Origin of the sequence: Streptomyces sp. NPDC001914, assembly GCF_042891215.1 — a bacterium.
In the GTDB taxonomy this organism is placed as follows: domain Bacteria; phylum Actinomycetota; class Actinomycetes; order Streptomycetales; family Streptomycetaceae; genus Streptomyces.
Genome location: NZ_JBIASW010000001.1, coordinates 142,075 through 255,005, shown reverse-complemented (window position 1 = coordinate 255,005; position 112,931 = coordinate 142,075). Strand labels below are relative to the sequence as shown.

Below are 112,931 nucleotides of genomic sequence, written 5' to 3'. Positions count from 1 at the left end.
AGACCGAGGAAGGTCAGGGTCGCCTCGGACAGGATCGCCGAGGCCACGGTCAGCGTGGAGGAGACCAGGATCAGCGGGGTGACGTTCGACAGGACGTGCCGCAGCATCACCTGCGGTCCGCCCGCGCCCAGCGCCCTGGCCCGCTCGATGAACGGCTTGGCCTCCACCGCGAGGGTCTGCGCCCGCACCAGCCGGGCCGTGGACGACCAGCTCGTGACCGCGATGGCGATGGTGATGGAGGCGGTGCCCTGTCCGATCACCGCCGACAGCGAGATGGCCAGCGGCAGGCTGGGCAGCGCGATGAACCAGTCGGTGAGGTGCATCAGCGCCTTGCCGATCCAGCCGCCGTAGTGCCCGGCGACCAGGCCGACGGCGCTGCCGAGCACCACCGTCAGCACGGTCGCCATCACACCGATGGACAGCGAGGAGCGGGCTCCCCAGATGACCAGCAGCAGGATGGAGCGCCCCTCCTGGTCGGTGCCGAGCGGATAGCCGTCGGTGGGGGAGTGCAGGGAGGGGCCGTCCACCTTGATGACGTCGAGGTCGTCACCGGAGATGAACAGCGGCGCGCACAGGGCGAGCAGGCCGAACACGATCAGGATGCCGAGGCCCGCCACGCCGGATCGGATGCGCACGAAGGACCGTACGAAGGAGCCGAATCCCTGGGGGCGCGGCGTGGCGGCGAGGGCCGCGGCCGGCGGCGCGGGGTCGGCGTCCGGCGCCGAGGGCGAGAGGGTGCCGGCGGAGGGTTCGTGGTGGGTCACTGGGCACGCACCCGGGGGTCGAGGAAGCGGTAGATCACGTCGGCGAGGAGGTTCATGAGGATCACCGACGCGCTGAAGACGATGAACGTGCCCTGCAGCAGCGGCAGATCGGGCACCTTCAGGGCCTGGTAACTGAGCTGGCCCAGGCCCGGCCAGGAGTAGACGGTCTCCACGGTGATGGCGCCGCCGAGCACCGTGCCCAGGTGCATGAAGATCATCGTGACCGAGGGCAGCAGCGCGTTGGGCACCGCGTGCCGGCGCCGTACGTCGTCGTCGCGCAGCCCCTTGGCCCGCGCGGTGAGCAGGTACGGGCTGCCCAGCTCGTCGATGATCGACGAGCGCATGACGGCCACGTACTGGGCGAAGATCACCAGGACCATGGTCAGACAGGGCAGGACCAGATGCTCGGCCACGTCGAGGACGTGGTCCAGGCCGCCGGTGATCGCCGGGTCGCTCATCCCGCCCGCGGGCAGGAAGCCGGGGATCGGGCCGATGCCGACGCTGAAGGTGATCAGCAGGATCATGCCCAGCCAGAAGGTCGGCACCGACCACAGCGTCAGGGAGGCGCCGGTGGCGATGCGGTCCAGCCAGCTCCCGTGCCGCCAGCCCGACCTGACGCCGAGCCAGAGGCCGAGGACGACCGAGATGAGGGTGGCGGTGCCCATCAGCAGCAGGGTCGGCCACAGCCGGTCGCCGATGAGGGAGCTGACCGGCTGCTGGAACTCCCAGGAGTCTCCGAGCCGGCCGCTCAGGGTGTCGGTGACGAAGTGGAGGAAGCGTTCGGGCACCGACTGGTCCAGGCCGAGCTGATGGCGCAGCTGCGCCATCTGCGCGTCGCTGGTGGGCCGGCCGCGGGTGATGGACTGCACCGGGTCGGCCGGGATCAGGCTGAACAGGACGAACCCGATGACGAGGGTGGCCAGGAAGCTGACGGCCGCGGCCACCAGCTTCGTGGCCAGGTAGCGGGCGAATCCGGAGCCGGGCCGGCGCCCGCCGCGCGGGGCGGCGGGCTCGGCCGTGACGGCGCTCGCGGCGTCGATGGTGTCGGCCACGGTCTACTCGCGGTCGTCGGAGGAGGAGGAGCGGCGGCGTGCCAGGAACACTCCGCCGCCGGCCAGGACGACCACCGCGGCCGCCGAAGCGCCGATCAGCGTGCCGGAGTTGCCGTCCGAGGAGGAGGACGAGGCCTTGGCGGGGGTCGCGTTCAGGTACTGCTCGAAGGAGACCTGCGCGGGGTAGGCGCCGGCGGAGTTCGCCTTGCCGTCCACGATGCCGCTCACGCGGTCGGTGTGGTACGCGGCGAGACCACTGGCGTTGTAGATCATGATGTTCTCGTTGGCCTTGTAGAGGATGGCCTGCATCTGCCGCAGCAGATCCGCCCGCTCCGTGTCGTCGAAGGCGCTCTGCTGACGCAGGAACAGGTCGTCGTAGTCCTTGTCGCAGAAGAACGAGTCCGTGCTGCCGCCCTCGCCCTTGGCGTCGGGCAGCGCCGAGCAGGTCTGGATGCCCAGCAGGTACGTCGGGTCGGGACCGGTCGACCAGGAGTCCATCAGGATGTCCCAGTCGCCCTTGGCCAGGTCGGCGTTGAGCTTGGAGGAACTCATCGACTGGATGTCGACCTTGACGCCGATCTCCTTGAACCAGCCCGCGAGGTACGTGGACACCTTGGCGTCGCCGTCGTCGTCGGAGTGGATGCCCAGACGGAACTCCAGCTTGCGCTTCGACTTCGGGTCGACCCGGATGCCGTCCGAGCCCTTCTTGTAACCCGCCTCGTCCAGAACGGAGTTGGCCTTGGCCGGGTCGTAGCCGAACTTCTCGGAGTCGGAGGGCTGCCACGCGTACTGCGGCAGCGACTGCGGCAGATAGCTGCCGCCGACCTCCGCCAGGCCGTTGCGGACCTTCTTCACGATGGTCGCCCGGTCGATGGCGCGTGCCAGCGCCTCACGCACCTTGACGTCGCCGAGCGCCGGGTGACCGGTGCCGATCTTCTTGCCGTCGCGGGTACGGGCGCCGCCGTTGACCTCGATGCCGCTCCAGCGGTTGCCGACCTGCTCGTAGGCCTTGATGCCGGACTGGCCCTTGAGGGCCTGGTACTGGGTGGGGTTGAGGCCGCTGACGTAGTCCAGCTGCCCCGAGCGCAGGGCCGCCACCGCGGCGTCCGTGTTCTTGAACGACTGCTCGATCATGTGGTCGTACTTGGGCGCGCCGAGCAGGAAGTCCTTGTTGGCGTCGAACTTGGCGTACTGCTCGGGCTTGTAGTCCGTGAGCGTCCACGGGCCGTAACCGACGATCGGGAAGCTGTCGTTCTTGTAGTTCTTCAGGTCCTTCACGTGCGATTCCCAGATGTGCTTCGGCACGATCGGGATGCCCGACACCGGGATGCTGACCGACAGCATGGTGGCCTGCGGCTTCTTGGTCTTGACGATCAGGGTGGTGGCGTCCGGCGCGGTGACCGAGGCGAAGTTGCTCACCAGCGAGCCGTTGGCGGTGGCCGCCGTGGAGTTGCTCATGATCAGGTTGAACGTCCAGGCGGCGTCCTCGGCCGTGATCGGCTTGCCGTCGCTCCACTTCAGACCCTTGTGGATCTGAAGGTCCAGGTGAGCTTGTCGTCGGACGTCGTCCAGGAGTCCGCGAGGTACGGCTTGACGGTGCCGTCCTGCTCCACCTTGTCCAGCGCCGGGTAGATGCCGGCGAACACGTCCAGGCTTCCCGCGAAGTAGGCCAGGAACGGGTTCAGGGAGTCGATGCCGATGCCGGTGATGGGCATCCGCAGCGTGCTGCCGCCGCCGTCGGCCGAGGCGGCCGGCGCGAAGGCGAGGCCCGCGCCGGTGGCGAGCAGCAGTGACGTGGCCAGCGCGGCGGCCTTGCGGCCGATTCTGTGCGCGGGGGCGGGCGTGGTCATCGTGGACTTCTCCTGGAGGTGCCGGCGGCGCGGGGCCGCGAGGGGACGGGAGGTGGGACGAGGCCGCTGCGCCGCGGACCCGGGTCGGGCCGTACGGCGCTCACAGTGAATGCATGCTGCACTTATTGGTCCATGCATTGGTGTGTGCATTGGTTCATGCATTGGTGCATGCATATGTGCATGCGGTGGAGCTGTGGAGCTGTGGAGCTGTGGGGCTTTGGGGTGGGACGGTGGGGCTGTGGTGGCCGGGGGTGAGGCTGCCGGTCCGTGGTGCCGTGGCGGGCCTCCGCGGGAGTCAGCTGCGGTAGGGGACGGCCGTCACTCCGCCTTCCGGGAGCCGGAGCCGGTGCGCAGGAAGTCCTCAAGCACCCGGGCGCCGAACTCCAGACTGCTGACCAGGACCTGCTCGTCGACGCCGTGCACATAGCGCCACGCGTCGAAGCCGGGCGGGGTCAGACCGGGGCCGAACCCGTAGCACTGGATGCCCAGTCGGGCGAACGCCTTGGCGTCGGTGCCGCCCGACATGATGAACGGCAGCACCAGCGCCCCGGGATCGGCGCGACGCAGCGCCGCCGCCATCTCCGCGAACTCGGCCGACGTGTGGTCCGCGGAGACCGGCGCGGCGAAACTGTGGAAGGACCGGGAGACCTTCTCGCCGAGCAGGGCGTCCACGGTCGCGAAGAAGTCCTCCTCCGCACCCGGCAGGATCCGGCCGTCCACACCGGCCGTCGCCTCACTCGGAATGACGTTGTGCTTGTAACCCGCCTTCATCATGGTCGGGTTGAGCGTGTTGGCGACGGTGGCCTCGACCAGCTTGGCCGCCTCGCCCAGCTGCGCGAGGGACGCGGGGTCCGCCGGGTCGACCGTGACGCCCAGACGGGCGGAGAGCCCCTCCAGCAGCGCCGCCACCGGAGGCACGATCCGCACCGGCCAGCGGTGCGCGGCCAGCGCGGCGAGGGTGGCCGCCAGGGTGGCGACAGCGTTGTCCGTGTTCGGCCGGGAGCCGTGGCCCGCCGCGCCGCGTGCCGTCAGGTCCATCCAGGCGCTGCCGCGCTCGCCCACGGCGATCGGGTAGAGGCGGGAGGCGTCCGGCAGATGGACCGAGTAGCCGCCGGACTCGCCGATCGCGGTGGTGACGCCCTCGAAGAGGTCCGCGTGCCGGTCGACGAGGAAGCCCGCCCCCAGCTCGCCGGTGTCCTCCTCGTCCGCGACGAACGCCATCACGATGTCGCGCGCCGGCCTCACCCCGCGGCGCGCCCAGGACCGGGCGGCCGCGAGCATCATCGCGTCCATGTCCTTCATGTCCAGCGCCCCGCGACCGAGGATCACGCCGTCGCGTATCTCCCCGCAGAACGGGTCGAAGCTCCAGTCGGCGGGCTCGGCCGGAACCACGTCGAGGTGGCCGTGGACCAGTAGGGCCGGGGCCTCGCGGTCCTCGCCGGCGATGCGGACCACGGTGCTGGCCCGGCCCGGCGCCGATTCCAGCACGACGGGGTCGTAGCCGGACTCGGCGAGCAGCCCGGCTGTCCACTCGGCCGCCTCCCGCTCACCGCGGGAGTCGCCGCCGCCGTAGTTGCTGGTGTCGAAACGGATCAACCGGGCGCACAGCTCCGTGACTTCGGAGATCAGCGCGGAGTCCTCGGCGGGGGAGAGAGCGCCGCCGTCCTGGTAGAGGGAAGGGTCGTTCATGAAGGGATCCACTTGCTTTCCCGGCGGCAGGGCGCGAGGACGGGGCCTCTGCCGTCGATGGCTCAGCGAGACGGACTCGCGGAAACGGGGAACAGGCGGGACGGGGGAGCGAGGGGGTGCCTCACCGCGCGGGCGGGGGCTCGTCCTCGGGTGCGGCGGGTAAACCGGGCTGGTCCGTGGCGAAGGTGCCGGGAATCCTGTTGCCGGCAAGCCCGGCTGCGGGCCCCTGAAGATCCGGCGCGCCCTCCGCATCGCCCGCGTCCGTGACGGACGGCGTCCGGCCCAGGCCGTAGCTGCCCAGGGAACGGAAGAGCTCCGCCCGGCGCCGGCTGCGCCGGGCCGCCCCCTTGGCGCCCGCCGCGGCCAGCGCCGCCAGCACATGGGCCGCCGCCGCCACCGCCGTCGGCGAGTGGTGCGGCGACTCGCTGCGGGTGTCCACCGCCAGGACGTGCGAGGCGAAGGAACACACCGGACTGGTGTAACTGTCGGTCAACGCGATCACCGAGGCGCCCAGCGTGTGGAACTCCCGGGCCACGTCCACCGTCAGCCCGCTGTAGTTGCGGAAGCTGAACACGACCAGGACGTCGTCCGGGTGCGCGTCGCTGATCGCGTTGACCGCCGCGCCCGTCGCCGGCGGCACCAGGAACACGTCCCGCATGCTGCTGGTGAGGTCGCTGGTGAGCAGCGACGCGTACCCGGCGGACTTCAGGTCGCCCAGCACCCACCGCCGCCGCGCCCGCAACAGGGCCGCGGCCGCCAGCTCCAGGGCGCCGTTGGCCTGCAGATCGGCCAGCGTGCGACGGAGGTTGCCCTCCTCCGCGGTGATCATCCGGCGCAGCGCCGACCGCTCGCGCGGTTCGGACTCCGGATCGCGGCTGGTGAACCGGAGATCCGGCTCGGCCAGACGCAGGCCGCTCTCCCGGGCCGCCAGCAGGCGCAGGTCGTCGGTGGAGGCGACCCCGGCCGCCGCCAGCAGACCGTCGAGGTCCGCCGCGCTCGCGTCGGCCGCCCGGAGCAGCTGACCGGGGCGCCGCTCCAGCGAGGCCGGGTAGTCCTCGGCCAGCACCGCGAACAGGCGCTGCGCGGCGGGGCCGCACAGCTCGGCCGCGGCACGCAGCAGTTCGAGGGTCGGCGTAGGCGCCAGAGGACCGGTCACTGCTCACCCCTCCCACTCAGGGCAGCCCACACCCGGGAATCCGGATGCTGAACTGCATCTCTGCTGACAGTTAAACGGTGGTGTCAGATTGCTTGATCTAAGCGATGCGTGAGTCTTACTGTCGCCGCATGACCTCGTCAAGAGCCCTCGGCGCGGAAAACTCTTCGGCCGATCCCCCCGTCTCGCGGCAGAACTCGCGCCGCGCCACGGACAGTTCCGTACAACCCGGCGACGAATCGGGCAACAGGGCCGGAAAGGCCGCCCTCACGGACACGGACCGGAGTGCGCCGCCCGAAAGCGCGGACAAGCACGGGGGCGCGCCGCGCGAAAATGCCGACAAGGATCGGGGCGCGCCGCCCGGAGGCGCCGACGCGGACCAGGGTGCGCCGCCCGACCGGGCGGACACCGGAGACGTGCTCGCCGCCTCCGTCGCCCGTGTCCGCCGGGCCGCCGGGCTCACGTTGAGCGCGGTGGCGACCCGGGCCGGCGTCTCACCGGCCTACGTCTCGCAGATGGAGTCCGGCGCCGCCAACCCCACGGTCCGCACCCTCGCCCAGATCGCAGACGCCCTCGGCGCCACCCCCGCCGAACTTCTCGGCGGCACGGCGCCGGTCACCGCCCCGGCCGCGGCCGCCCCGGCCTTCCCGCCCCGCTTCGCCCCGGCGCCGCTGCTCGCCCAGGCCGACGGGCATCGCGGCATCTGGGACCTCACGGCCCCCGGCGCCGGCCGGCTCGGAGCCAGGCTGCTGCACGCCGACCTCGGCGACCACGACCACCCGACAGCCCACCCGGGCGAGGAGTTCGCGCTCGTCCTCGCCGGCTCCTGCCGTGTGTCGGTGGGCGGCGTCGTACGACTGCTGCGCCATGCCGACAGCTGCCACTTCGCCGCCACCGACGAACACCACTTCACAGACGCCAGCGACGACCTGCTGATGCTGGTCGTCCTCACCGAGGAGTAGCCCCGTGTCCACCGCTCCCTCCCCGCCCGCACTCCACGCGGGGACCCCGCTGCCCGACGGACTGGCCGCGGCCGCCTCACCGGAGACGGCCCCCGAGGTGTGGCCGCTCACCGCCCGCACCGTCGAGGGCCGGCTGCACGTGGGCGGCGTCGCCCTGGACGACCTGGCCGACGCCTGCGGCACCGCGTTGTACGTGGTGGACGAGGCCGACTTCCGCCACCGGGCCCGGCTGTGGCGCGCGTCCGGGGCGGACCGCGTGCACTACGCCTCCAAGGCGTTCCTGTGCGCGGAGATGGTCCGCTGGGTCGACTCCGAGGGACTGCACCTGGACGTGTGCAGCGGCGGCGAACTCCAGCTCGCCGCCGACACCGGCTTCGACCCCGCCCGGATCGTCTTCCACGGCAACAACAAGACCGTCGCCGAACTGGAGGCCGCCGTCGCCCACGGCGTCGGCGTCGTGGTCGTCGACTGCCTGGAGGAGATCGACCGGCTCGCGGCCGCCGCCGCGACGGCCGGCCGCGTCCAGGACGTCTACGTCCGGATCGCCCCCGGCGTCGCCGCCGAGACCCACGACTACATGGCCACCGGCGGCGACGACGTCAAGTTCGGCTTCCCGGTGCGCGACGGCCACGCCGAGCGGGCCGTGCTCGCCGTCGCGGCACGCCCCTCGCTGCGGCTCGCGGGGGTGCACTCCCACATCGGCTCACAGATCACCGCGACCGAGGGGCTGACCCTCGCCGCCGAGCGGGTCGGTGCCTTCGTCGCCCTGCTCGCCGAGCGGCACGGGATCACGGTGGACGAGATCGACCTCGGCGGCGGCGCCGGCATCCCGTACCTGCCGGGCCAACCCCGCCTGGACCCGGCCGCGTTCACCGCCGCCCTGCGCACCGGCCTGGAACGGGTGCTGCCCGGCGCACCGGTACGGCTCGCCGTCGAGCCCGGCCGGTCGATGATCGGCACCGCGGGAGTGACGCTCTACCGCGTCGGCGCCGTCAAGGACGGGCTGCGCCGCCGGTTCGTCTCCGTCGACGGCGGCATGAGCGACGCCCTGCGCCCCTCCCTCTACCTCGCCCGCTACACCGCCTGGACCGCCAACCGCCCGGCCGCGGGCGAACCGGTGCACGCCGTGGTCGTCGGCCGCCACTGCGAGAGCGGGGACGTGGTCGTGCCCGACATCGCCCTGCCGCGGGACATCGCCGCGGGCGACCTCCTCGCGGTCCCCGCCACCGGCGCCTACCACCACGCCATGGCCAGCAACTACAACGCCCAGCCCCGGCCCGCCGTCGTCGCCGTGCGCGAGGGCCGCGCCCGCCTCATGGTGCGCCGGGAGACCCCGCAGGACCTGCGCCGCCGCGACGCCCACGGAGAGCCGGTGCGGCTGACCGCCGGCTGACCCCGGCGGCGTCCTCGCGCGCCCGGTCCCGACCGGCGTCGAGCCGGATCCGGGTCATCTGCCGCTCGCGCAGCGTGCGTACGGGCTTCCTGTGGGCGCCCGGCGACCGGCACACCGTCGCCGGCCGGGGCCGCCCCCGCATCCGAATCCCGCGACCACGCCCCGGACCCGGGGCACCGCACCAGGGACCCTGGGGCGCCGGATCCGGGCCTGCGGATCCTGGGTCGCCGGGCCCCGGGGCCCCGGACCTCGGGCCCGGGATCTCGCACCTCGGACCTCGGGTGCCTCAGATCCAGGGTTCTCGGCACCCAGGGGCTTTGGGGCCTTGGACTCGCAGGTCCTTGGACCCTCGCGTTTCGGCTCCTCGCGCCCCGGCCCGAGATCCGGTGCCCCGGATCCCGGGTTCCCGGACCCTCGTGCCCCGAGTTCCCGCCCCTCGGCCCCGGACCCCGCCCCCTGACCGCCCCCTCGGATCGCCCCGCCCCCCAACCCTCCCTCCCCTCACCGGAGTCGTCCCATGTCCACCGCGTCCCACCTGCCCTACGGCACCTGGCCGTCCCCGATCACCGCCGAAGCGGTCGCCGCCGCCTCCGGATCCACCTCCTGGCCCTCCGGTGCCGGTGAGGAGAACTGGTGGTGCGCCTCCGACCCGGCCACCGCGACCGTACGGCTGCTGCGCAACGCCCCCGGTCACGAGGAGCCCGTCCCGGTGCTCGCCCCCGGCGTCTCCGTACGCAACCGCTCCCTCGGCTACGGCGGCAAGCCCTACTGGGTGCGCGCCGCGGACCCGGCCGCGGGCAGCCACCTCCTGGTGTTCACCGACCACAGCGACCAGCGGCTGTACCGCGCCGAGGTGCCCCGTCTCGGGGCGGCGGGCGACGACACGGTCCCGGTGCCCGTGCCGCTCACCCCGGCCGACCCGCCCGGCCGGGAGACCTGCTGGGCCGACCCGGTGACCGGCCCGGACGGGACCGAGGTGTGGTGCGTGCGGGAGACCACCCGCGCCGCCACCGGACCGCACGACGCCGACCCGGCCGGCCGCACCGTGCGCGAGATCGTCGCCGTACCGCTGTCCGGTGCCGCCGCCGACGACCCCGGCGCGCTGCGCGTCGTGGCCCGCTCGCACCACTTCCTCTGCGGGCACCGGCTCTCCCCGGACGGCGCGCGGCTCGCCTGGATCGGCTGGGACCACCCCCATATGCCGTGGGACAGCTCGGAGTTGATGGTCGCCGAGCTGCGCGACGGTGTGGCAGGCGAGCCCGTCCGGCTGCTCGGCGGCAGCCACGACGGCACCGAGGTCTCCGTCTCCCAGGCCGCATGGGCGGGCCCCGACACCCTCTACGCCATGGCGGACCCGGACGGCTGGTGGAACCTGCACCGCGTCGACCTGTCCACCGGCGGGCCGGCGGCCGCCGCGATCACCAACGTCCTTCCCCTCCCGGAGGATTGCGCCGGTGCCGTCTGGCGCGTCGGCGCGAGCTGGTTCGCCGTGACGCCGTACGGCGTGGTGCTGCCGCACGGCAACGGCGCCCAGAGGCTGTCCCGTTGGTCGCCCGAGAGCGGGGAACTGACCGAACTCGCCGACGGCTGGAGCAGTTTCCAGGGCGACCTCTGGTCGGACGGCGAACGGATCCTGGTCCGCGCCGCCGACCCGGCCCTCGGCTCCGCCTTGTTGTCGGTGCCCCTGGCTCCCGGTTCCGGCCCGGCCCGACGGACCAGGCCCAAGTCCGAGGACCCGCTGGCCCCTTGGCAGCCCCTGCCCGAACGCCGCACCGTCCTCGACGCGCAGGGCCGGCCCGTCCACTACGTGCTGCACCGGCCCACCCACCCCACCGCCACCGCACCCGAGGGCGAACTGCCGCCCCTGCTGGTGCAGGTCCACGGCGGCCCGACGAGTTCCACCGGGGTCACCGCCGACCTGGAGTACTCCTTCTTCACCAGCCGCGGCTTCACCGTCGCGGACGTCGACTACGGCGGCTCCACCGGCTACGGCAGGGCCTACCGCGACCGGCTGCGCGGCCAGTGGGGAATTGTGGACGTCGACGACTGCGTCACCGTCGCCCGCGCCCTGGCCGCCGAGGGGCTGGCGGACCCTTCCCGTACAGCCGTGCGTGGCGGCTCGGCCGGCGGCTGGACCACCCTGGCCTGTCTGGTCCATACCGACGTCTTCTGCGCGGGAACGGTCCTCTACCCGATCAGCGACCCGGCACGATGGCGGGCCGAACAGACCCACGACTTCGAGTCCCGCTACGTGGACACCCTCGTCGGCGTCCTCCCGCAGGACCAGGCCCGTTTCGACAAGATCTCGCCCGCCGCGAACGCCGACCGCATCACCGCACCGCTGGTGATGCTCCAGGGCGCGGACGATTTCATCTGCCGCCCCGACCAGGCCACGTGCGTCGTGGAGAACCTGGAGAAGCGCGGTGTGTGGCACCGCTTCCTGCTCTTCGAGGGCGAGGGCCACGGCTTCCGCCGCGCCGACAGCGTCCGCCGCTCCCTACGGGCCGAAGTAGCCCTCTACCGCGAGACCCTCGGCTCCCACATCGCCCCCGACGTCCCCTTGGACGCCAACGCCTTGTGATCCTGAAGGGCAGGGTCGCACGGCTCCCGTGTGACCCTGCCCGCGGCGATACTGCGAACTCCTGGCCCGGCCGAAGGCGTTCGGGTCCTGTTTCGCGAGGGGCAGGCGTGAGCCCGTTGCGGCGGGGCGATGTGCCGACCTGGAAGTGCGTCAGTGTTCGCCGGCGCGGTTGCCGGGTTCGTCAGGCTCTTCCGCCGTGTCGGGAAGGGCCTGTTCGGTCCAGATGGCCTTGCCCTCCGGGGTGTAGCGGCTGCCCCAGCGCTCGCAGAGGGCGTTGACGAGCTGGAGTCCCCGGCCCCCTTCGTCGGTGTCCGTGGCCCGGCGGATGCGGGGCATCGTCAGACTTGCGTCGGACACCTCGCAGACCAGTGTCCCGCTGCACAGCAGGCGAAGGCCGATGGGGCCGCTGGCGTGCCGGATGACGTTCCCGACGAGCTCGCTGGCCAGCAGTTCCGTCGTCATGACCAGGTCGTCCAGGTCCCACAGGGCCAGCTGCTCCCGTACATGGCGACGGGCCTCACCCGCGGCCTCCGGGCCCTCCGGCAGCGCCCAGGAGGCCACCTGCCGGTCGGCCACGTGGTGCAGGCGCGCGATCAGCAGGGCGGCGTCGTCGGCGGAGGGCCCGCCCGGGAGCAGTTCCTCGGCCACGGCGTCGCACAGGTCCTCCAGATCGGGAGCACCGGCCTCACCGGCGAACAGACCGGCGAGCTGGGCCATTCCCTGGTCGATCTCCCGCCGCGGCGACTCCACGAGCCCGTCGGTGTAGAGGACCAGCAGGCTCTCGGGCGGCAGCTCCAGCTCCGTCGTCTCGAACGGAGGGAACGCGGTGCCCAGGGGAGGGTTGACGGCGATCTCGGGGAAGAAGGTGCTGCCGTCGGGCCGGACGACGAGCGGCGGCGGATGGCCCGCCCGCACCACGGTGCACGAACCGTCCGTGGAGTCGTACAGCGCGAACAGACAGGTCGCGTACGCGTGGTCGCCGAGGCCGCCCACGATGTCGTTGAGGTGGCCCATGATCTCGTCGGGCGGCAGTTCCAGGGCGGCCAGCGTGTGTAGTGCGGTGCGCAGCCGCCCCATGGTCGCCGCCTCGGACAGACCGTGACCCATCACGTCCCCGACGACCAGGGCCACCTGGCCCGCCGACAGCGGGATCAGGTCGTACCAGTCCCCGCCCACGTCCAGGCTCTGTCCGGCCGGCAGATAGCGCGCGGCGGCGGTCGCCTCGGGCACGGTGGGCAGGCCCGGGGGCAGCAGGGCCTGCTGGAGTTCCTCGGAACGGGTGAGCTCGGCCTCGTAGAGCCGTGCCCGCTCCAGCGCGTGCGCCACGAGAGCGCTGATGGTGATGAGGAGCGTGCGCTCCTCGGACGTGAGGTGCCGTTCGGTGTCGAAGGCGATGACGCACACGCCGAAGGTGTGGCCGGACGCCGTCAGAGGGAGGAAGGCCCACGCCTCCTTGCCGGTCGGGGGCAGCCGGTCGGCGTCGGGGAAGGCCGTGACCCATTCCTCGCGCGAGGAGTAGAAGCGGGGTTCGCCGGTCAGGATCGCCTCCCCGGCGGGACCGGCGTCCTCCAGATCCCTGCCGTCCTCGCCGTGCATCTGCCGCAGGAAGGCGTCCGTGTAACCGACGGACCCGATCTGGACCAGTTTCCGGCCCTCCAGGACGAGGACGAGCATGCCCTGGGCGCCGAACGGCGGCAGGACACGCTGGGCGACGGCGCTCACCACGTCCGCGGACGTGGTCGCCGCCGCGAGCTGCGAGGTCAGCTCCGCCGTCCGGCTCGCGCGCTCGGCGGCGGCACGGACGGCCGCCGCCTGTTCGGCCTCACGGCGACGGCGGTCGGTGACATCCGTGAAGTACACCGTCAGACCGCCGGGGACGGGGACGGTCCGCAGGTCGTAACGGCGCCCGGTGTCGGCCAGCGTGATGTCGAAGGCACCGGCCCTGGCCTGCGCGGCACCGCGCCGGCACCGCTCCTCCAGATCCGGCAGATCGCGCAGGGCGGGCAGGTCCCACAGGTCGCGTCCGAGCAACTGCTCGCCGGCCGGACCGAGAATGCGCTCCGCCTCCAGATTGGCGAAGGTGATCCGCCAGTCGTCGTCCACGGACAGGAACGCGTCGCTCATGTGCCGCAGGGCGCGGCTGAGCGCGTCGCGGGTGGAGCGCGCCGCGTCGCTCGCCCAGCCCTTGCCGACGATGCGCGCGACCCGGCCGTCGTCGTCGAGCACGACATGACCGGACGCGCGTGTCCAGGTGTAGCCCCCGTCCCCGCGCCGGACCCGGTACTCGGCCTCGAACGGCGCCTGCGTGCGGATGGTGCGTTCGGCGGCGGCCAGGGTGCTCGCGAGGTCGTCGGGGTGGACCACCTTCATCCAGGTCTCGACGCCGGGCACGAACTGTCCCGGCTCGGTCTGGTAGACCTTCATGGCGATCCGGTCCCACTTCAGCTCGCCGGTCCGGACGTCCCACTCCCACGAGCCGACCGGAGTGGCGTCCAGGTCGGTGCTCATCCGCTCCGGCGCCGGCATCTTCTGCAGCCGGTTCATGGTCCAGTCGGCCACCGCGCCTAGGAACGTCCACTGCTCGGGCGTGGGCTCCTCGTTGTCGCCGGTGAGACAGGTGATCGCGCCGACGGCACGCCCCTCGTCGACCAGGGGTACGGAGAACCAGCCGGACCGTGACAGCAGGGGCGCGGTGGGTTCGTCCAGGTCCGCGGGGAGCGCGGCCACCCACGCGTGCTCACCGGAGCGTACGGCCCGGGCGGTCGCGGTGGGTCCGTCCTGGTCGACGATCTCCCAGGCGCGGGTGACCGACGACGGCAGTCCGGTGGAGGAAACCAGACGCAGGGCCGACATCGGGCCCCGCAGGTAGACGGCCCCGCCGACGCAGCCCAGCTCCGCGATGGAGTGCTGAAGGGCGAGCCGGAAGACCTCGCTTTCCGTGATGCCGTCGTCAGCGGTCTCGAGTAGGTCCAGCCGCCTGATCACAGACCCAATATAGGGGCGAAAGCTATAAAAGACATTAAAGGGATGATGTGCCGACGGAGGGCCGGGAGCCGGAGCCCGGAGTGCCGGGAGCCGGCGACCGGAGTGCCTGGAGCAAGGGAGGCCGACGGCCGAGGACCGGGTGTCTCCCGGTTGCGGGGCGCGGTGCCCGACACCACGCTGGCCAGGACGCCCGCGTGATCGACGGCCCGGGGTCGCCCGCTTCCCGAGGTCGCGCGGCGGTCCGCGGCCGGTCGCGCGGAGCGCGCGCGACGACGGGAGGACGGTGGCACACAGGTGAACGCCGGATCACGTCGTCCCCACGGGCGGCCGGGTGAGCCCGGCACGGGTGGCGGCGGACGGCGGACGCGCCAGGTCGTCGGCAACCGTTCCTCCCGTGGCGTCAGGACGGTCACGCGGGCACGTACGGCCGTCGCGGACGGGCGGCGGGGAACCTGGGACGGCCCGGGCACCCCGGTGCATCACGTGCTCCGGGTGGCCGCGGCCTACGCGTGGCGGCTGATCGTGGTCGGCGTGGTCGGCTACACGGTCTTCGCCCTGCTGGGCAAGCTGCAGCTGGTCGCCGTGGCCCTGTTCCTCGCGCTCGTCGTGACGGCCGTCCTGCGTCCCCTCGCCGATCTGCTGGCGCGGCGCCTGCCGAGGACCTTGGCGGTGATCGTCAGCATCCTCGGAAGCCTCGTGCTGGTGCTCGGCGTGATGGCGCTGGTCGGCGGGGTCGTGGCGAGCGAGTCCGGCGACCTGGGCCACGAGTTCGCCGGGGGACTGGGCCGGATCGAACGATGGCTGGAGGGCTCACCCTTCCATCTGAGTCACGCGGTGCTGTCGAACCTCCAGGGCAAGGTGGCCACGTTCGTCTCCGAGCACCGGTCCGTGGTGATCAGCAGCGCCCTCAGCGGCGCCGGCCGCGCGGTGGAGTTCGTCACCGGCCTGGTGCTGGGGCTGTTCTGCTCGCTCTTCTTCATCCGTTCCGGTGACAAATACTGGTGCTGGTTCAAGGAGTTGATGCCGGAGGGCGTGCGGGACCCGTGGGACCGCGGCGGCCGGGCGGCCTGGCGGACGTTCGCCGGCTACACCCGCGGCATCATCATCGTGGCGGCTACCAACGCCATCCTCGTCGGCATCGCCCTCACCCTCCTGGGCGTACCGCTGGCGCTGCCGCTCACCCTGCTCGAGTTCTTCGCCGCGTTCATCCCCCTGGTGGGGTCGCCCGTCGCGCTCGGCGTGGCCACGGTCGTCGCGCTGGCCACCAAGGGGCCGGTCGTCGCGATCATCGTGCTCGGCCTGATCGTCGTCATCGGGCAGATCGAGGGTCACGTGCTGCACCCGCTGGTCATGAGCTGGGCCGTCCGGCTGCATCCCGTGGTGGTGGCCGTGTCCGTCATCGCGGGGAGCATCCTGGCCGGTGTCACCGGCGCCGTCGTGGCGGTGCCGATGGTGTCGGTCGCCTGGTCCGTGATCACGGAACTGCGGTCACGCCCCGAACCGGAACCGCCGGGGCGCCCACCGCGGTGACGTCGTGCCCCTGGATTCCCCAGGGCAGGAAGCTCCCGTCCCTCGCGGGGCAGGAAGCTCCCTTCCCCCTCGAGGTCGGGAGGCTCCCTGGATCCCCGGGTCAGGAGGCCTCGACGGCCGCCTTGATCCGCTTGCCGAAGGCGTCCGCGTCCTTACGGGCCGCACTCAGCGCGAGGCCCACCAGGAGCTTGCCGATGCCATGCCCCTCCAGGACGTTGAAGATCCGTACACGGGTGGTCCCGGCGCCGGTTGACTCGAAGTCGTAGCCGCCCTCGACCGCCATGACGCTGTTCTTCGAGATCTCCGCCCAGCGGATCCTGCGGGACGGCTCGAACTCGGTGATCCGGAACTGCCGGCCCGTCTTCATGCCGGCGTCCTTGACCGTGCTGGTGAAGACGGTGCCCACGGCCGTCGGGCCGTCCGGAGTCTTCGTGATGGCCTGCACCCTCGGGCTGAATTGCGGGTCGTTCGTACCGGCGGCGAGGTAGGCGAAGACCTCCTCGACGGGGCGGTTGATCTCGGTTGTCGCCTCGAACTGACCGGACACGGTTCCTCCTGTGCTGCGATCACGGACCGCCCGCTGAGGGCGCGCGGGAGTCTTCGCCGCGCCCGGTCAGCCTAGGGGCCGGAAGCCCGGCAGGCGCGGCGCACGAGCTTGTTCAGTGGTCGAAAACGTCGGTCAGGCGCACGGTGTAGCCGTCCTCCTCCATCAGGACGACGGTGACGCCGAACGGATTGGGATGGTCCAGCTCCATCGGGGTGAACGCGTACTCCACGGCGGCCCTGACCGGCGGCGGCAGCTCACCGTCCGGTCGCGGCGCGGGGGCCTGCTCCCAGTCGAGGGCGGGCGCGGGGTCCTCCGTGTCCGCGGAGCCGGCGGACGGGGACTCCTCGTACGGGAACTGGTGCAGCACATGCCCGTCCGGGGTGGCGCGGACCATGTTCAGACAGGGGGCGGGGTCGGCGACGGGCAGCTCGCAGGCCGTGGCGACCTCCCGGGTCTCCCAGGCCAGGACGACCTCGTCCGCGCCGGCCGCCGCGGCGATGTTCGACAGTGCCGCGATGCCGGTGAGCGCGTCGGCCCCGGGCTCGGTCGGGCGCACCCAGACGAGCCCGACCAGTTCGCCCCGCACGAGCGGCATGATGACCGGCCGGGGCACCGCACCCTCGCGCACTCCCTTGACGTAGGCGCTCTTCATCGAGCCGACCAGCGTGTCCCACGTTCGCGTGTCCACGGAAGCCCCTTTACCGCTGTTGTCTTCGATCACCGCCGACCCTGTCACGGCGTCCGTCCCCGTGTCAGGCGGACGTCCAACGGGCCACCCCTGGGCCGACCTCGGGGACACGGCCTAGGCTCGATGAAATGGCGCGCGTGGAAATCCTTCAGCTGCTGGTCTCGGCCGTACACCGGTTCGAGGGCCGTCCGGGCGACGGAGTGCCCCCGCTGCCCGAGGCGGACCTGGTGACGACCGTCCAGGTGCGTGCCGGACTCGGGATCGTCGGCGACCGCTACTTCAACCGTCCGGCCCATCGCAACGCGTCGATCACCCTCATGGCGGCCGAGCGCTTTCCGCCGAGCGCGGAGCCGGGGCGGGCCATGGAGGCGGACCTCCGGCTGACCCGGCGCAACGTCCTGCTCCGAGGAGTGGACATCGACTCCTGCGTCGGCGCGACGATCTCCCTGGACTGCGGCACCGGGCCCGTGGTCCTCGCCGTACGCAGCGCGGCCAGGCCCTGCGCCTGGATGGACGCCACCCTCGGTCCCGGCGCGCGGCGGGCGCTGCGCGACGGCGGGGGAATCCGCTGCCGCCCGCTGACCGACGGCACGCTCACGGTCGGCCCCGCCGAGTTCACGGTGCTGGAGCCGGCACCCGCGAAGGACTGACCCCCCGGCGTCCGGGCGCCCGGTGACGGTCTCGAAGACTTGCCCGACCTGCACTTTCAACCTGTCGGTTGACTAAGCCGTCGACCGGTCGTACGGTTATTCAACCGACTGGTTGATTACGTGAGGTGAGAGGTGCCGGACGACCGGCTGTCCCGGGTGTTCTCGGCCCTGGCCGACCCGACGCGGCGCGACATCGTGGCCAGGCTGGCCACGGGGGACGCCACGGTCAACGAACTGGCCGAGCCGTACGACGTGACGGTGCAGGCCGTGTCCAAGCACATCAGAGTGCTGGAGGACGCCGGCCTGGTGAGCCGCAGCAGGGACGCCCAGCGCCGGCCCTGCCACCTCGAAGGCGAGGTCTTCGACCTGATGACGCAGTGGATCGAACGCTACAGACGCGAGGCGGAGGACCGTTTCCGCCGGCTCGACACCGTCCTCGAACAGATGGCGGACCAGCCGGGGGACGGCACCCCGGGGAAGAAGGCGGCATCGTGAGCACCGCACAGCGCGGCGACCGGCGCGAGACCCGGATCGAGGCCGACCCGGCGCTGCCCACCATCCTCATCACCCGGGAGTTCGACGCTCCTCCGGAGCGCGTGTTCAGGGCGCACACCGACCCCGATCTCGTCGTGCGGTGGCTCGGCCCGCGCCGGATGACCATGCGGATCGACGTGTACGAGGCGCGCACCGGTGGCTCGTACCGCTATGTGCACCGCGAGGCCGACGGCACGGAGTACGGCTTCCGCGGGGTGTTCCACGAGGTGCGCCACGACGAGCGCATCGTGCAGACCTTCGCCTACGACGGCTTCCCGGACGGCGTCAGCCTGGAGACCACCCTCTTCGAGGACCTCGGCGGCCGGACCCGGGTCACCACCACCTCGCTCATGGCGTCCGTCGACGCCCGCGACGCGATGATCAGAAGCGGCATGCGGCGCGGTGTGACCGAGGGCCATGAGCGCCTCGACGAACTGCTCGGCGGCAGCCGCAGCGGAAACACCCGATCAGGAACCGACACGGAAGGCTTGAGACCATGACGAGCGCAGCCGACGAGCACCGCACCATCGCCGGGGTCTTCACGGAACGCGTGCGCGGAGTGCGCCCCGAGGCGTGGGACAACCCCGCGCCGGTCGAGGGGTGGGCCGCCCGTGACGTGGTGCGCCACCTGGTCGAGTGGTTCCCCGACTTCCTGAAGGCGGGCGCCGGGGTCGAACTGCCCAAGGGGCCGTCGGTGGACGAGGACCCGGTGAAGGCCTGGACGGTGCACAGCGACGGGGTGCAGGCGCTGCTCGACGACCCGGCCACGGCGGACAGGGTCCTGTCGAACCCGCACATCGGGGAGGTCCCGCTGGACCAGGCGGTCGACCGCTTCTACACGGCCGACGTCTTCATGCACACCTGGGACCTGGCACGGGCCAGCGGCCAGGACGAGCGCCTCGACCCCGCCATGTGCGCCCGGTTGCTCGACGGCATGCTGCCGCTCGACGACGTGCTGCGCCAGAGCGGGCAGTACGGTCCGCGCGTGGAGGTCCCCGAGACCGCCGACGTGCAGACCCGTCTGATCGCCTTCATCGGACGCACCCCCTGAGGAACCCTCCTCCCGGCCGTCCGGCCGCCGTCAACCTGCCTCGGGGGCCGAGGTGTCGCCGCCGGTGACCGGCTGTCCTTCGTCGCCTCGGGCCGCGGCCCGAGGCCCGTCCGGACCGCTTCCGCCGATCGCCGTCAGCTCCGCCGCGAGGGTCCGCAGCCAGGTGTCGACGTCGACCAGCTCAGGCAGGACGGGGGCCGGCGCGGCGGCGGCGAGCTCGTGCGGAAGGGGAGTCGGCTCCGCCCGTACGCCGTCGGGCGGGAAGGCCGCCGCGTCGTCCATCGCCGCGGCCAGCCGCCCCGCCGACTCGTTCGCCCACCGCACCGCCTCGGGCGGGGCCGCACCGTACGCCAGCCGGGGGAGCCAATGGGATCCGACCACCGCGTGGGAGACGCAGTTGAGCGCCAGGTGCCAGTCCGGTCCGCTGTCGGCGGCGTCCCTGCCGCCCTCCGTCCGGTACTGCGCGTAGGCGCCCTCGGCGATACGGAGCCGGTGCCGGGTCACCCGTAGAGCCTCCTCCGCGCCGCCGTGCCGCGGACGCGGACCGTCGGTCGCTCCGGTCGCTCCGGACGGGTCGGGCAGGGGCTCCCCGGGCGCCCGGACCACGGCGGACACGGTCGCCCGCACCAAGGGCCCCGTGGAACGCAGCGCGTCCGCCACACCGCGCCGCACCTCGGCGTGGGCTCCGGCGGGCCAGGCGAGCACGCCGCACACCAGCCCGATCGTGCAGCCCGCCAGGACGTCCAGCAGCCGCGCCTCCGCCAGCCGCCAGTCGGCCGGAGCGAGCTGGCTGAACGCGGCGGCGACGACCAGGGTGAACAGGCCCTGCGCCCAGGCGGGCCCCGCGATGGGTCCCACCGAGAACGCCACGAACATGGCCGGCACCAGCACGGCCGCGTATACCTCGACATGGCCGCCGGCCTCGAAGATCAGCACCCCGGCGGCCAGCGCGCCCACCAGCGTGCCGACCGCCGCCGAGCGCACCGTGGACCAGGTCGCTCCCGCGGTCGTGCGCCCCAGCGTCAGCACGGCCAGCAGCACCCAGAAACCGTGGGAGAGGTCCAGCGCCCCGGCCACGAGCCGGGCCGCGCCGAGACCCAGGGCCGTGCGCACGGCGTTCTGGAACAGGACCGAGCGCAGCGTGAGGTTGCCGGTCAGACGCAGCACCCGGAGCCGCAGCGCGGAAGGCCCCGCGTACCAGAACTGCTCGGGCGGCAGTCCCGCAGAGTCGCGGCGCCCGCCGATCGCCACGGCCACCGCCGCCTGGGCCGTCAGGGCCGAGGACGCCGCGACCAGCAGGCCGGAGCGGAATTCCAGCAGCCGCCGCGAGGCCCTGGTGTCGGTGCCGAGCCCGGTATTCGACGGGCGTGCGCGGACGGCGACGAACTCGGCGATCATCTCCTCCAGGGACTCGGGTGCCGGGACGGCGCGTGCGCCCCGCAGGGCGCCCGCGGTCCCGGTGCAGCCGTCGGCGACGCAGCGCAGCAACTCCTCGGAGGGCGGATCGGCGGCCGTCGCGGAGTCCGGCCGCTCGGCCATCCGGGCGAGCTGGTCCAGTACCCGCCGTGTCGCGGATCCCGCCTGCGCCAGTGCGCGATCGGTGCGGCCGGCCCCCGTGGGGCGGGAGGCCGGTGGCGCCTGTGACAGCCGCAGCCTCAGCCCCGCCTCGCGCAGGTGCCGCGCCCGCTCGGGAGCGTGCCGGTGCCCCTGGGCGAACGCGAGCGCCGCCGCGGCCGCGAGATCCAGGGCGGCGGCGATGCGGGAGCGGTACGGCTGGACGGGTGGGGCCGGCAGGAGCAGCAGCTCGCACAGGACCAGCAGGACGACACCGGCCAGCAGGCCGCCGAGACGCTGCGGCAGGGTGTCCGGTTCGTACGGCGGGAAGCACGCCAGCACGTAGAAGAGGAGCAGCCCCGGGACCGCGCCCGCCGCGGCCGGTCCGTACGCGGAGGCGAAGGAGATGGCGAAGCCGATCACCAGCATCCCCGCGACGGCGGAGGCGGTCGTCACGGCGAGCGCGGTGCCGAGGGCCGTCAGCGCCACGGCCACCGGCAGCGCGAACAGGATGGTCCGTGCCCGGTCCCGGCCGCCGCCGGGGATCGGGGAGAGGACGCCCAGCGCGATGGGTGCGAAGAGGGCGTAGATGGCGACGACCGGTCGGTCCAGTAGGTAGAGCGCCGAGTAGAAGCCCGCGGCGGAGGCGACCGTGACCCGCGCGGCCTGCCGCGCGGCCCGTACGCGACCGGGGGAGAGGGGCCGCTTCGGCATGGACGATCCTTCCCCGGCGCCTCCCCGGGTCCGTCCCCGCCGTACGCCCATTGTCGACCGGGACGGGATCGGGGGCATGGGCAGAGCGGTCGCCCCGGGCCCGTTCCGCACGGTGTACGGGACGCGGCCCGGCCCGCCCGCCGTCAGCGTCGTCGGCGTACTCCCGTGACGCGGAGTGATCGACCGCGTGCCGTCCTCGCCGCCGGACGTGGGTGAGAAGTTCTCCGCGGTCGCGGTTCAGGGGGCGACGAAGGGCGGGGCTACGGGGGCCGTACGGCACGTCCGCCCGACCCTCCGCCCGAGCCCCCGGCAGGCTCCGTCCCGCCGGCCGGCCGACACCCTCCCACGGGATGGTTCCGCCATGCCCTCCGCTCGCTCCGGAGACCGCAGAATTCACAACAGTGCTGCTCCGTAAGGAAGTTGGACCGATCGGCGGCAGGTGGAGGTCAGTTGGACGCCGGGGCCGCGACACGGTCCGCAAGCGCCTCGTCACCCGGCGGGTGAGAGCCTGCCGTCTGATCAGGGGTTTCTCTACCCAGGAGGCGGGCGACCGCATAACATCCGGACGGGAAGTCATCCAGAAGGCATGTCGGGGCCACCTGCCGGGACCCGGGACGGCCCCTGACTGTCCGTCACATCCTCACCTGCTCAACCGTTCAGGCCCGCACGAAGGAACCATCAGTGAGCGAATCCGGATCCTCCGGAAGAGTCCAGCCGGCTCACGCCGGCGATCCCTCCCGAATAGGTCCGTACCGGATCGTCGGTCGTCTCGGTGCCGGAGGCATGGGTACCGTCCATGCCGGAGTAGCCTCCGACGGAACGCGTGTGGCGGTGAAGGTGATTCACCCCTCGCAGGTCCAAGACCCGCATTTCAGGGCACGTTTCCGGCGCGAAGTGGACATGTCCTCCCGTGTCGCGGGCCCGTACCTGGTTCCCCTGCTCTCCGCCGACACGAACGCCGCGAATCCCTGGCTCGCCACCGAGTACGTCGCCGGACCGACGCTGAACCAGCAGGTGCTCACCGAGGGACGGGTCACCGGACCCGGCCTGTACGCCTTCGCGGCCGCCACGGCGCAGGCGTTGGCCGCCGTCCACGAGGCGGGCGTCGTGCACCGCGACGTGAAACCGCAGAACGTCATCCTCACGCCCTCGGGACCCCGCGTCCTGGACTTCGGCATCGCCCACGCCCATGACGACACCCGGGCCACCCTCCCCGGAGCCATGACGGGCACCCCGGGCTGGATCAGCCCCGAGCAGTACCGGACGGGAGACGCGGGGCCCGAGAGCGACGTGTTCGCCTGGGGCGCGCTCGTGGCGTACGCGGCCACCGGAAAGTCCCCCTTCGGGACGGGCGCGTCCGACGCGGTCGCCTTCCGCGTGACGTCGGGCGAACCCGACCTGAACGGTGTCCCCATGCCCCTGCGCGACATCGTGCGAAGGGCACTGGCCAAGGAACCGGGAGACCGGCCCCCGGCGGCGGACGCGGCCGAGGAGTGCTTCGAACTCCTGGCCGCGCAGCTCATCCAGGCGATGCGCGCCGACACGCTGTTCACGCGGGCGGAGGACATGATCACCGCGGTGTGGGACATGCCCCCGGTGGACGATCCGGCGTGGCCGCGGCCCGCGAGACGCGGACGGAAACCGTGGGCCGGCATGCTCGTCGCCGCGGCGGCGGTCATCGGCGCCGTCGCGGGCGGAGTGGTGGCCCTGATGCCCGGCAAGCCGGAGGGCGGACGCCACGGAACCTCCGACACCTCCTCCGTTCCCGCCTCCAGCCGTCCCGTCGCCTCCACCCCCGCCTCCTCCGCTCCGGTCACCTCCCCGGCCGCGATACCCCGGCCGTCCGCGACGAGCGCGAACGCGAACACGAAGGCGAGCACGTCGGAGCGGCCTGCCGACGGACCCCCGGCGAGTGCGGAGAGCTGGGCCGAGGCGCGGCCGGCCCGGGGCGAGGGCGAACACGACGTGGCCCGGGCCGTCCTGCGTGACCAAGGGGTTCTCGTCCAGCGACTCGGCGACGCCATCGACCTCGCCCCGGGCGGCGTGAGGTTCCACGCCTCGCGCGGGGAGGTCTACCTCTCGTACCGGCTCACCTCCGACGAACCGGGAACGATGTACGCGGAGACGGAGGTCGCCGGTCTGATGTGCCGGACGCTCCGGGACGTCGTCCTGGGGCTGCACCCGGATCTGCCGTACCACGCCTTCGTCACGGTGAAGGAAACGGCAGGCCGTGACCCGCTGGTGACCTGGGACGACGACTTCCTCACCGACGCGCGATGCACGTCCGCCGACGACGACGACCTGAGCCGCGCCGGGATCGGTCCGGCCTGGCAGCCGGACGAACAGGGCCTCGCCCAGGCCATGATCCCCAGTACCGAAGGCGCCGAGATCAGGGTCGCGGACCGCGCCACCCGCAGGATCATCGAGCGGACCAACGGGATGCGCGCGCAGCTCGGCACGGATCGCCCGCTCGGCAACGCGGAGCTCAAGATGGGCTTCGACCCTGGACACTCGGCCCTGTACGTGTGGTCGGACTACGGGCTGTGGAACCAGCGGCAGGCCACGGTCTGGGCCGACATGGCGGCGGGCGAGGCGTGCCGGGCCCTGGTGCGGCAGCGGGCCGCCGCCGGCGGCGCGTGGCCGTACTCCCGTTACGCCGTGGCGGAGCGGGACGACTCCGGCTATCTGATGATCCGTTGGGGGACGGCGGCAACCACGGCCGACTGCCCCGCCTGACCCGGGCCGGCCGAGTCGCCCGAGCGGGCCCGGGGTTGACCCTCGACATGGTCGAGGGCACAGGGTTCCGGGTGTGGAGAGCGAGATGCGCAGCATTGGCGAGATGGCCCGGGACAGCGGACTGAGTGTCAGCGCGCTGCGGTTCTACGACCGTGGAGGTGTGCTGGTCCCGGCCTGGGTGGACCCGGTGAGCGGCTACCGCTGGTACGGACCGGAGCAACTGGAGGAGGCGCGGCTGCTGGCCCGTCTGCGCCGGGCCGCCATGCCGCTGGCGGACATCCGACTGGTGCTCGCCGGCTGGTCCGGCGCGGACACCGATCTGGTGCGCAAGCTCCTTCAGGCACATCTGCGCCGCCTCGAGGCGGGTCTGTCCGACGCGCGCGACGAGTTCTCCACGCTCCGAGCACTACTCGACAGCAGGGAGAAGCCCATGACATCGCCCCGTACCGCCACCGCCCGACTGTCCGTCCCCGCGCCGGAACTCGCCGACGCCCTCGACGCGGTCCGTTTCGCCGCCGGCCGGGACCCGGAACTGCCCATGCTCGCCGGTGTCCTGTTCGACATCGAGGGCGGGACACTCGACGTCGTGGCCACGGACCGGTACCGGATGGCCGTCGCGCGGGCGGCCACCACCGGGCACACCGGCACCCGTGTGCAGGTCGTCGTCCCGAGCCCGCTCGTGGACGCGATGCGTGCCCTGCTCGGCGGCGAGGAGCCGGTCCGGCTCGCCGTCGACGGCGACCGCGTGACGCTGGAGAGCGGGGACGGACAGACGGCCGGCCGCTGCCTCGACCACGACTTCCCCGACTATCGCCGTCTCGTCCGCGCGCCGGACGGCCACCGGGCCCTGGTCGACGCCGGCACCTTCCGGGAAGCCGTGGAGACCGGTCCCGTCGTCGCGAGCGAGGCGCGCGGGCCGGGCGACACGGCCGCCGACCTCACCCTGCTCAAGGTGACGGGCGACGGAACGGTGACCATCGGCGACGACCGGTGGAGCGATCAGAACCAGGTCGCCGTCAACCGTGAATACCTGCTGCACGCGCTCGCCGCCGGGGCCCGCGACGAACTGACCCTGGAGATCGGTGCCCCCACCACACCCATCGCCGTCCGGCGTCCCGACGACGAGCACACGTTCTCCATGCTGATGCCGGTCCGCCTGGAGGACTGAGCGGACCCGTGCGTCACGGCCCGTGCCACCGGCACGACACGTCGCTCCGTGCCCCGATCGGACCGGAAGGGTGTTACTCACTTTCGGGTGACATGTGAAGGACCTGTGCTGACGCTCGGCATGCCCCGAAACGCCCTAGATGTTGTGCACGTAAGGGAGTTGAGGATGACGGTCCATCATTTTTCAGCTTTCCGTAGTTAAAGGCCATATACAGACGCCTGTAACTGATATGTCCGTAATCTGTAACAGGCGCCTGGTGTCGCCCGTCCTGGGCGGGGATGTGCAGCAAGTTATGAGTCCTCGGCCACCGGGCCGGGACTCGCACAGGGTCGCACCGTGCGGGTTCCCCGTAAGGGGTGCCCGCACGGGGTGTGCCGGCTCTCGAACCTTGAGGAGCTTTCATGTCCCTTTCCACCTCTGTCACTGCTCGCCGCGTGGCGGCCGCGGCCATCGCGGCCGGCGCTCTGGTCGGCTCGGCGTCCGTGTCGGCCTCGGCCGCACCGCACGCCGACCGCACGCTCGTCGCCATCAGCAGGGTGCAGAGCGACGCGCCGGGCTTTGACGACCGCTCCGCCCGTTCCCTGAACGCGGAGTGGGTGGAAATCACCAACTCGGGCCGCCGCGGCATCAACCTGGACGGGTGGACGCTGTCGGACCGTGACGGCAACCGCTACACCTTCGACGACTACCGTCTGGCCGGTCGTTCCACGGTCCGCGTCCACACCGGCTACGGCCGTGACACCAGCCGTGACGTCTACCAGGACCGCCGCCGCGAGGTGTGGGACAACCGGTCCGACACCGCCACGCTGCGCACCGACCGAGGCCGCTTCGTCGACAGCGTCTCGTGGAACCGGCGCTACGACCGCGACGACCGCTGGGGCCACGGTGACCACCGCGGTCACGGTGACCACCGGGGTCACGGCGACGACCGTTGGGGCCACGGTGACCACCGCGGTCACGGTGACCACCGGGGTCACGGCGACCACCGGGGTCACGGCGACAACCGCGGCCACGGCCGTGACGACCACCGTGGCCCCCAGGGCCCGCGCCAGGGTCAGCAGGGCCAGCAGGGTCCCCGTCAGGGCCAGCAGGGCCAGCAGGGCCAGCAGGGTCCCCGTCAGGGTCAGCAGGGTCAGCAGGGCCAGCAGGGTCAGCAGGGTCAGCAGGGCCAGCAGGGTCAGCAGGGTCAGCAGGGTCAGCAGGGTCCCCGCCAGGGCCAGCAGGGTCAGCAGGGCCAGCAGGGAACCCACCACGGTCAGGGTCTGGCGAACCTCCTCGGCCACTGAACCGCTACCGCATGCGCACCCGCTCGGGGTGTACGCGGGTGGCATCCGGTCAGCACGTGGAGATGACCGGCTGTAGTCCCGGGCCCGCCCGGACCCGATGAAGGAGGAACCCGCAGACGGCATCGCCACGGAAGGCCCGCACCGATCGGTGCGGGCCTTCGGTCGTCCCGACCGGTCGCGGCCTTCACAGCACCCGGCGTCTGCGTCCCAGCCAGGTCTGTGCGATGACGACGACGGCCAGGAAGGCGCCGCTGACGACCTGTTGGTAGGCGGAGTCGAGCGAGCCGATCTGGTTGATGACGTTCTGGATGACCTTCAGCAGCAGCACCCCGACGAGCGAGCCGCTGATGAAACCGAACCCGCCGGTGAGCAGGGTGCCGCCGATGACGACCGCGGAGATCGCCTCCAGCTCCATGCCCGAGCCGAGGATCGTGACGCCCGACGCAAGCCATGCCGCGTTGAGCGCCCCGGCGAGTCCCGCGCACAGCCCGGACAGCGTGTAGACGGAGATCTTCGTACGGGCCACGGGGGCGCCCATCAGAGCCGCCGCGTCCTCGTTCCCGCCGACCGCGTACACGTACTGCCCGAAACGGGTGCGCCGCAGGACCACGGCACCGAGCACGAACAGCGCGACGGTGATCCAGACGGGCACGCCGACGCCGAGCAGCGAGTCCTGCCCGATCCTCGCGAAGAACGAGCCCTTCTCCACGAGATACGTCTTCGAGCCCTCGTCGGTGACGGAGAGCAGGATGCCCCGGGCGCCGAGCATCGAGGCCAGCGTGACGATGAACGGCGCGAGGCGCGAACGGGCGATCAGCAGGCCGTTGACGAGGCCGATCAGTCCGCAGACGGCCAGCGGCAGCAGCAGCGCGGCGACCGCCCCGTACTGGGAGGCCCAGGCCGCGAGCACGCCGCCGAGCGCGAACAGCGAGCCCACGGACAGATCGATGCCGCCGGTGATGATGACGAAGGTCATGCCGAGCGCGACCACGGCGAGGAAGGCCGAGGAGAGCGCCATGTTCTCCAGGTTGTCGCCGGTCAGGAAGGTGTCGAAGCTCAGGGACGCCGCGATCATCGCGACGGCCAGCGTGACGAGCGCGCCGTGCTGCTGGGCGAGGGCGCTGAACCGTTCGGAGCGCCCGGCGCCGGCCGGTTCCTCGTCCGCCGTGTCCTTCGCGCGCGCCGGGATGTCCACGTCGGTCGTCATCGCTTTCCTCGTTCCCGTGCCGCGTAGACGGCGAGGACGATCACCACGGCCTGGGCGATCTGGGTCCACGACGGCGGCAGATCGTGCTTGATGAGCGTGGTGGTGAGCAACTGGATGAGGACGGCGCCGGCGACCGTGCCGCCGATCCGGATGCGGCCACCGCTCAGCGGTGTGCCGCCGACCACGACCGCGGTGATGGCGGACAGTTCCATCAGGTTGCCGAGCGAGGACGGGTCGCTCGCGGTGAGGCGGGCGGTGGCCAGGACGCCCGCGACGGCGGCGAGGACGCCCGAGCAGACGTACACGAGGATGAGGACACGGCGCACGGGCAGTCCGGCGAGCCGGGCGGCGGGACGGCTGTCCCCGATCGCGAGGAGACTGCGGCCGAAGGTCGTGCGGCGTACGACGAAGCCGACGAGCAGGGCGAGGGCCGCGGCGATCAGGACGACGTACGGGACGCCCAGGACGTCTCCGGAGCCGAGTTCCGCCATGGCCGGGTCGTGGACGTCCTTGAGCTGGGGGAGGAGCACGAGGGCCAGACCGCGTCCCGCGACCATGAGGGCGAGTGTCGCCACGATCGGCTGGACACCGACGAACGCGATGAGCGAGCCGTTGGCGACACCGACCACGGCACCGCCGACTAGCGCGATGAGGACGGCGATCCCGGGCCCGTAGCCGAGATAGAGGGACAGGAGCGAGGTGGACAGGGCCATCACCGAGCCCACCGCGAGGTCGACGCCCTCGCTGCCGATCGCCAGCGCCATCCCGAGCGCCACGATCAGGACCGGGGCGACCTGGACCGCCTGGGTACGGAAGTTCTCCGTGGACAGGAAGTGCGGGGTGAAGACGGTGTTCACCAGGAAGAGGACCACGACGCCCAGGTAGACGCCGTACTCCTGGAGAAGGGTCATCAGACGGTCGCGGTCGGCGGTCACCCGGCCGAGCGTCAGTTCAGTCATCGTGGCCTCCCGGGCCGGTGCCGTCGGTGGCCGCGGCCGGGACGGTGGGGGCGGCGGGTGCGGTGGCGATGGCGCGCATCAGCCGGTCCTCGGTGACGGCGTCGCCCGTCAACTCCTCCACGACGGCTCCGTCCTTGAGGACGATCACCCGGTCGCTGCCCTCGATCAGTTCCTCGGGATCGGAGGAGATGAGCAGGACGCCCAGCCCGTCGTCGGCCAGTTCGTCGATGAGTTTCTGCACCTCCGCCTTGGCGCCGACGTCGATGCCGCGGGTGGGCTCGTCGAGCAGCAGAACCTTGGGCTGCATGGCGAGCCAGCGGGCCAGCAGCACCTTCTGCTGGTTGCCGCCCGACAGTTCGCCCACCTTCTGCTGGGGGCTCGCCGCCTTGATCCGCAGCCGTTTCATGAACGTCTCCACGATGCGGTCGATGCGGGCCTCGTCGACCAGCCCGAAGCGTGAGAGACCCGGCAGCGCGGCGAGCGCGATGTTCTCGCGCACCGACAGGCCCGGCACGATCCCCTCGGCCTTGCGGTCCTCGGGCAGCAGGCTGATCCCCGCCCGGATCGCGGCGGGCGTGGAGCCCGTGCGTACACGCACGCCCGCCACCTCGACCCGCCCGGAGTCGGTGGGCAGCGCCCCCGCGATGGCCTTGGCCGTCTCGGTGCGCCCCGAACCGAGCAGGCCGCCGAGCCCCACCACCTCACCCGGCCGCACCGAGACGGACACGTCGTGCAGCTGGTGGCGTACCGTCAAGTTCTGTGCCGTCAGGACGGGTTCGGCCTCGGTGTCGTGACCGCCGGCGAACTTGGTCAGGCCCTCCTGCCGTACGTCCGCGATCTCCCGCCCGAGCATCAGCGCCACGAGCCTGAGCCGGTCGAGTTCGGCGATCCGGCCGGTGTGCACGACCTTGCCGTCGCGCAGCACGGTGACCGCGTCGCAGATCTCGTACAGCTCGTCGAGCCGGTGGCTGACGTAGACGACCGCGATGCCCCGCTCGCGCAGCATCCGGATCACCCCGAACAGGGTCCGCACCTCGCGCGGTTCGAGCGAGGAGGTCGGTTCGTCCATGACGACCACTCGGGCGTCGACCGAGACGGCCCGGGCGAGTGCGACCATCTGCTGTGCGCCGACGCCCAGTTCGCGCAGCGGCCGGCGTACGTCGACCCGCAGGCCGAGTTCGGCCAGTGCCGCCTCGGCCTGCCGGTGCATGCTCCGGAAGTCGATCAGGCCGAGCCGGCCGCGGGGTTCACGGCCGAGGAAGAGATTGCGGGCCACGCTCATCAGCGGGACCAGGTTGACCTCTTGGTAGATGGTGGAGATTCCCGCGTGCTGCGCCTGGAGCGGGGTGGCGAAGCGGACCGGGGCTCCGTCGTACGTCACCTCGCCCTCGTCGGGCTGGTAGACGCCGGTGAGGACCTTGATGAGGGTCGACTTGCCGGCGCCGTTCTCGCCGATGAGGGCGTGCACCTCCCCGGCGCGGGCCGTGAAGTCCACGGAGGACAGGGCCTTCACGCCGGGGAAGGTCTTCGACAGGCCGTTCACCGACAACATGTCAGTAGGCCTTGCCCAGGTCGGTCTTGGCGTTGTCCTTGGTGTAGGCGCTGTCCTGGATGACGATGTCCTGGGAGACCTTCTCGCCCTGGGTGAAGGTGTCCAGGGTCTGGAAGGCGAGCGGCCCGAAGCGAGGGTTGGACTCGACGACGCCGTCGATCCAGCCGTCGACGATGCCCTGGACGGCGTTGCGGGTCCCGTCGATCGTCACGATCTTCACGGCGCCGGGCTGCTTGCCCGCCCCCTTCAGGGCGTTGACGGCACCGAGCCCCATCTCGTCGTTCTCGGCGTAGATCCCGGTGATGCCGGGCTTGGACTGGATCAGGTTCTCGGTGACCGACTGGCCCTTCTCCCGGGCGAATTCACCGGTCTGCTTGAAGACGATCTTGAGTCCCGGAGCCTTCTCCTTGATCCTGTCCTCGAAGCCCTTGGTGCGTTCGGTCGTCACGTTGTTGCCGGCCGCGCCGAGCAGGATGGCGATCTCGCCCTTGCCGCCGGTCGACTCGATCATCTGGTCCGCGGCCCGCTTGCCCTGCTCCACGAAGTCGGAGCCGATGAAGCTCACATAGTCCTTGCAGGCGGTGGCGTTGATCTTGCGGTCGATGGTGATGATCGGGATGTGCTTGGCGGACGCCGAGCGCAGCACGGGTTCCCAGCCGTCGGAGTTGAGCGGCGCGATCACGAGGAGGTCGGCGCCCTTGGCGATGAGGTCCTGGACATCGCTGATCTGCTTGGAGAACTGCGACTGGGCGTTGGCCGTCAGCAGTTTCACGCCCCGCTTGTCCGCCTCGGCCTTGATCGACGCCGTCTCGGCGATCCGGAAGGGGTTGGCCTCCTTCTCGGACTGGGAGAAGCCGACGGTGGCCGACTTCAGGTCGATCTTCTTGGCGCCGTAGGCGTCGATGGCGCAGGTCGGTCCCGAGCCCGTGGACGGTGAGGCGACGACCTGGCCCTGGTCGCTCGCCCCGGCGGAGCTCGTGTCCTTGCCTGCGGTGTCGTCCTCGGACTTCGCGCATCCGGAGACGAGCGCGAGGCTCGTGATGAGGCCGGTGGCGAGGAGGGTCCTGGCGGAGGTGCGGTGACGTGGTGCGAGCGGCTTCATGGAGTCCCCAAACGGCACGGCCCCGGCGCTGAGAGCGCTCCCGGGGATGATCGGCTCTTGCGGTCTGCTCGGTGTACTCGTCGTTCCGGGGAGGTTTTTACATCGTTGAAAGAGACCTGTAAACCCCTCCGTCCGAAATCCCGTCAGCGCCGCCCCAGCGTGCTCTCCCGCTCAACCAGCCTGAAATCAGCCGTCAGTTCACGTCCGCCGGGCTCGGTCCTGCCCGACAGGCTGCGCAGCAGGGAGGCCACCGCCATCCGCGCGATGGCCTGCTTGTCCGGCGAGATCGTCGTCAGGGTGACCGCCCCGAACCGGCCCTCCTCGATGTCGTCGAACCCCACCACCGCCACGTCCCACGGCACCCGCAGACCCCGTTCGTGCAGCACGCGCATCGCACCGATCGCGACCAGGTCGTTGTACGCGAACACGGCGTCCGGCCGTACCCCGGAGTCCAGCAGTCTCGCCATCGCCCGCGCGCCCTCGTCGCGGTCCCAGCCGCCGACCGGCACCACGAGCTCGTCGGGTGCCGGCACCCCGGCCTCCGTCAACTCCGCGCGCCAGCCCGCCAGTCGCAGATGCGCGGGCCGGTTGGCCGAATCCGTGCGGGCCCCCAGGTAGGCGATCCGGGAGCGTCCACGGCTCAGCAGATGACGGACCGCGCTGCGCGCGGCCGACACGTTGTCGATCGCGATGTGGTCGTAGGGCAGTTCGTACTGCCGCTCGCCGAGCAGCACGAGGGGCACGTCGTCGGTGCGGGAGCGCAGGTCCTCGTCCTCCAGCTCGAGCGGGCTGAGGATCAGACCGTCGATGACGTTCGCCCGGAACCCCTGGCTCACCAGCACTTCCTGTTCCCGGTCGCCGCGCGTGTGGTCCAGCAGGACGGTGAACTCGTGCTCGGCGGCGGCGTCGATCACGGCTCCCGCCAGCTCGGCGAAGTACGGGTTGCCCAGCTCGGGGACGGCGAGGGCGATGATGCCCGTACGTCCTTTGCGCAGGTGGCGTGCCGTCAGATTGGGCCGGTAGCCCAGTTCGTCGATGGCCTCCTGGACCCGGGCGCGCATGGCCGGGGTGACGTGCGGATAGTTGTTCACGACGTTCGAAACCGTCTTGATCGAGACGCCGGCGTGCTCCGCGACGTCCTTCAGGCTGACCCGCAAGGGATCTCCTCTTCATCGATGTGCGCCTCTGTCACCTGGCCGTTTGTCATGACCCTGGACAGAGGCCGGGACCCGTGCTGTGATGCCCACTCCCGCTACTTCCAACGTTGTACAGACTGAAGCAACGAGCCGCCACCCTTCCTCAGCCAAGGAGGATCCGTGCGCAAAAGCAGACTCCGAACCCACCTGGCACTCCTGTTCGTCGCGGTTCTCGGCCTCGCGGGACTCACCGCGGCCCCCGCCGCCACGGCAGCCGACGACCCCGTCGAAGTCCACGGCCTGAAGGGCGAGTACTACACCCAGTCCGCCCCCGGCGCCTTCGACTTCCACGAGCTCAAAGCCACTGGATTGGACACCAACCTCGACTTCGACAACCTGGAGCCCCGGCTCTCCTTCGCCACCGGACGGTCGGACGACGTCAACGTCCGCTGGACCGGCCGGATCGTCCCCGACAAGACCGGCCCGCACACGTTCTCGATCATCGGGGACAACGGCTTCCGCCTCTGGATCGGCGGACAACTCGCCATCGACCACTGGGTCGACGACTGGGACCGCGAACAGACCTCCCAGCCCGTCGACCTGACCGCCGGGCAGGCCTACGACATCAAGGTCGAGTACTTCGAGCACTTCGGAGGCTCCAACTTCCACCTGCGCTGGACCCCGCCCGGCGGCACCAAGACCGCCGTTCCGCAGTCGGCACTCCGGCTGCCCGACGGATACGCCTACGACGGGGCCATCGCCACGACGGTCCAGGCCGACGGCCGCAGCCTGCGCCTCGACTTCGCGCAGCCGCTCACCGCGCCGCCGGCCGGTCTGACCGACCACGTCGAAGCCGTCATCGGCGGCGCCAAGTGGCCCCTGACCACGGCCCAGTTGGACCCCGCCGACCCCAAGTCCCTGATCGTCGGCCTCAAGGAGCCCGTCGTCGGCAACAAGGCCGGTACGGCCAAGGGCACCGCCGACCTGCGCTACGACGGCAAGGGCGGTCTCTCCGGGACGAACGGCAACGTTGTCAACGCCTTCTGGAGCAGCGGCCCCAACCGCTCCACCCACGAGCTGCGGACGAAGTGGGCCGACGAGGTCGAGGCCGGCAAGGCCAAGACCGAGTACCCCCGGCCCCAGCTCACCCGGTCCGACTGGCGCGACCTCAACGGCTCCTGGCAGTTCGCCGCGGCCAAGACCGGCGAACAGCCCCCGGTCGGCAAGAAGCTCGCCGAGAAGATCCGCGTGCCCTACCCGGTGGAGTCCCAGCTCTCCGGCATCGAACGGCACGAGGACCGCATGTGGTACCGCCGCACCTTCACCGTGCCCGCGGACTGGAAGGTCGGCTCGGGCAAGCGCCTCCAGCTCAACTTCGGCGCGGTCGACTGGCGGGCCGAGGTCTACGTCAACGGCACGAAGGTCGCCGAACACGAGGGCGGCTACGACAAGTTCAGCGCCGACGTCACCGCCGCGCTCAAGCCCGGCCGCACCCAGGAACTGATCGTCGGCGTCTACGACCCGACCGACGCGCAGGGCGGCGAGAACCCGCCCGTCGGCAAGCAGCGCCTGGACCCCAGCGGCATCTGGTACACCCCGTCCTCCGGCATCTGGCAGACGGTGTGGATGGAGCCCGTGGCCGCCGACCACGTCGACTCGCTCAAGCTGACCCCCGACGTCAAGAACAGCCGGCTCACCGTCGAGCCCAAGGGGGTACGGGACGGAGTGCCGGTCACCGCGACCGCGTACGCCGGACACCGCAAGGTCGCCACCGTGAAGGGCCGCACCGGACAGCCCCTCGTCCTGAAGATCACCGACCCGCACCTGTGGTCGCCCGACGACCCCTTCCTCTACGACCTGAAGGTGAGCGTCGGGGCCGACCGGGTCGGCAGCTACTTCGGCATGCGGTCGATCGCCGTGGAACAGGTGAACGGAACCCCGCGCACCGTCCTCAACGGCCAACCCGTCTTCATGATGGCCACCCTCGACCAGGGCTTCTGGCCCGACGGCCTCTACACCGCACCGACGGACGAAGCCCTCGCGTACGAGCTGAAGACGCACAAGGACATGGGCTTCAACGCCGTCCGCAAACACATCAAGGTGGAACCCGACCGCTGGTTCTACTGGGCCGACCGGCTCGGCCTCATGGTCTGGCAGGACATGCCCGCCATGACCGCAGGGGTCAACCCGAGCGCCGCGTCCCGCGCCGAGTACGAGCGCGAGATGAAGCAGATGATCGACGAACACATCAGCAGCCCGTCGGTCGTCATGTGGGTGACCTTCAACGAGGGCTGGGGCCAGTACGACGAGGCCCGCATCGCCGACCAGGCCAAGGCCTGGGACCCGACGCGCCTGATCAACTCCATGTCGGGCATCAACCTCGGCGTGGACGGCGGCACCGGCGACATCATCGACGAACACGGATACCCGAGCCCCGCGCTGCCACCCAACCCCGACGGGAAACGGGCCCTGGTCAGCGGCGAGTACGGCGGTCTCGGACTCGCCGTGCCGGGACACGCCTGGTCCGTGCAGCAGTCGTACGTCGACGTCGACCCCTCGGCGTACACCGACGACTACCTGGCCCGCCTCGCCGAGGTGCACAAGCTCGCCTGCAAGGGCGGCAACGGCGCCGTCTACACCCAGATCTCGGACGTGGAAGGAGAACTGAACGGCCTGATCACCTACGACCGCGCGGTGGTCAAGCCCGACGTGGCCCGGCTCAAGGCCGCCCACGAGGCGCTGATCCACGACGCTTCGCAGGCGACACCGGCCGGCTGCTCCTGACGACGGGGCGCCCGGCGCACGCCTCCCCGCCGCTCCGGGTACGCCTCACACCGGCCCCCTGACAGGCCGTCGGCGCGGTCCGTCCTCCCCCGAAGGGAGGGCGGCCCGCGCCCTGCTGTTCACTGCCCTGCTTCCCACCATCCGGCACGCCGAACACCTGCCACGACCGGCACCACCTCAGGGCCGGCGACGACTCCTCGCGTTTCTCTCGGCGGCACGTCGGGCCGGATCGCGGCGGCCACGACGTTACTGTCGGCGGCATGGACGGTGATCGCCAAGGGTGGCGCCAGTGTTTGCTCAGCGGGGCGGTGTTCGCCGTCTGCATGGCCGGCACCACGCTTCCGACCCCCCTCTACGGCCTCTACCAGGACAAGTTCGACTTCTCCGAGCTGACGGTCACCGTCGTGTACGCCGTCTACGCCTTCGGGGTCATGGGCGTACTGCTGCTCGCGGGCAACGCGTCGGACACGGTGGGCCGGCGCCCGGTGCTCCTGTGGGGCCTCGGCTTCGCGGCGGCGAGCGCCGTCTGCTTCCTGGGCGCCACCGGGCTGGGCTGGCTCTACGTGGGACGGCTGATGTCGGGCCTGTCCGCGGGCCTGTTCACCGGCGCCGCCACCGCCTACGTGATGGAGCTGGCGCCGCCGGGCGGCGCCGCCCGGGCCACCTTCGTCGCGACGGCCGCCAACATGGGCGGACTCGGCTGCGGTCCGCTGATCGCGGGCCTCCTCGCGCAGTACGCCCCGTGGCCGCTGTATCTGCCGTTCGCCGTCCACCTCGCCCTGGTGGCGCTCTCCGCCGCCGTGGTGCTGTGGCTCCCGGAGACCGTGCGCGAACGCCGGCCGCTGAGCGCCGTACGGCCGCAACGGCCCGGACTGCCCCCACAGGTACGGCCGGTGTTCACACCACCCGCGATCGCCGCGTTCGTGGGGTTCGCCCTGTTCGGGGTGTTCACCTCCGTCAGCCCCGCGTTCCTCGCCGAGTCCCTGGACGTGACCAACCACGCGGTGAGCGGACTGGTCGTCGCCCTGGCCTTCTTCGCCTCGACCGCGGGACAGCTCGCCGTCGGCCGGGTCGGCTCGGGACGGTCCCTGCCCCTGGGCTGCGCCGCACTCCTGGCCGGCCTGGCCCTGCTCGCGGGCGCGCTGCGATGGGACCTCATGGTCCTGGTGGTGCTGAGCGCGATCGTCGGCGGAGCCGGTCAGGGCCTGGCGTTCCGCGGCGCACTGACCACCGTCGCCCAGGCGTCGCCCGAACACCAGCGCGCGGCGGTGATCTCCACGTTGTTCGTGGTCGCCTATGCGGGCATCTCGGTGCCGGTGATCGGAGTCGGCCTCTTGGTGGGCCCGATCGGTCTGGAGGGCGCGGGGCTGGTGTTCATCGCGTGCATGGCGGTGCTGGTCTCGGTCGCGGGCGTGTATCTGCTCAGGCGGCCGGTTCCGGTGGCGGAGTCGTAGGTCCCGTCGGGCCGTCCCCGGCGCGCGTGACTCACCTCTGGAGCTTCATGCCCTCGGGTGAGGTGAGGCCCTTGTCGGGGTGGGCGCGGAAGGTCGCCGTCCAGGCGGTGGGCCCGCAGGACGTGCCGTTGGGGTGCTGGTCGGTCAGCCTGGCCCGGGTGCTGTCCTCGACGACGGTGTCACCGCTCTTCGCCGACGTCACGGTGAGCCGCACCGGAAGCGTGGATGCGCCCACGCTGTCCGGGAGTTGGACGGACAGAGAGAGGAACGGGTCGTCGGGGCTGCCCGAAGTGCGTTCCTCGCAGCGGCTGTTAACGCACAGCCGGATCCTCGCCGCGTCCTGGCCCCCGAAGTCGGCGGGCCGCCACACGGCGGAGACTCCCGAGTCCGCGTCGGCCAGGGTGCAGGGCGTGTTCCGGCCGAGGAGAGAGCATCCGGTGAGAGCGGCCGCCAGCATTGGTACGAGAAGGGCGCGGCGGATGTCAGTGCCGTCCGGCGTCATATGTGCTCCGACCAAGGTCCGTTGGAGGACGGACTCTAGTACGGACCGCCGCGGAAGAGCAGGCTGCCGTGGTGACGTGGGCGGTCGCCGCGTTCGTGGGCCGCGTCGAAGCGGTGCTCGGGAGCCGACAGGCCAGCCTGGACGCGGAGGGCCGCCAGGCCGGCCAGCACCTCGTCGCGATGCCCGGCGGACTTCATCCAGGCCGGCAGCCGGGCGAACATCGCCATCGTCGGGGAGGCGCGGCGCTCACGCAGCCGGGCACCCACGAAGGCGGCGAGGGCGTCGACGGGTTCCTCGTCGTAGGCCCACAGAATCCGCCCCGCACAGCGGGTCTGAAGCCAGAGCGGCCGCCGGAAGAAGGGGTCCTCGGTACCGCCGGGCACCGCGCCGACCAGGCCCCGGCCCCGTTCCTCGGCGGTCCAGTCGGCGACGGCGCCGCAGCCGGCGCACACGAGACGGCGGGGCCGGAAGAGCAGATCGCTGAAGTACTTGGGCGATCCGACGCCGGGCAACGGGACGACGAGCGCGCGGCCACCGCACCTCGCGCAGACAACGAGAATCCGCCCGGTGAACCGGACGAGCCACGTGCCGTGATCCCGGTGACGGACCGGATCGGGCTGCACGGGCTCGGAGTTCATGACGAACACCTTGCCAGGCCGGTCCCGTCGTCGGCGACCGGGTTACGCCCGCGATGCCGGCGGCCCGTACCCGTGCTGTCTCCACACCACGCGGACGCGGGTGGACCGGGGTGGCTCCTCAAGGTCCCGGCCGTGGCAGCTGGATCGGCATCGGCGAGCTCAACCGAGACGCGTTCGGTGTGTTCGGCCAGGTCGCGGGCGCCGGCTTGTCGCTTCTCAGACCAATCCGATCCGTCCGGCGTCGACTCCACTCCTCGCAGTCTTGGCTGGCCGAAGCGAGCCGAGCATCCTCGAAATCCGGGCTGCTCCAAGCGAGCGAAGCGGTTGGGCCGGTCCTGCCCCGCCCACACAACCAAGATTCACAATTCCATCACACCGACACCACAAACCACCAGCGACGAGGGATGATGCCTGCCTCAGCACCGCCACCCTGGGGGGACCTTGCACAACACCAGCACACCGCCGCCCATGCCCAGCTTCCCGCCGCCCGTCAAGAAGAACCACACCAACGCGATCGTCGTCGGCTCCGCGGCGGCTGTCATCGCTGCTGTCACCATCACCGGAGTCGCCCTCAGCGGCAGCCGCAGCGAAGCCAAGCCTGCCCCGAGGGTCACCGTCACGGAAACCGTGTCCGCCGACGACACCAGTGACACGTCGACCGCGGACCCCCAGCCGGCCGTGGAAGAGACCAGCAGCGACGACGGCGTCTACGCCCTGAACGACACAGTCGCCTACCAGACAGGCGTGGAAGTCACCCTCTCCACCTTCACCCGCGCGACGTCGAGCCGGGACGCCAGCCCGGAGAACACGCCGTACGTCAAGTTCAATGTGAAGGTCAAGAACGGCGGGGCCAAGAAGCTCGACACCACTCAGCTCACCGTCAACTGCTCTTACGGCAAGGACGGCAAGAGCAGTGAAGCGATCTTCGACGTCGACGCCAACCTCGGAGGAGGCCCCGAAACGCGACTCCTCACTGGCCGGTCCATCAACGTGACCTGGGGCTGTGAGCTCCCCAAGAGTGAGAATCTGATCCAGATCGAAGTCACCCCCGACTACGACTCGGAAATCGCCATCTTCACCGGCACCGTGAAGTAGTCAGACGTCGGCGCCTCACATCTCGACAGCCACCCATCCGCGACCAGGAGATTCGCACGTGACCCAAGCACGACGCCGCGCCCGCCTCGCCCTCACCCTTCTCGGCCTGCTCATCGCTGCAATCGGCCTCATCATCTACATTCCGGCGAGCAGCGACTCCGACGCGGCCGACCAAGCGCGTGTGGATGCGTCGGCCGCCGACTGGGGTGACGTTCTCGGCTACGAAGCCAGTCACGCCGCCAAGGAGCAGCGCTTCGAAGCCGACGCCGACAAGCGGATCGCGGAGGAGGACAAGACGTTCGGCGCGGTGCTGATCGGAATCGGCCTTGCTGTCGGCGCCGGTCGCTGGGCCATCCGGCCCACTGTCGCAGCTCCTCGGGAGCTCAAGGCCGAGGTTCGCAGCCCTGCGCCGGCGGCATCCGTCGCTGATGAACTCGACAAACTCGCTGGACTCCGCGACCGTGGCGAACTCAGCCCGATTGAATTCGAACAGCAGAAGGCGCGTCTCCTTGGGGGATGAGTCGACTTCACACTCCACCCGAATGAAGTTCGGCGCGGGACGACTTCGCCGACGAGACCGGAGAGCATCGCGAGGCCCCGGCTTCTCGAGGCGTGACGGACTGCGGTCCGATCGGGCGACGCGCGCATCAAGGTGATCGACGTGGACCCTTGGCGGCGGAGGGTTCAGGACGTCGTGGTCGAGGGGTACTTGTACGCCAAGGCCGACGCCGTCAACGCGGAGCTCCTGCGGGGAGCCTGAGAGCCGGCTCGGAGCCGGGTCGAGTGAACCTCGTTCCGGACCGTGAATGTCCACGTGGTGCAGGCGAGTTGCAGATTTCACGGGGGCCCCGGCGACTGCTTATGATCTTGGCCATGTCTGTGCAGAACTCGAACTCCGACAGAGCCCTGTCGCGCAAGCAGCGCCTTCAGGAGAAGCAGCGCCGTCAGTTGGCGGTGGTCGACACCGTGGACAAGGCTGAGGCCAAGGTCCGTAAGGCCGAGGTCGAGGTGGCCATGGCCGTCGCCGAGGCGGTGCAGGTGTTCGGCGGCATGCAGGAGGCGTCCGACGGGCTCGACATGCCGATCCAGACGGTCCAGCGCTTCCTCGGTCTGGCCCAGGACGAGGCGGCCGGGGCCGCCAACGTCGTCGAGTCGGCCGGCAATGTCGTCGAGGCGGTCGGCGGAGCCTGACCCTGGTGTCGCGGCGGGCCCTCGCGGGAGAGCGTGGGCCCGTTTTTTTGTTGTAGGGGCCGTGCGAGGCGTATTCGCCTGGCCGGCTTCCCTCGGTCCCGGCCGGGCGCGCGACCGTCACCCTCGGTGAGTTGGAGTCCCGTCGGCAGGCGGTGATGAGGGCACGCCCTCTCGGATCTCGTGCAGCGCCTCGCCGAACATCGTGCGGGCCCGGGTGAACCAGTCCGCCAGCACCGCGATCTCATCCGGTCCGTAGTCGGCGAAGAGCGACGCCAGTCGCTGATAGACGGGGCCGTAGATCTCGAGCACGCGTTCTTGAGCGGTCTCCTCCATGACCACGTACACGCGTCGACGGTCGCCCGGGTCCGCGGTGCGCCGGATGTAGCCCGCCTTCTCCAGGCGGTTCAGCACTCCCGTGACCGCTCCCGTGGTCAGCCTGGCCCGTTCCGCGAGATCGCCCGCGACCAGTGACTCGCCGGCCATCGACGCCTCCATGAGGAAGCCCAGGCAGGTGAGGTCCGTGACGTTCAGACCCATTCTGCGGGCGATGTCCTGCTGCCCGAACTGGGCGGTGGCGATCATCCGGTCCATGGCGTAGAGAGCCTGGTCCGCCGTCGCGGCCGGGCGCTCCTTGTGATCACTCACGAGTCCTCTTAGTATCTAAGATAATTAGCTCGCGAGGTAAGAGATCTCGCGATGGGGTCATCCCTACCATTTTCACAGCTCTCAAGGAGCGCGATCATGTTCATCCACGGTGACGACGACCACGACCTGGGCCACACGGTTGCCGGGTGGACCGGTACGGGCCTCGCGGCGCTGGGATTCGGGCTGTGCGGATTCGCGATGGTCAGGTCGTCGGGGCTTCTCGCGCTCGCGGGAGCGGCGGTGCTGGCCCTGGCCCTGCTGACCACATGGGCGCTTCACCTGGCGGGCTGGGGCAAACCGAGCGGGCCTCGCCCGGCCGCCCAGTGGGACTGGCGCGTCAGGGACGTCACCGCCCGCGACGGTCACGACGACTGCCTCGGCTGCCGTCTCGCGGGCCGACGGGCGCCCCGCCGCCAGGTCGCGGAACGATCCGCGGAAGCGGCCGTCGCCGACGCCTGAACTCGGTGGCCGGTGGTTGGGCTCGGCGCTTCCGTCCTGTCGTGGGCGTCTGCCGGATGACGGCGCGGTGCTGTTCCGGTGCCCCGTCGCGTGCACCCTCGGGCGTGGTCCGGTGTCGGCCCGACCGCTGCCCTGCCGTCGCCCTCCGGTTGACCGGTCAACCACGCATAGGTGCCTTCGAGTTGCACACAGCGAGGTTCGGTAGCACCGTAGAAGTAATGGGACTTCATGCCCACATCTCCAACAGCCTTCGCTGTGGACCGGGCCCCCTGTCGGCTGTCCTGCGAGTCTTCGCGTCGGCTGTTTCGTCCCCAGGTAACGAGCAACTGGCCGCATGCGCGTGCCGGTTCAGCTCCCACTTCGCCCCCGCCGAACCGGCCCTCAGGCCTTCCGGGCGTGGCGTCGCGAGCGGGTGCGGGGAACCACCACTGTGACGGGAATGCTTCCCGACTTCCTGGCTGCTGTCAGAAAGCCCCTGGCTTTGGGGCGAGTTGGATTTCCCGGCTGGTGGTACGGCCAAGGTCGCCGCTGCCTGCTGTGCGCTGTGTCAGGGCGGCCATCCCGATCGACCTGACTGACAGAAGGACTCTGTCATGGCCATCAAGACGACTGACCACTTGGTCCCTCACACGTCCACCCTCCACGCGAACGCGGGGCAGAAGGTCGAGCTCTTCGTGCGAGAGCACGACGGTACGCCTTCCGGTCCGCCTGGGAACCGCGAGGCCGTCCTCATGCTGCACGGCAGGAGCGTTCCGGTGCTGGCCGGATACGACCTCCAGCACACCTCGTACGACTGGAGCAAGGCGATCGCTCAGTCCGGCTACGACGTGTTCATGATGGACCTGCAGGGCTCGGGCCGGTCTCCGCGGCCCCGGATGGAAGACCCCTGCAACGTCAATCCGATGCAGCAGGGCGCCGTCACACCCCCGTTGTCGGGCCCGCGCACCCCAAGCTACCCGTACCTGCTGACCAACTCCCAGACCGACCAGGACGAGCTCAGCACCGTCGTTGAATACATCCGCGCGAAGCGCAACGTCGCCAAGGTGTCCTTCATCGGCTGGTCGGCGGCCGCGTTCGCCATGGGGCCCTACGCGATCAAGAACCCGGGGAAGGTGGAGAGCCTGTTCCTTCTCGCTCCGATCTTCCCTCCGCTGGGTCTCGCGAACGCGCCGACCCTGCCGGTCTCCGGGTTCCCCACCCACGTACTCACGCGGGTCGGTCTCGATACTGCCTGGGGCAAAGAGCTGAAGTGCACCGGTCAGCGCGAGACCGGCATGCTCGACGTCGTGTGGAGCGCGCTCATGGAGAACGATCCGCTCGGCAGCACCTGGGGGCCGATCCAGGGCGGACACCCCGCCGGCGTGAGTCGCTACCGGAACTTCGTGACATGGGGCTGGAACAAGACCGCGGCCGGGCAGGGCGGAGTGCTCGGCGGCAGCGTGCCCGTGCTCATCGTGCACGGCGAGTACGACTTCACGGCCAACACCACACCGCCCAGCCCCAACCCGGTGCTGGACTTCCACGTCCCCGCGCTCTACGCCGCCATCACGGGGCCTCACAAGATCCTCGTCACGGTGAAGTGCGCCGGGCACTCCATGCCTTGGGAAGAACAGCACAAGAACCTGCACAACGTGTCGAAACACTGGCTCAAGCACACGAACGTCGCCGGCAAGACCGAGGGACGCTACGAGATGGACCTGAACGGCACCATCAGCCCTGAGCCGTAGACGATCGACCTCGACCCGAGCCGGGCTGACGAACGTCGAGGAGTCGTCGAGCAGTGGCCAGGTCTGTCCGAAATCGGGTCGATGTCACCGCCTTGCGGAACTCTGCCCCGTGATGTCGCCCCAGCCGTGAGGATGGGGGTCACGCGACACGGGAGTGGTGACCATGGGCAGGGTACGGAACGGCGCCCCGGCGATCAGTCTGGCCAAGATGCAGGAGCGGGCCCCGGATCTGGTGAGCCTGTACAAGGCGGCCGGGGCCGGCGTGCGCACGCACGGTCTTGAGGGGGTGCGCGCCGCTGTCTATCTCGTCCTGGACCGCTCCGGTTCGATGCGGCCCTACTACAAGGACGGCACCATGCAGCATCTCGGCGAGCAGGTCCTCTCCCTGTCAGCACACCTTGATGACGACGGCACGGTGCCGGTGGTGTTCTTCTCCACCGACGTCGACGGATCCACCGACCTCAGGCTCGGAGGCCATCGCGGCCGCATCGACAAGCTGCACGAGAACCTCGGACACATGGGACGCACGAACTATCACTGGGCGATGGACGATGTCATCGACCACTACCTGGCGTCCGGCAGCGACGAACCCGCTCTGGTGGTCTTCCAGACGGATGGTGGCCCCACGAGCAGGTTCGCCGCCGAGAAATACCTGTGCAAAGCCGCCCGCCTGCCGCTGTTCTGGCAGTTCATCGGGTTCGGCGACCCCGATGACAACGAGTTCGCCTTTCTCCGTCGGCTCGACAACCTGGCTGTTCCCGGACATCGCGTCGTCGACAACGCGGGCTTCTTCCACGCGGGCCGCGATCCGCGCAAGGTGCGTGACGATCTGCTCTACGACCGGCTTCTGCAGGAGTTCCCCAGCTGGCTCGCGTCGGCTCGGGCGGCCCAGGTTCTGTGATGCGGGCCAAGAGTCCCAGCGAACCGGTTAGTTCAGAGGCTCGAAGAACGGGCGCTCCGGTGCGGAGGCGCCCGCCATGACGTCCTCGCCGCGCAGGTACGCCAACAGCCAGTCGCCGAACGCCATTTCGTAGAGGACGAACTCTCCGCTGTCCATTTCCTGCACGCCCACGGCCCACGGTGCCGAGGGCTCGTACGGTATGCGCAGGAAGATCGTCTCGGCCGATGTGCCCGTCGCGATCGGCAGCAGCTCCCCAGGGCGGGATCCCGCGCCGCCGGGAAGGAACTCCGCCGAATCCTCCTCCAGCCAGAACTCCATCGACTCCTTGAACCTTTCACCGAGGTTCCTGGTCGGGTGGCCGGGGTGATACAGGTACAGCCCGCCGCTGATCAGGACGGGGCCGTAGGCGTCGGTCACGGCCCGGAAGTCGGCGGGGAAGGCGACCTCGAGGTCCTGCTCCAGGCGCGTCCAGGGAGCGGGGTCGGACCAGTGGAAACCGGGTTCGCCCAGCAGCGCCTTGATGTCCTCGAGGGTTGCCATGGTCTCCCCTTACCGTCACGGGTGTGATCACGGGAGTGTGATCATGGGAGCATCCCATACCCGGTCGCGAGCGGACCCGTTCCCCTGTCGTCGAGGGCCTCGCGCGCTACGCGGTCCCGGATTCATGGGTGATCGCCAGCAGCGCCATGTCGTCGCTCCTCCGGCCGCCGGTGTGCTGGTGCACGTCGGCCAGCAGGGCGTCGAGGAGGGCGTCCGGACCGGCGTACCGCGTCAGGCCGGACCTCTCGGCAGGCTCGTAGAACTCCCCCTTCGCGTCGCGGGCTTCCGAGAGTCCGTCGGTGTAGAGCAGCAAGGTCGCGCCCTCCGGGAAGGTCACCGTGTCGACGTGCTCCGGACCGGCGGCGAGAGCGGTCAGGCCCAGGGGCAACGCCGGCCGGCTGGGTTCGACATACCGCACGGCATCCGGCAGGAAGAGCATGGGCGCCGGGTGACCGCGGTTGACCAGGCGGACCTTGTTCCCGTGCCGGGGGAATTCCGCGACCACGCTCGTGATGAACCCTTCGAGTTCCGTCACGCCCCCCGACTGCTCGATCTCGAGGGCGACGGCTCGCTCCAGCCGCTCCACGAGCGCGGTGAGACTGGGTTCCTGAAGGGCCGCCTCACGGAAGGTGCCGATGCTGTCCGCGACGGCCCGGACCGCGTTCAGACCCTTGCCGCGCACGTCGCCGATCACACAGCGCACACCGAACGGCGTGTCGACCACCGCGTAGAGATCCCCGCCGATCTGCGCGTCCGACTGCGCGGCCTCGTAGCGGGCGGCGAACCGCAGCGGCCCGCTCGCCCGAGGCGGGTCGCGCAGAACGGCCCGCTGGACGGCGGCGGCGATGTCGCGGGCCGAACGAAGCTGGGTGTGCAGGTGATGGAGAAGGCGATTGAGGAACACCGAGATCACGGCCACCGTCGCGACCATGGCCAGTTCGCTGAACTCGGTGGCGGTTCCGTGGAAGCCGAAGTAACCGAACATGGCCAGGTCGAGGAGGAACGCCGTCACGCCCGTGACGACGGTCCCGCGCAGGGACAGCAGAGGCGCCGCCGTGAGGATCGCGGCCGCGTAGAGAGCCGCCGCGCTGACCGTGGGCGGAGTGGCGAAATCGATCACCACGGCCGCCCACAGCAGAACCGCCGGCAGCAGCGGCCGCCACCTTCCCAGCCGCTGCCACACCGTCAGCCCGGCCACGTGCTGCTCCAGACGTCGACTGGTTTCCCTGGCGGCCCAGGCTAAGGGCTGCCCGTCCGCCCCATCGCCCCATCCCGCTCCGGCTCGCACGTGACGTGACGGCTATGACCCGAACGCCGCACACCGGAGGGACACACGGCGGGTGGTCACGCGGCGAGCGTCGCCTGCCCGCGGGCGTAACACGCGGACCGCGGACCTTCCGGCAACTCCCGACTCATGCCCTCGGGGGCTCGACTTCCTGAATAATTCGGCACCCGGTACAGACGAAGAGGGGATCCGGTGACCCGTCGCACCAACACGTCCTGCCTGGGCATGGCCGTCAAGGGCTATCTGCTGCTGAACCTGTGGGTCGCCATCGGATACGCCCTGGCGCTGCCGGTCACCTTGCCCGACCTGATGGCGTCGCAGGACCCGCCGCTGTACGTCCAGGGCCCGCTCCAGCACGCGGTCCTCTACGGCGTGCCCGTCGGCGCCGCCCTGGGCGTGGCCCTGTTCGCGAGTCGCCGGGCGTCCGTCGCCCGATGGGCCGTCCTCGCTCGCGCGGCGGCGGTGCTGGTGCTCGGGCAGATCGCCGCCCACTGGGCCGCGGCCCGGTTCGACGCGCCCGAGTGGACTGCGCGCGCCATGGCGCAGTGCGGAGCAGCCGGTCTCGCCGCGTACCTGTGCCTGGTGCTGGTGCGCAGGTGGGACAACCGCGGCCTCGCCCCGGGAGGCCGTCGTCCGGGTCCGGGCGAGATCTGGCACGCGGTGGTTCCGTTCCGGGACAACGAGGGCAGCAAGGAACGCTACTGCGTGGTCATGAGGAGCCGTCCCCACTACGCGGAGGTCCTCAAGATCACCAGCCAGAACAAGGACCACCGCGACGACCACATTCGCATGCCGAACGACGGCTGGGACCTCACCTCGGGCAAGGCCCACTGGGTCGAGATCGGCCTTCACCCGTTGCGAGTTCCCTACCAGGACTTCACCGACGGCCGCCCGAAGGGCCGTTGCCCGCGGCCGGTCTGGCGCCGGCTCCGGGCCGAGAACGTGGAAACCGCGCCATCCAGGGTGTGAGAAGCCTCGGGATTCCGGGCGATCGGTGAACTCCGGCCGGATCAGCCGGACTTCAACGGGCGGTGGTGTGGGGGAGCGTGAAGCGGAAGGCTCCCGCTCCGTTGCCCAGCTGGAGCCACAGGTACTGGGGCTGGGTGACGACGCGCAGGGCGATGTCCGCGCAGCCCGGGCACCGGGCGGTCAGGCCCGGCTCGGGACCGTACACGTGCAGTTGAGCCACGGTCGACGGCAGCCTGCAGGAGGGGCACAGCCGCCAGGCCGTGGTCGGGTCGATGGCGAAGACCTCTCCGAGCGGGCCGGCCAAGGCATTGCCGTCAAGGTACAGAGGATGCTGGTTCATCGTGTCTCCCTTCGGTGTCAGCCGAAGCGTTCGGTTCGGATCTGGCCGGCCGCGTATCCGGTGGCCAGGAGGAGCGTGCTGACGTGCTCGACGAAGCCGGTCGGGCCGCAGACGTAGCAGCGCACACCCGTCGGGGGCGGCAGCCCCAGCAGGTCGCGTTCCGTCATACGTCCGGCAGCGCGCTCGGAGTCCTCCGGTGCCCTGCGGGTGTAGAGACGCCGGACGTCTGCGGAGCCGTCGACGGCGTCGAGCTCCGCTTCGTACCAGACCTCATCCGGGTCACGCACGGAGTAGACGACGGAGCAGGGTTCGTCCGACGGTGAGGCCAGCCGTGACCGCAGGATCGCCATCAAGGGCACCACACCGCAGCCTCCGGCGATCAGGAGCAGGGGGCCACCGTCCCGTGGTGTCCACACGAACCAACCTCCGAGCGGTCCCTTGACCTCGACCTCCGCGTCCACGGGCAGGACATCGGCGAGGTACGGCGACACCTCGCCGCCCGGTACTGCCTGGACGCCCAGTTCGATGGTGTCCTCGTCGGCGGGTGCCGCGAGCGAGTAGCTCCGTACGGCCTGGTATCCGTCGTCGGCGGTCAGCCGGACATCGACGTGCTGACCGGGCAGGTGGCCCGGCCACCGCGGCACCTCGAACCGCAGCGTACGGCCGGTCGCGGTCTGGTCCGTCCGCTCCGTGAGGCGGGCCCGTCGCCAGCCGTGCATCAGTCGCTCCAGTAGCGCTGCTCACGCCAGGGGTCGCCGTAGTCGTGGTAGCCGGCCGACTCCCAGAAGCCGGGTTCGTTCTCCAGGGTGAGACGGAGACCCTTGACCCATTTCGCCGACTTCCAGAAGTACAGGTGGGGGATCACCAGACGGGCCGGACCGCCGTGGTCGGGGGAGAGCGCGAAGCCGTCGAAGGAATGCGCCAGCCACGCCTTGCCGTCGGTGACGTCCTCCAGCGGAAGGTTGGTGGTGTAGCCGTCGAAGGACTCGGCGACGACGAAATCCGCCGCGGTTTCCACCTCGTCGAGGAACACGTCGAGGGAGACGCCGCGCCAGGTGGTGTCGAACTTCGACCAGCGGGTCACGCAGTGGATGTCGACGGTGGGCTCCTCCTGCGGAAGGTCCATCATCTGTTCCCACGTCCACGAACGGCTCTCGCCCGCCTCGCTGGTCACGGTGAACGACCATCTGTCGGAGGCGATGCGGGGAGTGGGCCCCGCGGACAGGACGGGGAACGACTCCGTCGGGTACTGCCCTGGCGGCAGCCGACCTTCGAACGCGTGGGTCTTTCCGTGGAAGCCCGGCGACAAGCCGTCCATCCGGCGTCCTTCCTCTCGCTCGACCTCGGCCTCTGCCCGCTCCTGGCCGAGGTCGGACCGGGCATGGTGCAGGCGCACCGCATCCCCTCCCTCTCCAACCCATGATCCGCGCCCCTGGTACGGGCGCAACCCCGGTCCCACGGAACGAAAGATCACAGCCGTGGACGGCAACAACATGCCGGCGGGTGCACTTTTATGCGGGCGTGTGATCAGACCAGGCCGATGCGGCGTGCCGTGTCCTCGTTGTGCTTCATGTGTTCGTGCGCATCGCTTCCGAGCGCGGTGATGAGGCCGGCGACGACGGTCTCGATGACCGCGAGGGTGGGCACCAGGCTGTCGTACGGCGAGGGGGCGTCGACATGGCTGGGCAGGACGACTTCCGCGTGGGACGCGGCGGGTGAGAGCCAGGTGTCGGTGAACACGACGACCTTTCCGCCGCGTTCCCGGGTGAGCTGCGCGAAGGCGAGCTTGTCGTGTTCGTAGCGGCGGTAGTCGAAGATCACGAGAACGTCCCGGCGGGTGAGCGCCGAGAGCGCGGCGGCCCGCTCGACGTCACGTTCGGGCAAGAAGCGTACGTCGTCGCGCAGTTGCATCAGGTGCAGGCCGAGGTACTGGGCCAGCAGGTGGGTGAAGCGACCGCCCACCAGGGTGATGCGGCGTTTGCGGTCGGACAGCAGGGTGATGGCGTGTTCGAGGTCGTGGGCCGGGGTCTCGGCCAGCGTCTGTGCGACGGCGGTGGTGAACAGCGTGCTGCTGCGGGCCATGAGACCGGCGGCCGAGTCCGCGGCATCGGCGTCGTCGGCGGCCGCGTACAGGGAGAGCGGAGAGGCGTTGCGGTCGTTGAGTTCGGCGCGCAAGGCCGCCTGGAAGTCGGGGAATCCGCTGTAGCCGAGGCGATTGACGAAGCGCAGGACGGTGGGGGCACTGACAGCGGCGCGTTCGGCGAGGGTGGCGATGGTCTCGAAACCGCTGGAGGGGTAGGCGGCCAGCAGGACGCGGGCGACTTTGCGCTCGGCGGGACTCAGGATGCCCAGCTTCTGGCGGATGTCGTCGGCGAGGGTGCCGGGGGCCATGTCGGGTTCCTTTCCCACAATGCGCTGCACGGTTGTCGAGCCTAGTGCCCGGGCGGGCCAGGGGTGGGGTCGGCCGTGCGTCGTCTGCGGGCCGGCCCCACGCTGCTGACGTGCCGGGTCAGGGGGCGGTCATCGCGAAGCGACGGCGATGTCCATGTCGATGAGCGTCTGCGCCTGTGTGCCGTCGCCGCTCCACGCGGTGAAGCGGGACTTCTTGGCGAAGGTGACGGTGAAGCGCGGCCCGGCCTCGTACGTGGAGGCCGTCGCGGTCCGCTGTACGCGGGTCGAGGCGAGGGCGCGGGCGGTGGAGCGGAAGGAGTACGGGACGCCCGCGGGGTTGGCGGCGGAGTAGAAGACGTCGGAGTTGGCGGGCACGGGGGCGTCGGTGGGGGTCAGGCGATGCTTCGTACGGGCCGGCAGGGCAGTCCAGTGACGGGCGTCGTAGCGGTCGCCGTCGGTGAGGTACGTGTAGCCGGCCCTGTCGAGGTTCCAGCCGGCCGTGGTGGTACGGGTGCGGGCGTCACGCAGGTCGAGGACTCCGACGCCGGCGGGGCCCAGGACGCTCAGGGCCTCGCCGTCGGTGCCGGGGCGGTCGACGATCAGGGCCGTGTTCTCGTCCAGGGTGTAGACGCGGTCGTGGCCGGTGTCCGCGGCGAGCCGCAGGGCGCGGCCCTCGCGGCCGGAGGTGCCGGTGTGCGTGTCGACGAGGCCGGTGCGCAGGAAGCCGAACCCTCCGTCCGGGAAGTAGCCGAGTCGAGTGGGGTCCTCGAAGTAGCCGGGCGTGCTGCCGTCGCGCAGGGCTTGGTAGGAGTCGCCGCCGCTGACCATGTCGGGGCCGGAGGCGATCTGGGCGCCGGCCGAGGAGCCCGCGACGACGGCGCCCTGGGCGAGTTTGGCGCGGATCGCGGCCAGGACCTTGGAATCGGTGTGGGCGGCGCCGTGCAGCAGGGTGGTGAGGTAGCGGGCCTGGTCGCCGCCTCCGAAGAAGAACCCGGTCATCGAGTTCACCTGGGCGACGACGGCGTCGGAGTCCGCGTTGTCGATGTGGTCGAGGTCCACGGGGATCCACTGGGCGTCCGCTGCTCCGTGCTTCGTGAACAGGGAGGAGTAGTAGTCGCCGTTGCAGGCCGAGTTGCTGCACCGGTCCGGGTCGCCCGCGTCGGGGTCCTGGCTCTGGGGGATCGAGGCGGCGGTGATGACGCCGATGCGGGCGTCGCTTCCGCCGGCGCGCCGAAAGATTTCGCCGTAGACCTGGGTGTTGTCCTCCTTCAGGGCGCCGCCGACGAGGACGAGAGAGCCGCGGTGCGGCGGGGAGGCGCGATGGCCGGCATGGGCACTCGGGGCCGTGGTGCACGCGAGGACGAGGAGCGTGGTGCCGGCGAGGATCGCGCGGCGCCCGGTTCCGGGTGGAATACGCATGGTGCCTCCGTGGGGTGGTGTCGAAGGATGCGGGGAGGGGAGTCCGTCGGCAGGAGGCGGGTGTTCGGTCCTGCCGACGACTGAGGGAGCCAGCCTCGGACGGAACGGTGCCCAGGTGGTCGTCGCTGTGCGTACCGGCCTGGGCGGTGAATGGTGCGCGGTGAACGGTGGTCGGTGGTCGGTGGTCGGTGGTCGGTGCGCGGTGCGCGGTGCTCGGTCAGGACGTGCCGGTCTGGCTGCCGAGCGAGGCGATCAGTGCGGCCAGCAGGGCGACCCGCTGGGGAACACTGGCTGTGTCCAGCCATTCCTGCGGGGTGTGATCGGAACCTCCGACGGGTCCCAGACCGTCCAACACGGGTACACCCGTGCCGGCGATGAGATTGGCGTCGCCGACTCCGCCGGTGGTGGTGGCGCCCAGTGCGAAGCCCAGGGAGGCCGCCGCGGCCTGCGCCGCGGCGAGCATGCGTCGTGAGCCGGCCGTGTCCTCCATGGGCGGGCACAGGTCGAGTTGTTCCAGCGTGATGGTCGTGCCGGGTACTTCGGGGCGGTCCGCCGCTTCCTGGATGGCTGCCTTCACGCGTCGCACGTCGGCGCTGGTGGCGGCTCGTACCTCGACGAGGAGTTCGGCCGTGGGGCAGACGATGTTGGCGCGGGTTCCCGCCCGTACGACACCGACGTTGACGGTGACGCCGTCCCAGCGGCCATTGAGGGCCTGGAGTGCCACCACGAGGTGGGCTGCCGCGAGCGCGGCGTTGGCGCCTCGTTCGGGTTCGATGCCGGCGTGGGCGGCCCGGCCGGTGACGGTCAGGCGGAAGTCGGCGACGCCCTTGCGGGCGATGACCAGGTCGCCGTTCTCCCGTGCGCATTCCAGACCCAGACCGTAGTGCGTGCCACGGGCGGCGTCTTCAGAGATCTTGCGGCTGGAAGGGGATCCGATCTCCTCGTCCGGGGTCGCGAGGAAGACGAGCTCGGCATACTCCTCGACCTCCTCCTCGCCCAGGATCTCCAGGGCGAGCAGCCCGGCCAGGAGGCCCCCCTTGTCGTCGCTCACGCCGGGGCCGTGCGCGATGAGTCCGTCCAGACGAAACGGACGCTCGGCCGCGGTGCCGTCGTCGAAGACGGTGTCCATGTGCGCGGCGAGCAGAATCCTGCGTCCACCCCGCGCTTCGGGCAACCGGCCCTGCTTCCGGGCGACGAGGGCGTCCCCGACCGGGCGGCCATGGGCGCTGGGCAGTTGGACGCGCTCGACGGTGAAGGCGAGCCGGTTCAGGCGGTCCTGCACCCAGTCGGCGACTTCGTTGACGCCTTCGAGACTGTAGGAGCCGGAGTCGATGGCCACGAGTTCGGACAGGTCGGCCAGATACCGGGGCTGGTGCGTGCGAGCGGATGACAGCAGATCGGCGACACGGGGCCGCCGGCACGGCGGGGCGCTCACAGGACCTTCGACAGGAACGCGCGCGTACGCTCCTGCTCCGGTGCGACGAGCACGGTGCGTGGATCGCCGACTTCCACCACGACGCCGTCGTCCATGAAGACCGCGGTGTCGCCCACCTCGCGGGCGAAGCCGATCTCATGGGTGACGACGACCAGGGTCATTCCGTCGGCCGCCAACTGCCGCATCACGTCGAGCACATCGCCGACGAGCTCGGGGTCGAGCGCGGAGGTCGGCTCGTCGAAGAGCATCAGCTGCGGATTCATGGCCAGAGCCCGGGCGATGGCGACGCGCTGTTGCTGTCCGCCGGAGAGCTGGGAGGGGTAGTTGGCGGCCCGGTCACCCAGACCGACGCGCTCCAGCAACTGCTGCGCCCGCTCGCGTGCTTCGGTCTTGGAGATCTTGGAGACCTTCACCGGCGCCTCGGCGACGTTCTCCCAGGCGGTCATGTGGGGGAAGAGGTTGAAGCGCTGGAAGACCATGCCGATGTTCCGGCGCCGCTCGGCGACCTCCCGCTCGCGCAGTTCGTAGAGCTTCGTGCCCTGCTGGCGGTATCCGACCAGCTCTCCGTCGACGGTCAGCTTTCCGCCGTCGACCTTCTCGAGGTGGTTGATACAGCGCAGGAAGGTCGACTTGCCCGAGCCCGAGGGCCCCAGCAAGCAGCACACCTGCCCTCGTCCGACCGTGAGATCGATGCCCTTGAGCACATCGAGCTTCCCGAAGCGCTTGCGTACGCCTTCGGCGCGCACCATGGGGGCGTTCATCGGCCCGCCTCCTTGTTCGCCTTGCGGAGCAGCCCCGCGGCGGTGCCGAACATCCGGTTCATGACGGAGACGTCTCCGGCGCGAGCGGTCCCGCGGCCGTAGCGGCGTTCCAGCCAGGCCTGGGGAACGCTCAGCAGCGTCACCAGGGCGAGGTACCAGATGCTGGCGACGACCAGCAGGGGAATGACCTGGTAGTTCTGTGCGTAGACGTCCTGGATGTTGGACATCAGGTCGTGGGCGGAGATCACCGAGACGAGCGCGGTCATCTTCAGCATGTTGATCGTCTCGTTGCCCATGGGCGGGATGATGACGCGCATGGCCTGGGGAAGAACGATCCGCCGCATCGTGAGCGCCGGACGCATGCCGAGCGAGTGCGCCGCTTCGGCCTGGCCGATGTCGACGGACTGGATGCCGGCCCGCACGATCTCCGAGGCGTAGGCGGCTTCGTTGAGGCCGAGCGCGAGCAGCGCCGCGACGGCGGGGGTGAGCAGGGCGTTCGTCTCGGCCTGGAAGAAGGTGACATCGGTGAAGGGAATGCCGATCTTCACATACTGGTACAGGGCCGCGGCGTAACCCCAGAAGATGATCTGTACGAGCAGGGGAGTGCCGCGGAAGATCCAGACGAAGAGCGTGGCCAGCCCGTACAGGACGGGGCTGCTGGACAGCCGCATGACCGCGATCAGTGTTCCGAGGCCGAGACCGAGGGCCATGGCCGCGGTGGTGAGCCAGAGCGTGGTGGTGAGGCCGTCGAAGATCAGGGGGGCGAACAGGTAGTCACCGATGATGTCCCAGTGCAGGTTGCGGTTCTTGGCGAGCGAGCCGACGAGACCGGCCAGTGCCAGGAGCGAGGCGGCCGCGGCCAGCCACCGGCCGTAGTTGCGGACCGGGACGACTTCGAGATCCTGCGTACGTGGCTCGTCGTTGCGGACGGTGCCCACGCCGGCCTTGGTGTCCGTCACCACTAGTCCACCGCCGCGTTCTTGGTGGCTTCCTTGACGGCGATGGAGGCCACGCCGTACTTGGTGTAGATCTTGGTGAGGGTGCCGTCGTCGATCAGGGCCTGCAGGGCCTTCTGGATCGCGGCGGTGAGTTCCGGCAGCTTCTTGGTCACGGCGATGCCGTTGGGCGAGGCGTTGTACCCGCCGGGAGCCGTGGGATCGTCGACGAGGTCGAACGCCGCCCCGTCGTCGGCCTTCTTGGCCGTCAAGCCGGCCGCGGGCTTGGTCAGTACCTGAGCGGCCACCTTGCCCGCACGCAGGGCGAGTTGGGCGTCGGAGTCCTTCGGGAAGGCCTGGATGGCTATCTGTTCCCCGCCCGCCTTCTCGCACACCGACTGGTGGGACTTCAGCAGGTCGAGCTGATTGGTCGCACTCTGCACGGCGACCTTGTGTCCGCACAGGTCGTCCAGGGTGCCGATCTTTTCCGGGTTGCCGTCGGCGACCAGGATGCCCGAGCCGGACTGGGAGTAGTCGACGAAGTCGACGACCCGCTGCCGCTCCTTCTTGTCCGTGATCGCCGACATCGCCGCGTCGAACTTGCCGGCCTGGATGGCCGGGACGATTCCGTCGAACTTCTGCGGGGTGAACACGAACCGCACGCCCAGCTTGGCCCCCAGCGCCTGGCCGAGGTCGTAGTCGAGGCCGGTCAGCTCGCCGGAGCCCTCCTTCACGAACATCTCGAAGGGCGGGTAGGGCACATCGGTGGCGACCTTGACCGTGCCGGCCTTCTTGATCGCGTCGGGCAACGCGTCGTGCAGCGCATCGTCCTTCTTGATCTGCACCCCGGCCACCGAGACCTTGGCCGCGGCGGCGGGAGTGGTGTTGTCGTTTCCACAGGCGGAGAGCAGCGCAAGGGCCGTGGCGGCAGCGGCGGCGGCGGCCGCCGTGCGGCGGGTCGGACGAGCATTCATCGCGGTCGAACCTCTCGAAGGATCTCTGCTGACGGTTCACCGCCAGCTCCACGACAGGGAAGTTGCAGATCGACGCGATGGAACGCTAGATGTATCACCTATTACGTTCATGCAACCTGAGTACCGAGCGTGTCCGATGGGGATCAAAAGGGCGGCCGGTCTCGTCGTTCGTGTCTGCCTCACGCCGATCGAGTGGAAAATCCATGCGAATCTGCCGAGGATCTGTACTTTCCGCTACCGCGCATCGCGTGACGGACTCGGGCGCGGACGCGTCAGGTGCCGGGCAGCGCCACCGGTGTCCCGAACCGCACGGGCACACCGGGCGCGTACAGCACGCTGGCCGGGGCCTCCTCCGGCCGGGACAGGCCCGCGGCCGCGATGAGTGAGTCGTCCCAGCCGAGGAGGGAGCAGCGGCGGAAGGACCACTCGGGGTGGGTGTTGGGAAGGTAGTAGGAGTGTCCGAACGCGTGTCCGTGCAGGCCCCAGCGGTTCGTGAGGAACTCCTCGACGGGGTCCGGAGTCGCAGGGGCGGTGTCCACGGCGAGCCATACGCGAGCCCCCGCGTTCGATGATCCGCGGCGGCTGGTCCGGTACAGCAGGCGGTTGTCGAACCACCGGCTCTGGATGCGGGACCACCGGTAAGGGAGCCGGAAGGACGCGTCGGCGAGCAGGACGGGCACCAGCCGGTCGCATTCCAGTGAGCGGAACACCACTCCGCGGCGCCCCAGTGCGTCCCGGCTGTAGAGGCGGACGTTGACCTCGTCGAAGGATCCGAAATAGGGGATCGCCGGGGTGCCGCCCAAGGAGAGATCGCGCATGCGGAAGAAGACCAGGCCGACGTACGTACGGCCGTTGTGCAGGTCGGGGACCGTGCCGGGCGGCAGAAGCCCGGCCACCTGGAACGGATCCGCAGGCCAGTGCAGGAACACCAGGTCGCGCCAGTTCTGCCGGAACAGCATCCGCCGCACCTCCCGCGGGGCGCGAGGGGTGACGGGCTCCACGGGGTGCGGGGTCCGGGTCCGGTGGTGGGGACGGGGCGGTCCGGGATCGGGCACGGTTCCTCCTCGGCCGACCGCCTATCGCTCGATGTCGAGCGGGGCGTCACGGCCCGGCTTCACCAGACGGGCACGGGCCGAGAGTCCGGCGACGATGGCGTCCACCGCCTCGGCGACGGGCAGCCCCGCCGGCAGCGCGGGAGGTGTTCCGAGAACGGCTCGGCCGGCGAAACCCGTCTCCACATGGGGCAGCCGGATCTCCAGCACCGTGACCCCGGACCTCCGCTGCTCGCGCCGGACCGCTCGAAGCCAGGTGGAGAGTCCCGCCTTCGACGCGGAGTAGTCGGCCATTCCGGCCTGGGGCGAGTCGACGACCACGCCCGTGATCGCCGCGATCACTCCGCCCGGGTCGACGACGGGAAGGGCGGCTCGCAGGAACGCCATGGGGGCCAGCGCGTTGACGGTGAACAGGTGCTCGGCCACGGCGTCGCCGACCGACTCGGCCGGTCCGAAGGCGGTGCTGCCGACGCAGACGACGACTCCGTCCAGGCCGCCGAGTTCGCCGGCGGCCCAGGTCACCGTGCGCGCGCACTGTTCGAGGTCGTACGCGTCGAAAGCGCGGGCGGGGGCGTCTCCGCAAGCCCGGGACACACGGGCGAGGCCCGCGCGGTCGCGGCCCGCGACGGCCACGGCGACTCCCTGCTCGTGCAGCCGCAGAGCCAGAGCGGCGCCGAGGGTTCCCGTTGCGCCGGGAACCAGGACTCCCTTGCGACGGATGGGCATGCCATACCTCCCGTGCCCCGGACAGACCCGAGGCCATTGGGTGACTCGTCTCTCTTTTCCGCAGGTGATCGATCCCCGGATGCGGCAGTGGGCCCGTCACGGGCAACTCGCGCGGACGGCGCGCCCGCTCCTTCGGGACGCGGCCGGGCCCCGCCGCTGAGAACGCGCGGTTCCCTTGAGCATCCGGAGAGGCCACAGAGCTGGAAATAGATGCATGAAGCACCCCAAAAGGTGCGCCGATCCGTGGCAAGAGGAGAAGCAATGATCGTCAAGAAGCTGCACGATGCGGGCGTCGAGAGTGAACACGCCTACGCCGCGGCCTTCGCCTCCATCGGCCTCTCGCTCGTCTCCTGGCTGGCCTCCAACAAGCAGGAGAACCTGGAGCGGGCCGACCGCTGGGGCATCTTCGTGGGGGAATGGGCACCCACCTTCTTCGCCCTCGGGCTGGCGCTGGCCAACTACGAGGAGAACGACGCCGCGGAGGCCGAGCGCTGATCGGCCATGGAGACGAGCTCGGTGACGGAACTGCTCGACAGCGATATCCAGGATGTTCCGGCCAAGCGGCACATCGAACCGGGCATGCCGCCGACATGGGACGAGCTGGGGCTGCCGTCCATGTCGGCGATGCTCGTCGCATCGCTGAGCCGACGCGGAAGCCGCTCCTACGAAGCGGTGTGCCAGTGGCCTCGATGGCACGCGTTGAACGAACGCGCGCTCGCGGTGACGCATCATCCCCTGCTCATGGCCGAGTCGACCCGTCAGCTCGCCGCCGCCCTGGAGCTGTCGAACCTCCGGAGCGCAGACGCCGACCGGCTCCAGCCCGTCTCGGTGAACCTCGGCGTGGACCCGAGAACACAACCGATCGAGCGCGGCACCGCGTCGCACGTGCTGGTGCACGTCACGATCAGCGATCTCGTCGTACGAGTGGGTACTGTCGTCGCGTACCGCCTGACCGCCGAGTTCTTCGCCGCGGGCACGTACTTCGGGACCTGCGGCATGACGCTGGCCCGCCCCTCACGCCCCGGACCGGAGCCGGCCCCGGCATCGCATCCGGGCCTCCTGCGCCCCGCCCCGGCCGCCGTCGGCGCGTCGGCCGAACCGGACGTTCTGATCGCGCGTGGAGCACAGGGACGGCTCGTGATCGCCCCCTGCGACCCTGAGCACCCCGTGCTCCTCCCGGGCCGCCCCGCCCAGTTGCCGGCACTCGCGCTCATGGAAGCGGGAAGGCAGGCGACGCTGCTCTATCGGGGAGCCTTGCCGTCCGCCGTGGTCGGCATCGGCGTACGAATCGACGCGCCGGTGCCGAGCCGAGGGGCGTCCGTAGAGGTGGCGGCCGATGGCTGCGCCTCGCGCTTCGTCGTGAGGACCGACGAAGGGACCGCCGCGACGGGCACGGTCACTTTGTTGTGACTCGGGCCCCTCTGGAGTTCACCGCCCTCGCCGCACGCACAGTGTGCGACGGGCCCATTCCGCCCCTTGGCGCCAGGAGCGCACAGTACGGCGTGGTCAGTCGCTGGGGTGTTCATACATGGCAGTGGCGGTCGCGTCGTACGCCAAGGTGGAGATCGCGTCTGCGTATCCCCGGTCCAGCATCTGCCGTTCACGTGCTGTGTGAGGGCCCGCGGGGCGTTCGGCCAGTCGCGCCACGTGTTCCTCGTGCGCCTCGGCGATCTTCTCGGCGGTCGCCCGCCATACGGTGTCGTCCGCTACGCGCACCACTTCCACGCAGGCTGGTTGCATGCCCTCGGCCAGCGCGGCAGCGGCCCGGTCATGACCGTCGAGGAGCAGCCAGCCGTCCAGAAAGGACACCCACCACAGCAGGACCGGGGCGAGGGTGCCCTCCCGGGCGTGCTTGCGGTACGCCTTCACGCGCGAGGCATCCGGAGCCGACAGCGGACGCAGCGGCAAGACACCGTGCCAGCCACCCCCGCAGAGCAGTTCGAGGGTGGCCTCCGGCCAGTCCTCAACGAGGTCACCGTCCCAGATACCCGGAGCGAACGTGGAGCGCGAAGTCAGCAGCCAGCGCCCGTGGTCCAGAGGGCCCAGTCCCGTCTCCTCCAGCCACTGCGCGTATCGGTGCGGCCAGTTTGCCCCGTTCCGCATCGCCGCGGCGGTCAGAGGCGGCAGGGGGGAGCGGTGGCCGCACAGGCGACGCAGGTGGAGGTCGCGGCAGCAACCGTCGCCCTCCGACCGGGCCTTGAGCAGGGGCCGTTCCCCCTGCCGGAGGACCCACTCGCGGTCCGTAACCCGCTCGAAGCGCAGCGGAGGCGGACCTGACAGGCCGTCGGGTACGGCCAGGACGACACCGCCGCCGGGTAGAGGTTCCCTCGTTGCCTTGGCCATGGGATCAGTGTCAGCACAAGGAGTCCCTTCCCGGCAAAGGATTACTCCGACGCCGTGCGCCGAACCCGCAGGCTAAAGGCTTCGGCGGTGCGCTTCACGAGGAGCAACCGGATGGTGCCCCGGCGAGGAGCGGACCAGCGCAGCTCCTACCATCCACGTGTGCCGGGTGCTCCCTTGAAGGGGCCCTTTACGTCTGGGGTGATCCAGCCGCCGTAGAAGTCTCCGTCCTGGGCCTGGACCTCTTCGTCGCCGACGATGCAGCGGTCGACGCTGCTCGCGTAGAAGGCGAAGTGGTCCTTGAGGGCCGTGTAAGCCGGATTGGGGCCGGGGTAGCTCCAGGCGGCACGACTGCGCACCTCGTCGCCGATGATCAGGTCCCAGTAGCGTGCGCTGCCCTTCCATTCGCACCAGGAGGTTCCGTCGGTCGGGAACAGCAGATCGGTACAGACATCGCCCGGTGGGATGTAGAACGTCGGTGGGTGACTGGTCTCCAGTACCCGCAAGGCGCTTCGCGTCTCGGCGACCGTGCGGCCACCGCATTCCACCCGGACCGGGCGGTCGTCCTGTACAACGGCGGGAGGCCGTGGATAGTCCCAGACGGACTCGATCTCGCGACCGGTGGACCGGCTCATGTCGTCTCCTCGCCCTGAACGCACGCCCGCCGTTGGAGCGTGCGTCTTCTCTTCCCCGCCTTCCGCACCTTTGGATGAGATGTACCTGGGACCGGTTGGCGAAGTGCGCTGTCCACCGTCCAAAGGGCGATGCGGAACCCCAGCTCGGGCAGCGTCGCAAAGGGACGCATGCGAGCGGAGCCCCAAAGCGACGAAGAAGTCATCTCCTCCGTCCGCTCCGCCGTCCCAACACCCGCGAAGAGCAAGCCAGCCCGGTCCGGGATCACGTCCGGGGTGGTGGCTCGTTCCCGGAGTTCCGTTGCCCTTCGTCGGCGGAGTCTTGCGGCTTGTGGGCGGAGAGAGACTGCCGGTGGCGGGCGGCGGTGATCTGCCACACGTGTTCCGCCTCCGGGTGGCCCAGGCCGGCCGCCTTGGCGAGCCAGTGCATGGCCTCGCCCCTCCGCTTGCGCTTGGCGAGGTTCACCCCCAACGCGTACATGCCTTCGACGTCGCCCGATCTGGCCGCATGGCCGAACCAGATTTCTGCCATGGGGGTGTCCCTCGCCGCCTGGTACAACAGGCCCCGGTTCACCGCCGCGCCGACGAAACCGGCTCGGTACGAGCGTTCGTAGAGCGTGCCGGCCCGGCTGAGGTCGCCGCGCCTCTCGGCCAGGTGGCCCAGGATGTCCAGTGCGCCGGGGTGGTCCTCGGCCGCCTCCCGCTCCAGGAGCGCCTCTGCCTCGGGGTGGTCACCACGTTCGATCCGGATGCCTGCGAGGTGGACCGCGGCGTCACGGTGTCCGGCGGCGGCCGCCTTCTCGAAGTGCCGCTCGGCCTCCTCCTCATTGCCTGCCACCTTGAAGTGCAGTCCGAGGTTGTACCGCGAATCGACCCGGCCGAGGTCGGCCGCCTTGCGGTAGCACGCCAGCGCCTCCTCCACCCGGTCAGGATCCCCGCTGTCCATGAGGCACCGGGCGAGTCCGTGCACGGCTCCGACGTCCCCGGCGTCGGCGGCACGCCGGAACCAGACGGTCGCCTCGTCGAGCTCACCGGCTTCGAAGTGGAGCAGCGCCAGGTTGTACTGCGCGTTGACGTTGCCCGCCTCGGCCGCGCGGAGGTAGAGCCGACGGGCGTCCCCGGTCCGTTCGCGTTTCGCGAGACCGACCGCGCTGAAGTACGCGGTCCAGCCCTTCAGCCCACCGTACCTGCCCACGACAAACCCCCATGTGTCTGTGGAACGGGGCTGAATTGTCGCGCGGGTGCGCGACGCCGGGAAAGGGGGCGGCGGTCCCGGCGACACCGGGAAAGGGGGCAGCGGGCCCAGCGGCTCGGGTCGTCGACCACCCCTCAGTGGCTCACCGCCACCTTCACCGCCGCGATGGCGGCACCGATCGCGGCCAGCACGAATCCGCCCCACAGTGCGGCGACAGAAGCTCTGCGGCCGCTGAGCCATTCGACGATCCAGCCCGTCAGGGCCAGTCGCACCAGGATGACGGACGCCGCGAGCAGCTGGGCCGTCGCCGATGACAGCACTCCCCATGCGCCGAACGCCAGGAGAAGTGCCGACGGCGTCCCTGATGTGGCAATCGGCCACGCGTCACGTACGTCCCTGCGTACCGCGTGTGCCTGCGGTCGGGCCGGGGCCTCGATGCTCTGACCGACCAACTCGGCGAGCACATGCGCCACGAACGTTGAAGCGGCGGTGACCAGGACAAGGATCGCGGCACGCCCGTTGAGCGTGTGTTCGGTCCCGACGGACGCCACCGCCCCGAGGACGGTCACGTTTCCGTACACGTATGCCGTGGTACGGCGACGGGCAGACTCCACCGGCAAGGCGCCCTGGGGACGAGTTCGCAATCGTCGAGCAGACCCCTGCGCGGCATCCTGTTCTGAACCCACGACCAAACACCTCCGGACTCGCGCCCCTCGGGTCAGGCGGACGTTCGCCGATCGCCGGCAGGGACTCCCGCCGTCAGTCTGCGTACAAGGGGCCAGTACGCCAGGTATGGACACGGGCCACTAAGGACAGAGACTTCGACACCTGCTTCGGGTCGACTTGACCCGTTCCGTCGGTCGTGGGCCTGCGCCTCACGCTGGTCAGGGGGCTCTCAGCGGTCGAGCGGGCCGCAGGTCAATCGGTAGGCCTCTTCGATCCAGGGCTCCTTGCCGGGGTCCACGCCGCATCGGAGGAAGCCGGTGCTGCCGCCGGACCAGGTTGTCACGCTGCCGTAGACATCCGTGGCACGGCCGGGGCAGGTGACGGTGAAACTCGCCTCGGTGACCGTGACGCCGTCGGCCTGGACGAAGCGGCCGGGCGCTCCCAGGGTGCCGGACTTGATGGTGTCCCGCTTGCGGTCGGCGGTCGTCTGTCCCGGCATGGCCAGCATCCCGGGGGCGAGGGAGAGGTGATCGGCGAGCGAGGCGATGACGCGTCGGGTGGAGAGACCTTGCGCAGCGGTCTCCATACGGGCCCTCACCGTGCGAACGTGCACGGAGGGGTACTCGATCTCCCGCGTGTCGCCCTCGTGGATCGTCATCACCGGGGACACCTCGGTGAGCCGTCTCTCGTTCTGTGCCATGGCCCAGTGGATGTGCCCCGACCGACAGGAGGACACGGGGCGAGAGGCCGGCGCGGAGACCTTCGTCCTCGCCGCTTCCGCCGACGACGTACAGCCCGCCGCAGAAGGAGCGATCACGCAGAGCAGCGCCACCGCCGCCCACCCCCGAAGCAGTGTCATCCGCCCTCTCCCTCCCTCCACGATTTGGCACAGCCCGATGAAGGCGGCGTCCTGGTCTTCCGCTTGCTCGTCTGCCGGACCCGGCTGTTCGGGCAAGTGGACCGAAGATCCAGGAAGCAGCGACTGTAAGTCCTTTGACCAGCCAGAACAGAGTTCGTGACGCAGTCGTGACGCGCCGCAGCGGCGATTCTCGTGGGGCCGCCGGATACGACGCCACCTGAACGTCCTTCACGAGGGGTCGCATCCTCTCCACATTTCGCGATCGCCTACTGTCCCCTTCACGACGGGCCCTCGTTCTGGAGCGCAACGCTCCGGGGCCCGCTCCGAAGATGGGAAATCCATGCGCAAGATCGCCATAGGCGCCATCGCCTCCGGCAGCCTGGCCCTGTCCGTCCTGGCCACGCCGACCGCTTCGGCCGCCACGCCGGACTTCACTTTCTCGAAGGTGGTCGTCAACGGCGGCAAGGCGATCGTCGTCGGCATCAGCAACACGGTGAAGGTCCCGGTCACGTACACACTGACCCACCCCGCCGATGTCGTGCTCGACAACAAGACGAAGGCCGCCGGCATCCTCCTGTACCGGGGTTCGCTCGCCAGGAGCGAGAACGTGGTCGGGAACGACGAGGCCCCGACCTGCACCGTCACCGGCTCGACCGCCACCATGGTGACCGAGTCGTGCGAGGAGACCATCCTGGTCGATCCGTACTTCCTGTTCGAGGCCGCGGACGCCACTACTTGGCACGCCGCCGGCTACTACGGGCGCACCGACTCGGACAACGACGACTCCGACGGTCATGTGAGCCTGAACTACGCCGACGACATGTGGGGGCCCCTGGCCTCCGCGCAGATCAAGCGTGCCGCCAAGCTCACCGTGAACGCCGGCCCGGAGCCGGTCGTCAAGGGCAGGACCCTCACCGTCACCGGCAGCCTGACCCGCGCCACTTGGTACAGCTACAAGGACGCGACCTACACGGGCTACACGAGCCAGCCGGTCGCCCTCCAGTTCAAGGCCAAGGGTGCCACCGCCTACAAGACCGTCAAGACCATCACGTCCGGCACCTCGGGCACGCTCAAGACCACCGTCACGGCCTCGGTCGACGGCACCTACCGGTACTCGTTCGCCGGTACGACCACCACAGGCAGCGCAACCGCCACAGGCGACTACGTCGACGTGAAGTAGGCCTCAACCGGCTTCTCCCCGCTCGCTACGTCGGCTTGCGCGCTGCTCGGCGACAGGGCCGGGGCGGCTGACGCCGCGTCGACTCCGTTGGCGAGCAGCATGTCGTGGGGCCCGGTTCCATGGATGTATGGCCACTACATGGTGTCTACTTCTCCGGAGCGGTCCCGTCCCGGGCCGTGAGTCGGTGCGGCACGGGGCCCCACACCCGTCGGCGCCATCAGGACGCCACCGTCGAAGGGGCAGGGTGTGGAGAGCATCACCAAGAACAGGCAGTCGTCCGGCACGCTGCGCGCCATGATCGAGCGCGCCTACGGTGCCGACCGGGTTCCGACGGGGGAGGGCTGGGCGAGCGAGCTGGGGCACGGCTGGTTCAACGTCGCCTACCGGATACGCCTGCGGGACGGAGCCGAGGTCGTCCTGAAGATCGCCCCGCCGCCGCACGTGGAGGTCATGACCTACGAACGCGGCGCCATGTCGACCGAGTTGGCCACGATCGGGCTCCTGCGCGAGCACACCTCGGTTCCGGTGCCGGCCGTCGACTTCGCCGACCGGAGCCGTGAACTGTGCGACGCCGACTGGTTCTTCATGCCGTACGTCGACGCCGACAACCTCGGCGTCATCGTCGAGTCGCTCACGACCGCCGAGCGCGACGGCTACATGGAGCAGGTCGGCGCGGCCAACCGGGAGATCAACTCCCTGCGCGGCGCGGCGTTCGGGCCGCTGGACGGACCCGGCGACCCGAGCTGGCGGCGGGTGTTCACCGGCATGCTGGAGGACGTCCTGCACGACGGCGAGCGCCGGAGCGTGGACATCGGCCGACCCTACGACACGGTCCGCGAAGTCGTCGCCGAACACGCCGGCAGCCTCGACGAGATCACCGAACCGCGCCTGGTCGAGTGGGACCTCTGGGACAGCAACGTCATGGTCCGCGACGGAAAACTCGTCTGCGTCATCGACCATGAACGCGCCTTCTACGGCGACCCGTTGATCGAGGCGGGCTTCACCGGCATCCAGCTGGCCGTCTTCGGCGACCCGACGGCCTTCATGCGCGGCTACGGCCACGGCGAACTGACCGGGACCCAGCAGGTGCGCCGCCGTCTCTACGGCCTCTACCTGATGCTGATCATGGTCATCGAGACCGTGTACCGCGGCCACACCGACACCAAGCAGTACGACTGGGCCCGCCCCCACCTCGACGAGGCGATGGCATCACTCGGCCGCACCCGACGGTGACCACCGCCCCGCAAACCCGCATCCCCGACGCCACCACCCGCCTCGGCACCGACCCCGTGGGCCCGCTGCTGCTGCGGTCCTGCGCCCAGACCACCGCCGCCGTCGGCGTGTACGGCGTCTACGCCCTGACCAACGCCTGGTTCGTCGGTCACGGGGTGGGCGACGACGCGATGGCCGCGGTCAACCTGGCCGCCCCGCTGCTGCTGTTGCTCGGCGCGGTGTCCACCACCGTCGGCGCGGGCGGCGCCTCCCTGATCTCCCGCGCTCTGGGCACGGGCGACCGGGAGAGAGCCGCCCGCGCGGCCGGAAACTCCTTCACCCTGTTCTGGTTGTGCGCCGCCGTCACCACCGCGCTCGGCCTGGCCTTCCTCGACCCGCTGCTCACCCTCCTGGGCGCCCACGGTGAACTGCGCGAGGCGGCCCGCCCGTACGCCGTCATCCTGCTGTGCGGGGCACTGCTCTCCACGGGGTTCTCCAGCCTGGTCCGCGCCGAAGGCCGCACCGGCTACGCCACCCTGCTGTGGCTCGTGGCCGTCGCCGTGCAGATCACCCTCGACCCGCTGCTGATCTTCGGACTCGGCATGGGTGTACGCGGCGCGGCCCTCGGTACCGTCGGCGGCCAGGCCGTGTCCGCGGCGATGAGCCTGTGGTTCTTCTTCGGCCGATCCGGCCGCCCCTACCGCGTGCGCGCCCGGGACCTCCTGCCCCATGGGCCAACCTTGCGTGCTCTGCTCGGCGTCGGTCTGCCGTCGTTCCTGGCCGGAACGGGCGTCACCCTGCTGGCCGTTGTCGTCAACAGCACGCTTGCCGCCACCGGCTCGGCCACCGCCCTGGCCGCGTACGCCGTCTGCGCCCGCCTGCAGACCTTCGCGACGATGCCCCACACCGGCATCAGCCAGGGCCTGCAGCCCATCGTCGGCTACAACACCGGCCGCGGCCTGCCCCACCGTGCCCGGCGTGCCCGCGACCTCGCGCTCCTCGCCTCCCTCCTCCACGGACTGCTCGGCGCCGCCGCCCTCGTCCTGTCGGCTCGTCCTCTGACGGCCCTGTTCCTGCGCGACGCCGACGCCGTCAGCACCGCCGAACAGGCCCTGCGCGTCATCGCTCTCGGCCTGACCGTCGCCGGCATCGGCCCACTCGTCGCCGCCTACGCGCAAGCCCTGGGCTGCCCCGCCCCCGCCTATCTGGTCACCATCGGCACCCTCCTCCTGATCAAGATCCCCCTCGTTCTCGCCCTGGGCCGACTCGGCCCGCACGGCATCTGGGCAGCCCTGCCCCTTGGCGAACTGACCACCGCGGCCGTCGCCGTGCTCCTGCTCCGGCACCTCGGCAGCACGCGACCGCCGACGGCCAGGAAGTCATGAACACCTGAGCGGGCAGCCCTTGTTGTAGCGGCGAGGCCGAGCCGGATTCGGACGCGGCGGCCTCAGTGGTCGCGGAGCAGGCTGCCGGCACCGGTGACACGGTCGTCCAGGCCGTGCTCGCGCAGCGCGTGCCACAAGGTGGCGGAGTTGATGGCGACGACCGGCTTTCCCAGCTCGGATTCGAGGGCGTCGGCCTGGGCGACGAAGGAGAGGTTCGTGCCCACCTGCACGATCGCGTCGACGGACGGCTCATCCAGCGAGGCGACCATGTCACGGATGCGCTCCGGCCCGACACGGGCGATGTCCATGGCGGTCGGACAGCGCAGCCCCGAGATCGCCGCCACGTCGAATCCGGCCTCCGTGAAGTAGCGGCCCACCTCGCGGTCCGCCACGGGCTGGTACGGGGAGAACACCGCGATCCGCCGGCATCCGAGGGTGTTCAGCGCGGCCCGGCAGGAACTCGCTCCGGTGGTCACCGGCAGGCCGGTGCGCTCACGCAGGCGGCGTTCGAAGTCGGCGTTGCCCGCCACGCCGCCCCAGAACGTCTCCGCGGACATTCCCATGACCATGCGGTCCGGTTCCGCCGTCAGGACGTCGCGCACCGCGACGTCGATGGATGCCCTGATCTGCGTGAGCAGCGCCTCGAAGTCCCGGTCGCTGTTCATCACGGGGTGGGGGATGTGCATCGATCCCGCGCGGTAGGCGACTCCGGGGACGAGTGCGCCCCAGTAGTCGTGCTCCACGACCGTGTTGGTGCTCGGAACGACGACCCCGAACACGGCTCGGGGGCCTACGGCGTTGGTCATGTCGGATGCTCCGGTCTGATCCTGCTTCTCTCACACAGAGGCATGCCATGCGACTTCCGGGACCCGGCGTGACCACCCGGTCATGTGGCGGGGTCGTCCTAGGGTCATCCGCTGCCTTCGAGTTGTCAACGGCCCGGTGGGCAAAGGCGGTTGAGGGTGAGCGTCCGGGGTGGCCGACGCCGCCGCGGTTGCCCGGTCCGGCCGGCCCGGAGCGCTTGTTGACGCACGCGCGCCCAATCGGTTTACTGAAAAAGAAACAAAGTTTCTTCAAGCGAAACGAAGGGTCCTCGACTCCACGGCAGCGACGAAGATCGGATCACTGATGGCACACGCCCCGCACACCCACGCACGTCGCAACGCCCGGCGCAACATCGCGGTCGCTCTGCTCGGAAGCGCCCTGCTGACCGTCGCGGGCGCCACGGTCCCGGCCACCGCCGCTGAGACCCGGCAGAGTCCCAGCCCCGTCCCCACCCTCGTCTACGCGGCTTCCGTCGGCGCCGACGCGGCCGACGTCTACTACCCGGAGAGCGGCGGCCACCTCCCCGTGGTACTGCTCCAGCAGGGCGCCAACGTCGACAAGAGCCACTACGAGGGATACGCCCGCACCGTCGCGGCGTTCGGCTTCGTCGTGGTGGTTCCCAATCACGTGCGTTCCGTCTTCGGTGTCCCCGGCCTCTGGGCCTCCGCCGACCAGAGCCTGACCACCGTCGCCTGGTCGAAGGCCGAGAACAACAGGGCCGACAGTCCCCTCGTCGGCCGGCTAGACCCCGCCTCCTTCGCCCTGCTCGGTCACTCCTTCGGCGGTGCCGCGGGCCTGGCCACCGTCCAGGGACAGTGCGAGCCGCCGTTCTGTTTCGGCCTGCCGCCTGGTGCGGTCAAGCCCGCAGAGCTCAAGGCGGCCGCCTTCTTCGGCACCAACAACGTGCCTCCCGGGGGCGGTCCGGTCGTCCCGGTGAACAACACGATGCCGGTCGCTCTGATCCAGGGCTCGGCCGACGGTATCGCCGCGCCCTCCGCCGCGCAGGCCACGTACGAAGCCATGAAGGGTGCCCCGAAGGCACTCGTCACCGTCGACGAGGTCAACCACTACGGGATCACCGACGTCCAGAATCCGCCCGGCGCGGCCCCCGACCCCTCGCCCCAGACCACCGACCAGGTCGACGGCATCCGTACCTCCGCACGCTGGTCCGCGCTGTTCCTGAAGGCCGCACTCGGCGACCCGTTCGCACGCTCCTACGTCCGCTACTGGGGCGACATCGCGGACCCCGCGGTCGTCGTCCAGCAGGTCTACTGACCTCTCTGAAGGCCCTACTTCCAAGCCCCGGCAGGTTCGAACGCAGCCGATACCATCTGCCCTTCGACGTGCAAGGCCGACAGCGGCTGCATCCGACGAAGTGGTGGACACCATGGGCGACATGTGGACCGGGGAGAAGGTACGTCTGCGGGGTGTCGAGCCGGACGACTGGGAGGGTTTTCGCGATCTGGCCAAGCACACCGTCGACGCCCGCAACGCCGACCTGGTCGAGCCGCCCGGCTCCGAGGAAAGCCTTCGTGTCTGGACGGCCGAGCGCGCCGGGCGTTCACCAGGGGGAGAAGCCTTCCGCCTGGTCATCGAGACACTGGCCGACCGCGCGTTCGCGGGTTCCGTGACGGTCGGGGAGACCGACAGCCGTGCGGGACGATTCCGGACCGGCATCGAGATCACCCGTGAACACCGCCGCAAGGGCTACGCCGCTGAAGCCACCGAACTGATCCTCACCTACATGTTCGCCGAGCAGCGCTGCAACAAGGCCGAAGTAGAGGTCTACGCCTTCAACGACGCCTCCCTCGCTCTCTACCGCGGCCTCGGTTTCCTCGAAGAGGGACGGCTGCGCCAGCACGAATTCTTCGCCGGCGAGTTCCACGACGTCGTGCTCCTGGGCATCACCGCCACCGAATACTGGGCCACACACCAACTCCCCTCGGTGCGCTGACCCTCGCGGTTCGTCGAGCCGTCGGCCCGCTCGGAAGCAGGCCGACGGGCGTCGATCGTCAGGTGCGCTCAAGGTCGTGTCAGTGCCGCGGCGGGGCGGGCCGCGGGATCAGTCGCGCGTCCAGAGCATCACGCTGTCCGACTCGAACACGGTGAACACTGCCTCGTTGCGGCAGGGCCACCGACGGTCGAGGTCGGTCACCACCGCTCCTCCGGCCTGACCGGCACCCGTCGCGAGGACGTGGGTCGTGAAGGTGTGATCGGCCTGCTGCTCCAACCAGAACAGCCGGTCGTCCCCGTCGCCGGACACCAGCAGGTCGACGTCCCGGTCCCCGTCCATGTCGCCGCTGCCGAACACGCCGGGCGCGCCTTGGCCGGCCCGCCCCCGTGAGGTGATGCCGCTGGACACGACGGTCGGCGTCCACGCGGAGCGCGGGTCCTTGGGCACGGAGAAGGCGACCACCTGAGAGGCCGGATCCGTCGAGCCCGGAGGGAAGGACGTGTTGGTGTGGTTGGTGCCGACCCACGTCGTCCGGCCGTCGCCGTAGAGGTTGCGCACCGGCCGCAGGGCGATGGCCCGGCCCTGCGTGGTGTCGATGACATGCCGCACGAAGGTGCCCATCGGCCGGTCCGGGCCCGGTGCGGCGGTCCGCTCCAGCCAGACGTACGCGGCTCCGGGCTCGAAGTACTGCGGGGACGCGAGATCGAGGTCGCCGTCGTGGTCGACGTCCTCCACGACGGGCAGGGCGCCGCCACCGGGTGCCACGTCGACCGGCTTGTCGCTGAAGCGCTCGGGCCCGGCGGTGCCCCGGAAGACCTGGATCCAGGCGTTGGCCGGTTCCTCGCCCTCGATCCTGCTGACCGGCCGGGCGGACTCGCCCACCGTCACCAGGTCGCGGCGGCCGTCGCCGTCGAAGTCGACCAGCAGCGCGCGGTGGTAGAACAGCGGCGAGCTGCCCGGCGCCACGACGTCGTGGCGCTTCCAGGTGTCCGCGCCGCGCCGCTCCCACCAGGTAAGGGATCCGCACGGCGTCGTACAGCGGAAGAACCCGCCCGGGACCACGATGTCCTGGTCGCCGTCGCCGTCGACGTCCGCCAGAGACGGTTCGTTGGGGAAGGGGATCGCCGCGTCGGTGTCGAACACCAGCCGCTTGGACCAGGTGTCGAGTCCCCGTCCGCCCTGCCGGTAGACGGCGAGCTGACCGGCCGCGGGGGGAAGGGGCGGGCCACCGGGAACGGTCGTGAAGCGGCCGAACCCGGATGCGACGATCTCCTGCCTGCGGTCCCCCTCGATGTCGCCCGCCACGGCGAAGGCCGCGCCGGGTAGGTCCGGGTCGACGGTGTGCGGGGAGAAGGACGCGGGAGGCGCGGGGGCGGCGGGAGCCGCGGGTGCGCCGGCGGCCTGGGTGGGGGGTAAGAACGACAGGGCGATGAGCACGGCCGCGGCCGTGCGGATCAGTGCGGGCACGAGGAATCCCATTCTGTGCAGGAAGGCTGTGGGCAAAAAAGGAGGGAGGGGAGAGGTGGGCCAGGGCCTCGGGCTCACCGCCCGGGGGTCAGTGGTCGCGGAGCAGGGTGCCGTAGCCGTGCAGGGTGTCGTGACAGTCGTTGTCCCGCAGCGCCATCCACCACGTGGCGGCGTTGATGGCGATCACCGGCAGCCCGAGCCACCGTTCCGCCTCGTCGGCGAGGGACACCATCGACAGGTTCGTCCCGCACTGCACGATCGCCTCGACGCCCGGAAGCGCGGCCAATTCGACCAGCGTCGCGCGCAGTTCGGCTTCCGTGACATGAGCGATGGACACGGCGGTGGGACAGCGCAGGCCCTTGATGCCGGCCACGTCGAAGCCCAACTCGGTGAAGAAGCGCCGGACGTTGGCGTCGCCGACCGGCTGGTACGGGGTCACCACGGCGATCCGTCGAGCTCCGAAGAGCCGCAGTGCCCGCTCGCAGGCCTCGGCTCCGGTCGCCACCTGGAGCCCGGTGATGTCGTGGATCTGCTTCACGAAGGCCCGGTTGCCCTCGACGCCGCCCCAGAAGGTCTCCGCGCTCATGCCCATGACCATGTAGTCCGGCTCGCAGGTCAGCACCCGTTCGCAGGCCGCGCCGATCTCGTCGCGGATCTGTTCCAGCAGCCGCTCCATGCCGGCGTCCTGGTCCATGTTCTGGTCGCGGATGTGGATGCGCGAGAAGTGCGAGGTCACCCCCGGTACGGACATGCGCGCGAAGTCGGGTTCCACGATGGTGTTGGTGCTGGGCGCGATGACGCCGAACTTGCGCCGCCAGCCGAGACTGTCCGTCATGGGTGCCGCCGATCAGCCGGAGGAGAGGGAAGGGGAGGGCACGGTGGAGCGGGCGGTGCCGCGCCGGTGTCTCGCCAGCCGCCACGCGAGCAGGACGAACGCCGCCTGCGTGAGGGTGTTCGCCGACTGCTCCACCCATTGGAGCGCCACGCTCTGGTCGGGGCGGGCCGCCAGCGGGCCCAGGACGTACATGCCGGTGAGCCACAGCCCGCCCGCGGACGCGGCCAGGGTGTCCCCGTGCGAGCGGGCCAGCAGGATCAGCCGTACCGCGCAGACGGTGACGGCCACGATGGTCAGCACCATGTGCGGCGCCGTCGAGGTCAGCAGCAGCCCCGCGAGGCCGGTGGCCGCCCAGACGGCGGCGAAACCCCACAGCGGTGGGGTCCCGCGGGCGACCGCCGTCTCGTGCGCACCGGCTGTGGGGAGCGTCAGCAGCGCTTGTGCGAGCAGCAGGAAGCCCGCCGACAGGCAGGGGAACAGCGCCCTGTTCAGGGCCTGGACGTCTGGACCGTCCAGGGCCACCGTCAGCTTCCAGGTGGCCTTGGAGAGCCCTCCGAGGAGGATCAGCGCGGCGCCGGCCGTGGCGGCCCGCCCGGTGCGCGCGCCGTGACGGCGCAGCGGCCCGGTCAGGAGCGCGGCCCCCACGCCCGTCAGGACGACCGGAACGAAGTCCTCGACGGCGAGGGCCAGCGGATAGTCCACGGGCCCGCTCACGGGGCGACCGCCCGGTTCGCCGCCGACGGGAGCTCCGGCGGCAGCACCGACCGCCTGCGCAGCGCGGCCGTCGCGAACCGTCCGGCCGCCTTGCGGCGCGTCAGCCACGCCACCCGGCCGCCGTTGGCCGTCCGGTCGGCCAGCACCCGGTCGGCGAGCCACGGGGTGACCGTCTCGACGCGGTCGGCCAGGATGTTCAGCACCGGCCGCGCCTTCGCGTACTCCCGCGGTGTGTAGTCGTGCAGCAGCAGGTCGGTGACCACGATCCCGGGTGACAGGAGCAGCGCCCGTACGTCGTGGGGGCGGGTCTCCCGTTCCCGCTTCAGGTCGGCCGCCAGAGCGCCGGTCAGGTAGGTGACGCCGCGCTTGCTCGCCCCGTACACGCTGAGTCCGGGCATGGTCCGGCCGTCCGAGCCGAAGCCCTCCATGTTCCACACCCGGCCGCGGCCCTGGCGAAGGAAGTGCTCCGCGGCCACCGCGCTGCCGTTGACGACGCCGCGCAGGTTGACCGCCGTGACGGCGTCGGCCTCCTGCGGGCCGAGCTCCCACAGTGGTTTGCGGGCGGTGGTGGCTCCCGCGTTGTTGATCCAGACGTCGACCGGGCCGAAGGCGTTCTCGGCCGCCGTCCACAGCCCGGCGACCTGCTCCCGGTCCGTCACGTCCGCCGTGTGACCGACCGCGCGCGTGCCACCCCTCAGCTTCTCGAGGGCGGCCTCGACGACCGCCTCGTCCCGTCCGCAGACGGCGACCCTGCAGCCGCGGTCGAGGAACGCGCGGGCCAGTCCGTGCCCGATGCCGCGGGTACCGCCGGTGATCACCACGGTCGCGGTCATGACGCGGCCTCCCAGTCCAGGACGCCGTGCAGAACGGCCGTCAGCGTGTTCCCGCCGAACAGCTCGTAGGTGACGGCCAGTCGGCCGCCCGCCGCCATCGCCGGGCGTGCGTCCAGGACGAACTCCCGTCCGCGCACGCGGTGCACGTCCCCGTCCGTGAAGTGCCACAGCGGGAAGTTGGCCCGTCCGAAAGCCTGCGCGTTGCCCCAGGCGTCGGGGCCTTCCCAGAACTCGCGGGTGCCGTCGCGCCGCCGCTCCACCGTGAAGGAGCGGTCCAGGCCGGCGCCCCGCCAGGTGACGTGGTGGCGGGCGCGCAGCAGGTCCACCGGCCGCACCGCGATCTCCACCTCCACGTCCCCGAGGGGTCTTTGCGCTGCGCTCCACAGTTCGCACGAGCCGGTGAAGGCGCCGGGGTGCTTGGTGGGCAGGATCCACGGCACCGGGCCGGCGTCCGTCTCGGCCGCCAGGTGACGGGCCACGTGCTCGCGGGTGGCCTCGCTGCTGTCGTGGTCCGTGGTCCGCACGTACACGCCGTTGAAGCAGCCGATCACGGTCCAGCCCTGGTGCAGCACCGAGGAGTAGACCTGCGTCCGCCCGTCAGGCAGGACGTGGTTCCAGGTGTTGAGCGCCACCTGCCAGCCCGGGCCGTAGTAGTGGGCGTCGACGAAGGAGCCGTACGGCTGTCCGCTGCCGTGGAAGTCCGGTCCGGTGTACAGGCGGTTGTCGTCGGCGTCGTCGACCCCGAAGGCGAACGGCGCGGCGAGCTGGAAGCGGCCGGCCAGCGGGCCGCCCTGGCGCAGGCCGCCGTCCATCCGGTAGAGCGTGCGGCCTTCGGCGAAGTCGGAGGAGCGGCGGATGTCCTCGTAACCGCACCAGGTCCCCTGCGCGTCGAAGAGGGAGGGCCGGCCGTGCCATTCCCCGGCGATGCGCCGCTGCCACACGCTCGGTCCGGACCCGGTGGTGGTGTCGTCGCTCGCGCTCATGCCCCGGCCTCCTCGCCGGCCGGTCTGCCGGTGGTCAGCAGCGCGCGCAGGCCGTCGGTGGTCGGTGGGCCCAGCAGCCGGTCCACCTGTGCCCATACGGGGTCGACCTCCCGGCTGAACAGGGCCTGGCGCAGCCGTCGGTCGCGTCCCGGCGCGTCGCCCTCCTTGGCCTCGGCGGCGGCGTCGGCCGGGAAGGCCCGGACCAGCTCCAGCCAGTGCCGCAGGTACTCCTCGGCGATCGGGGTGACGGCGCGCAGCGCCGCCTCGTCGGCGCGGTGCACCAGCATCCAGGGGGACATCAGAGACCGCTGGCGCGGGCCGATCGCCGCCGGGGTGAGGCCCGGGATCTCCGAGGCGCGGGTGAACGGGGTGGTCAGCGGCCCGTACACGAGGTCCGCGTAGGCGGGGCTGACGGCGAGGTCGACGCGCTGCACCAGGTCCAGGTGGAAGGCGTAACCGCCGCCCGCCTGCACGGAGTCGAGGGTGAAGTGCGGCAGCGGCCCCTCCGCGGCGCCGAAGGCGAACACCATGTGGCTGTCGAGCCCGAAGGCGGGCACCACCAGGGAGACGGTGACGACCGCGTCGACACCCCCGTCCTGCTCGTCGCCGCGGAAGTACCGTACGGAGCCGACCGGATCGGGGGACGCGGGGGAGGTCAGCACGGTCCAGGGCGTCGGCCGCTCCTGGAGCGCCGTCCCGGCCAGCAGGGCGTCCACCACGGTCCGGGAGAGCCGGGCGGCGGGGGTCGCACCGTTCGCGGAGGCGTCCGGGGCGGGTGAGGGGGAGGACGTCACAGGGCTACTCCTTCTCGGTGGCCGGTGCCGGGGACTGAGCGCCCTCCACCGTCGGGTGGAATCCCTGGGCCTTCTGTTCCCAGGCGCGGGCCAGTTCCGGCACCGCACGGCGGCCGGGCGAGGCGATGACGGTGGCGCTGCGTGCCGGTACGTCGCCGACGATCCGGTCGTCGTCGCTCACCGCCCAGCCCTTCGCGGCCAGTTCCTGGCGGCGCCTGCGATAGGCGACGGAGATCAGGTCGGAGCGCAGGTGCAGTTCGGCGCCGAGGTCGGCCGGCAGCAGCTCGGGACGGGTGCCGTCCACCACCGGGGCGTCCTGGTCGAAGATGCGCAGGACCCGCTTGCGGGCGTTGCCGTCGGCCCAGTCCCCGGTGAAGAAGTCGCGCAGCGCGACCCACTTCACCAGGGTGGTGGTCTCGTCGACCGGGATGTTGGTGTCGTAGATGATCATGTCGCCGAGCGGCAGCCGGACATGCAGCTTGATCATGTTGGGCAGCATCCAGCCGGCCGTGGTCACCACCGGCGGGCGGTCCTGGCCCTGGGACCTGCGGTCCGTGTAGAGCTTCGACCACAGCCCTTTGGCCGCCGGCGGGTTCAGGGACACGGTCGCGAAAGCCGACCACTCGTCGGGCTGTTCGAGCGTGTACTCCTCCACCTCCGGCCGGTCCGGGTTGCCGAAGGAGCCCGCGTGCACGAAGGGGGTGTGCGCGATGTCGCAGCCGTTCTCCAGTATCCGCTCGTAGTTGGAGTGCCACAGGAACTCCCCGGTGACCGCCTTGAACCGGCCTCCGTCCTCGACCAGGTCCTCGAACTCCGGCCAGTGCGGGATCGGCGGCCGTTCCTCCTCGGGGAGGTCGCCGAGGAACACCCAGACGAAGCCGTACCGTTCCCGCACCGGGTAGGCGTCGACCCGCGCCTTCTTCGGTATGCCGCGGCCCGGCTGGTTGGCCGGAATGGTGGTGCAGGCGCCTTCGGGGTCGAAGCGCCAGCCGTGGTAGGGGCAGACGACGCAGTCGTCCTTGAGGGTGCCCGCGGACAGGGCGGCGCCCCGGTGCGCGCACAGGTCCGACAGCGCGACCGCCTTCCCTGCCGGGGTGCGGTAGAGCACGAGGGACTGGCCGAGGCAGACGGCCTTCAGCGGCTTGCGGACGACACGGTCGGAGAACTCGACCGCGTACCAGAAGTTCTTCAGCATCAGCGGAGCACCTCGCGGTCTCGTGCGGTTCGACGTCGGGTTCGACGCGGGCGGGGGAGAGGCGCGGACGTCAGCGGCGCCGCACGTGAAGCAGCCTCGGATGAGGTCGCGCCAGCAGCGCGTCGTACGCGTCGTTCTCGTCGTTCTCGTCGTTCTTGGTGGGCTCGGTGGGCTCGGTGGGCTCGGTGGGCTCGGTGGGGTCTTCAGGGGTGACGGGGTCCGTCGGGTCGGCCGGGTCCGTGGGTGCCGGTCGCCCGGGGAGCACCGCGGCCGCGCAGAACGCCGCCACCAGGCGGCCGACGAGAGCGCGTGCGCCGTCCACGGCGCGGCCCCCGTCCTCGCCCGGCGCCTCCAGGAAGGCGCGGGCGCTGGTCGCGTCCACCGGGTCGCAGAGGGTGAAGTGGTGCGCCCCGGCGATCCGCACCCAGGCGTGCGCGCCGTCGGCGTCGGCCAACGCCTCGTGGAAGGTACGGGCGACGGGATCGGGGTCCACGCCGGCGTCCGCCACCGCGTAGCGGTCGGTGCTCGCGGCGATCACCCCGTCGTGCTCACCGGACATCAGCAGTACGGGCACCCGCGCGCCGACCGGCAGCACCGTGCCCGGCGGATGGCCGAGAACCGCCGCCACCAGAGTGTGCGCGCCGTACGTGAACACCCCACGAAGGCCCGGCACATGGGCGGCCGACTGCAGCGCCACCGTGCCGCCCGCGGAGTGCCCGCCCACCACCACCCGCTCCAGGTCCAGCAGCCCGGCCAGCGGCGAGGCGGGGGCCGGCTCGGCCAGGGACCCGAGGACCGCGCCGATCAGCGGCGTCGTCGCCCGGGTCCCGTACGCGCCAGGGCCGCAGGCGTCCAGGTCGATGCCCGGGGTCACCCCGTGGCTCCCGCCGAACAACTCCCCGACCAGCTCCGGCGTCACGACCACGAACCCGCGCGCGGCCAGCAGGACCGCCAGCCAACGGTAGGAGTCGGCCGGCACGTTGATGCCGGGCAGCAGGACCACCACCGGGAACGGGGCGCGCCCGGCGTCGGCCGCGACCACTCCCGTCAGCCGTTCGGTGTCGGACCCGGTGGGGCGGGAGGGGTAGAACACCCGCAGGTGCGCGGTGTCGTAGGGCTCCTTGAGGCCGGGTACCCGGCAGGCCCGCCACTCCGACCTGACCTCTGTCCGGACCTCCGACCGGACCTCGGACCGGACCTCGGACCGGACCTCGGACCGGACCTCGGACCGGACCTCGGACCGGACCTCCGGCCGGATCTCCGACCGGCCCCGGTTCACGAGGGCCTCGGCAGACCGCGGTCGCCGCCCCACAGGGCCCGCACCAGCCGGTCGGTGGCCCGCTCGCCGAAGTACCGCACGCCCATCACGTTCGCCGGGTCGCGCTCCACGATGTTGCGCCGGACCGCCAGGTCGGCGGCGGCCAGCGCCGCGCGCTCGGCGGGCGGCACCGGTTCGGCCTCCGCCACCCAGCCCAGCCAGCGGTCGACCTGTTCGTGCGTCAGGCGGCGCACCAACGCGATGTGCCGCTCGTCGCGGGGCATCGAGTAGCAGTAGGCGGTCGGGGAGAGACTGCCCCTGATGAAGCCGGAGCGGCTGGTGAACCAGGTCAGGTCCTTGTACTCCTCGCGCACCGCGAGCCACTCCTGCTCGGCGGGGGCGTAGTAGCGGTCGTAGTAGTCGCCGTCGGCCACCAGGCCGGACCGGGGCACGGAGTCGAGGTAGAACCAGCCGCCGGGCCAGCACAGCAGGGCGATCCCCAGGTGCGGGACACGTACCTGCGGGCCCAGCCAGACGGTGAGGTGGAGGTTGACGAAGCCGTGCTCCGGGTCGCCGACCCAGGAGTGGATCATCCAGTCGATCTCGGGTCCGGTGTAGCCGGCCAGCGAGCCGCGCGGGCCGTCGGCCTTCGCGCCGAAGGTCTCCAGTTCCTCGGTGGAGGGGTCCCGGCGCAGCTCGAAGCGGGCCGCGATCTTCTCCTTGAGTTCGGCCAGCAGCTCCTGCCACTTCAGGAACGTCTCGGTCACATCGGTGACCGGGGCTTCGTCGGCCATGTCCTGGACGGCCTTGAGTGTCTGCGACACGTCGCTCACAACGCTCCTTCGGTGGCCGGGGTACGGGGGTGGGTGGCGCCGTCCCTGCGGGGCCCGGCGGGGCGGGGCGTCACCAGGGCGTCCGCGAGCCTCCAGGGCCGTCCGTCGACCAGGTCCGTCCCGCGCGAGACCAGCCGCCGTCCGGCCTGCCGGGGCCGTACGGGGGCGAGGGTCAGGCCGGGGCCGGCCGCCGTGGTGGCGGGCGTGCTGATGGTGCCGTCGAAGGGCGCCTCCCGGGAGCGCCACAGGCCGAACTCCACGGGCAGGGCGTGCACGGCGCCGCCTTCGTGTCCCGCCGCCACGAGGTTGATCCGGTTCTCCGCCGCCCGCTCGGGCAGGCCGAGCGTGTACTCCCAGGGCTCGGCCGCGCCGCCGAGGCAGACCGCGGCCGTGTCCACGCCCGCCAGGGCGGCCAGCCGCAGGGTCTCGGGCTGGACGGCGTCGTCGGCGAGGACGACCGCGACCCGCCCCCAGGGCGTGTCATAGGTGAGCAGGGCAGTCGCCTCGCCCGCGCGGGCCCAGCCGCGGTGACGGGCCCCGTCGTGCAGCTGGCGCTGGGTCAGCACCGGCCCGTCGCGGTCGAGGAGGACGCCGGCGTGGCCGGCGGGCAGCGGGAGGGTGCAGGCGAGGTACGCCGAACTGCCGGCCAGCGCGCCGCGCAGGATGTCCAGCACCGTCCGCGCGTGCTCCGTGTCAGGCGTTCGCGGATCGGGCAGGACGCCTCCCGGGTACCAGAACAGCTCGGGCAGCACGATCAGTGCGGCGCCCCGCCCGGCGGCTTCGCCGGCCAGCCGCGCCGCGTCCTCGACGGCCGCGCGGCCGCTGCCGGACGGCCGGACCACCGCGGCATCGACCCGCTCGGCGCGGGTCCCGGCGAAGGCGGGCGCGGGAACGGGGCGGGAGGCGATCGGCCGGTAGAGGGCGGGCCTGCGCGCCGCGAAGACGTCGGTGCCGTCCGCCCGGACCTTGTCGGCGGCCACGCCCGGCCGGATGTCGGCCGTGACGACTGCTTCTCCGTGCCGTGAGGCCTTCGCGACGACCGTGCCGTCCGGGGCGACGATCTGGCTCTCGCCCGCCCCGTCCAGAGCCTCGGCCGGAACTCCCATGGCGGCGCTGATCGCGCCGACCCGGTCCGCCGGGAGCAGCGGCCCGACCTTGTTGGCCGCGACCACCCACACCCTGTTCTCGGCGGCACGCACCGGGATGTGCAGGGCGGCCTCGTCCAGGGCGAAGGAGTTGAGGCTGTTGAGCAGCACGTGCGCCCCGCGCAGGGCCAGCCCCCTGCACACCTCGGGGACGACCCCCTCCATGCAGGAGTACAGCCCGACCGGCCCGAGGGCGGTGCCGAGGACCGGGCCGGGCTCGCCGGCCGGTGTCAGGTGGTCGTTCTCGCTGCCCATCAGGACCTGCTTGTCCGCCGCCCCGGCCAGGGCGCCGTCCGGTCCGTAGAGCAGGCTCGCCGCGGTGACGCGCTCCGTACCGGACGGGCCGTCCCCGGAGGCCAGGGTGACGTGGATCTTGACGTACATGCCGTGCCGGGCGGAGCGTTCGGCGACCGGCCCGAGGAAGTCGTCCCCGGCCCGGCAGGCGGCGGCCAGCGCTTGTTCCCGGTCGTCGTACCAGGACAGGTGGTTGCAGAACTCCGGCAGGACCACGAGCATCGCGCCCTGATCCGCCGCGGCGTCGATCATCCGGAGGCAGGCGGCCAGATTGGCCTTGCGGTCCTGGCCCACCGCGAACTGGGCGGCCGCGACACGGACCGTACGCGTTTCGTCCACGGGCAACTCCAATGGTTCCTCTGGCGGAACAGCGTTTCCCGAACATACACTCGCCGCGCCCTCCCGCGACAGGGGGAGTGCGTCATCGAGCGAAGGAGCAAGTGCCGTGCTGGTGCACGTCGTTGTGATGCGCTTCACCGATCCCGCCCACGCCCCTCAGGCCGCCGAGCGGCTGCGGGCGCTGGTCGGCGCGGTTCCGCAGATCCGGTCCCTGGACGTCGGTCTGGACACCACCGGCTCCGAACACTCCTACGACCTCGTCCTCACCACGCGCCACACGGATCCGGCCGAACTCGCCGCCTACCAGAGCCATCCCGCCCATCTGGAGCTGGCCGCCTGGCTGGTCCCCCGGCTGGCCCACAGGGCGGTCGTCGATCACCTGGAGTCCTGACCGGCCGGCCCCCGGCCCGTTCGCGGGCGCACCCGGACGTCGGGGCCAGGTCCTCGGGTGCCCGGCGCACCGCCCGGCTCAGCCCGGCGGGTACGCCCCCGGGGCCATGCCCGGCCCGCCCCGGCGGAAGGCGGCCGGAGCGTGCGTGAGCACCGGCTGGACGTACTCCGCCAGCCCCTCGGCCCCGTACTCCCGGCCGTGTCCACTGTGCTTGACCCCGCCGAAGGCCGCTCGCAGCGCCATACCCGTCCGGTTGTGGGTGTTGACGAAGCGGAAGCCCGCGTCGAGCCGGGCCGCCAGCGCGAAGGCCCGTTCCTCGTCCGCGCTCCACACCGACGCCGCCAGACCGTACGGCCCGGCGTTGACCCGCTCCACCAGCTCGTCCTCGTCCGCGTAACCCAGCACCGGCAGCGCCGGCCCGAACTGCTCCTCCCGTACGAGCGGTGCGTCCTCCCGCAGCCCCAGCAGCAGCGTCGGCCGGACGAAGTGCCCGGCGGCCAGGTCCGTCCCGGACCCCACGGTGCCCAGCTCGACGGCGGTGCCCCCGCGCGCCCGGGCGTCGGCGACCAGCGCGCGCACCCGGTCCGCGGCCTGCGCCGAGATCACCGGCCCGACCGTGGTCCCGGGGTCCAACGGGTCCCCGAGCCGCAGCACGCGTGCCGCCGCCGCCACGTACCGCTCCAGGAAGGAGTCGAGCCGGGCCCGCGGCACGTAGACGCGCTTGGCCGCCATGCACACCTGACCGGCCGTCGCGAAACTCGCCAGCACCAGCCGGTCCAGGTCCGCGTCCGCGAGGACGGCGTCGTCCAGCAGGACGGCCGCGTCGTTGCCGCCCAGCTCCAGCGTGGTCGGCGTCAGCGCTTCCGCGGCGGCCGCACCCAGCGCCCGTCCCGCGACCGTCCCGCCCGTGAACGACAGCTTGCCCACACCCGGATGGCCCGCCAGACCCAGCGCGGTCCCGGCGTGCCCGTGGCACACCCGCAGCACATCCGGCGGGAGTTCACGCGCCGCCCCTGCCAGGAACTCCGAGACGGCCAGCGGTGCCAGCGGCGACGGCTTGACGACGACCGCGTTGCCCGCGGCGAGGGCGGGGGCCAGCTTGACGGCGGTCAGGACCACCGGCGCGTTCCACGGAGTCAGCGCGGCGACCACCCCGTACGGCCGCAGCCGTCGCTCCAGCCGGCCCGCCGCGTCGTCGACCGTGCGCCGCGACAGCAGCGCCGGGGCGCGCTCGGCGTACCAGCGCAGCACCGCGCAGGCGTATCCCAGCTCGCCGCGGCAGTCGGCCAGCGGCTTGCCCGACTCCCGCGCCAGCAGCACCGCCAGATCGCCGTCGCCGGCCTCCAGACCGTCGGCGATCCGGGTCAGCGCCGTCGCCCGGTCCGTGTCCGGTGTGCGGGCCCAGCCGGGCGCCGCCGCGGCGGCGGCCGCCACGGCGGCGTCCACCTCCGCGCCGCTGTGCGCCCGTACGGTCCCCACCGGCCGGGCCGTGCGGGCCGGGTTCTCCACGGTGATCTCGGCGGCCTCGAGCGGCGGCGCCGTCACCGCGGCCACCCCGCCCCGCGCAGCGAGTCGATCATCGAGCTGCGCAGCAGGGAGCGCCGCGCCGCCACCGGATCCGCGGCCGTCGCCCGCAACTCGGCCACCAGGGCGGCCCGTTGTGCCGGATCCCGGGCGCGCAGCCGTTCCCAGTCGGCGTGTGTCTCGGCCCCCACGTAGTCGAGTGCGCAGGCGCGGCGCTCCTCGGCGCGGGCGGTCAGTTCACCGTCGGTTCCCTCGCCCGTGAGCAGGTCCGCCAGGGCGCCGCCGAGCAGCACGGCGTCGTGGATGCCGCTGTTCATGCCCATGCCGCCCAGGGGGTTGTTCACGTGCGCGGCGTCCCCGCAGAGCAGCACGCGGCCACTGCGGAAGGTCCCGGCCACCCTCTGGTGAACCCGGTACAGGCCGGCGTGTGCGACGGCCGGCCCGCCGCGGCGCGCCGTGAGCGCCCGCAGCCGGCCGGGCAGCCGGGCCAGTTCGCCGCGGTCGGAGGTGTCGTCCGGGGTGGGCAGCAGCACCCGCCAGTGGTCGGGGGTGCGCAGCAGCACCATCCACTCGTCCGGGTCCAGGACATAGGCGATGGGCGCCAGATCCGGCAGCACGGCCCGAAGGTCCTCGTCCAGCGAGGCGACGAGGAACCGCTCCGGGTAGGTCATCCCGTGGAACTCCGCACCCACCGAGCGCCGTACCGCCGAGTGGGCTCCGTCGGCGCCCACCAGCCAGGCGCCGCGCACCCGGCCGCCGTCGGCGAGCACCGCGTGGACGCCCCGCGCATTCCGCTCGACGCCGGCCACGGCCGCCCCGAAGCGGATGTCCGTGCCCGGCAGACGGCCGAGAGCGTCCAGCAGCAGCGGCGTCAGCTTGTTCTGCTCGCACTGGAGCCGGAACGGGTAGGGGGTGTCCCCGTCCAGCAGCGACAGGTCCAAGGTGGCGACCGGCCCGGTGCGGCGGTCGCGGAACTGGAAGGAGTCGGCGCGCAGCCCGCGCGCCAGGAGCGCGTCCACGACGCCCAGTTCGGCCAGCATCTCCAGGGTGGGCGGATGGAAGGTGGAGGCACGGGACTCCGCCGCCAGCTCCGTCCCCGCCTCCAGCACGGTCACGGGCACGCCCCGGCGGGCCAGCACCAGAGCGGCGGTCAGTCCCACCGGCCCCGCCCCGGCCACGACGACGCGCACATCCCGGTCCCCGTCGCCCGGTCCCGCACCGACCGTCGCGGCCGTTTCCGCTCGGGCCTCCGTGACCGTCGCGGCCTCGCCCGCCGCCATCGGTTCCGGCGCGCTCATGGGGTCGGCTCCACGCCCGTGACCCGGGAGCCGGTGAAGTGCAGCAGTGTCTCGGCGCTGCCCTCGTCGACCAGGCCGGAGGCGCCCCAGGCCGGGCGAGGCGTGTCCAGGTGCAGGCTCATCACGGAGGAGCCGTTCACCTTCACCTCCCCAGCGGCGATACGAGCCGCCACCCGCAGCCCGTCGTCGGGGTCCGCGGAGCACACGTACCCTTCCAGGCCGTAGCCGGTGGAGTTGGCCAGGTGCAGCGCCTCCTCCTCCCGCTCGTAGGTGTGTACGGCGGCCACCGGGCCGAACATCTCCCGCCGGGTGGCCTCCTCGGGTGCCCCGGTGACCAGCAGCGGGGCGAAGTGGCCGCCGCGCGCGGGCACGTCGGTCCAGGCGTGCGCCTTGGCCCCGGCCGAGGTCAGCTCCCGTACGCGCGCCGTCAGGGCGGCGTGGTGGCGCGAGTGCGCGAGGGGACCGAAGCCGGTACCCGGGGCCAGCGGGCCGCCCGCCCGCAGCGCGGCCAGCTCGCGGCCGGCGGCGTCCAGCACCTCCGGAGCCAGGTCGGCCGGCAGGATCAGCCGGCCCAGCGCCCGGCACCACTGGCCGTTCAGCGCCGTCAGCAGTTCGGCCGCCATCCGGCCCGCGGTCGCCGGATCGGCGCCGGGCAGGACCAACAGCGGGTTGTTGCCGCCCAGTTCGAGCTGGACCGGCTTGAGGGCCCTGCCGCAGACCGCGCCGATCTCGCGGCCCGCCTCCGTCCCGCCGGTGAAGGACACCACCCGTACGCGCTCGTCGGCCACCAGCCGGGCTCCGACCCTCGCGTCCCCGTGCACCAGTTGCAGAACGGCCGACGGCGCCCCCGCCGCCGTCAGCCCGCGCATCGCGGCTTCCACCGTCAACTGGGTTCCGTACGGCGCCATTTCCGGCGCCTTCACGATGACCGGGCAGCCCGCGGCGAGCGCACTGGCCGCTTTGTGCGCGGCCATCGGCGCCGGGGCGTTGTACGGCACCACGCACAGGGCGGGCCCGAGTGCCGCGCGCCGTACGAGCACCGGGTGGCCGCCTCGGCCGGTGACCGTGCGCCGCAGCAGTCCGGAGCGCAGCTGGGCCGCCGCGATGTGGAAGGCGCCGGTGAGGATGACGCCGAGGCCGCGCGTCTGGGCCAGCGGGACGCCGGTGGCGAACGCCTCCGCCGCCACGATGCGCGGCACGGCTTCCTCGATCGCTGCGGCCGCGCTCTCCAGGGCCCGGGCCCGCTCCTCGTCCGGCACGTCGCACCAGGCGGCCGTGGCGTGCAGCGCGGCCGCTTCCGCGAGCGCCGCCTCGATCCGTCCGGCGGAACTGCCCAGGGCGGGGCGGACCGTCTCGCCGGTGTCGGGGTCCTCCAGGTCGAAGCCGAGGGGCACCGCGCAGGGCTGCCACGCACCCCCGGCGAGGTCGGCGGTGTCCGGCAGGTCCGCCGGCAGGCGGTCGGCGGGGTCGGTCGGCGGGGTCACCGGTTTTCCCCCAGGGTCGCGAACAGCGCGTTCTCCTGGGCCTCGGTGGCGATCCGCGCGGCCTCCAGGCGGCCCCGCTCGGCGGGGAAGGTCATCACGAGCCCCATCGCCAGGTCCCGCAGCGTACGGCCGATGAGACCGTCCAGCCGCGCCTCGGAGGTTCCCGACGCCTTGAGGGCGCCCAGGGCGACGGCGAAGCACGCCTCGGTGACGGCGCCCTTGCCCAGCCGCCACTGGCTGAACACCTCCGGTTTGGGTCTGATCGGCGGCTCGGAGGTCTCCAGTTCGAGCTGGCGCCGCAGCCACTGGTAGGCGGTCTCCAGGTTCTGCGTCATGTCCCCGATGATGACCTGGTGCATGGGGGAGGAGGCGATCGGCCGACCGCTGTCCGCGAAGGTCTTGGTCGTCAGCAGCTCCAGCGTGTAGTCGTACACGGCCCGCGCGGCGCCCGTGTAGACGGCGGCGATCGCGAGCTGGTTGCCGACGAAACTGCCGCGGCTGACCTGGAGCATGCGCGTGAAGGCGCCCGGCACGGCCAGCGCGTCCCGGTCGGCGACGAAGACCTCGTCGAGCCGGATGCCGTGGTTGGCGCTGCCGCGCATGCCGAGCCCGTTCCACGGCGGCCGGGACGTCACTCCGGGGGTGTCGCGCGGGACGAGGAACATGGCAAGCCCCTCGGCGGTGTCGGTCTTCTCCAGCCGGGCGGTGACCAGGTACAGGTCGGCCACGCCGGTCGCGCAGCCGAACGACTTCTCCCCGGACAGGACCCAGCCGCCCTCGGCGCGTGAGGCGGTGGTGGCGATGGAGATGTTCGCGCCGGAGCTCTTGACCGACTCACTGGCGAAGTTGGCGAGCCAGGAGCCGGCTCCCATCGTGGTCAGCACCCGCTCGGCGAAGGCGGTGACCACCGGTGTCTCCTCCGGCGTGAACAGGCCCGCGCGGATGGCCTCCAGCGGCAGCAGGCCTCGCGAGGCGCTGGTGTGATGGAAGAAGAAGGCGAGCGCCGTGGAGGGGCAGGCGGTGCCCATGGCGTACGTGGCCGCCGCGAGGTCGCGCAGACCACCGCCCAGCCCCCCGTACTCCTCGGGCACGACGAGTCCGAGCAGTCCGGCCTTGCGCAGCAGCGCGGTGTGGCCCACCGGGAAGGCGGCCTGTGAGTCGGCGTCGGCGGCGGCCTCCCGCAGGCTGGGCAGGACGGATTCGACGCGCTCGGCGCGGGCCCGCTCGGCCGGCGTCATACGGTCCAGAAGCTGCGCGCCCGTGAGCTGAGGCGTGGTCATCAGGTGTCTCTCCTCAATGGAGTTCGGGGGCGCGGGAGGCCGTGGCCGGCAGTGGGGAGCGGACGGCGGCGGGTTCGGGCTCGGGGGCGGGTTCGGGCACGGGAGCCGGAGAGGAAGCGGGTGCGGGAGCCGGGAAGGAGGTGGGCGCGGCGGGCGGTTGAGGGTGCGGGACGTGGGTCCCGGTGTGCAGGGCGCGCAGGGCGGCGCTGTCCAGGGGCGTGGCGACGCCCATGCGCGAGCACAGCAGGACGAGTCGCTCGGTGGCCAGTGCCCCGCCGTGGCCGCCGAGCGTGGTCTCGAAGCAGCGGATTCCGCTCTTCATGCCGGTCAGGGCGTTGACCAGGCCGAGTCCGTGGTGGTCGCGCAGGGCCAGGCGCAGCGGCACGGCCCCGGCCTCGGGCCCGGCGTCCTGGAGCAGCCGGCGCAGCGCGAGGGGTGAGGTGCCGTCCGCCTCGTCGGGACCGTCCGCGGGCTCTTCCAGGACGATCTCCCCGCATCCGACGGCGGCCAGTTGCCGCACGGTCAGCAGGCAGGCCCGGGCCTGCCCCGGGCGCAGTGCGTCGCGTATCCGGGCCACCACCAGTGTGTCAGGGTGTCCGGCGTCGCGTAACGCCTGGACCACGCGGGCGGCGCCCGTGCCGTCGCCGTCCGCCGCCACGGTGAACTCGACGGCGGGGGAGCCGGCCGCCGCCGCGGCGACGGCGGCCGCCCCGTCGGTGACGTGGGCCGAGGAACAGCCGAGTCCGTCGGCCCCGGCTCCGGCCGCGCCCGCGGGCGCCGCCAGGCGCACCCGCACGCCCGCCAGCCGCAGCGCCCGGCCCGCACGCGCGGTGTACGGCGCCGCCGCTCCGGCCGGGCCGGTGTCGGCCAGGCCGGTGTCGGCCAGGTCCACCCGGTCGGGCAGCGGGTCCGCCAACTGCCCCCAGGACCGGGAGTGGAAGAGCAGGGGGGAGGTGATGCGGGGTACGCCCGCGGCGACGACCTCGCCCAGGAAGATGGTGTGGTCCCCGCCGGGATACCGCTGGATCACGCGGCAGTCCACCCAGGCGGCCGAGTCGGTCAGGAGGGGACTGCCGGTGGCGCCGGGGATCCAGTCGCCCGCCGCGAAGCGGTCGGTGACCTCGGGCTCCATCCCCGCGAACCTGCGCCCGAGGGCGAGGTGGTCGCGGCCCAGGACGTTGACGGCGAAGACACCGTTGCGCGCGAGCAGATCGTGTGAGCGGATCGTCCGGTCCAGGCAGACCAGGACCAGGGGTGGTGCGAGGCTGACGCTGCTGAACGAACTCGCCGTCATGCCGTGCCATCCGTCGTCACCGGCTGTGGTGACGATTCCCACGCCGCTGGGCCAACGGGACAGCACCTGACGGAAGGTTGTTTCGTCGACGACTGCGGTCATCGAACCCCCGCTCGTCATGTTTCCTCTAGTGAAACGAAGTTTCTCCAAAGGTAAGGACCCGCGCGCGGGACTGTCAATGAAGCCGCCGCCCGCCAAGCCACTGTTTCCCATGGGGAAATCGACGTTATGCTGTCGGCACGGCGGGGAGAACGGGCGCGGGCCCATCCCGCCGGGGCCCCGATCCCGGGCCCCCAGACCGTCGCGCAGAAGGGCAGCCGTGACCGAGGAGACGAGCAGTAGCCGGTCCGTCGCAGCCGTCGAGCGCGCCATGGACGTGCTGTTGATGTTCGGCCGCAGCGGCCGCCCGGACCTCGGCGTCACCGAGATCGCCCAGGGACTCGGCATCACCAAGGCCGCCGTGCACCGCATCCTGACGGCACTGCGCAACCGCGACCTGATCATCGCGGACCCCGTCACCCGCCGCTACGCACTGGGTCCCGCCGCCATCTCGCTCGGCCGCGCCTACCTGGCCCGCACCGACCTGCGGGTGCTCGCCGCCCCCGAACTGCGTCAGCTCGCCGCCGAGTGCGGCGAGACCGCCACCCTCTCCATCCGCCGCGGGGACACCCGGCTCTACGTGGACCAGGTCGTCCCCGACCAGGAACTGCGGATGGAGGTGGCCCTCGGGATCCCGCTGCCCCTGCACGCCGGCAGCTCCTCCAAGGCGTTCCTCGCCTTCCTGTCCGACGCCGAGATCGACACCTATCTCGAACGCCACGCCCTGGACGCGATCACCGACCGGACCATCACGGAACCCGAGCGCCTGCGCAAGGAGTTGTCCGCCGTCAGGCGCCGCGGCTACGCCATGTCGGTCGGGGAGCGCCAGATCGGCTCCGCCTCGCTCGCCGCACCGGTCTTCGGATACGACGGTCACGTCATCGCGGTGGTGAGCCTGGCCGGTCCCCAGGCCCGCTTCAAGCCGCGCCTGGCCGAATGCGCCCCGGTGCTGCTGGCCAGTACGGCACGGCTCTCGGCGGAGTTCGGATACCGACCCGGCGTCAACTGACCTCATCCGCAAGGGGGTCCGCCCCTCGGCCCCGGTCCCCGGATCAGAGATCGGCGCCGGGTTTGAACACCCCGAGCGCCGCCGCCGCGAGGACGCACGCCCAGATCCCCACCACGTACGGGACGCAGCCGTTGACCGCCCGCCGCATCGCCCGCTCCACCCCGGGGCTGCTCCCCGAGCCCGCCAGCTCGCCGAACGCGGCCCCGAACGGCCGCAGCTTCAGCCGGATTCCCAGCCCGCAGGCGATCGCCGTCGCGTACAGCAGTACCTTGCCCCCCAGCCAGCGGGGGTCGGTGTCCACCCCGAACGGTTCGGCCGCCACCAGGGTGTAGATCCCGACGCCCCACAGCGCGGCCGTCAGCAGTATGCGCAGTGTCCAGTCCGTCCGGCGTATCCACCGGTGCCGGCCGGGCCGGCGGTGCTCACGGACCGTCAGCCACAGCCAGAACGCGGCGAACAGCCAAGTCGCCCCGGCGGACCAGTCGTTGAGCAGGTGCCCCGCCCCGTGCGGATCCAGCGCCATCAGCGTGACCCCGCTCGGCAGGATCAGCACCAGGCAGATCTTCGGGCCGAGGTCCAGCACGCTCATGATCGACAGGGCGGTCGAGCGGGCGGCGAACGGCAGGTCCGGCTTCAGCACGTACCTGCTGGAGACGTAGACGCCGAGGTCGCCGCCCAGCCAGAAGACGAACAGCAGCAGATGGAGCAGGATCCAGGCCCCGTGCGGGTGCGCTCCCACCGTCACTCCTCTCCCCGCCGCGAGGCGGGCATTCCGGCTCTGGCTCCGGCTCCGGGGAAAGGGCCCGCCCGGCCCAGCAGGGCGGGGGTCTCGATGCCGAGTACGCCGCCCAGCCAGGTCCCGGTGGCGGCGGCCGCCTCCAGGTCGATGCCCGGGTCCAGGCCCATCCGGCGCAGCAGGTACACCAGGTCCTCGGTCGCGATGTTGCCGGTGGCCGCCGGGGCGAAGGGGCAGCCCCCGATACCGCCGAGCGAGGAGTCCAGCCACGCGGCACCGGCAGCACTCGCCGCGACCGCGTTCGCGTAGCCGGTGTTGCGTGTGTTGTGGAAGTGGCAGCGCGGCACCACTCCGGGCGCCAATTCCCTTACCGCCGTCAGCAGTCGGGTGACCGCATCGGGCGCGGCCACGCCGATGGTGTCGGCGAGCACGATCTCCTCGGCCCCCGACTCCGCGCCGATCCTGGCCAGTTCGGCCACGGCCGCCTCGGGGGTCTCCCCTTCGAAGGGGCAGCCGAACGCCGCCGCGATCGTCAGTGAGCGCCCGATCCCCTCCGCGTGGGCGCGGGCGGCGATGGCCTCCCACGCGGCCAGCGCCTCGCGCGTGCTCACGCCCTGGTTGCGGCGGGAGAACGTATCGCTCGCCACCACCACGTAGTTGACCTCGTCCACGCCGCTCGCGCTCGCCCGCTCCATGCCGCGGGCGTTGAGCACCAGGCTGCTGTAGCGCACGCCGCCGGTGCGCTCGACCCGCGCCATCACCTCCTCCGCGCCCGCCATCTGCGGCACGCGGCCGGGATGGACGAACGCCACCGCCTCCACCCGCCGCGCGCCGGCCGCCACGGCCCGGGCGATCAGGTCGGCGCGCCGTGCCGGAGACAGGGCGCGCGCCTCGTTCTGCAGCCCGTCACGCGGGGCCACTTCCACCACGCCGGGCCCGGACGCCGGGGAGCCGACCACGCGTTGGTCCAGGGAATCGTCCATGCGCCGCATTCTGCCGCGATGATTCCTCTAGCGAAACAGCGTTTCCCAAACTTACACTCGCGACATGAGTGGACCCCTCTCCGACATCCGTGTCATCGAGACCGGCACCCTGCTCGCCGGCCCCTTCTGCGGCCAGTTGCTCGGCGACCACGGCGCCGAGGTCATCAAGATCGAGGACCCCGGCCGCGGCGACCCCATGCGCCAGTGGGGGCGCGAGCGGCCCTACGGCAAGTCCCTCTGGTGGCCCGTCGTCGCCCGCAACAAGAAGTCCGTCACCTGCAACCTGCGCCGCGAGGAGGGCCAGGAGCTGGTCCGCCGTCTCGTCGTCCGGGCCGACGTCCTCGTGGAGAACTTCCGCCCCGGCACTCTGGAGCGCTGGGGCCTCGGCTTCGAGGAACTGCGCGCGCTCAACCCCGGCCTGGTCATGGTCCGGGTCACCGGCTACGGGCAGAACGGCCCCTACGCACCCCGTGCCGGCTTCGGCTCCATCGGCGAGGCCATGGGCGGCATCCGCCACATCACCGGCGAACCGGACCGGCCCCCGTCCCGTACCGGTGTCTCCCTGGGCGACGCCCTCGCCGGCACCATGGCCGCGTACGGCGCCGTCATGGCCCTGCACGCCCGCACGCGCACCGGCGCCGGCCAGGTCGTCGACTCCGCCCTGTACGAGGCGGTCCTCGCCTACATGGAATCCCTGCTGCCGGAATGGGAAGTGGGCGGCTACCGGCGCGAGCGCACCGGGCCCGTCCTGCCCAACGTCGCGCCCAGCAACGTCTATCCGACCGCCGACGGCGCGGCCGTCCTCATCGCGGCCAACCAGGACACCGTCTTCCGCCGTCTCGCCGAGGTCATGGACCGCACCGACCTCGCCGACGACCCCAAGTACGCCACGCACACCGCGCGCGGAGCCCACCAGGGCGAGCTCGACGACCTCATCAGCGCCTGGACCGCGAGCCACGACGCGCACACGCTGCTCGGCGCCCTGCACACCGCCGGCGTACCGGCCGGCAAGACCTTCACCGCCGCCGACATGCTCACCGACCCGCACTTCGCCGCCCGCGAGGCCATCGTGCGCCTCCCGCACCCGGACTTCGGCGAGATCCCCATGCAGAACGTCGTCCCCAAGCTCTCCGCGACTCCCGGAGCCGTCCGCTGGGCCGGCCCCGGACTCGGCGCGCACAACGACGAGATCTACGGCGACCTCCTCGGCCTCAGCCGCGCTGAACGGGAGAAACTCACCGCGGACGGAGTGATCTGACATGGCCGGCACCCCCTTGGCCGATGACTACGAGGCCGCCGGATTCGGCCGCCGTATCGGCTGGGGCGAACACCCCGCCGTCCTCCTCGTCGACCCCGTCCAGGCCTACGCCGCCCCCGACAGCCGTCTCCACCTCCGCACCGCAGAGGCGGCTCTGCACGCGATGGCCCGGCTGGCCCGCGCCGCCCGCCGCTCCCAGTTCCCCGTCCTGTTCACGGCCGTCCGCTACGACGCCGAACCGGGCGCCGAAGCCCCCCACTTCGCTCGCAAGGTGCCCGGTCTCGACGCGTTTCGCGCGGGCGGCCCGCACGCCGCCTTCACCGAGCTCTGCCTGCCCGAGCCGGACGAGGTCGTCATCCACAAGCACTATCCGAGCGGCTTCTTCGAGACGCCGCTGCGCGGAGTCATGACGGCCCTCGGGGTGGACACCGTCGTCATCGGCGGGTTCTCCACCAGCGGCTGCGTCCGGGCCACGGCCCTGGACGCCCTCCAGAACGGGCTGCGCCCCATGGTCGTCCGCGAGGCCGTCGCCGACCGGGACGCCGGCACCCACGAGGGCAACCTCTTCGACCTCGACTCCAAGTACGCCGACGTCGTCGACCTCGCCGCCGCCTGCCACCGCCTGGGGGAGCCGCAGTAGACCGCCCCAGAACCCCTGGCGGCCACCGCCGTTGTCCCGCGGCCATCGCCGTTGCCCCGCGGGCAGCGGCGCCCGGCGAGCCCGCCGCCACCCGCGTACGGGGGGTGACCGTACTCCGTAGCCGCTCAGTCGCGGGGGCGCCTGCGCAGCAGCACCAGCGAGCAGCCGCCGAACAGGAGCAGCGTGCCGCCCAGGAGGGAGGCCACCGGCAGGCCGTCGGTGGAACCGGTCCGGGGCAACGAGCCCTCGCTGCCGCCCGTGCTTGTGCTTCCGCCGCCGGTGGTGGCTGTTCCTCCGCCGCCCGTTGTGGCCGTGGCCGAGTCCGAGGGCCGCGGGCTGCTCGTGCCCTGGCCGCCCGCGCTTACGGTCAGCGGTACTTCCACCAGTTCGCTCGTGGCGGAGATCGACACGGCGATGACGCAGTTCCCCGCCTTGGCCGTGCAATCCGCCCCGGCCGCCTTCGCCTTGACGGTGATCTGGGCGGTGGTCGCGTTGCTCGCGGCGCTGTGCCACACCCCGGAGCTGTCGGTCTTGCCGATGACCGCGGACTCGGGCGAGGTGTCGCAGTCCGTCGGACCGGCCGGCTTCGGCTTGCACAGCCCGATCGGTACGAACCCCTGACTCGGGCTCAGCCCTTTCGCCGACACCGTCACCTTGTCGCCCACGGCGAGTCCGGTCGACTTGCTGACGGTCAGCGTCCCGCCGGACGCGGCTGACGCGGCGGCCGGGACGGCAACGGGGGCCGCCAGGACCAGTGCCGTGGCCAGCCCGCCCACGTAGCGGTTTCTACGAAGCGATGTCATGGGTTCCTCCAGAGTCGGCGGGGGACAGCGGGGGCCTCGCCGGTGCCGTTCCCCGGCGGCCCCGGACGAGGGAGTGGACGCCGAGGAGCAGAGAGACGCCGGCCACGCCGAGGGACAGCGCCCACAGGAGAGTGGACGGTCCGCTCCAGTCGTCGTGTGCCGTGCCCGGAGCGGCCACGGCGGCGTCCGGACGGGCCCGGCCGGTACCGGACGCCTCCCCGGGGACCGTGCCGCCCGTGAAGCCGACCGCGACCTGCACGCTGTTCGCGGCGATCAGCGAGGCCGGGGTCCCGGAGGGCAGCGGTGCGACACCGATCACGCACGGCGCCGTACGGCAGTCGATGCCCGCGAAGCGCGCGTGCACGGTGAGGGTGACCCGGGGGAGCCTGCCGTCGGAGCCGATGGTCACCAGGCGGGCGCCGCCGCCGAGGTCGCAGTCCTTGTTGTCGGCGTAGTCCTTCTTGCACATGCCGACCGCGACGGACGTCAGCCCCGCGCGGAAGCCGGTTCCGTCGACGGTGATCCGCCTGCCCTCGGTCAGGTCCGTCGCCGCGGACACCCGGACGGTGGCCCCGCCCGCGGTGGGATCCGCCGCCCCGGTCAGAGCGAGTACTGCTGAGGCGGCGAGGGCCGCCCGGCCGGCCCGCCTCGTCATGGAGGTCCTCACGGCGTGCCCTTTCCGTTCCGTCGCAGGAGGGTTGCTTGGGGGCAGCCGCCGGACGTGGGAAGTACGAGGGGACGTGGCGCGGGCACGGCCTGGCCCGCGGGGGCGGCGACGAGTACCGCCGTCCCCCGATCGGCTATGTGGCGCAGGACGGCCGTGACGGCGGGATCCGCCGCGAGCGGTCCGCAGCCGGGCCCGGTCAGATCCAGCAGGAGCAGGGTCGGCTGTACGACGAGAGCCTGGGCCAGTCCGAGGACGCACCGCTCGTCGGGACCGAGCCGGGCCCAGGCGTCCGCGCCCTTGGTCTTGAGGAACGGGAAGGCCGCGAGGGTGCTTTCCGTCAGTTCCGCGGCCCGCTCGTGACCGAGGTGCGCCACGGCGGCGGCGACGGCGTCCGCCACCGACACGGCCGGATGCCTCCGGTGCAGGGCGCCCGCCCGGCCCGCGTCCGCCGGATCGATGAAGACCGACAGCCGCAGATCCCACCGCCCCCGCTCGCCGACACGGGAGACGTCGTGGCCGCGCAGCCGCCAACTCCCCGCTTCGGCCCGGCGGAGCCCGCCGAGGACGGCCAGGACGGCCCCCGTGCGGCGGCCGGGCAGCGTGTCGGTCAGGTAGGCGACCTCCCCGGCCTCCACCGCCAGCCCGAGCCGTCGCACGGGAGGCTCCCCGGGCGCGCGCACCCGGAGGCCGCGCACGCACAGCGGAACGGGCCCGGCTCCGTCGGTGTGCTGAGCGGCCCCGCCGGCGTGCGAGGCCGCTCCGCCCGTACGGCCGTCGGCACAGTCCTCTGCCGGACTCCCGGCGCCGTCCACGGCGATGACGGCCTCAGACGGACGGGAGGTCGCATCACGCCTGTCGCTGATGAGGAGCAGGGCACCGGTCGTCGCCAGCGCGGGGGCCAGACCGATCGCGACCAGCGTGTCCGGGCCGGTCACCAGACGGCCGGACAGGGCGATCGCGGTCATGGCCGCCGCCCCGCCCAGCAGCGCGGCCACGGCGGCGCCGGTGTCCGGCCGTCCGGGCGACGGGGCGCGTGCCGCCGCCGCGGCGCCGCAGGCGAGGGCGGTCGCCAGCGCCACAGTGAGCTGCCACGGCCGGGCGGCGCCGGCACACGCCGAGACCGCCGCCGTGAGCCCGGCCGCGAACAGCGCCGTACGCGGGCCGGCGCCGGCGCCCGGCCGGCGTCCGCCGATCACGGCGAGGCCGCAGATCAGAGCCCCCGCCGACAGTGCGGCCCAGGCGAACGGCCGGACGCCCGCGCCCCCCAGAAGCTCCCAGCGGAAGACGACCAGACTCTGCACGGCGAACAGCACGCCGAACACCGCCGCGCCCGTCGCGGCCGCCGTCCACCGGGGCGGGGCCGCGTATCCGCCGCCACCCTCCGGGGCGTCCTGCCTCCGGCAGGACGGCACCAGCAGCAGCGCCGCGAGCCCGCACCCGAGCGCGCAGGCGGCGTCGGGGCGCTCCGCGAGCAACGCGGTCGCGCCGCCCGCCGCGGCCGTCCCCGCCAGGCAGGCCGCATGCCAGGAAAGCTCCGGCCGGTAGAGGCCGAGGGAGCCGCCCGTGAGCGCCGCGGCCAGTATCAGCAGTCCCGCGAAGACCGTCGGGGAGCCGAACAGCGGGGCGGTGCCCGCCAGCAGACAGACCGCCACCGCCCGCCGGGCCGCGGCCGTCCCCCCTGCTGCACGACCCCGCCACCGCAGCACCGCTCCGACCGCCCCGGCCAGCAGCAGGCCCGTCGGCAGCAGGTAGCGGACGGCCTCGCCGGGCATCCCGACGGGCCCGCCCAGGAGGGGGGCGGAGACGAGGTACACCCCGCCGCCGAGCCCGGTCGCCGCGCCCGCGCACAGGTCGGGGCGCGGCCGGATCAGCGCGGAGGTGAAGGATGCGAAGGAGACGAAGGAGGCCATCACCGCTCCTCGTTCAGAGGTGACATCCGCAGGGTCTCGGCCAGTGCCCGCAGTTCGCCCGCGTCCACGAGCGCGGCCTCCCCCGTCATCGCCCGGATCACCGCACGGGTACTGACGAGGCCCGGACGCGCACTGTCCGCGGCCCCGGCCGCGAGGACGTCCGTCAGCTCGTCCACCGCGAAGAACGCCGGCAGTTCCGCCGCGACCGCGGCCCGCCGGGCCCGAAGCCGTTCGGCGCCCCGGCGCACCAGGACCGAGGCGGTGAAGACGGTCAGCAGGACGGCGAGGAAGGCCAGTCCGAGCAGCCCCCACGGGTAGAGGTCGGTGGTGACGGAGAACTCGGCCGGCCCGTACCGCCCGCCCACCGAGTAGCGCCCGAACGCCGCCGCGGGAAGCCGTACGGGAATCCGGTACGTCCGCTGCGCGTGCGCCGGAAGCTCCGCTGTCAGCGGCTTGCCCACCGGGAGGTCGGCGTTCGCGCCTGGTCCCCAGGTCACGATCAGCGGTGCCCGCCCGAGCGGCCGGTCACCGGGATTGCGCAGGGTCACGGTCAGGGTGCGGTGGGCGGGAGCGCCGAACAGTTCGCCGAACCGCGGCCCGCCGGACAGCGCCGTCGCGATCACGTCGACCCGCACGGCGGGCGCCGGGGTGGCCGCCGACGGCCCGTCGGGCGCTCCGGCCACGGTCAGCGGGGTCTGGGCCCGCTTCCCGCCCTGCGCCGCCACCGCCCGCAGGACACAGGGACAGGCGGTGGGCGGCGCCCCCGCGATCAGCGTCAGACGGAAGGTGCCGTCCGCCGCGACCAGGGCCACCGCGGCGCGCAGCGTGTCGCAGTCGGCGCTGCCGCGCAGCGCACCGCCGCCGCAGATCTCGACCTGGACGGTGGACCCCGGCGCCCAGCCCGTCCCCGCGGCCTTGACCGGTCGGCCGGGGGTGGCCGGCGTCTCGGCCACGGTGACCGTCGGCCCGCGTTCGGCGGCCGCCGCGGAAGCGCCCGCGCCGCCCGCGACCGGCAGGACCGATACGGCCAGCAACAGGACCACGGAGCATGCCTGACGCATCGTCATGAGCGTTCTCCGGCAAGGGATCCGATGCCGCCCGGCCGCCTGCGCCGGAGGCGGTCCAGTGCGACCGCGAGGAGGGTGAGCGTCCCGGCCACGGCGCCGATCGTGGGCCACGACACGACGACCCGGCCGCTCTCCGCGGACGTCCCGGGCAGGCCGGGCGCGGTGACGTGAACGGAGGCCGTGAGGTAGTCCAGGCCGGGGGCGTCCGGCCAGTCGGCGGTGATGTCGGCCCTCTGCCCCGGCAGCAGCAGGGGGAGGGTGCGGTCGGGGAAGTGCCGGTGCCGCCATCCGAACAGCCCCCTGACGTCGGGTGAGACGGTGGGTTGCAGGGCGGCGTTGCCCGTGTTGACGACCGTGTAGGTGAGGGTGGCGCGGGCCCCGCCGAAGGGGGTTCCCGCCGCGTGGTGACGTACGCGGACCGAGCGGACGGCGAGACCGGGGGTGAGCGGCCCCGCCACGGTCAGCTGGATCCGGACGGCGATGGCCCGCTGGATGCCCACGTCCACACCCGATGTCTCGCCCGCCTGCTCGACGGCGTTGTTGAGGGCGACGATCCCGCCGACGTGGCTGCCGGGGGCGGCGTCGGCGGGCACGCTCAGGGTGAAGGGGATGTCGGCGGCCCGGCGGGGCGGGATGACCAGGGCGTTCGTGCGGAGGGTCAGCCAGCCGCCCAGCCCGGTCTGGGCCTCGCCGGCCTGGCGGTAGGCGAGGGCGCCGTCGCGCGGGGTGTTGTAGGCGTCCGAGCCGTAGACCTGGAAGGAGATCGGCGTGTCGGACAGGTTGCTGACGCGGACCGCGTCCTTGACCACCACGCCGGGGGCGGAGTCTATGACGAAGGCGGTCCGGTCGGCGGTCCCGGCCGGGCGCACCGACCATGAGCTGTCGCCGCCGCCGGTGCCGCCCGCGGCGAGTGGCTCCGCGGCGGCGGGCGTCGAGCCCGTGGACAGGGCGGTCAGCAGGACGGCGAGCAGCAGGGCCGCCGTGGAGCGGGCTGTTCTCGGGGCCCGCCCGGGCGGGCGGCGACTGCGCGAAGGTGTCATGGTTCCGCTCTTGCCGGGGCCGGCGGCGCTCCCACGGGCGCGCCGCCGGCACACTGCCGTGAGGGGGAGGGTCAGGACAGGGTCAGTCGCAGCACGGCCGCGTACTCGCCGCTCTGCACGATCTCCGGGACGTGCAGGTTCAGCGCCGCGCCCGCGTCGAAGCGGCCGCCGGTGACGGAGGCCGGGTCGGTGCTCGCCGCCTGCGTGCACAGGGCGACCGCTGTGGTGGAGCTGAGCGGCCCCGCACTGCCCGGGACGATGGTGGAGGCCGCGGCCGCTCCGGGGTGGACCTCGCACCGCGGGGTCCACGACAGCCGGGAGGCGGGGATCGCGGCTCCGGCGGAGTTGCGGAAGTCGGTGACGGTGCCGACCAGTGACCAGCCCTCGGTGGTGCCGCGGAAGTCCTTGACCTCCAGGGCGCGCAGGCTGCCGGTGGAGTCGTGCGCGGTGCCGTCCACGGTGACGGGGGAGAGGACCACTTCGCCCGGCTCCGCCGACATGGTGAGCGCGCCGCCGCTGACGACCACCTTCAGCGTCTGGTCGGAGCCGCCGCCGTTGGCGCTGCCGGACCACGGGGTCTCGGCGGTGTCCCCGCCGTCCTTCTCCTTCGCCACGATCTTCACGGCTCCAACGGCCGGCACGAGCGTGGCGGTGAAGTTGCCCCGCGCGTCGACCGGCGCGGTCGGGCCCGCCCCGCCGACGGGCTTGCCGTCCTTGTCGAGGGCGGTGACGTCGACCTCGTCGCCGGGGTCGAAGCCGGTGCCGGTGACGGTGGCGCTCGTCCCCGGTCCGCCGCCGTCCGGCGTGAGCTGGAGCGTACGGGTGCCCAGGACGCCGAGCACGAGAGAGGCGGACTCGGACCCTTGGGTGATCTTCAACCGGTGCGGCCCGGGAGCGGCGCCCGCTCCGAGTGTCACCGTGCCGGTCAGCTTTCCACCGGCGCCGACGCGCAGCTCGGGGGTGAGGTCGGCGCCGGAGCATCCGGTGCCCGCCAGGGAGCACAGCTCGACCGCGCCGACCGGGGCGGCGGTGTCCCAGCCCGTTCCGGTCAGGGTGACGACGTCCCCGGGGCGTGCCCCCGTGGTGTCCGAGGCCGGACGCCCCGAGATGCCGGTGACGGCGGCGGCGGTGCCGCCGGTCGCCGGGGTGACGGTCATGGTGTGCAGGACGGGGGCCGTTCCCTGAAGGGTGCAGCCGAGGGACAGGCCGTAGCTCGGGATGTCCAGGGTCAGCTGATCGGGCGTCAGTGTCACCGTGCCGGGCTGCGCCACGGTGAGCTTGCCGGTCAGGTCGGGTATGGGAATCTCGCCCTTGGCGGGGATCGCGGGATTCGAGGCCGGGGCGCTGAGCGTGAGCGGTGCCTGCCCGGAGACGAGGATCTTCGCCGAGGGGACGACGCTGGCCGCCGGCAGTGCGACGGGGCCGTTGGCCGGCCCCTTCCCGTCGAGGCTGAGCTTGACGTCCACGCTCGCGCCGGCGGCCGCGGTGTCCGGCGCGGTGAGGGTGGCGGTGGTCGTGAAGACCGAGTGGGAGGAGCTGAAGACGCAGTCGTAGGTGACGGAGGCGGTGCCCGCGTAGGCGGGCGATCCGGTGAGGACCGACGAGCCTGCCGCGGCCACCACGAGGGCGGCGAGCGTGGCACCGCCCCGGGTCCGGGAGGTTCTGGCGGGTCTAGGGTGCATGGGCCGAGGGTTCCTCTCGAAGGGAGCCATGAGTTTCCCTGGATGGAACTTTGTTTCGTTGCGCTCCATAGAGCCGCCACGCGCTCGGCATGTCAAGGGCCGGGACACCCGCCCGGGTAAAAGCTGCGTTTCCGGGATACGCGAGCGGAACGAAACGTCGGATCCCCCAGCGAAACGCATTCATTGACCGGGGCCGCCCGCGCTCCTAGGGTTGGTCCGTCGCCCGACTCCCCTGCGCGGCAGCCCTGTTGCCGTCTCCGCGCACCGGGCGCGCACCGGTCCGTACCCCACCCAGCGCATCGGAGCGCCGCGCCATGACCGCGATCCACACCTTCCCTATGCCCCGCTCCTACCTCTACGTCCCCGGTGACCGCCCCGAGATGCTGGGCAAGGCCCGCACTCGGGGCGCCGACGCCCTGATCGTCGATCTGGAGGACGCCGTCCCCGCCGCGGGCAAGGACCGGGCCCTGGCCCTCGTACGCGACTGGCTGGCCGAGGCGGTCCCTTCCCGGACGCCGCAGATCTGGATACGGGTCAACCCCGGGGAACGGGGCCGCGCGGAGAGCGCCCTGCTCGCCGGGCCTGCCGTGACCGGCTTCTGCCTCGCCAAGTGCTCCGGCGCCGAGGAAGTCGCCGCCCAGGACGCCGCCTTGACCGCTGCCGAGGAACGTCTCGGGCTGGCGCCGGGCGGCATCGCTCTCGCCCCCTTGCTGGAGACCGCCGCGGCGGTGCTCGACGTACGGTCGATCGCGCGGGCGCCCCGGGTGCGCCACCTGCATCTCGGCGAGACCGACCTGTGCGCCGAACTGGGCATCACCGCACCGGACGCACCCGACGGGCCGGGCGGCACGGCCCTCACCGCCATCCGGACCGGCGTCCTTCTCGCCTCGGCCGCCGCCGGACTGCTGCCGCCGGTCGGCCCCGTCAGCACCGACTTCACCGACCTCGACGCGCTCGCCCGCGGCACCCGGGCCCTGCGCGACCTCGGCTACCGCGCACGCGCCTGCGTCCACCCGCGTCAACTGGCCGTCGTACACGCCGCTTTCACCCCCGCTCCGGAAGAAGTCGCCGCCGCCCAGGCCCTGCTGGACCGCTTCGCCGAGGGGACTCGGGACGGCTTCGGGGTCGTCACCGGTCCCGACGGCCGCATGATCGACGAGGCGGTCGTACGGGCCGCACGCCGGCTCCTCGCCATCCCCCGATGACCCCGGGCCCACCGCTCGCGGGACGAGCTCGCGGCGGCTGTCGGGCACCCTGAACTCGGAGCTCCGCGAGGCCCTTTGGGATGGCCGACGACCCACGGGTCAGCCGGTCCGTGTCAACGCCAGCAGTTCCCTGACCGCGCCGCGCGGCGCCGCCTCCAGCGCCTCCACCGCGGCGACCACGTCACCGGCTCGGACCGCTCCCAGCACGGGCGCCGCGTTCAGCCGGAACTTCCCCGCCAACTGCTCGCGCGACAGCGGCGCACCGGGCCCGCCCAGCGACCCGGCGACCCGCGTCCGCCTCACCCGGCCCTCGTGCGTGCGGACCAGCAGGACCGCGCTGAAGGCGTGCGGGAACTCCGCGTCGCACTGCGCGTCGGCCACCACCTCCACCCGCTCCGCCAGCGCGAGCCGCCGCGGATCGGTGAACGCCGCCGGGGAGAAATCCGCGTGCCCCAGCCCCGGACCGGCTGCCCCGCCCGCATCGCCCGCCGCCGACATCAAAGCCGCCGCGACCGTGTACGGGCCGGAGAACTTCGCGTGATACGGCGTACGGGGCCGCACCTTCTCCGCGTGCGGCTCGCCGATGGTGCGCCGGGGCGCGGCGGCCACCCCGAGCTGCGCGCTCCGCACCTCCTCGGCCCGGAGCCCCGCCCGGCGCAGGGCGAGCGCGCAGTCGATCCCGGGGTGGGTGAAGTGGTTGGACGGGTACGGCTTGAACACGGTCCGCGCGTACTGCCAGTTGCCGGGAGTCCCCATGTCCTCCAGGCCGGCCAGGAGCGGCTCCGCCGTCCACCGCTCGCCCAGGAACGCCGTCAGAAAGCCGAAGCGGCCTTCCAGCACGGTCGGCGGCCCGGTGACCCCGCCCGCCGCGAACTGCGCCGCGCACACTCCCGAGTGGGCCGCCCAGCCGCAGTGCAGGCGCTTGACGCTGCCGCCGGTACGGTTCGCCTCGATCACCCCCGCGCCCATCGAGCAGGCGATGCCGATGGCGTGCGCCAGCCCGTCCGCGCTCAGCCCGTACAGCAGGCCGGCGGCCACGGCGGCGCCGACGGTCCCGCAGATCGAGGTGGCGTGCAGGCCCTTGTCGAAGAACACCGAGTTGCGCAGCTCCGGGTCGTACGAGGCCATGCCGAGGCGGCAGCACACCTCCCCGCCCGCCGCCAGAGCGGTCAGCAGCTCGGCCCCGCCGGCCTTGGTGGCCTCGGCGGCGGCGAGCGCCGCGGGCAGCACGGCGGCCGTGGGGTGCAGCACGGACGGCAGGTGTGTGTCGTCGAAGTCGAGGGCGTGCGCGAGCGTGCCGTTGACCAGGGCGGCCCGGTCGGCCGGCAGCATCGCCCCGCTGCCCACGGCGGTGGCCTCCCCGGTCCCGCCGGCCGCACCGGCCATCGACAGCGCGGCCGCCTGCGGCGAGGGACCGACGACCTCACCGGTGTGCGCGCCGAGCGCCCCCAGGCTGTTGCCGAGGCAGTCCAGCGTCCGCGCCGCCGCGTCCGCCGCGATCTCCCGGGGTATCCCGTCGGCCCGGCAGTTCGCCGCGAACGCCGCGAGCCGCGCCGCGTGTCCCTCGCTCATGCCCGCTCCTCGCGGTCGTGGCCGGTCAGGACGGCGAGCGGGCGGACGGGGGAGCCGGTCGCGCCGACCACCGGCAGCGGTGCCAGCATCAGCAGGAAGTCCGCCCGCCCCCGGTGCGCGGTGGCCTCGGCCAGCTCGGTGAGCCGCATCGTCTCCACGATGTGGATGCCCGCCTCCACCAAGAGCTGCCGGTGCACGGGCAGTTCGGCGTGCCCCCGGCCCGGGGGTATGTGCTCGTAGGCGATGGTCTCCGCGCCGGTCACCCGCACTCCCCGCTCCGCGATCCAGGCCCCGGCCGCGGGACCCGGTCCGGGCGCCCCGCCCTCCTGGCCGGTGAAGACCCCCGGGTCCGCCCAGAGCCGGGACCACCCGGTCGCCAGCAGCAGTGCCTCGCCCGCCGTGACGTCCACGCCGGCGGCGTCCCGGGCCTTCTCCAGGTCGGCGACGGTGATCTCGTACCCCGCGGGCAGGACCGGGACTCCGTGGACGGCGGCGACGTCCAGGAGGACCGCCCGGCCCACGTACGGCGGGAACTCCTCGATGCCGTGCCGGGAGAAGCCCTCGTGACTCTGGACGGAGCCGGCCGGGACGTCCCCGTGCAGCAGCCCGCGCTGCGAGACGTGCGCGAGGGCGTCGACGTGGGTGCCGACATGGCCGCCGGTGACGATGAGTTCGTTGGCCGCCGATCCGCCGTCGGCGCGTACATGGTCGCCGTGGCGGCGCTCCAGCAGCATCCGGAAGGAAGGGTGGTTGGGCGACTGCGGCATGCCCCGGCGCATCGGCTGCGCGAGGTCGAGCACCGGGGCGCCTGCCAGCGGTGACGGCCCGTCGCCGTACCCGTGAACGCGGTTCATGGTGCCTCCAGAAGAAGGGGGGTGATGACGGAGGGCGGGGCTCAGATCGTGCGTTCCGCGGCGAGCGCGTCCAGCTCGTGCCGTGACAGGCCCAGCCGCTCGCCGAGGACCGCACGGGTGTCGCTGCCGTGCGGGCGGCCCGTCCACCGGATCGCGCCGGGTGTCGCGGACAGCCGGAAGAGGACGTTCTGCATCCGCAGCGGCCCCAGCACCGGATCGTCCACCGTCGTCAGCGAGTCCAGGGCCCGGTACTGCGGGTCCTCGAAGATGTCCGCGATCCCGTAGACGGGGGATATCGCGGCCTCGGCCTCCTCGAAGGCGGCGATCACCGCGCTCTGGTCGCGGGCCGCGATCCACGCGCCGACGTGGGCGTCGAGCAGGTCCGCGTGCGCGGCGCGCCCGGCACCCCCCGCGAACCAGGGCTCGGCGGTCACCTCCGGGTGCCCGACCAGCTTCATGACCCGCTCGGCGACGGACTGCGCCGAGGTGCTGACGGCCACCCACGCGCCGTCCCGGGTGGGGTAGATGTTGCGCGGGGAGTTGTTCACCGACCGGTTGCCCGTGCGCGGCGGCACGGTGCCGAGCTGGTCGTAGGCGGTGGGCTGCGGGCCGAGCAGGGTCAGCAGCGGTTCGATGATCGCCAGGTCGACGACCTGGCCGGGCCCGCCGTGCACGTCGCGGTGGTAGAGCGCGGTCTGTACGGCCGAGGCGGCGACCAGCGCGGCCACCCCGTCGGCCAGCCCGAACGGCGGCAGCGTCGGCGGGCCGTCCGGCTCGCCGGTCAGCGCCGCGAAGCCGCTCATGGACTCGGCGAGCGTGCCGAAGCCGGGTCTGCGGGCGTAGGGGCCGAACTGGCCGAAGCCGGTGACGCGGGCGATGACCAGCCGGGGGTTGGCGCGGTGCAGTTCCCCGGGGCCGAGCCCCCAGCGCTCCAGGGTCCCCGGCCGGAAGTTCTCGATCAGCACGTCCGCCTGCGCGGCGAGGCGGAGCAGCAGCCCGGCGCCGGCCGGGCGGCTCAGGTCCAGGGTGACGGCGTGCTTGTTGCGGCCGAGCATCTTCCACCACAACCCCTCGCCGTCCTTGGCCGGTCCGTGGGTACGCGCCGGGTCCGGCCGGACGGGATGCTCGACCTTGACGACGTCGGCGCCGTAGTCGCCCAGCACCGTCGCGGCCAGCGGTCCGGCGAACAGGGTGGCGCAGTCCAGGACGGTGACCCCGCTCAGCGGTGCCGGCGGGTCGGTGCGGGCGCGTGCGGTCTCCACCAAGGGCTCACCTTCTCGGAGCACGGCTCTCAGAACACGGCCGATGTGTTTCGCCTTGTGAAACAGCGTTGCCAAAAGCTAGCATGACGCTCCGTCACTGTCACCGAGAAAGAGAAACGGTGTCTCCATAGAGCCAACGGATGCGGAGGGGGGTGCGGGCGGCGCCCGGCCGCTGCCCGGCCTGTCATGTCCCGTTACGACCTGCTCATCAAGAACGGCACGCTCGTGCAGCCCCACCTCGGCGAGATCTCGGCAGACCTCGCCGTCCGCGACGGCAAGGTGGCGGCCCTGGCCGACCGCATCGAACCCGCCGACGCCGCTGAAGTCGTCGACGCCGCTGGGCGGGTAGTGCTCCCCGGCGCGGTCGACGCCCACTTCCACCTCGGCATCTACCGCCCCCTGGAGCAGGACGCGGCGGAGGAGACCCGGTCCTCCCTGGTCGGCGGCGCGACGAGCGTGCTGTCGTACTTCCGCACGGGCGAGCACTACCTCAACCGGACCGGCGCCTACGGCGACATCTTCCCCGAGGTCCTCGCCGCGGTCGGCGGACGCAGCCACACCGACTACGGCTTCCACCTCGCGCCGATGGACACCGCCCAGGTCCGCGAGATACCCGACCTCGTCGCGAAGCACGGGGTCAGCTCCTTCAAGTACTACATGTTCTACAAGGGGTTCAACCTCGCCGCCGACTCCCGCGACGCCAAGGGCTTCCGGATGGCCGAGGAGGGGGAGGAGTACGACCTCGGCCACCTCTACCAGCTGATGGAGGCGGTCGCGGCCGCCCGCTCCGCCCGCCCCCACGGCCGCGTCTCGCTGTCCCTGCACTGCGAACAGTCGGAGCTGATGCGGCTGTTCATCGACCGGGTGCGGCAGGCCGGCGACCCCCAGACACTGCGCGCCTACCACGAAGGCCGCCCACCCCTCACCGAAGAGGTGGCCATCGCGGAGGCCGCCGCCCTGGCCCGCGCCACCGGCTGCCCGGTCAACCTGCTGCACCTCTCCAGCGCCGCCGCGCTCTCCGCGGCCCGGACCGCGAGGGCCGCCTCGCCCCGGCTGGACCTGCGCACCGAGGTGACCCTGCATCACCTGTGCCTGGACCACGAAAGCCTGGACGCATCCGGTCGCGGCCTCGGCGCGAAGGTGAACCCCCCGATCCGCACCCGCGCCGACAACGAAGCCCTGTGGGATGGAGTGCTGGACGGGACGGTGGACTGGATCGCGTCCGACCACGCCTGCTGCATGGAGGAGTCCAAGGGCGACGACCTGTGGCCCGCCCTGCCCGGCTTCGGAGGCACCGCCCTGCTCTACCCGATCCTGCTGTCCGAGGGCCATCACAAGCGCGGCCTTTCGCTGCGCCGCGTCACCGAACTCCTCTCCGCCAATCCGGCCGCCGCCTACGGCCTGCGGGGCAAGGGGTCGCTGATGGTGGGCGCCGACGCCGACATCGTCGTCGCCGACCTGGACGACGTGCGCACCGTCACGGCCGACCTCCTGCTGTCCGGGCAGGACCACTGCCCCTTCGAGGGCCGCGAACTGCGCGGCTGGCCGACGGTCACGATCGTCGGCGGCCGCATCGCCTACCGCGACGGCAAGGTCACCTCGGCCCCCAACGGACGCTACCTGTCCCGCTGACCGCGGGCGCAGCGGACACCCCCGCCGCACCACCGCGTCCGACGTCCCGCCGGGCCCGTCCCGGCGCTCCCCCTGTCTGCCCCGCGAGAAGCGGTGCCCGTATCGCTGACGCCGTGATCCCGCTCGGGCTCCAGAGGAGCGGAGCACCTGAGGAACAGAGTTCTGACAGTGGAAACACGCTGCGGACCATCCGGTCCCGGCCGGCGACGCCGCGACGCCTCGCGGCCACCCCTCCTGGAGTCCCCATGAGCGCCATCTCACGCAGACGTACGTCCCTCGCGCGCCTTCTCTCCACCGCGGCCCTCACCGCCGCCGTCATCGCTGCCGCCGTCCCGTCCGCAACCGGCGCGGAGCAGTCGGCATCCGCCGGAGTCGTCAAGGTCTCCAACACCGTCGACGTCCGCTGTGCCTTCCTGACCTACAAGCGCTCCGGCGACTGGTACTTCCCGGCCGACGCCCCGAAGGGCACCGTGTGGCTCCAGCACGGCTTCAGCCGATCCAACGGCAACCTCGAAGACATGGCCCGCCGCTACGCGGCCGTCGGCTTCGTCGTCTTCGCCCCCACCCTGCCGTCCGCCGACACCTTCGGCTGCACCGTCTCCAACCTCGGCAACAACACAGCCTTCCTGGACAACGTGGCCGACCTCTTCGGCAAGGCTTCCGACCCCACTGACAAGCTCGGCCGCAGCTTCGCCGACGCCGCGGCCAAGGCGGGCCGCCCCGGCCTCCGACTTCCCGAGAAGTTCGTCTTCTCCGGCCACTCCGCCGGCGGGGAGGCCGTCAGCTACGTCGCCAACCGACTCCGTACGCACTATCCGTCCGCCTTCGCCCGGCTCTCCGGGCTCGTCCTCCTGGACCCCGTCAACTCGTTCATCGGCCTCAACATGGCCAACGCCCTCAACGGACTGAACACCACGGACCTGCCCGTCCACGCCATCTCGTCACCCCCGTACCTCGCCAACGGCCAGGCGTCCGGCACCAAGGAACTGACCACGGACGTCCACCGCGACTTCCTCGGCATCCGGCTCACCACCGGCTCGCACTGCGATGCCGAGGGCGCCAGCACGGACGCGTTGTGCACCCTGCCCAACGGCACACCCCAGGCCGCCAACGTCGCCGTCCTCCAGGAGTTCGCCACCACCTGGGCCACCGACGACGCCACCGGCACGGTTGCCGGCACACACCGCCCTGGCGGCAGCCGCTACGAGGCCCTGCGCGCGGCCGGAGTCATCCAGACGCTCAGCGGATCCTGACCGCCCGTCCGAGCCGGTGCCCGCCCGCCCCACGGTCCGCGGGCGGGCACCGCCCGGCAGAACCTGTGCAGGTGGACATGGCCAACCGGCCGGACAACGCAATTGACGACGCCCAGCAGCATGCCGCCACCGACGCACGGCTCACGGCCATGGCCCTGAGCCTGCGCCGTATCAACAGAGAGATGAACCGGCTCGCCCGGCGCCTCGCGGGCGCAACCGGCCTGCACGTCACCGACATCCAGGCCCTCGACGCCATCGTCGACGCGCCGGTCCCCCTGACCCCGGGCCGGCTCGGCCGGCAGCTGGGCCTCACCTCCGGCTCCGTCACGGCCTGTCTGGACCGGCTGGAGAAGGCGGGGCACGTGAAGCGCGTGCGCGAAACGGCAGACCGGAGGGTGGTCCATCTGTACTGCGAACCCACCGCCCGCGAGGTGGCCGCCGATCACTCCCGCTTCCTGGTCCAGGCCACACGGCGGGCCATGGAGCTTGTCGGCGAGGGCGACGGCCTGGCCGCCCTGCGCTTCCTGGACCTGTTGGATCAGGAGCTGACCGTCGGTGGTGGACCATCGGATTCGTCACGGCGCCTGCCCGGCGAATGATGCGGCCCCGGGCCCGGCGGGAGGAGCGGACCCAGCGAGGCCGCGTCCAGGATCCGGTCGACCGTGTGGTGGGCGCGCATGCGCGCCGGGTGCCTGTCGAGCAGCAGGGTGTCGAGCAGCAGGGGCGAGACGATCTCGGAGACGGCATCCTCCCGCGCCGCCACGGTCAGGCCGGTGGGCACGAGTGCCGCACGGAACGGCGCCAGCAGGTCGTCCACGTAGCGGTGGCGCAGCTCCGCCATCGCCGAGTCCCATGCCGCCGCCGCGACGATCGCGTGCAGGAACCCGCTGACCGGCTTGTCGCGCAGCCGGTCGCACAGCGCGTCCACCGCGGCGTGCAGATCGGCACGCGGCACGCCCGTGAGAGCGGGGCCGGGCCGCGGAGCGACCTCGATGAGCGCCGCCAGCACGTCGCGGGGCGCGGGCCAGTGCCGGTAGATCGTCGAGCGGGACACGCCGGTCACCGAGTGCAGCCGCTGCGGCGACAGCGCGCCGGCCCCCTCGGCGAGGAGCAGGTCGAGTGCGGCGGTCAGAACGACGGTCTCGGTCTCCGAGGTGGGCCCCGCGGGGCGTCCGGGCTGCGTCACCCGATTAACGGTACATCTTGTACCGCATTTTATTAAGCGCTACGTTCCGTACTGGAAATCGCACCCGACGTGGAGGGAGCCGCCATGCGGCCGCACGTGGAGCTCGTCGACGAGCGCGATCTGATCTGGCACCCGGGCGAGTTCGAGCACGCCGAAGGCAACGCCCGCCAGCGCAACCTCAGTTACGACGAGGAGGACGGCTCGGCATCACTGAAGGTACGGTTCACCACCGACTGGTCGCGGCCGGCGGGGCTTCATCACGCGGCCACCGAGTGGTACGTCCTGTCCGGCAGGGTCACGATCGGAGGCACCGCGCTCGACGCGGAGGGCTTCTGGATGGCTCCGGCAGGCGTTCTCACTCCCGCGATCACTGTCGAGGCGGGCACGGAGATCCTGCTGTTCCGGGAGCACGGCGACTGGCGCTTCGACCCCGCGGACGCCGACCGTGAAGGGCTGCGCCCGGACCAGGAACTGGTCGTCCTGCAGACCTCGCGGATGCCCTGGATCGACGTACGCGACGGCAGCCCCATGCGCTTCGACCTCGGGGGAACACCCGTTCCCGGTCTCTACATCAAGATGCTGCACCGGGACGAGAAGACGGGGTTCTACAGCAGACTGATCAAGGCGAAGCCGGGTTGGCGGGAAGAGCCGCTCGCCCACCACCCGTGCACGGAGGAGGCCTACTGCCTCGACGGCGCCTTCGACTACAACTACGGCAAGATGTGGCCAGGCACCTATTTCTGGCGTCCCGCCCTCATCCGGCATGGGGACTTCACCGCCGACGCGGACAAGGGGTGCACTTGGATCGTGCGGTCCGACAGCGACCTGGTCGACTGGTACACCACCGACGCTCGCGTGGTCATGGAAGGGCAGCCGACCAACTGGGGCCCCGAACACCCGCACAGCGTCCCTCCGCGCTTCGTCGAACCCGTCCGTTCGCGCAGTGTCGGCCCCTGGGAGGATCCGTCGTACCAGTGACGGGAGATCCGCCATTCCCCAGAACGGACGGTCGGCCCTCCGTGGATCTCTCCGCTACCCGATTCACCAGACTCAGTAGAGTCATCCGGATCAGAGGAGAGAACAGTGAAGGTCATCATCTTCGGCGCGACCGGCATGGTCGGTCAGGGGGTGCTCCGGGAGTGTCTGCTCGCCGAAGACGTCGAGCGGGTGCTCGTCGTGGGGCGCACGCCGACCGGTCGCAGCCACCCCAAGCTCACCGAGCTGATGCATGCCGACTTCGCCGACCTGTCCGCGATCGAGGGCGTGCTCGGCGGCTATGACGCGTGCTTCTACTGTCTGGGCGTCTCGGCCGCAGGGCGTGACGAGGCCGAGTACACCCGTATCACCCACGACTACACGCTTGCCGCGGCACGCCCCCTCGCACGGTTGAGCCCGAATCTGGTCTTCGTCTACGTCTCGGGCGCTGGCACCGACGCCCAGGGCAGGGCGATGTGGGCGAGGGTCAAGGGCCGTACGGAGAACGAGGTACTGGAGCTCTTCCCCAACGGCTACGCCTTCCGGCCCGGCATCATCCAGCCGACCTACGGCGCCACCTCCAAGACCCGCTGGTACCGGGTGATGTACGCGGCGATGGCGCCACTCACACCGGTGCTGCAACGTCTGTTCCCGGCGTATGTCACCACCTCCGACCGGCTCGGCAGGGCCATGCTGCGCGTCGCCCGGACGGGCAGTGCGCAGCGGATCCTGACCAATGCCGACCTGCGCTGAGGCGGCGCGCAGGACGGCGCACCGGGAGCCGACGAGTGCGGTGAGGTGCGAGGAGCGGAGCCAGGTCCACGGACGGTGGGGCGAGCCGGTACCGCGTGGCGGATTCGGCCGCGTGCCATCGGCCGACCGGGGTTGATGCCTCACCTTCGCATCGGACACCGTCGCCAGGCCGCGTGCCTCATGTCACGCAGGACGCGGACGGTCTCGGCTCACGGCGTCTGACCTGCTGGGCGAGGCCCGGGGCTCGGGCGGACGGCCGGGGGCAGCAGAGTGACGGCATCGGACTTTTCGGCCGGGCCCCTTCCCGGTTGTTGCGGCACCTGTCGTCCGGCGGGGCGCGGCCGCCCACCTGCCGAGCCTGCCTACGGTATGGGTGAAAATACTCCGCCGGGTCCCGGAGGTCCCGCGTTCCGCAAGCATGCGAAGAATCAGGCGCGTCCGGCCGAGGGCATCGCACCACCGAGCGAGACCCAAGTGGTGGTCGTCGTCGCGTCGGTGACGCTGCTGGTGGTGATCCTGGGCGCCGAATCGCAATCCCCGGTGTGGCTTCTCGGCCTTCTCGTGTTCCTTCCGGGGGCCGCTTCGGCGCTGTGCACCGTCCGCCAGACGCAGTTCGTGTTCGCCTGGACCGAACTCGTGGTCATCGTCACCCTGCTCGTCCGGCACGGTGACGGGCGGCCGTGGCTCGACAGGATCCTCATGATCCTGCGCACCCTCGTCCTGGGCACCGCCTCCGTCTACGCCTGCCACCGCCGCGTGAGCCGCGAGCAGGAGATGCTGCGGCTGCGCTCCACCGCGGCCGCGATGCAACGCCACATCCTGCGTCCCTTGCCCACGGTCACCGACGACGTCCTGGTGAACGGTCTGTACGAGCCCGTGCAGGAGGATCGGCTGGTCGGCGGCGACATCTACGACGTCGTCGAATCACCGTGGGGGACCAGGGTGCTGATCGGCGACGTCCAGGGCAAAGGACTCCCCGCGGTCGGCGCCGCGTTCGCCGTCATCGGTGCCTTTCGCGCAACGGCCCACAGCCAGCCCACCCTGACCGCCCTCGTCGACGCCCTGGACGCCTCCGTCGTGCGGCACAACTCCTACGCGGCGAAGACCGGCGACGACGAACGATTCGTCACCGCGCTGATCCTCAACATCGACGCGGGCGCGGAGGCACAGGCCATCAACTGCGGCCACGTCCTGCCACAGGTCCTGCAGGAGGCAAGCGTGACGACACCGATCCTCACGTCCGGCGTCCCCCTCGGACTCGCCGACCTCGCCGTCGAACCCGCGACCGTCGACTGACTCGTCTTCCCTCCCGACGCAACGCTGCTCCTGACCACGGACGGACTCACCGAGACCCGTGCGGCGGACGGCGCCTTCTACCCCCTCACCGAGCGCCTCACCGAACGCCTCGCCCAGCACATGCCGATCTCGCCCACCAAGCTGCCGCGTGCACTCTACGACGACGCGCGCGCGTTCGCCGGGGGCGGCGACCAGCACGACGACGTGGCGGTACTGACACTGCGACGCTCACCGAAGCTTTGACGCATCCGGCGGTCGTGCACGGGGCCGGGCGCCGGGGCGGGCGGGACGCGCGCCGCCGCGAACCGGGCGGTCGTCACGAACCGTCGGTGGGCTGCTTGATCCCTGAAGCGAGGTCATCCCAGGCGGCGGGCGAGGGGCAGGCGATGACCTCCAGGCGGCGACAGTGGCCCATCGGGGTGGACGCGCGACACCACATTCCTGCGTCGGGGCGAAGCCCAACTCCGGATGTTAACTTGGCCGAATATCAACAGGTTTGTCATGAGATCAGTTGATGCGAACACAGCACGATCCGGAACCGACCTGCACCCTCACCCTCAGGGAAATCCCATGCGCGCACGACGCTTGAGCTGGGCCGCCGCCACGACAGCCGGCCTGCTCGGCCTGCTGACCTTCTCCCTCACCCCGTCGGCCTCCGCGGATCAGAGCGGCCCGTCCCGTCCGAAGCCGACGGTCGTCCTGGTCCACGGTGCCTTCGCCGACGCATCCGGCTGGAACGGTGTGGCGAAGCGCCTTCTGGATGACGGCTACAAGGTCGTGGCCCCGGCCAACCCGCTGCGCGGCCTGCCGCAGGACGCCACCTACATCGCCAGCGTCCTCAAGAACATCAACGGCCCCATCGTCCTGGTCGGCCACTCCTACGGCGGTGCGGTCATCACCCAGGCCGCCGCCGGTGACCGCGACGTCAAGGCCCTCGTCTACATCGCCGCCTTCATGCCCGATCGCGGCGAGGTCCTCGGCCAACTCGCCGCCAGGTCCCAGGATTCGGAGCTCCAGCCCGCCCTGCGCCCGGCACCGTTCACCAACGCCGACGGCTCCACCGGCATCGAGCTCACCATCGACCCGGCCCAGTTCCACCGTGTGTTCGCCGCCGACCTGCCCAAGTCCCAGACCCGGGTCATGGCCGTCGAGCAGCGCCCCATCAGCGCCTCCGCCTTCGAGGACGCGCCCACGGCGGCCGCCTGGCGCACCATCCCGTCCTGGGCCCTGGTCGCCAAGCAGGACAAGGCCATCGGTGCCGACCTGGAGCGCTTCGAAGCCCGCCGCGCAGGCTCCCACACGGTGCAGGTCAACGGCTCCCACGTCGTCATGATCTCGCACCCCGCAGTCGTGACCCGTCTCGTCGAGAGCGCCGCGAAGGCCACGGTCCGGTAGCCCACACCGTTCTACGACCCCTGCGGACCGTTTCCACAAGTCGTGAGCCCGAACGGCCGGGACCCCGAGCCCGGCCGTTCGGGCTCACTCAGCTCTGCTCCGGCTCCGGCTTCGGCTTCGGCTTCGGCTTCGGAAGGTCGATGCCATGGCGCCCCGCCCGGACGCGGCGCGCGTACTTCACCGTCACCGCCAGCGGGAGACCGGCCAGGAGGAGGGAGAGCCCCACCGGGAACACTCCCGTCCACACCGTCGGTGAGACGTACGCGGTGCCGGACGAGCCGCCCACCAACGACGCGCGGACCGGACGCGAGCCGACGTCGCCCTCGACGGGGACGTCGAACGACGAGCCGCCGCCGTCCGGGGCGAAGGTGCCCGAGCA

General features: G+C 71.8%; 103 protein-coding genes and 1 pseudogene (2 of these 104 only partly in view). 39 read left to right on the top strand and 65 right to left on the bottom strand.

All coding sequences use genetic code 11. The annotated features are described in order from the left end of the window. From ACFYYF_RS01215 to ACFYYF_RS01190, 6 genes are all read right to left on the bottom strand, one after another. Positions 1-764, bottom strand: the 5' portion of a protein-coding gene (locus tag ACFYYF_RS01215; protein WP_388770030.1) for an ABC transporter permease. It extends 190 nt beyond the left edge of the window; the window shows 764 of its 954 coding nt (coding positions 1-764); the start codon lies at positions 762-764; its stop codon lies beyond the left edge, outside the window. Beyond that, complete coding sequence (locus ACFYYF_RS01210; protein WP_388770028.1) at positions 761-1,816, bottom strand: ABC transporter permease; 1,056 nt, start codon at positions 1,814-1,816, stop codon at positions 761-763. Before ACFYYF_RS01210 ends, ACFYYF_RS01215 begins: the two co-directional genes overlap by 4 nt. A 3-nt stretch (positions 1,817-1,819) precedes the next feature. Continuing rightward, the gene (locus ACFYYF_RS01205; RefSeq protein ID WP_388771504.1) at positions 1,820-3,313 is read right to left on the bottom strand and encodes an ABC transporter substrate-binding protein; all 1,494 of its coding nucleotides are present in this window, start codon (positions 3,311-3,313) and stop codon (positions 1,820-1,822) included. A 20-nt stretch (positions 3,314-3,333) separates the two neighbouring features. Then, entirely contained in the window at positions 3,334-3,666 is a 333-nt protein-coding gene (locus tag ACFYYF_RS01200; protein WP_388770025.1) for a hypothetical protein, read from the bottom strand. A 318-nt stretch (positions 3,667-3,984) separates the two neighbouring features. Beyond that, positions 3,985-5,355, bottom strand: a complete 1,371-nt coding sequence (locus tag ACFYYF_RS01195) for a M20/M25/M40 family metallo-hydrolase (protein WP_388770024.1) — start codon at positions 5,353-5,355, stop codon at positions 3,985-3,987. 121 nt (positions 5,356-5,476) lie between these two features. After that, the gene (locus ACFYYF_RS01190; protein WP_388770021.1) at positions 5,477-6,511 is read right to left on the bottom strand and encodes a MurR/RpiR family transcriptional regulator; all 1,035 of its coding nucleotides are present in this window, start codon (positions 6,509-6,511) and stop codon (positions 5,477-5,479) included. Positions 6,512-6,639: 128 nt separating this feature from the next. Here ACFYYF_RS01190 and ACFYYF_RS01185 point away from each other — a divergent pair, with 128 nt between their 5' ends. From ACFYYF_RS01185 to ACFYYF_RS01175, 3 genes are all read left to right on the top strand, one after another. Then, positions 6,640-7,470 carry a helix-turn-helix domain-containing protein gene (locus ACFYYF_RS01185; protein ID WP_388770019.1) on the top strand — a complete coding sequence of 277 codons (831 nt, stop codon included), beginning with the start codon at positions 6,640-6,642 and terminating at the stop codon, positions 7,468-7,470. Between the two features lie 4 nt (positions 7,471-7,474). Then, positions 7,475-8,863, top strand: a complete 1,389-nt coding sequence (gene lysA / locus ACFYYF_RS01180; RefSeq protein ID WP_388770018.1) for a diaminopimelate decarboxylase — start codon at positions 7,475-7,477, stop codon at positions 8,861-8,863. 517 nt (positions 8,864-9,380) lie between these two features. Then, positions 9,381-11,444, top strand: coding sequence for a prolyl oligopeptidase family serine peptidase (locus ACFYYF_RS01175; RefSeq protein WP_388770015.1), 2,064 nt, complete (start codon positions 9,381-9,383; stop codon positions 11,442-11,444). A gap of 150 nt (positions 11,445-11,594) precedes the next feature. Here the strand turns inward: ACFYYF_RS01175 and ACFYYF_RS01170 are convergent, their stop codons facing one another. Next, positions 11,595-14,429 carry a SpoIIE family protein phosphatase gene (locus tag ACFYYF_RS01170; RefSeq protein WP_388770012.1) on the bottom strand — a complete coding sequence of 945 codons (2,835 nt, stop codon included), beginning with the start codon at positions 14,427-14,429 and terminating at the stop codon, positions 11,595-11,597. Between the two features lie 474 nt (positions 14,430-14,903). On the opposite strand from ACFYYF_RS01170, the gene ACFYYF_RS01165 reads away from it, so the two are divergent. After that, complete coding sequence (locus ACFYYF_RS01165) at positions 14,904-15,959, top strand: AI-2E family transporter (RefSeq protein ID WP_388770010.1); 1,056 nt, start codon at positions 14,904-14,906, stop codon at positions 15,957-15,959. Between the two features lie 100 nt (positions 15,960-16,059). On the opposite strand, the gene ACFYYF_RS01160 is transcribed toward ACFYYF_RS01165, so the two are convergent. Together ACFYYF_RS01160 and ACFYYF_RS01155 are read right to left on the bottom strand one after the other, a co-directional pair. Then, positions 16,060-16,506, bottom strand: a complete 447-nt coding sequence (locus tag ACFYYF_RS01160) for an SRPBCC family protein (RefSeq protein ID WP_388770008.1) — start codon at positions 16,504-16,506, stop codon at positions 16,060-16,062. Positions 16,507-16,618: 112 nt separating this feature from the next. Then, positions 16,619-17,194 (bottom strand): hypothetical protein, encoded by a 576-nt coding sequence (locus ACFYYF_RS01155; protein WP_388770005.1) that lies wholly within the window; start codon positions 17,192-17,194, stop codon positions 16,619-16,621. A 128-nt stretch (positions 17,195-17,322) separates the two neighbouring features. On the opposite strand from ACFYYF_RS01155, the gene ACFYYF_RS01150 reads away from it, so the two are divergent. From ACFYYF_RS01150 to ACFYYF_RS01135, 4 genes are all read left to right on the top strand, one after another. Further along, positions 17,323-17,844: a molybdenum cofactor biosysynthesis protein gene (locus ACFYYF_RS01150; protein ID WP_388770002.1), complete on the top strand. Its 522-nt coding sequence runs from the start codon at positions 17,323-17,325 to the stop codon at positions 17,842-17,844. Positions 17,845-17,976: 132 nt separating this feature from the next. Then, positions 17,977-18,339, top strand: coding sequence for an ArsR/SmtB family transcription factor (locus tag ACFYYF_RS01145; protein ID WP_388769999.1), 363 nt, complete (start codon positions 17,977-17,979; stop codon positions 18,337-18,339). Then, positions 18,336-18,878 (top strand): SRPBCC family protein, encoded by a 543-nt coding sequence (locus ACFYYF_RS01140; RefSeq protein ID WP_388769997.1) that lies wholly within the window; start codon positions 18,336-18,338, stop codon positions 18,876-18,878. The genes ACFYYF_RS01145 and ACFYYF_RS01140 overlap by 4 nt, the downstream gene beginning before the upstream one ends. Beyond that, positions 18,875-19,429: a TIGR03086 family metal-binding protein gene (locus ACFYYF_RS01135; RefSeq protein ID WP_365490452.1), complete on the top strand. Its 555-nt coding sequence runs from the start codon at positions 18,875-18,877 to the stop codon at positions 19,427-19,429. Before ACFYYF_RS01140 ends, ACFYYF_RS01135 begins: the two co-directional genes overlap by 4 nt. A 30-nt stretch (positions 19,430-19,459) precedes the next feature. Here ACFYYF_RS01135 and ACFYYF_RS01130 read toward each other — a convergent pair whose 3' ends face one another. Next, positions 19,460-21,697: an FUSC family protein gene (locus ACFYYF_RS01130; protein WP_388769994.1), complete on the bottom strand. Its 2,238-nt coding sequence runs from the start codon at positions 21,695-21,697 to the stop codon at positions 19,460-19,462. 681 nt (positions 21,698-22,378) lie between these two features. On the opposite strand from ACFYYF_RS01130, the gene ACFYYF_RS01125 reads away from it, so the two are divergent. From ACFYYF_RS01125 to ACFYYF_RS01115, 3 genes are all read left to right on the top strand, one after another. After that, positions 22,379-24,433 carry a protein kinase gene (locus ACFYYF_RS01125; RefSeq protein WP_388769992.1) on the top strand — a complete coding sequence of 685 codons (2,055 nt, stop codon included), beginning with the start codon at positions 22,379-22,381 and terminating at the stop codon, positions 24,431-24,433. 85 nt (positions 24,434-24,518) lie between these two features. Then, positions 24,519-25,601 carry a MerR family transcriptional regulator gene (locus ACFYYF_RS01120; RefSeq protein ID WP_388769989.1) on the top strand — a complete coding sequence of 361 codons (1,083 nt, stop codon included), beginning with the start codon at positions 24,519-24,521 and terminating at the stop codon, positions 25,599-25,601. Positions 25,602-26,002: 401 nt separating this feature from the next. After that, entirely contained in the window at positions 26,003-26,887 is an 885-nt protein-coding gene (locus ACFYYF_RS01115) for a lamin tail domain-containing protein (protein WP_388769987.1), read from the top strand. A 184-nt stretch (positions 26,888-27,071) separates the two neighbouring features. Here ACFYYF_RS01115 and ACFYYF_RS01110 read toward each other — a convergent pair whose 3' ends face one another. From ACFYYF_RS01110 to ACFYYF_RS01090, 5 genes are all read right to left on the bottom strand, one after another. Continuing rightward, a complete protein-coding gene (locus ACFYYF_RS01110) occupies positions 27,072-28,094 on the bottom strand; it encodes an ABC transporter permease (protein ID WP_388769985.1) in 1,023 nt (340 codons plus the stop codon). Beyond that, positions 28,091-29,053: an ABC transporter permease gene (locus ACFYYF_RS01105; RefSeq protein ID WP_365490470.1), complete on the bottom strand. Its 963-nt coding sequence runs from the start codon at positions 29,051-29,053 to the stop codon at positions 28,091-28,093. Before ACFYYF_RS01105 ends, ACFYYF_RS01110 begins: the two co-directional genes overlap by 4 nt. Then, a complete protein-coding gene (locus ACFYYF_RS01100) occupies positions 29,046-30,605 on the bottom strand; it encodes a sugar ABC transporter ATP-binding protein (RefSeq protein ID WP_388769982.1) in 1,560 nt (519 codons plus the stop codon). Before ACFYYF_RS01100 ends, ACFYYF_RS01105 begins: the two co-directional genes overlap by 8 nt. Position 30,606: 1 nt before the next feature. Further along, positions 30,607-31,707, bottom strand: a complete 1,101-nt coding sequence (locus ACFYYF_RS01095; RefSeq protein ID WP_388769980.1) for an ABC transporter substrate-binding protein — start codon at positions 31,705-31,707, stop codon at positions 30,607-30,609. A 143-nt stretch (positions 31,708-31,850) separates the two neighbouring features. Then, positions 31,851-32,864: a LacI family DNA-binding transcriptional regulator gene (locus tag ACFYYF_RS01090; protein WP_361685034.1), complete on the bottom strand. Its 1,014-nt coding sequence runs from the start codon at positions 32,862-32,864 to the stop codon at positions 31,851-31,853. A gap of 159 nt (positions 32,865-33,023) precedes the next feature. Here ACFYYF_RS01090 and ACFYYF_RS01085 point away from each other — a divergent pair, with 159 nt between their 5' ends. Both ACFYYF_RS01085 and ACFYYF_RS01080 read left to right on the top strand, forming a co-directional pair. After that, positions 33,024-35,627 carry a PA14 domain-containing protein gene (locus tag ACFYYF_RS01085; RefSeq protein ID WP_388769976.1) on the top strand — a complete coding sequence of 868 codons (2,604 nt, stop codon included), beginning with the start codon at positions 33,024-33,026 and terminating at the stop codon, positions 35,625-35,627. Positions 35,628-35,887: 260 nt separating this feature from the next. Further along, complete coding sequence (locus ACFYYF_RS01080) at positions 35,888-37,081, top strand: MFS transporter (RefSeq protein WP_388769973.1); 1,194 nt, start codon at positions 35,888-35,890, stop codon at positions 37,079-37,081. Positions 37,082-37,112: 31 nt separating this feature from the next. On the opposite strand, the gene ACFYYF_RS01075 is transcribed toward ACFYYF_RS01080, so the two are convergent. Both ACFYYF_RS01075 and ACFYYF_RS01070 read right to left on the bottom strand, forming a co-directional pair. Then, positions 37,113-37,538 (bottom strand): hypothetical protein, encoded by a 426-nt coding sequence (locus ACFYYF_RS01075; RefSeq protein WP_388769971.1) that lies wholly within the window; start codon positions 37,536-37,538, stop codon positions 37,113-37,115. A gap of 80 nt (positions 37,539-37,618) precedes the next feature. Further along, the gene (locus tag ACFYYF_RS01070; RefSeq protein ID WP_388769968.1) at positions 37,619-38,221 is read right to left on the bottom strand and encodes a hypothetical protein; all 603 of its coding nucleotides are present in this window, start codon (positions 38,219-38,221) and stop codon (positions 37,619-37,621) included. 468 nt (positions 38,222-38,689) lie between these two features. On the opposite strand from ACFYYF_RS01070, the gene ACFYYF_RS01065 reads away from it, so the two are divergent. The 3 genes from ACFYYF_RS01065 (at position 38,690) to ACFYYF_RS01055 (ending at position 40,507) form a co-directional block, all read left to right on the top strand. Continuing rightward, positions 38,690-39,316 (top strand): hypothetical protein, encoded by a 627-nt coding sequence (locus ACFYYF_RS01065; protein WP_388769966.1) that lies wholly within the window; start codon positions 38,690-38,692, stop codon positions 39,314-39,316. A 58-nt stretch (positions 39,317-39,374) separates the two neighbouring features. Then, positions 39,375-39,836 (top strand): SHOCT domain-containing protein, encoded by a 462-nt coding sequence (locus tag ACFYYF_RS01060; protein WP_388769963.1) that lies wholly within the window; start codon positions 39,375-39,377, stop codon positions 39,834-39,836. Between the two features lie 353 nt (positions 39,837-40,189). Continuing rightward, complete coding sequence (locus ACFYYF_RS01055; RefSeq protein ID WP_388769961.1) at positions 40,190-40,507, top strand: hypothetical protein; 318 nt, start codon at positions 40,190-40,192, stop codon at positions 40,505-40,507. A 117-nt stretch (positions 40,508-40,624) separates the two neighbouring features. Here the strand turns inward: ACFYYF_RS01055 and ACFYYF_RS01050 are convergent, their stop codons facing one another. Beyond that, complete coding sequence (locus tag ACFYYF_RS01050; protein WP_361685140.1) at positions 40,625-41,098, bottom strand: MarR family transcriptional regulator; 474 nt, start codon at positions 41,096-41,098, stop codon at positions 40,625-40,627. Between the two features lie 150 nt (positions 41,099-41,248). Here ACFYYF_RS01050 and ACFYYF_RS01045 point away from each other — a divergent pair, with 150 nt between their 5' ends. The 3 genes from ACFYYF_RS01045 (at position 41,249) to ACFYYF_RS01035 (ending at position 44,239) form a co-directional block, all read left to right on the top strand. Continuing rightward, positions 41,249-41,611, top strand: a complete 363-nt coding sequence (locus tag ACFYYF_RS01045; protein WP_388769958.1) for an HGxxPAAW family protein — start codon at positions 41,249-41,251, stop codon at positions 41,609-41,611. Between the two features lie 593 nt (positions 41,612-42,204). After that, positions 42,205-43,338 (top strand): alpha/beta fold hydrolase, encoded by a 1,134-nt coding sequence (locus ACFYYF_RS01040; protein ID WP_388769956.1) that lies wholly within the window; start codon positions 42,205-42,207, stop codon positions 43,336-43,338. A 163-nt stretch (positions 43,339-43,501) separates the two neighbouring features. Continuing rightward, entirely contained in the window at positions 43,502-44,239 is a 738-nt protein-coding gene (locus ACFYYF_RS01035) for a VWA domain-containing protein (RefSeq protein WP_388769953.1), read from the top strand. Between the two features lie 27 nt (positions 44,240-44,266). Here the strand turns inward: ACFYYF_RS01035 and ACFYYF_RS01030 are convergent, their stop codons facing one another. Further along, positions 44,267-44,779, bottom strand: coding sequence for an SMI1/KNR4 family protein (locus ACFYYF_RS01030; protein WP_388769950.1), 513 nt, complete (start codon positions 44,777-44,779; stop codon positions 44,267-44,269). A gap of 106 nt (positions 44,780-44,885) precedes the next feature. Then, positions 44,886-45,977 carry a PP2C family protein-serine/threonine phosphatase gene (locus ACFYYF_RS01025; RefSeq protein WP_388769947.1) on the bottom strand — a complete coding sequence of 364 codons (1,092 nt, stop codon included), beginning with the start codon at positions 45,975-45,977 and terminating at the stop codon, positions 44,886-44,888. Positions 45,978-46,256: 279 nt separating this feature from the next. Between ACFYYF_RS01025 and ACFYYF_RS01020 the strand changes: the two genes are divergently transcribed. Further along, positions 46,257-47,033 (top strand): hypothetical protein, encoded by a 777-nt coding sequence (locus ACFYYF_RS01020; RefSeq protein ID WP_388769944.1) that lies wholly within the window; start codon positions 46,257-46,259, stop codon positions 47,031-47,033. Positions 47,034-47,085: 52 nt separating this feature from the next. Here the strand turns inward: ACFYYF_RS01020 and ACFYYF_RS01015 are convergent, their stop codons facing one another. From ACFYYF_RS01015 to ACFYYF_RS00965, 11 genes are all read right to left on the bottom strand, one after another. Continuing rightward, complete coding sequence (locus ACFYYF_RS01015) at positions 47,086-47,373, bottom strand: DUF6510 family protein (RefSeq protein ID WP_388769942.1); 288 nt, start codon at positions 47,371-47,373, stop codon at positions 47,086-47,088. A 17-nt stretch (positions 47,374-47,390) separates the two neighbouring features. Beyond that, a complete protein-coding gene (locus ACFYYF_RS01010; RefSeq protein WP_388769939.1) occupies positions 47,391-48,092 on the bottom strand; it encodes a ferredoxin reductase in 702 nt (233 codons plus the stop codon). Then, positions 48,092-48,691 carry a sulfite oxidase-like oxidoreductase gene (locus ACFYYF_RS01005; protein ID WP_388771501.1) on the bottom strand — a complete coding sequence of 200 codons (600 nt, stop codon included), beginning with the start codon at positions 48,689-48,691 and terminating at the stop codon, positions 48,092-48,094. Before ACFYYF_RS01005 ends, ACFYYF_RS01010 begins: the two co-directional genes overlap by 1 nt. Positions 48,692-48,900: 209 nt before the next feature. Beyond that, positions 48,901-49,764, bottom strand: a complete 864-nt coding sequence (locus ACFYYF_RS01000; RefSeq protein WP_388769937.1) for a MurR/RpiR family transcriptional regulator — start codon at positions 49,762-49,764, stop codon at positions 48,901-48,903. Positions 49,765-49,893: 129 nt separating this feature from the next. Then, a complete protein-coding gene (locus tag ACFYYF_RS00995; RefSeq protein ID WP_388769934.1) occupies positions 49,894-51,183 on the bottom strand; it encodes a cyanophycinase in 1,290 nt (429 codons plus the stop codon). A gap of 217 nt (positions 51,184-51,400) precedes the next feature. After that, positions 51,401-52,618, bottom strand: coding sequence for a M20/M25/M40 family metallo-hydrolase (locus tag ACFYYF_RS00990; RefSeq protein WP_388769931.1), 1,218 nt, complete (start codon positions 52,616-52,618; stop codon positions 51,401-51,403). Continuing rightward, entirely contained in the window at positions 52,615-53,379 is a 765-nt protein-coding gene (locus ACFYYF_RS00985; RefSeq protein WP_388769929.1) for an amino acid ABC transporter ATP-binding protein, read from the bottom strand. Before ACFYYF_RS00985 ends, ACFYYF_RS00990 begins: the two co-directional genes overlap by 4 nt. Further along, positions 53,376-54,338, bottom strand: coding sequence for an amino acid ABC transporter permease (locus ACFYYF_RS00980; protein ID WP_388769926.1), 963 nt, complete (start codon positions 54,336-54,338; stop codon positions 53,376-53,378). Before ACFYYF_RS00980 ends, ACFYYF_RS00985 begins: the two co-directional genes overlap by 4 nt. Positions 54,339-54,340: 2 nt before the next feature. Further along, the gene (locus ACFYYF_RS00975; protein ID WP_388769924.1) at positions 54,341-55,288 is read right to left on the bottom strand and encodes an ABC transporter substrate-binding protein; all 948 of its coding nucleotides are present in this window, start codon (positions 55,286-55,288) and stop codon (positions 54,341-54,343) included. A gap of 272 nt (positions 55,289-55,560) precedes the next feature. After that, the gene (locus ACFYYF_RS00970) at positions 55,561-56,247 is read right to left on the bottom strand and encodes a YqjF family protein (RefSeq protein ID WP_388769921.1); all 687 of its coding nucleotides are present in this window, start codon (positions 56,245-56,247) and stop codon (positions 55,561-55,563) included. A 117-nt stretch (positions 56,248-56,364) separates the two neighbouring features. Beyond that, entirely contained in the window at positions 56,365-57,066 is a 702-nt protein-coding gene (locus ACFYYF_RS00965; protein WP_388769918.1) for an SDR family NAD(P)-dependent oxidoreductase, read from the bottom strand. Positions 57,067-57,327: 261 nt separating this feature from the next. Here ACFYYF_RS00965 and ACFYYF_RS00960 point away from each other — a divergent pair, with 261 nt between their 5' ends. Together ACFYYF_RS00960 and ACFYYF_RS00955 are read left to right on the top strand one after the other, a co-directional pair. Then, positions 57,328-57,561, top strand: a complete 234-nt coding sequence (locus ACFYYF_RS00960; protein ID WP_388769915.1) for a hypothetical protein — start codon at positions 57,328-57,330, stop codon at positions 57,559-57,561. Between the two features lie 21 nt (positions 57,562-57,582). Next, positions 57,583-58,476, top strand: a complete 894-nt coding sequence (locus ACFYYF_RS00955; RefSeq protein WP_388769913.1) for a hypothetical protein — start codon at positions 57,583-57,585, stop codon at positions 58,474-58,476. A gap of 96 nt (positions 58,477-58,572) precedes the next feature. Here ACFYYF_RS00955 and ACFYYF_RS00950 read toward each other — a convergent pair whose 3' ends face one another. The 5 genes from ACFYYF_RS00950 to ACFYYF_RS00930 form a co-directional block, all read right to left on the bottom strand. Continuing rightward, positions 58,573-59,409, bottom strand: a complete 837-nt coding sequence (locus tag ACFYYF_RS00950; RefSeq protein ID WP_388769911.1) for a hypothetical protein — start codon at positions 59,407-59,409, stop codon at positions 58,573-58,575. 146 nt (positions 59,410-59,555) lie between these two features. After that, positions 59,556-60,041, bottom strand: a complete 486-nt coding sequence (locus ACFYYF_RS00945; RefSeq protein ID WP_388769909.1) for a DUF427 domain-containing protein — start codon at positions 60,039-60,041, stop codon at positions 59,556-59,558. A 262-nt stretch (positions 60,042-60,303) separates the two neighbouring features. Then, positions 60,304-61,233, bottom strand: coding sequence for a tetratricopeptide repeat protein (locus ACFYYF_RS00940; protein WP_388769908.1), 930 nt, complete (start codon positions 61,231-61,233; stop codon positions 60,304-60,306). Between the two features lie 134 nt (positions 61,234-61,367). Continuing rightward, complete coding sequence (locus tag ACFYYF_RS00935; RefSeq protein ID WP_388769906.1) at positions 61,368-61,814, bottom strand: hypothetical protein; 447 nt, start codon at positions 61,812-61,814, stop codon at positions 61,368-61,370. A gap of 314 nt (positions 61,815-62,128) precedes the next feature. Next, entirely contained in the window at positions 62,129-62,599 is a 471-nt protein-coding gene (locus ACFYYF_RS00930) for a hypothetical protein (RefSeq protein WP_388769904.1), read from the bottom strand. A 499-nt stretch (positions 62,600-63,098) separates the two neighbouring features. Here ACFYYF_RS00930 and ACFYYF_RS00925 point away from each other — a divergent pair, with 499 nt between their 5' ends. The 3 genes from ACFYYF_RS00925 to ACFYYF_RS00915 all read left to right on the top strand — a co-directional run bounded on the left by ACFYYF_RS00925 (position 63,099) and on the right by ACFYYF_RS00915 (position 66,535). Continuing rightward, positions 63,099-63,938 (top strand): hypothetical protein, encoded by an 840-nt coding sequence (locus tag ACFYYF_RS00925; RefSeq protein WP_388769902.1) that lies wholly within the window; start codon positions 63,099-63,101, stop codon positions 63,936-63,938. Positions 63,939-64,184: 246 nt separating this feature from the next. Then, the gene (locus ACFYYF_RS00920) at positions 64,185-65,171 is read left to right on the top strand and encodes a phosphotransferase family protein (RefSeq protein WP_388769900.1); all 987 of its coding nucleotides are present in this window, start codon (positions 64,185-64,187) and stop codon (positions 65,169-65,171) included. Then, the gene (locus ACFYYF_RS00915) at positions 65,168-66,535 is read left to right on the top strand and encodes an MATE family efflux transporter (RefSeq protein ID WP_388769898.1); all 1,368 of its coding nucleotides are present in this window, start codon (positions 65,168-65,170) and stop codon (positions 66,533-66,535) included. Before ACFYYF_RS00920 ends, ACFYYF_RS00915 begins: the two co-directional genes overlap by 4 nt. Before the next feature lie 62 nt (positions 66,536-66,597). Here the strand turns inward: ACFYYF_RS00915 and ACFYYF_RS00910 are convergent, their stop codons facing one another. Then, positions 66,598-67,341 carry a hypothetical protein gene (locus tag ACFYYF_RS00910; RefSeq protein WP_388769896.1) on the bottom strand — a complete coding sequence of 248 codons (744 nt, stop codon included), beginning with the start codon at positions 67,339-67,341 and terminating at the stop codon, positions 66,598-66,600. A gap of 322 nt (positions 67,342-67,663) precedes the next feature. Between ACFYYF_RS00910 and ACFYYF_RS00905 the strand changes: the two genes are divergently transcribed. Together ACFYYF_RS00905 and ACFYYF_RS00900 are read left to right on the top strand one after the other, a co-directional pair. Further along, a complete protein-coding gene (locus ACFYYF_RS00905; protein WP_388769894.1) occupies positions 67,664-68,635 on the top strand; it encodes a hypothetical protein in 972 nt (323 codons plus the stop codon). Positions 68,636-68,747: 112 nt separating this feature from the next. After that, positions 68,748-69,314, top strand: a complete 567-nt coding sequence (locus ACFYYF_RS00900) for a GNAT family N-acetyltransferase (protein ID WP_388769892.1) — start codon at positions 68,748-68,750, stop codon at positions 69,312-69,314. Positions 69,315-69,422: 108 nt separating this feature from the next. Here ACFYYF_RS00900 and ACFYYF_RS00895 read toward each other — a convergent pair whose 3' ends face one another. The 10 genes from ACFYYF_RS00895 to ACFYYF_RS00850 all read right to left on the bottom strand — a co-directional run bounded on the left by ACFYYF_RS00895 (position 69,423) and on the right by ACFYYF_RS00850 (position 80,004). Then, positions 69,423-70,793 carry an FG-GAP repeat domain-containing protein gene (locus tag ACFYYF_RS00895; RefSeq protein WP_388769890.1) on the bottom strand — a complete coding sequence of 457 codons (1,371 nt, stop codon included), beginning with the start codon at positions 70,791-70,793 and terminating at the stop codon, positions 69,423-69,425. Positions 70,794-70,869: 76 nt separating this feature from the next. Further along, positions 70,870-71,616, bottom strand: a complete 747-nt coding sequence (locus ACFYYF_RS00890) for an arylmalonate decarboxylase (RefSeq protein ID WP_388769888.1) — start codon at positions 71,614-71,616, stop codon at positions 70,870-70,872. 12 nt (positions 71,617-71,628) lie between these two features. After that, entirely contained in the window at positions 71,629-72,330 is a 702-nt protein-coding gene (locus ACFYYF_RS00885; RefSeq protein WP_388769886.1) for a hypothetical protein, read from the bottom strand. Further along, on the bottom strand, positions 72,327-73,163 hold the full coding sequence (locus tag ACFYYF_RS00880; protein ID WP_388769884.1) for an SDR family NAD(P)-dependent oxidoreductase: 837 nt from the start codon (positions 73,161-73,163) through the stop codon (positions 72,327-72,329). Before ACFYYF_RS00880 ends, ACFYYF_RS00885 begins: the two co-directional genes overlap by 4 nt. Beyond that, positions 73,160-74,146: a hypothetical protein gene (locus tag ACFYYF_RS00875; protein WP_388769882.1), complete on the bottom strand. Its 987-nt coding sequence runs from the start codon at positions 74,144-74,146 to the stop codon at positions 73,160-73,162. The genes ACFYYF_RS00880 and ACFYYF_RS00875 overlap by 4 nt, the downstream gene beginning before the upstream one ends. Next, positions 74,143-74,940 (bottom strand): hypothetical protein, encoded by a 798-nt coding sequence (locus ACFYYF_RS00870; protein WP_388769880.1) that lies wholly within the window; start codon positions 74,938-74,940, stop codon positions 74,143-74,145. The genes ACFYYF_RS00875 and ACFYYF_RS00870 overlap by 4 nt, the downstream gene beginning before the upstream one ends. Positions 74,941-74,944: 4 nt before the next feature. Next, on the bottom strand, positions 74,945-76,135 hold the full coding sequence (locus ACFYYF_RS00865) for a Rieske 2Fe-2S domain-containing protein (RefSeq protein ID WP_388769878.1): 1,191 nt from the start codon (positions 76,133-76,135) through the stop codon (positions 74,945-74,947). A gap of 70 nt (positions 76,136-76,205) precedes the next feature. Continuing rightward, complete coding sequence (locus tag ACFYYF_RS00860; protein ID WP_388769876.1) at positions 76,206-77,414, bottom strand: alpha/beta hydrolase family protein; 1,209 nt, start codon at positions 77,412-77,414, stop codon at positions 76,206-76,208. After that, positions 77,411-78,226 (bottom strand): hypothetical protein, encoded by an 816-nt coding sequence (locus tag ACFYYF_RS00855; RefSeq protein WP_388769874.1) that lies wholly within the window; start codon positions 78,224-78,226, stop codon positions 77,411-77,413. The genes ACFYYF_RS00860 and ACFYYF_RS00855 overlap by 4 nt, the downstream gene beginning before the upstream one ends. Next, positions 78,223-80,004, bottom strand: a complete 1,782-nt coding sequence (locus tag ACFYYF_RS00850; RefSeq protein ID WP_388769872.1) for a nitrilase-related carbon-nitrogen hydrolase — start codon at positions 80,002-80,004, stop codon at positions 78,223-78,225. Before ACFYYF_RS00850 ends, ACFYYF_RS00855 begins: the two co-directional genes overlap by 4 nt. 106 nt (positions 80,005-80,110) lie before the next feature. Here ACFYYF_RS00850 and ACFYYF_RS00845 point away from each other — a divergent pair, with 106 nt between their 5' ends. After that, entirely contained in the window at positions 80,111-80,395 is a 285-nt protein-coding gene (locus ACFYYF_RS00845) for a Dabb family protein (protein ID WP_388769870.1), read from the top strand. A 78-nt stretch (positions 80,396-80,473) separates the two neighbouring features. Here the strand turns inward: ACFYYF_RS00845 and ACFYYF_RS00840 are convergent, their stop codons facing one another. The 5 genes from ACFYYF_RS00840 to ACFYYF_RS00820 are packed head-to-tail and all read right to left on the bottom strand — an operon-like array spanning position 80,474 to position 87,395. Next, complete coding sequence (locus ACFYYF_RS00840) at positions 80,474-81,940, bottom strand: aldehyde dehydrogenase family protein (protein ID WP_388769868.1); 1,467 nt, start codon at positions 81,938-81,940, stop codon at positions 80,474-80,476. Continuing rightward, complete coding sequence (locus ACFYYF_RS00835; RefSeq protein ID WP_388769866.1) at positions 81,937-83,217, bottom strand: FAD-dependent oxidoreductase; 1,281 nt, start codon at positions 83,215-83,217, stop codon at positions 81,937-81,939. Before ACFYYF_RS00835 ends, ACFYYF_RS00840 begins: the two co-directional genes overlap by 4 nt. Beyond that, entirely contained in the window at positions 83,214-84,701 is a 1,488-nt protein-coding gene (locus ACFYYF_RS00830; RefSeq protein ID WP_388769864.1) for an aldehyde dehydrogenase family protein, read from the bottom strand. Before ACFYYF_RS00830 ends, ACFYYF_RS00835 begins: the two co-directional genes overlap by 4 nt. Then, on the bottom strand, positions 84,698-85,981 hold the full coding sequence (locus ACFYYF_RS00825; RefSeq protein ID WP_388769862.1) for an acyl-CoA dehydrogenase family protein: 1,284 nt from the start codon (positions 85,979-85,981) through the stop codon (positions 84,698-84,700). The genes ACFYYF_RS00830 and ACFYYF_RS00825 overlap by 4 nt, the downstream gene beginning before the upstream one ends. A 13-nt stretch (positions 85,982-85,994) precedes the next feature. Further along, positions 85,995-87,395, bottom strand: coding sequence for a flavin reductase (locus ACFYYF_RS00820; protein ID WP_388769860.1), 1,401 nt, complete (start codon positions 87,393-87,395; stop codon positions 85,995-85,997). A 199-nt stretch (positions 87,396-87,594) separates the two neighbouring features. Between ACFYYF_RS00820 and ACFYYF_RS00815 the strand changes: the two genes are divergently transcribed. Further along, positions 87,595-88,383, top strand: a complete 789-nt coding sequence (locus ACFYYF_RS00815) for an IclR family transcriptional regulator (RefSeq protein ID WP_361690968.1) — start codon at positions 87,595-87,597, stop codon at positions 88,381-88,383. 43 nt (positions 88,384-88,426) lie between these two features. On the opposite strand, the gene ACFYYF_RS00810 is transcribed toward ACFYYF_RS00815, so the two are convergent. Both ACFYYF_RS00810 and ACFYYF_RS00805 read right to left on the bottom strand, forming a co-directional pair. Beyond that, positions 88,427-89,122 (bottom strand): hypothetical protein, encoded by a 696-nt coding sequence (locus tag ACFYYF_RS00810; RefSeq protein WP_388769858.1) that lies wholly within the window; start codon positions 89,120-89,122, stop codon positions 88,427-88,429. Between the two features lie 2 nt (positions 89,123-89,124). Further along, entirely contained in the window at positions 89,125-90,102 is a 978-nt protein-coding gene (locus ACFYYF_RS00805) for a hydroxymethylglutaryl-CoA lyase (protein ID WP_388769856.1), read from the bottom strand. A 64-nt stretch (positions 90,103-90,166) separates the two neighbouring features. Here ACFYYF_RS00805 and ACFYYF_RS00800 point away from each other — a divergent pair, with 64 nt between their 5' ends. Then, the gene (locus ACFYYF_RS00800) at positions 90,167-91,360 is read left to right on the top strand and encodes a CaiB/BaiF CoA transferase family protein (RefSeq protein WP_388769854.1); all 1,194 of its coding nucleotides are present in this window, start codon (positions 90,167-90,169) and stop codon (positions 91,358-91,360) included. Between the two features lies 1 nt (position 91,361). Then, on the top strand, positions 91,362-92,000 hold the full coding sequence (locus ACFYYF_RS00795) for an isochorismatase family protein (protein WP_388769852.1): 639 nt from the start codon (positions 91,362-91,364) through the stop codon (positions 91,998-92,000). 125 nt (positions 92,001-92,125) lie between these two features. Here the strand turns inward: ACFYYF_RS00795 and ACFYYF_RS00790 are convergent, their stop codons facing one another. The 6 genes from ACFYYF_RS00790 to ACFYYF_RS00765 all read right to left on the bottom strand — a co-directional run bounded on the left by ACFYYF_RS00790 (position 92,126) and on the right by ACFYYF_RS00765 (position 99,169). Then, positions 92,126-92,803 carry a neocarzinostatin apoprotein domain-containing protein gene (locus ACFYYF_RS00790; protein ID WP_388769850.1) on the bottom strand — a complete coding sequence of 226 codons (678 nt, stop codon included), beginning with the start codon at positions 92,801-92,803 and terminating at the stop codon, positions 92,126-92,128. Beyond that, positions 92,787-93,458 (bottom strand): neocarzinostatin apoprotein domain-containing protein, encoded by a 672-nt coding sequence (locus tag ACFYYF_RS00785; RefSeq protein ID WP_388769848.1) that lies wholly within the window; start codon positions 93,456-93,458, stop codon positions 92,787-92,789. The genes ACFYYF_RS00790 and ACFYYF_RS00785 overlap by 17 nt, the downstream gene beginning before the upstream one ends. A gap of 8 nt (positions 93,459-93,466) precedes the next feature. Next, a complete protein-coding gene (locus tag ACFYYF_RS00780; protein ID WP_388769846.1) occupies positions 93,467-95,380 on the bottom strand; it encodes a hypothetical protein in 1,914 nt (637 codons plus the stop codon). Beyond that, entirely contained in the window at positions 95,380-96,447 is a 1,068-nt protein-coding gene (locus tag ACFYYF_RS00775; protein WP_388769844.1) for a hypothetical protein, read from the bottom strand. The genes ACFYYF_RS00780 and ACFYYF_RS00775 overlap by 1 nt, the downstream gene beginning before the upstream one ends. Next, complete coding sequence (locus ACFYYF_RS00770; RefSeq protein ID WP_388769842.1) at positions 96,444-97,487, bottom strand: DUF916 domain-containing protein; 1,044 nt, start codon at positions 97,485-97,487, stop codon at positions 96,444-96,446. The genes ACFYYF_RS00775 and ACFYYF_RS00770 overlap by 4 nt, the downstream gene beginning before the upstream one ends. Before the next feature lie 71 nt (positions 97,488-97,558). Then, positions 97,559-99,169, bottom strand: coding sequence for a hypothetical protein (locus ACFYYF_RS00765; protein WP_388769840.1), 1,611 nt, complete (start codon positions 99,167-99,169; stop codon positions 97,559-97,561). A gap of 314 nt (positions 99,170-99,483) precedes the next feature. Between ACFYYF_RS00765 and ACFYYF_RS00760 the strand changes: the two genes are divergently transcribed. Next, positions 99,484-100,374: an HpcH/HpaI aldolase/citrate lyase family protein gene (locus tag ACFYYF_RS00760; RefSeq protein WP_388769838.1), complete on the top strand. Its 891-nt coding sequence runs from the start codon at positions 99,484-99,486 to the stop codon at positions 100,372-100,374. Between the two features lie 99 nt (positions 100,375-100,473). Here ACFYYF_RS00760 and ACFYYF_RS00755 read toward each other — a convergent pair whose 3' ends face one another. Genes ACFYYF_RS00755 through ACFYYF_RS00745 form a run of 3 tightly spaced genes read right to left on the bottom strand, consistent with a single transcriptional unit; the run spans position 100,474 to position 104,062 of the window. After that, positions 100,474-101,946 carry an MmgE/PrpD family protein gene (locus tag ACFYYF_RS00755; RefSeq protein WP_388769836.1) on the bottom strand — a complete coding sequence of 491 codons (1,473 nt, stop codon included), beginning with the start codon at positions 101,944-101,946 and terminating at the stop codon, positions 100,474-100,476. Next, positions 101,943-102,800 carry a cyclase family protein gene (locus ACFYYF_RS00750; RefSeq protein WP_388769834.1) on the bottom strand — a complete coding sequence of 286 codons (858 nt, stop codon included), beginning with the start codon at positions 102,798-102,800 and terminating at the stop codon, positions 101,943-101,945. The genes ACFYYF_RS00755 and ACFYYF_RS00750 overlap by 4 nt, the downstream gene beginning before the upstream one ends. A 41-nt stretch (positions 102,801-102,841) precedes the next feature. Further along, positions 102,842-104,062 (bottom strand): CaiB/BaiF CoA transferase family protein, encoded by a 1,221-nt coding sequence (locus ACFYYF_RS00745; RefSeq protein ID WP_388769832.1) that lies wholly within the window; start codon positions 104,060-104,062, stop codon positions 102,842-102,844. A gap of 186 nt (positions 104,063-104,248) precedes the next feature. Between ACFYYF_RS00745 and ACFYYF_RS00740 the strand changes: the two genes are divergently transcribed. The 3 genes from ACFYYF_RS00740 (at position 104,249) to ACFYYF_RS00730 (ending at position 107,546) form a co-directional block, all read left to right on the top strand. Continuing rightward, positions 104,249-105,694: a dihydroorotase family protein gene (locus tag ACFYYF_RS00740; protein WP_388769830.1), complete on the top strand. Its 1,446-nt coding sequence runs from the start codon at positions 104,249-104,251 to the stop codon at positions 105,692-105,694. 245 nt (positions 105,695-105,939) lie between these two features. Beyond that, positions 105,940-106,947, top strand: a complete 1,008-nt coding sequence (locus ACFYYF_RS00735) for an alpha/beta hydrolase (protein ID WP_388769828.1) — start codon at positions 105,940-105,942, stop codon at positions 106,945-106,947. Between the two features lie 77 nt (positions 106,948-107,024). Further along, a complete protein-coding gene (locus ACFYYF_RS00730; protein WP_388771498.1) occupies positions 107,025-107,546 on the top strand; it encodes a MarR family winged helix-turn-helix transcriptional regulator in 522 nt (173 codons plus the stop codon). Here ACFYYF_RS00730 and ACFYYF_RS00725 read toward each other — a convergent pair. After that, positions 107,486-108,133 carry a hypothetical protein gene (locus ACFYYF_RS00725; protein ID WP_388769826.1) on the bottom strand — a complete coding sequence of 216 codons (648 nt, stop codon included), beginning with the start codon at positions 108,131-108,133 and terminating at the stop codon, positions 107,486-107,488. The two genes, ACFYYF_RS00730 and ACFYYF_RS00725, sit on opposite strands and share 61 nt — an antisense overlap. Positions 108,134-108,217: 84 nt before the next feature. Here ACFYYF_RS00725 and ACFYYF_RS00720 point away from each other — a divergent pair, with 84 nt between their 5' ends. The 4 genes and pseudogenes from ACFYYF_RS00720 to ACFYYF_RS00705 all read left to right on the top strand — a co-directional run bounded on the left by ACFYYF_RS00720 (position 108,218) and on the right by ACFYYF_RS00705 (position 112,552). Beyond that, positions 108,218-109,111 (top strand): DUF4437 domain-containing protein, encoded by an 894-nt coding sequence (locus ACFYYF_RS00720; protein WP_388769824.1) that lies wholly within the window; start codon positions 108,218-108,220, stop codon positions 109,109-109,111. Between the two features lie 105 nt (positions 109,112-109,216). After that, positions 109,217-109,861 carry an NAD-dependent epimerase/dehydratase family protein gene (locus ACFYYF_RS00715; RefSeq protein ID WP_388769822.1) on the top strand — a complete coding sequence of 215 codons (645 nt, stop codon included), beginning with the start codon at positions 109,217-109,219 and terminating at the stop codon, positions 109,859-109,861. A 369-nt stretch (positions 109,862-110,230) separates the two neighbouring features. Further along, a pseudogene (locus ACFYYF_RS00710) lies at positions 110,231-111,400 on the top strand (PP2C family protein-serine/threonine phosphatase). A gap of 327 nt (positions 111,401-111,727) precedes the next feature. Continuing rightward, on the top strand, positions 111,728-112,552 hold the full coding sequence (locus tag ACFYYF_RS00705) for an alpha/beta fold hydrolase (protein ID WP_388769820.1): 825 nt from the start codon (positions 111,728-111,730) through the stop codon (positions 112,550-112,552). Positions 112,553-112,640: 88 nt separating this feature from the next. Here ACFYYF_RS00705 and ACFYYF_RS00700 read toward each other — a convergent pair whose 3' ends face one another. After that, positions 112,641-112,931 carry the 3' portion of a hypothetical protein gene (locus ACFYYF_RS00700; RefSeq protein ID WP_388769818.1) on the bottom strand. 222 nt of this gene lie beyond the right edge of the window, so the window shows 291 of its 513 coding nt (coding positions 223-513); its start codon lies beyond the right edge, outside the window — the gene reads right to left on this strand; its stop codon occupies positions 112,641-112,643.

Coding starts and splice junctions, on each gene's coding strand:
- ACFYYF_RS00740 (WP_388769830.1), top strand. CDS start 104,249: ATGTCCCGTTACGACCTGCTCATCAAGAACGGCACGCTCGTGCAGCCC.
- ACFYYF_RS00795 (WP_388769852.1), top strand. CDS start 91,362: ATGGCCGGCACCCCCTTGGCCGATGACTACGAGGCCGCCGGATTCGGC.
- ACFYYF_RS01150 (WP_388770002.1), top strand. CDS start 17,323: ATGGCGCGCGTGGAAATCCTTCAGCTGCTGGTCTCGGCCGTACACCGG.
- ACFYYF_RS01050 (WP_361685140.1), bottom strand. CDS start 41,098: ATGGACCGGATGATCGCCACCGCCCAGTTCGGGCAGCAGGACATCGCC.
- ACFYYF_RS01030 (WP_388769950.1), bottom strand. CDS start 44,779: ATGGCAACCCTCGAGGACATCAAGGCGCTGCTGGGCGAACCCGGTTTC.
- ACFYYF_RS00750 (WP_388769834.1), bottom strand. CDS start 102,800: ATGAACCGCGTTCACGGGTACGGCGACGGGCCGTCACCGCTGGCAGGC.
- ACFYYF_RS00905 (WP_388769894.1), top strand. CDS start 67,664: ATGGCACACGCCCCGCACACCCACGCACGTCGCAACGCCCGGCGCAAC.
- ACFYYF_RS00780 (WP_388769846.1), bottom strand. CDS start 95,380: ATGGCCTCCTTCGTCTCCTTCGCATCCTTCACCTCCGCGCTGATCCGG.
- ACFYYF_RS00785 (WP_388769848.1), bottom strand. CDS start 93,458: ATGACGAGGCGGGCCGGCCGGGCGGCCCTCGCCGCCTCAGCAGTACTC.
- ACFYYF_RS00820 (WP_388769860.1), bottom strand. CDS start 87,395: ATGACGAGCGGGGGTTCGATGACCGCAGTCGTCGACGAAACAACCTTC.
- ACFYYF_RS01185 (WP_388770019.1), top strand. CDS start 6,640: ATGACCTCGTCAAGAGCCCTCGGCGCGGAAAACTCTTCGGCCGATCCC.
- ACFYYF_RS01110 (WP_388769985.1), bottom strand. CDS start 28,094: ATGACGACCGACGTGGACATCCCGGCGCGCGCGAAGGACACGGCGGAC.
- ACFYYF_RS01035 (WP_388769953.1), top strand. CDS start 43,502: ATGGGCAGGGTACGGAACGGCGCCCCGGCGATCAGTCTGGCCAAGATG.
- ACFYYF_RS01070 (WP_388769968.1), bottom strand. CDS start 38,221: ATGAACTCCGAGCCCGTGCAGCCCGATCCGGTCCGTCACCGGGATCAC.
- ACFYYF_RS01135 (WP_365490452.1), top strand. CDS start 18,875: ATGACGAGCGCAGCCGACGAGCACCGCACCATCGCCGGGGTCTTCACG.
- ACFYYF_RS01055 (WP_388769961.1), top strand. CDS start 40,190: ATGTCTGTGCAGAACTCGAACTCCGACAGAGCCCTGTCGCGCAAGCAG.
- ACFYYF_RS00895 (WP_388769890.1), bottom strand. CDS start 70,793: ATGGGATTCCTCGTGCCCGCACTGATCCGCACGGCCGCGGCCGTGCTC.
- ACFYYF_RS01005 (WP_388771501.1), bottom strand. CDS start 48,691: ATGGACGGCTTGTCGCCGGGCTTCCACGGAAAGACCCACGCGTTCGAA.
- ACFYYF_RS00995 (WP_388769934.1), bottom strand. CDS start 51,183: ATGCGTATTCCACCCGGAACCGGGCGCCGCGCGATCCTCGCCGGCACC.
- ACFYYF_RS00765 (WP_388769840.1), bottom strand. CDS start 99,169: ATGCACCCTAGACCCGCCAGAACCTCCCGGACCCGGGGCGGTGCCACG.
- ACFYYF_RS01045 (WP_388769958.1), top strand. CDS start 41,249: ATGTTCATCCACGGTGACGACGACCACGACCTGGGCCACACGGTTGCC.
- ACFYYF_RS00755 (WP_388769836.1), bottom strand. CDS start 101,946: ATGAGCGAGGGACACGCGGCGCGGCTCGCGGCGTTCGCGGCGAACTGC.
- ACFYYF_RS00900 (WP_388769892.1), top strand. CDS start 68,748: ATGGGCGACATGTGGACCGGGGAGAAGGTACGTCTGCGGGGTGTCGAG.
- ACFYYF_RS00880 (WP_388769884.1), bottom strand. CDS start 73,163: ATGACCGCGACCGTGGTGATCACCGGCGGTACCCGCGGCATCGGGCAC.
- ACFYYF_RS01105 (WP_365490470.1), bottom strand. CDS start 29,053: ATGACTGAACTGACGCTCGGCCGGGTGACCGCCGACCGCGACCGTCTG.
- ACFYYF_RS01100 (WP_388769982.1), bottom strand. CDS start 30,605: ATGTTGTCGGTGAACGGCCTGTCGAAGACCTTCCCCGGCGTGAAGGCC.
- ACFYYF_RS00910 (WP_388769896.1), bottom strand. CDS start 67,341: ATGACCAACGCCGTAGGCCCCCGAGCCGTGTTCGGGGTCGTCGTTCCG.
- ACFYYF_RS00975 (WP_388769924.1), bottom strand. CDS start 55,288: ATGAATGCTCGTCCGACCCGCCGCACGGCGGCCGCCGCCGCCGCTGCC.
- ACFYYF_RS00875 (WP_388769882.1), bottom strand. CDS start 74,146: ATGAGCGCGAGCGACGACACCACCACCGGGTCCGGACCGAGCGTGTGG.
- ACFYYF_RS01015 (WP_388769942.1), bottom strand. CDS start 47,373: ATGAACCAGCATCCTCTGTACCTTGACGGCAATGCCTTGGCCGGCCCG.
- ACFYYF_RS00960 (WP_388769915.1), top strand. CDS start 57,328: ATGATCGTCAAGAAGCTGCACGATGCGGGCGTCGAGAGTGAACACGCC.
- ACFYYF_RS01095 (WP_388769980.1), bottom strand. CDS start 31,707: ATGAAGCCGCTCGCACCACGTCACCGCACCTCCGCCAGGACCCTCCTC.
- ACFYYF_RS01010 (WP_388769939.1), bottom strand. CDS start 48,092: ATGCACGGCTGGCGACGGGCCCGCCTCACGGAGCGGACGGACCAGACC.
- ACFYYF_RS00825 (WP_388769862.1), bottom strand. CDS start 85,981: ATGACCACGCCTCAGCTCACGGGCGCGCAGCTTCTGGACCGTATGACG.
- ACFYYF_RS01065 (WP_388769966.1), top strand. CDS start 38,690: ATGCCCAGCTTCCCGCCGCCCGTCAAGAAGAACCACACCAACGCGATC.
- ACFYYF_RS00705 (WP_388769820.1), top strand. CDS start 111,728: ATGCGCGCACGACGCTTGAGCTGGGCCGCCGCCACGACAGCCGGCCTG.
- ACFYYF_RS01115 (WP_388769987.1), top strand. CDS start 26,003: ATGTCCCTTTCCACCTCTGTCACTGCTCGCCGCGTGGCGGCCGCGGCC.
- ACFYYF_RS00865 (WP_388769878.1), bottom strand. CDS start 76,135: ATGCTGAAGAACTTCTGGTACGCGGTCGAGTTCTCCGACCGTGTCGTC.
- ACFYYF_RS00970 (WP_388769921.1), bottom strand. CDS start 56,247: ATGCTGTTCCGGCAGAACTGGCGCGACCTGGTGTTCCTGCACTGGCCT.
- ACFYYF_RS00775 (WP_388769844.1), bottom strand. CDS start 96,447: ATGACGATGCGTCAGGCATGCTCCGTGGTCCTGTTGCTGGCCGTATCG.
- ACFYYF_RS00945 (WP_388769909.1), bottom strand. CDS start 60,041: ATGAGCCGGTCCACCGGTCGCGAGATCGAGTCCGTCTGGGACTATCCA.
- ACFYYF_RS01175 (WP_388770015.1), top strand. CDS start 9,381: ATGTCCACCGCGTCCCACCTGCCCTACGGCACCTGGCCGTCCCCGATC.
- ACFYYF_RS00890 (WP_388769888.1), bottom strand. CDS start 71,616: ATGACGGACAGTCTCGGCTGGCGGCGCAAGTTCGGCGTCATCGCGCCC.
- ACFYYF_RS00790 (WP_388769850.1), bottom strand. CDS start 92,803: ATGACATCGCTTCGTAGAAACCGCTACGTGGGCGGGCTGGCCACGGCA.
- ACFYYF_RS01075 (WP_388769971.1), bottom strand. CDS start 37,538: ATGCTGGCGGCCGCTCTCACCGGATGCTCTCTCCTCGGCCGGAACACG.
- ACFYYF_RS00735 (WP_388769828.1), top strand. CDS start 105,940: ATGAGCGCCATCTCACGCAGACGTACGTCCCTCGCGCGCCTTCTCTCC.
- ACFYYF_RS01040 (WP_388769956.1), top strand. CDS start 42,205: ATGGCCATCAAGACGACTGACCACTTGGTCCCTCACACGTCCACCCTC.
- ACFYYF_RS00925 (WP_388769902.1), top strand. CDS start 63,099: ATGCGCAAGATCGCCATAGGCGCCATCGCCTCCGGCAGCCTGGCCCTG.
- ACFYYF_RS00800 (WP_388769854.1), top strand. CDS start 90,167: ATGAGTGGACCCCTCTCCGACATCCGTGTCATCGAGACCGGCACCCTG.
- ACFYYF_RS01000 (WP_388769937.1), bottom strand. CDS start 49,764: ATGGCCCCCGGCACCCTCGCCGACGACATCCGCCAGAAGCTGGGCATC.
- ACFYYF_RS00985 (WP_388769929.1), bottom strand. CDS start 53,379: ATGAACGCCCCCATGGTGCGCGCCGAAGGCGTACGCAAGCGCTTCGGG.
- ACFYYF_RS00760 (WP_388769838.1), top strand. CDS start 99,484: ATGACCGCGATCCACACCTTCCCTATGCCCCGCTCCTACCTCTACGTC.
- ACFYYF_RS00930 (WP_388769904.1), bottom strand. CDS start 62,599: ATGGCACAGAACGAGAGACGGCTCACCGAGGTGTCCCCGGTGATGACG.
- ACFYYF_RS01080 (WP_388769973.1), top strand. CDS start 35,888: ATGGACGGTGATCGCCAAGGGTGGCGCCAGTGTTTGCTCAGCGGGGCG.
- ACFYYF_RS00770 (WP_388769842.1), bottom strand. CDS start 97,487: ATGACACCTTCGCGCAGTCGCCGCCCGCCCGGGCGGGCCCCGAGAACA.
- ACFYYF_RS00805 (WP_388769856.1), bottom strand. CDS start 90,102: ATGGACGATTCCCTGGACCAACGCGTGGTCGGCTCCCCGGCGTCCGGG.
- ACFYYF_RS00950 (WP_388769911.1), bottom strand. CDS start 59,409: ATGGCCAAGGCAACGAGGGAACCTCTACCCGGCGGCGGTGTCGTCCTG.
- ACFYYF_RS00730 (WP_388771498.1), top strand. CDS start 107,025: ATGGCCAACCGGCCGGACAACGCAATTGACGACGCCCAGCAGCATGCC.
- ACFYYF_RS01195 (WP_388770024.1), bottom strand. CDS start 5,355: ATGAACGACCCTTCCCTCTACCAGGACGGCGGCGCTCTCTCCCCCGCC.
- ACFYYF_RS01130 (WP_388769994.1), bottom strand. CDS start 21,697: ATGCCGAAGCGGCCCCTCTCCCCCGGTCGCGTACGGGCCGCGCGGCAG.
- ACFYYF_RS00835 (WP_388769866.1), bottom strand. CDS start 83,217: ATGAGCGCGCCGGAACCGATGGCGGCGGGCGAGGCCGCGACGGTCACG.
- ACFYYF_RS00965 (WP_388769918.1), bottom strand. CDS start 57,066: ATGCCCATCCGTCGCAAGGGAGTCCTGGTTCCCGGCGCAACGGGAACC.
- ACFYYF_RS01120 (WP_388769989.1), top strand. CDS start 24,519: ATGCGCAGCATTGGCGAGATGGCCCGGGACAGCGGACTGAGTGTCAGC.
- ACFYYF_RS00720 (WP_388769824.1), top strand. CDS start 108,218: ATGCGGCCGCACGTGGAGCTCGTCGACGAGCGCGATCTGATCTGGCAC.
- ACFYYF_RS01200 (WP_388770025.1), bottom strand. CDS start 3,666: ATGACCACGCCCGCCCCCGCGCACAGAATCGGCCGCAAGGCCGCCGCG.